The organism is Thalassospira sp. ABD4_177 (assembly GCF_056160125.1).
Window position 1 is genome coordinate 230,687 of record NZ_JBSWWO010000001.1, and the last position, 115,343, is coordinate 346,029.

Here is a 115,343-nt window from a genome sequence, read left to right on the forward strand (position 1 = left end):
CATCAGGGTGCGGGCAAATTCATCGTAAGACAGGGTGAACGAGAACATCGCAACCCCGATCAGGCTTGGGCCGACCATTGGCAAAACGACATATTGAATGGTCTGCCAGTTGCTGGCGCCCAAATCACGCGCGGCTTCCTCGTAGGACGGATCAAACCGGTTAAACACCGCAAACATGATCAGAAGCCCGAACGGGAAGGTCCATGTCAAATGCGCACCAAGGGCGGAGGTAAACCATTGCGGCTGCCATTCGACGATATTGAACAGCAATCCAATGCCCAGCGAAATGAGGATCGACGGCACGATCAAGCTGGCAATCGCCAGATAGAAAATCACACTGTCGCCGCGAAACCGTTTGCGGAAAGCCAGACCGGCCATGAAGGACACAACAACTGTGACCACCATGACAATCAGGCCGAGCTTAAGGGATCGGCTAAACGATCCGCCAAAGTCACCCACCGCCTGCTGTTCAAACAGATTGCCAAACCAGTGGAACGAAAAACCGTTCATCGGGAAGGTCAGACCGCCATTCACCCCCTGGAAAGACAGAATGAAAATCGTCAGCATCGGGCCGTACAGAAACAGCACGAACAACGCAAAGAAGGCCGCAAGGAAATAGAAGCTGGTCGGGCGGCGTTCACGGGTTTTGGTCAGCAATGCCATGATCACAGCTCCTTGCGGATATCAACAAGACGAAGAAGTGCGGTCACGATCAGCAACACCGTGATCAACAGCACCACCGCACTGGCCGCCGCAGCCGGATATTGCAAAAGGCCGATTTCGTTGGAAATCTGCAACCCGACCGAGGCACTCTGCCCGCCACTCATCAAACGCACCGTGATGAAATCACCCATCACCACCGTGATGACAAAGATCGATCCGATGGCAATGCCCGGCTTGGACAACGGCACGATGACGGATTTAAGAGTTTCAAACCCGCTGGCCCCGGCATCGCGCGCGGCCTCCACCAGGGAACGGTCGATGCGCATCATGGAATTGAAGATCGGCACCACCATGAACAACGCATAAAGATGCACATCTGCCAGAACGACTGCGAAATCGGAAAACAGCAAGAATTCAAGCGGCTGATCGACAATCCCCAGATTGATCAGGGCAGAGTTCAAAAGCCCGTTGCGCCCAAGGAACGGGATCCACGAAATCATGCGAATGATGTTCGAGGTCCAGAACGGAATGGTGCACAGCATAAAGAACACGATCTGCCAGGTCAGACTGCGCACATGGAACGCCAGGAAATAGGCCACCGTAAAGCCGATGATCAAGGTAAAGAACCAGGTCAGGGCGGCGTATTTCAAGGTGTTGAGATAAATGCTCCAGGTGACCGAGGAGCCCAGCAGATAATTGTAATTCTCGAAAATGAAGTCCGGCAGGATGCGGTATTCGTCATAGTCCCAGAAACTGACCACAACAATGGTCAGAAGCGGGATGACAAGAAACACCGCAAAGATCAGCGCCATCGGCGTGATCAGGAAATAGGACGATCTTTTTGACGTATCAGAAGCCATGCTCTGTCCTTGAAACCCTGCCAGAAAACCAAGAAGTAAAACCGAAAAACAAAAGGCAAAAACAAATAAACAAACCCGGCTCGGCACCGGAAAATTAAAAACATAAAATCAAGCCGGGGTGACGGGCGCGACCAAAACCGCGCCCATCCAAAATCTGTCGCAGATTATGCTGCGATGAATTCGTTCCACTTGCGGACCATGTGCTTGTTCTCGTCCATGACGGAGTTCCAGCACGCGACCGAGCCCATACGCTCTTCGTAGGAACCGCCATCGCGAACAGCGCCAGCTTTTTCCATGACCTTGCCTTCCGGGGAAAGGATGTCGCCTTCGGCGGCTTTGCCTTCCATCCAGAAGCCCCATTCGTCTTCGGACATGAACTTCTTCGCGGTTGCCGGTGCTGCGCTGTAGTAACCCTGACGGTTAAGATACGCACCAACCCAGCCCGACAGGTACCAGTCGATATATTCGTAAGCTGCTTCAAGTTCGAGACCCGACAGGTGCTTGGCAAGACCAATGCCGCCACCCCATGCACGATAGCCTTCCTTAAGCGGCTGGTACTTGCATGCGATGCCTTTGGAGCGAACCGCTGCAACGGCCGGCGACCACATGGACTGAATGACAACTTCGCCAGATGCCATCAGGTTGACCGACTCATCGAAGCTCTTCCAGAAGGCACGGAACTGACCGGCTTTCTTGGCATCGATCATGACCGCGATGGTCTTGTCGATTTCTTCCTGGGTCATGTTGCCTTTGTCACCATAGGTAACTTCGCCCATGGCTTCGCAGACCATCGCCGCATCCATGATGCCGATCGACGGAATGTTGAGGATCGATGCCTTGCCCTTGAATGCCGGGTCAAGCAGATCGGCCCAGCTGGTGATTTCACGATCAATCAGGTCCGGGCGAATGCCAAGGGTATCGGCATTATAGATGGTCGGGATCAGGGTCATCCACTGGGTCGGCGCGGATGCGAATTCGACGCTGTCGGCACCTTCAACGAAGCCAACGGTATGCGGCGCGGTACCCTGGGCAATCTCGGAATCCGGGGTCAGCTTGCCATCAATGAACAGCTTGGAGATGTACTCATAGTTTTTGAGCTTGGTGGTATCCATCGGCTGCATGGTGCCGGCCGGGAAGACCTTCTTACAGATCCAGTATTCGATATCGGCAATATCAAACGAGTTCGGCTGGGTGACGGCGCGCTGGGCGACCGCATCAGAATCAAGGGCGGTCATCTGCAGCGTAAAGCCAAGATCTTCTTTGACCTTGTCCGCAACGGCGTTGATGTTGGAAACACCGGTACCGAACTGGCGCAGGGTGACGTTTTTGATGTTCTGGGCCCAGATGGTCGGGAAACCGGTGATCGCGCCCGAACCGATAGCAGCACCGGTAACAGCAGCGGCACCCTTGACGAAGCCACGGCGCGAAACGCCGCTTTCCGTCTCGATAGATGTCTTTGAAATTTTCTTTTCGATCGTCATGTGAAGCACTCCTGATAGCTTGTTGGTTTATTTCATTCAGGCCAGAACATGTGCATGTTCCGGCTTCCAATAGGCGATGAATTTGTCCAGTCGCCTGACCGGTGCCTGCCGAAATTCGCTTTCGGTCTTCATTAGGGTTAATTCCTTGCCATCAGCCGTGGTGGCGACAATGCGCACCCACAGGCCGAGATATTCGACCGTTGTGATCTCGACAGGGATTTGCCCGTTCTTGCAGTCTTCGGGTGGCGTTTCGTCCAGACCGATCAGGTCGGTACGAATGGTGAATTCAAGTTCTTCGCCCGCCTTGCCATCGGCAAAATCGGGCAGAAGGAAGCTGTCCGGACCGCGTGCGAGCAACGTGCCCGCAGGACCCGATTCCGAAACCGTGCCCTTGAAAATGTTCTGACCGCCCATGAAATTGGCGATGAAGCGCGATTTGGGTTGGTTAAAGATTTCGTGCGGGGTGCCTTTCTGGCGAATGATCCCGTCTTCCATCACGACAACCATGTCCGAAAGCGCCAATGCCTCGTCCTGGGCGTGGGTGACATGGACAAACGTGATGCCCAGTTCCTGCTGCAGGCGACGCAATTCATCGCGCATCCGTGCGCGCAGGAACGGATCAAGGGCCGAAAGCGGCTCATCAAGCAACAGAACAGACGGCTCGGTAATCAGGGAACGCGCAAGCGCGATACGTTGCTGCTGCCCGCCAGAGAGCTGGTCGGGCTTGCGATCCGCAAATTGCTCCATATGGACCCGGGCCAGCATCTCTTTGGCCCGATCTTTACGATCCGATGGGGAGACACCTTGCATCTTGAGGCCAAAGGCGACGTTCTCCGCACAGGTCATGTGCGGGAAAAGCGCGTAATTCTGAAACATCATCGCCGTGCCGCGCTTGACCGGCGGCAGTTCGGTCACATTACGATCCCCGATCAAAAGATCGCCTTCGCTGATCACTTCGTGACCGGCGATCATGCGCAGCGTGGTTGACTTGCCGCACCCGGACGGGCCGATCAAGCAGCAATACGCCCCTGCCGGAATTTGCAGATCAATCGATTTCACTGCCTGTGTGCTGCCATAGAATTTACTGACAGCAATCAATTCAATGGCCCCGTTACCCGTCATCCGCTCACCCGTCGCTGCATGCAAAATTGTTAACAATCATGTCAGCGATCCAAGGCAAGATGCGTGCCACTTGTTTTTATTGGCAGTTTTTCAGCGAGTCTCACCAAATCGCCAAAACCAGAGCGTTTGTGCAGAGCACCCTTCTGCCCGTTTTATGCTCACTTTATGCCCTTTTATTAGTCAAAATTATTCATGTGCGAAAATTATAATCATCTTCGCGTGACTCGGGATAATGCAGGGCCAGTTTTCTGTTGTGCAAATCGTCAACAATTATGTAGAAATGTATGACGACCCAATAACCATGAACGATGGAAAGTATCGTCACGATGGCCAAGGCCGAGCCAACCGGCAGCTATAAAGGCAGCGAAAAGCTGCGCCCGGAGGAAATGATCTATCACGAAATGCTCGACGCGATCCTTGATCGCCGTCTGGAGCCGGGCATGAAGCTCGTCGAGGAAGATCTTGCCAAGACCTTTGGTGTCAGCCGGGCGCGCATTCGCGCCACTTTCCTTCAGCTCGCCCATGACAAACTGATCAATCTGGTGCCCAACCGCGGCGCCTTTGTCTCTGAGCCGACCATCGACGAAGCCATCGAAGTCTTTTCCGCGCGCCGCATGATCGAAGATGGCGTGGCCCGCAAGGTCGCCACCAGCATGACCGACGAACGCGCCGCCCAGATCAAGGCACATCTGGATCGCGAACATGACGCCCATCATCGCGGCGACCATCGTGCGGCCATCATCCTGTCCGGCGAATTCCATCTGTTGTTGGCCCGCCTGAGCGGCAATCTCGTGATCGAGGAATTCCTCGAACGCCTGATCCTGCGCACCTCCCTGATCATTGCCATGTATGAAAGCCCCCAGCCGGTTGATTGCTCGCACAGTGAACATGACCAGCTGCTCAATGCCCTGCTCAGCGGCGATCCCGATGTCGCGGCCGCCGAAATGTCACGCCACCTCGATGCCATCCGCGACCGCCTGCAACTGCAGCGCCCCAAACCGGCCAAAACCGACTTCGCCAGCATCTTTGGCCGCGTCCCGACCTCCGAAGCCAGCTGAGCCCGCGACGAAGACAACCACCCCAAAGCAACCCAACCATCCTTTTGCAGGCTTTGTGAGTATTCCTCACATTTACGTACACCGGCCAGTAAAGGCGCTCTGCCTCGCGGGATCTGGCATGTCTGCACGCCGAAACGACACCAGAAGTGATGCCGCCTCAGGCCATTCCTTCCCGCGAACCAACAGATACCTTGTCGGTCTTCACCGCCACCAGCACCGACTTTTCCTCTCGAAAACCCGCCGATTTCAATCTGATCGACCGGTTTGTATAAAATATTCGACTTGGCCGACGATCCTTTGTTATGGTCCGCGCCAACAGGTTTTCAGTCCCGGTCACGTTATTATCATATTGTATGATGTTTACATCGGCGGTGCGAAAATCTAAGCTGCGCTCAGTTTATCAGATTGCGCCATCCGGCCCGATCCCGCCCGCATTTCGGGTGTGTGGTGTTAGGCCGGATCGATGCGCGCAGTCCCGTCAGGTACAGGACTTAACCCCACAGGAGACTCCCACATGTTCAGTGGAAAGCACTATGTCGCAGGCGAATGGATGGATGGCCCGGATGTCTTTCAGGCCGACAATCCGGCAACAGGCGACAAGCTCCCGACCAAATTCCAGCATGGTACCGAGGAAATCGTTGATCAGGCGGTTGTCGCAGCCCAGGCCTGTGCCGAAGATTTCGCATCCATGCTGCCAGCCAAGCGTGCAGAATTCCTGCGCGCCATTGCCGACGAGATTGACGCGCGCGGCGACGAAATCACTGAAATCGGCACGCTTGAATCTGCCCTGCCTGCGGCACGCCTGACCGGCGAGCGCGGCCGGACCGTTGGCCAGTTGCGCTTCTTTGCCGACTGGATCGAAGAAGGCTCATGGTTTGAAGCCCGCATTGAAACCGCGCAGCCTGATCGCGCACCACTGCCGAAACCCGACCTGCGCGTAATGAACAAGGCGCTTGGTCCGGTCGGTGTGTTTGGTGCATCAAACTTCCCGCTGGCCTTTTCGACCGCCGGCGGTGATACCACATCCGCGCTTGCGGCCGGTTGCCCGGTTGTTTTCAAGGGCCATGCCGCCCATCCCGGCACCTCGGAAATTGTCGCCAAGGCGATTGAGGCCGCGGTTGAAAAAACCGGCATGCCCAAAGGCGTGTTCAGCCTGATCCATGGCGGTACGCGCAAGGTTGGTCAGGCCCTGGTGGCGCATCCGCTGATCAAGGCAGTTGGCTTTACCGGCTCGACCGGTGGCGGTCGTGCCCTGTTTGATATTGCCGTTTCCCGCCCGGAGCCGATCCCGTTCTATGGTGAGCTCGGTTCAAACAACCCGGTCTTCCTGTTGCCCAAGGCAATGGGTGAAAAGGCCGCTGACATTGCCAAGGGCTGGGTTGCGTCACTGACCATGGGTGTTGGCCAGTTCTGCACCAATCCGGGTCTTCTGATCGCGCTCAAGGGTGCCGATCTGGATACCTTTGTCGATACGGCCGCGAGCGAGCTTGGCCAGATTGGCGGCACCGCCATGCTGACCGATCGCGTCTCAAGCGCCTATCACGACGTCACGGATGCCATGACCAAACATGGCAAGGTCAATTGCGCGCTGAAACGTCGCGACTCTGATGGCAAATTCGAAGGCAGCCCGGCGATCTTCCGCACCACGGCGGCCGACTGGAAAGCCAACCCGGAACTGGCCGAGGAAATGTTTGGCCCGGCCGGCATCATTGTCGAATGCGACAGCGTTGAAGACATGATTGCCCTGTCGACTACCCTGATCGGTCAGCTGACCGCGACCATCCACATGGTCGATGGCGATGCCGATCTGGCCAATGCCCTGCGTCCCGCGCTTGAAAAATGTGCAGGTCGTATCCTGATCAATGGCTGGCCGACCGGTGTCGAGGTTTGCCATTCCATGGTTCATGGCGGTCCTTATCCGGCAAGCACGGACTCGCGCTCGACCTCGGTCGGGTCGCTTGCCATCAAACGCTTTGTCCGTCCGGTCTCCTATCAGGCCTTCCCGGATGCGTTGCTGCCAGCGCCGATCAAGGATGCCAATCCGCTTAACATCCCGCGTCTGGTCAATGGCAAATGGCAGATGCCGGGCTAACCACCGCATATTCGAAAAACAAAGGGACGCAGCCAACCGGTTGCGTCCCTTTTTCATTGACGATCTGGCTTAAAATTCAGGCATCGCGCGGCACGCCATTGGGATCATCACTGCCACGGTGATATTTGAACGTGCCTGTTGATGTGCCAATCACAGCACCCGCCGCGTCATAGGCGGTTGCCTCGGTAAAGACCACCTTGCGGCCCCCGCCTTGCTTGCGGGCAACAACGCGCACAACGCCCTCTTTTGCCATGCCGAGGAAATTGGTGGTCAGCGACAGGGTCAGGGATCTGCGCACATTGCCCGGCACGGGGCAGAAACACACCGCATAGCCCGACGCCGTATCCATCAGGGTGGTCAAAACCCCGCCATGCAGGATACCGGCCCGGTTGCAGTGATGGTTTTGAACATCGAGTTCAACCACCGCATGGTCTTCGGCCCATTCCACCAACCGGTAGCCCATATGATCCTGAAGGCCACTGCCATGGGCCTGTTCATAGGCAAGATTATCGTTCGAACCGGTCATTTTCGGGCACCCCTGTGATCACGTATTCATCAAGCTATAACAGAAAGGCGCCCCGCGCGAAAACCGCGTTGAGTCGCCAGAAGCACCCAGCCCAGACACCCGTCAAACCAGCGTCAAACCAGCGTCAAACCAGCGTCAAACCAGCGTCAAACGCCTCGATACCGCGCCTATGTTGCGCAGCGCAACATGGAATAACCATTCAAAATCAATGTATTGACTATACCGTTCTCCAAACAAGAACGGGATGGCGGTGAAACGAGAATAGTTGTCGTGGCAGGGTCTGGGTATATCTGAAATCACCTTAGACACAGACGATCTACAAGGATCAAAGCCATGACCACGATTGCTTATAAAGACGCCACCAGCATCGAACGCGAAGTCCGCATTGGCTGGTTCACGGCCTTTGTTCAGGCCCTGCAGGTTGCTGTCATCATGAAAGCGTCCCAGGCGAAAAACCACGCAGAACTGACGGCTGACTGGAACAAGGCGATGCGTCAGGTTCAGGGTTAATTTCCTTAACGCTTTGCCGGTTGCCGCGATCTATACGCGCTTGCAGTTGCAAAGCCCTTGACGCTTCGGGTTGAACCACCGACAACGGTTCCATGCAAAAGTTTGACATCGTCACCATCCGGCTGTTTGTCGCCATCGTACGCGCCGGAAGCATCAATGAAGCCGCCCGGCGCGAACATATCGCGACATCGGCCGTTTCGCGCCGCATCGGCGAACTTGAAGCCATGCTGGGTGTCAAACTCCTGCGCCGCCTGCCCCGCGGGGTCGAACCGACCGAAGAAGGCGCGATCTTTGCCCGCTACGGCGAAAAGCTTCTGGGCGATCTGAACCATCTTTCCAATGAATTGCGTGATTTCAACGCCGGTGAGAAGGGCAAGATCTATCTTGCGGCTGTTACCTCGGCGATCCTGACCGGCCTGCCCAGTTTTCTGGCCGATTTTGAACGCGATTTCCCCCATATATCGGTCGATGTCCGCGAACTGACATCGCGTGAAAGTGCGGAAGCCATTCGCGAAGGCCGTGCTGATCTTGCCATTCTGGCTGATAACAGTCCGCTCGGCAGTCTGGCCCATGATGTGTTTTGTGATGATGCGATCTGGGTCGTGACCCCCAAAGGCCACCCATTGATCCCCAATGCCGACAATCCCAAACCGGTGAAGTTTTCCGAGGCCGCGAAATACGACATCATCTCGCTGTTTGAAGGCGGGGTGATTGATGACCTGATTTCCGAAGCCGCGGCCAAAATGAAACTCGACATGCACCCACATATCCGCGTCGTGCGTTTCGGGTCCTTACGGCAAATGATTGCGGCTGGTCTTGGCATCGGCTTTTTGCGCAAAAGCTCGGTCGCGGGATATCTTGGCCACATGAATATTGCCGGCACCCCGATTGCTGATGACTGGGCCAAGCGCCAATTGCTGATCGCCCATGAAGGGGATGCCAATCTGACCAGTGCGGCACGCATATTTCGGGATTATCTGTTGCGCAAATCGGCCGAGACCCGCTTCAAACCGGTGCTGGGCTGACACCGGTTCTTTATGCTGATCGCTGAACCCGCTCGGCCCAAAGGTCCTGACCGGTTGGGCCAAGGGGCACGGCCATACCGCCAAAACGGGCAACATGTCGTACAGCTTCATCCAGAACCAGTCCCGGCAATTCCGACCATTGGCCGATCGGCGGCAGGACCTCGATCCTCTCACCTGATTTGGCATCAATCATTTCCGGCAGATCTTCGCGCGCATGTGTACCACCCCCGGCCAGCATCGGCACGATGATCGCCTGTTTGTGTGATCCGATATCCCGCCAGTCAGCAAGCGACGGCGATCCTTCGATATTGCCAATACAGATTTCTGCGCCAACGCAAATCCGGCTCAGGCGATCCGCCAGTCGCACGGTTTCCGACAAGGGTTGCGTCAATGTCTTCAAGCCGTGTGGCACAAGAAACACAGACGTCTGGGCAATATCCCAATCCCGCTTGCGCGCGGATGCATTAATGCGTGCGGCGATCATTTCACCGAACCCAGGCAGATTGATCGCAGGCGGCAGGATGACAGTGTCACTCAGTCCCGCCTGATGCAGTTTGGCGGGCAGTTCTTCAAACACCAGATAGCCTTCGCTAAAGAACAGCGGGAAGACAATCAGGCGATCGGCATCACCAGATGCTTTTAGCTTCTCAAGCTTATCACTGAGTGCAGGTTTGCTTCGCATGTAGCCATGGCTAAGCAAACCATTCCAGTCAGGCGCGATCGAGTGGGCAAGATCCCCTGCCGGATCGCCGCCATTACCGCTGTTGCCATGGGACACCATCATAAGTGTCGGCATTTCAAAATCAGTCATGCCAGTCACCATCGTTGCATACGTTAGAGCGTAGGTTATCATACGCGCCACGCGAGCATCTGGATCGCAGCAGGGCTCAAAATACCTTGAGTTTGCCGAGTGGACCGAGGGCACCGATCCGCATCTGGCCCAGCCCTATTGTTGCGATTTTCGCAACACAATGGCGATAATTGGGTGAATTGCATCCTCACAGGAAAAAGGTATTCTGTTTTCAACAACGGAACAGATACCCTCGTGGAGGTAGACAATGCTTATCAAAATAGATGCAGATACCCGCGGTCGCGCCCAGTTTGGCTGGCTTGATTCCAACCATACCTTTTCGTTCGGCCATTATTACGATCCGAACCGCATGGGCTGGGGCCCGCTGCGTGTGATTAACGAAGACCGGGTCATTCCCGGTGCCGGGTTCGATACCCATGGCCACAAGGACATGGAAATCATTTCCTATGTTCTGGATGGTGCCCTTGAACACAAGGACAGCATTGGCAACGGGTCGGTTATCCGTCCGGGCCGCCTGCAACGCATGACGGCGGGCACCGGCATTCGCCATTCGGAATACAACCATTCGAAAACCGAGCCGGTGCATTTCCTACAAATCTGGATCATTCCCGAGGCCGCCGGTCTTGAGCCGGGCTATGAGGAAAAGGAAATCGCACGCCGCGATACCGGTTCCGGCCTGACCCTGATTGGCAGCCGCGATGGTCGCGAAGACTCGGTCACCATTCATCAAAATGTCGATCTTTATGTCGCCCATCTTAATGACGGCGAAACAGCAACACACAAAATCGCAAAAGGCCGGGTTGCCTGGGTGCAGGTTGCACGCGGCACGTTAACGCTGAACGGCGAGCCCCTTAATGCCGGTGACGGTGTGGCAATCAAGGACGAAGACGAGATCGTCTTTGCCAATGCCAACGATGCCGAAGCCCTTTTATTTGATATGGCGGCATAAAACGCGAAACACGCGTGCCCCATGAACAGGAGAACTGTCATGACTACCCTTGACACCCCACAAACCCGCCCGATCATCCCCGCCCTTGGCAATCTTTGGTCGGCACTTAAACCGCTGTCGCCTGTCATCATCCGTGTGGCGACCGGCCTTCTTATGGTCCCGCATGGGGCACAGAAGCTTTTTGGCGCCTTTGGCGGCTATGGGCTTGAAGGCACCGCTGGCTGGCTTGAAAGCATTGGCTTTGCGCCGGGCCTGCTGTTTGCGCTGGCCATCGGCCTGCTTGAATTCTTTGGCGGTTTGCTGCTGACCGTGGGCCTTTTGACCCGTCCGGTGGCTGCGGCGGTTCTTGTTTTCATGACCGTCGCTATTTTGACCCACATCCCGGCGGGCTATTTCTGGATTGATGGCGGTTTTGAAACACCGCTGATGTGGGGCCTTCTTGCCCTGGCGACCCTTATTCAGGGCGGCGGGAAATTTTCGATTGATCACAAAATCGGCCGCGAATTCTGATCATCTCGCCATTTCACGCTTGGTTTTCAACGGGCTGCATGTTTTGCAGCCCGTTTTTTTTCATCTGTGTCCCCATATGGGGATATTGAAACGGGTCGAAAACAGCGAAAATGGAACGCGAACAAACGATACACACTCACAGAGAAATCCGGTACCCCTTCATGAATATCGCAGCGCCCAATAGCAGTCAGAATGATATCGAAATCGCCGACGGTCTGCGCCGGTGCAAAGGCGACAACGCCTATGGCAAGCAGAACAATGAAAAGCGTTTCCTGCTCGTCGATGATAGTATCGAGGTCCGATTCTCTGTGCGGCGTGTCTTGCGCAGTGCCGGTGCCACCCAGATCGACGTTGCGGAAAACGGCGAAACTGCCTTGCAAATGCTTGCTCAGGCCGGTCGCGAAGAGAACCCCTATGATGTGGTCATCATGGACTATATGATGCCAGGCATGTCAGGGATCGAAATGCTTTATGAAATCGAGAGCCGCGACATCAAGAATGCCGAAGGCACACGCAAGATCATGCTGACCGGCTTCTATGATGCCAAGGTCAACGCCGAAGCCAAATCCGCTGGCGCATCAATTGTGCTCAGCAAACCATGTGATGCCGCCAGCCTTTCTGCCGCAATCTCGTAGGTATCGCACAAAGAAATGCAGCAAAATGCTTCGATCATATTTGTCGATGATGACCCCAATGTCCTGCGCGGGTTGCGTCGCCGTATGGTTTCTAAGCGACCGAATTGGAAATTGCGGTTTTTCGAAAGTGCCGAACAGGCCCTGATCGGACTCGAAGAATACCCTGCCGACGTGGTCATTTCCGATATGCGCATGCCGTCGATGGACGGCGCAGAATTCCTGCGCATCGTGGCAAAGCGATCGCCGCAAACATCACGCATTCTGTTATCTGGCTATGCCGATGAAATCGCCATTCAGAATGGCGCTGCCGCCACACATCACTTCCTGACAAAGCCATGCAGCGACAATGACATCATTCATGCCGCCGAACGCGGTTTGATCCTGAACGGGTATTTGCGCGATCCGTTGCTGGTTGATCTGCTGTCTCGCGTCCCGACGGATCTGATGTGGCCTTCGACCTTCCGGCGCCTGCACACCATCTTGCAATTCAGCGGCCCCAGCAGCCATACCGAGCTTAATGACTTCGCCCATGGCCATCCCGCCCTGACCGCACTTGCGGCTGAGCTGGCCCAGCGTGAAGAACTTATCCCGGCGGATGCACAGCCCGACTTTGTCGGACTTTTGAAAGTTCTTGGGATCGAGACCATCAAGGCCTTGTGTATCTTGTGGTGCGAACTCGGCCAGCCAAGCGATTTTGACGGCAGCCGGATCAATATCGCGCTGCATCGCCCGCTTGTCCTGGGTCAGATGGCCGCCAATATCGCGCGCCTGCGCAATCTTGCCCCCGATACGGTTGATCAGATCCGGGCCGCCGCCCTTCTGTGTCACATCGGCGAACTCATCATCACCAATGTCCTGCCCGAACAACTTGCCGCCAGCCGCCACCGTGCGGATGCCGATAACTGCGATATCATTTCTGCTGAAATCAGCGAGATGGGCTTTGCCCACCCGGCGGTGTCGGCCTGTATCTGTGCCTGCTGGGGCTTTCCCCATCAGATCATTGAAAACATCGCATTTCACCATCGACCGGAATCGGCCCCGACGGCCAATTCCGAAAGCCTGTTGATTGTCTATGCCGCACAGCATTTTGCCCGCAAGGCCGGGGTTGATGGTGCAACCCGCGCACAGAAATACGACCTCGCCAGCGGCTATATCACCAAATGTGGGGCCGCGGCCGAGTGGCCTGTTTGGGAACGAACCTGTCTGGAAAAACACGTACCGCTGGAACGCGCCGCGCACAGGCCAATCAGCCAGACCGCCCACTAAGCCAAAAGCAGCAAGCAGCAAGCAGCTTGTTTAAAACTGCTTGCTGGAAGGGTGGCTTTAATTCAGCAGATTACCTCAGAAGACTGTTCAGATCGCTTGGCCCTTCAAGAAGGTCGGCATTGGTATCGGCCATCGCGGCGTGATCGGGTTTTGGCAAGCGGATCACGAATTCTGCCCCGTCTGTATAATCGGCTGACAAGGTCAGATCGCCGTTGAAATCATCCTGAATAAGCTTGCGACAAATCGGCAGGCCCTGGCCGGTTCCGACACCGCGTTCCTTGGTGGTAAAGAAGTAATCGAAGATCCGTTCGCGGATCTCTTCGGGCACCCCGCCGCCATCATCGCGCAGGCGGATATAGACATTGTCGTCATCTGAACTCACCAGCAGGTCGATATTGCCCCGTCGCTGACCACTTTCGCGAATGGCTTGGGACGCGTTGACGATCAGGTTGATCAGCGCCTGCGACAAATGGTTTCTGCGCCCGCTGACTTCGGTCACGTCTGCTTGCATCGAAACGTCCAGATCGGCGATATGCTTGACCTGGTTCCGGGTAAGCGTCACGGCGGTATCAATTTCCTCGTTAATCGAAATCAGTTCCACCGCATCGGTCGTCGGATGGGCAAACTTGCGAATGCCGCGCACGATTTCTGCAATCCGGTTCAGGCCCTGAATGCTTTCATCGATTGCCATCGGCACTTCTTCGCTGATGAAGTCGATCTTGTCGTTATCAAGATTAAGCTTCGCCGGTTCCTTGGGGTCCTTGCGCTCGATCGCACCGACAATATCGGCAAAGCTGTCAGACAGGAATTCCAGATTGTTCTGGATATATTGCGCCGGCGTGTTGATTTCATGGGCAACTCCGCCGGCCAAGGTGCCAAGCGCATGCATCTTGGCATAATCGGCGGCTTCTTCGATCACTTCCTGTTCCTGACGCGCCTTTTGGGTGGCGATATCGGCGGCAAAAATCTTCTGACGCTGGCGCAACATGAACCCGCCCAGAACCGCCATCACGATCACACCAACAAAGAACAGATAGGACATCACCTGAATATCGGTTTTCACGACCGAGATATTATTGGCGTTATAGACCGAAACAAAATTGGTGGTCCGCACCACAGCCTGCTGCAGGGCCTCGTTCATCGGCTCGAGCAGGCGATAAAGCTCAGTCAGTTTTTCTGCGGAATCGGTGATGCTTGCCATGGCGGCATCGATCTCATCGATCTGCACTTCGAGCTGATCGACCGTCTCGGCAACTTCGGGCACGGTGAACAGAACCCTGAACCCTTCGCCTTCGCGCAACAGGATGACACGACTGACCAGAATTTCGTATTCCAGCAGAATGTCATCGACCACTTCATCGCGAAGGCCAACCCGGCCAAATGCCGCTTCGATATCGCGCTGAAGAACCAGAAACTGGCGCTGTACCTGAAAGACCGCCCAGACGAAGTTTTCGCGATAGGTGAATCGCTCATCGTCAAGTTGGCGGACAATGGCCGTGGACAGGATGCCATACAACGCAACGAACAGGACCAATGCAATAAACATGGCCCTGCCCGTCGTCTTTAAAAAGAATGACTTAATTCGCTGCATCAACCGACTTTACCTGCCAGACGGAATAAGCCCAATAGGTATCAGTCTCAAACCGTTCGTCTGCGTCATAGGGGAAAATTACCCAGAACGGCCCCTTTTCACGCACCGACATCTCGGCATCGTTCAGATGGTAGGCCAGAATGGCACCGTCTTCGCGCAGGATATCAACCGGCACCATGACGTTATAATCATTAAGGGCAGACACGCGCACGGTCTCTGCTTCGAGACCATAGGTATCAAACAGAAGATCAAAGGCCACGCCACGGAACGTCTGGACACCATCGGTCCACTGGGTCGAGGTGTTGATTTCAGTCGCCTGCAGATCCATCAGTTCCTGCATGGACAAACGGACCGTTTCACCATCGGCCTTGGTCATGGAAAGTGTACCGCCCGCCAAAGCCGGGTTGACCAGGAAACCAAGCAGTGCGATCGCCATCGCGATCCGTTTAAGTGCACTATGCATCATCGTTTTCATGCTCCATCACATGCCTATAGATAGTGGTCACCGGCACGTGTTTTTCAATGCCTGAAACCGGAGATTTGCCAAGACAGTGTCTAGCCCGTCGCCACACGCGAGGTTGACGCACTTGCTTCCCAATTATCAAGGGAAACCGGTGTGCCTAGGTGGAAGCCCTGCAGTTCGGTAATCCCGTAGACTTGCAGCTTTTCGGCGACCTTGGCGCTTTCAATGCCCTTGGCAGAAATCGACAGACCCATTTTCGAACAGACCTGCGCGATCCACTCAACAAAGGCATCATCGAGGAAATCGATCATGGTCCCGCGCACCAGATCGCGATCAAGCTTGATCCCGGCAAAGACTTCCTGACGCAAAAGATCGAGTGAATTGTTCCCCGACCCGAAATCATCAATCAAAAGCCCGATACCGCGTTCACGCAGGCGGGTCGCATTGGCCAGCATCTCAAGATCGTTGGGCACCAGTTGGCGTTCGGGAATTTCAAAACTCACCTTGATCCCGCGCATGCGCATCTTTTCATAGAAGCGAATGATCAGCTCGAAGAATTGCGGCGTCTTGAGCGAGAAAGCCGAAAGATTGACCGCCAGATTGGCCTGATCACCCAGAAGCGCGCTATAGCGCGGTGCCTGATCGACCATGATCGCCATCATCTGGCTGCCCAGGCGGTTGATCACCGGGTTGTCCTGACAGGATTCGATGATTTCGTCGATGCCAAATTCCTTCTCCAGTGTCGGCATGCGACACAGCACCTCTGCCCCGCACAAACCCAGATCGCTTGCCCGGAAGCGCGGTTGCAGGACGGTATGGAAGTCCGCGCGATCAATCGCGTTGTTCACCATCAGGGACGAAGGACCGGTCGTGTCCTTTTTGACAGCAGCTTCGGTATTGAGGATGCGGTCAATTGCCTCTTTGAGCACCGCGACCGAAACCGGCTTCGCCAAGACGCGCGTTACCATGGCCTGATTGATCGCTTCGCGCAGCGACAGGCTTGAAACGTTACCAGATAGCAGCATCCGGTGGATATTTGGCGCCATGCGCGCCGACTGCTTCAGGAAGGAAATACCATCAAGTTCAGGCATGACCAGATCGGCAATGATCAGGTCGGTCCGCTCGCGGTTCTGCGCGAGCCAGTCCAGTGCGTCCTGCGCGTCTGTGTGGGTGACGAATTCAAAGCAACCCGACAGGGTCCGGCGCACAGCCGCCAGCAGCTTTTCATCATCATCGACCATCAAGATGACGGGGCGTTGTTTTTCAACCTGATCCATAAATGGAGATCTCCATTCGCGCGGTTTGCACGGTTTGGGCGATTATCTTTTCGAACAGAAGCCCTTAAATGCGTGCTATACGAACAGCAGGACTTTGAAGCTTCGGAGATTAGTGTCAGACTACCTTTCTCGGACATCCCCATTTGTGGAGGGCGCTTTTGATGACGGCCAAAAAGACGGTGCGAATTGCATTTGTTGATGATGACGAAAACCTTCTGTCGTCCCATCGCCGCAATTTTTCCCGCCTGCGTCCGGACTGGGAGGGCGTCTTTCTCAATGACCCGATTGCCGCGCGCGATGCGATCACGGCAGACGCGGATATTTCGGCCGTTATTCTTGATATCCACATGCCCGGCATGACTGGCCTCGAACTGGCTGCCGAATTGCGCACCGTGCGCAAGGACCTGTTGATTTTGATGCTGACCGGCTATGCCGATCTGCAATCGGCGTTGCTTGCGGTAAATGAACTCGGTGTGTTTCGCTTTTATCCCAAGCCGACCATGCTTGAGACGATGCTTGATGACATCGAGGCCGAAATCAAAAGCCGCCTTGGCCAAAGCGAAGACACCCTGCCGACCGAATTTCTTGATCTGTTTGAACTGGGCGTGATTGCGGTCGATGAAGACCTCAACATCCTGCATTTGAATGCACAGGGGGCCGACGTATTACGCCGCTCGTCACTGGTGCGCTCCGGATCCCAGGGACGCCTGATCATTGATCCCAGTCCGGACGGGCTGGCCGGGTTCCTCTCACCACCTGGCAAGAACGTGCCGCGCAGCCATCAAAGCTTCTCGCTTGAACGCGACGGTGAAAAACTTTCGCTTCTGATCCGGCGTGTCCCCAAAAAGGCCGATGGCACGCAAAGCTTCATGATCATTCTGGTTGATCCGGCCCAACAGCGCCCACCTGCGATTGACGATCTGATGGACCTGTTCGGGCTGACCCGATCCGAGGCAAAACTGACCCAGAAACTGGCCGAGGGACTGGCGCTTGATCAGGCAGCCGAACTTGTCGGGATTTCGCATTCTTCGGCACGGACATACCTTAAGACGATTTTTTCAAAGACCGGTGTGAACCGCCAACCACAGCTGATGAAGACCGTGCTTTCAAGCATCCCGTCCTTACGGTAACAGCCTGTAACTTTGGGCTTAAATCGCACAATCCGACCAAAGGCCCAGGTCATAAAAACTTGAAAACGCGCCCAATACATCTACCCTGAGTTATGAAATATCAGGGTCATGAATGTTGGGGTGGGCATCCGGCTTGATGGGGAATACCGACACATCAGAACCAATGCGGGCCAAGGATTGGCGGGCTTCCGGGCATAATGGATGTGTCAAACGCAGCTGTGATCTTGTCCTTGCTGGCATTGGCCTTGTCATCCTTTTCCCGGTCATGATCGGCACTGCCGCCTGGCTGTTTGGCTTGGGGTTTACCAAACCGTTTTTCGTTCAAAAGCGCGTCGGCCAAAACGGCCAGACCTTTGTCATTTTCAAGTTTCGAACCCTGCGCGATCGAACTTGCCGCCCCGTTTCCCGATCAAGGCTGCGCCGATCAAACCGTTTCACAGCGACCTTACGCCGCACCGGCCTTGATGAATTGCCGCAACTTTTCAATGTGCTGAAAGGCGAGATGTCGCTGGTTGGTCCACGCCCGCACAGCCTTGCCGACCATCGCAGCTTTTCTACCCGCATTTCCGGTTACAGCCCCCGCCTGGCTATCAAACCCGGCATCACCGGCTGGGCGCAAATTCACGGCTGGCGCGGCCCGGTATGCAATGACGATCATTTGCGTGCACGCACGGCCTGCGACCTTGAATATGTCCGGCGTCAAAGCCTTGTCTTTGATGGGATCATTCTGCTCCGCACACTTGCCTTGCCCTTCAAAACACTGGCGCCTTCCAACCCGTGGCACAGGCCCTGCCGGGGACTGAAACCCTGCCTTCATTGCAACCGGCGGCAGGTTTGATGCGCGGATACCTTCTGGCCATCGCACTTATTTGTGCCATCACGCCAAGCTCAGCCCTGGCGATGGATGAACCGGATGAAGTCAATGGCGTTCGGGTCGGGCGGTTATTGGCCAAACCGTCGCTTGATGTCGGCACGCGCTATGACAGCAACATTTTTCAAAGCGATGCCAACCCGACCGATGATGTCATCACAACCCTGACCCCGCGCCTGACCGTACAAGGCGACTGGCGGGTTTTTCACCTGCATCTTTCTGCCGGTGGCGAGCTCGGCTTTTTTGCCGATTCCTCGGCCGATGATTATCAGGACATTGAACTACGCGCGGCGGGCAGTCTGGAGCTTGGTGCAACCTCGCTTGATGGCGGGTTTGAGATCAAGCGCGCCCATGATCCAAGGGGCAGCAACGATGTCTCAATCAGTGCCAGCACGCCGGTAATTTACCGTGATGTAAGTGCGCAAATCGGCGGACGCCATGTCACCAATGGCCTTGATTATGAATCACTGTTTTCCCTGCGACGCCTCGCCTTTGATGACAGCACCGCACGCAATGGATCACGCATCCGCAATGATGACCGCGATCGCGTTGAATTGCGCGAAACCCTGCGTGTTCTGATGCCGCTTGATCTTGACCGCGAAGCCTATGGCGAGATCAGCTTTAACCAACGCCAATATGACCGCACCCCCGATGATGACGGGCGCATTCGAGATTCTTCGGGCTATCAGCTGCTTGGCGGTATCCGCCTGGACTTGACCGATCTGATCACGGCCGATCTGGCAGCCGGCTGGATGAGCCAGTCCTATGCCGACCCGTCCTTTGGCGATATTGCCGACTACACGCTGCGCGGTGATTTTGACTGGTCGGTTACGCGCCTGACCAACATCACGCTCAATGCCGCCCGCACCGTGCGCGAAACAACCCAGACCGGTGCCAGTGGCATTCTGGCCTTTGAGGCCGGAACCGGCATTTCGCATGAACTGCGTCGCGGGCTGACCCTGTCGCTTAACGCTGCCTACAGCTCTGAGACCTATCAACAAACCACACGGCGTGATCGCACCCATCACCTTGGCTTTGGCCTGCGCTATGGGCTTAATCGCTTGACTAAAATCGAAGGCGGCCTTGCTTATGACCAGCGCAACTCAAACAGCCCGGGCGAGGATTATGATCGCCTGCAAAGCCACATCCGCCTCAAGCTGGAGATGTAAATGATCCCGAAACACCTGATATCCGGCTTAACACCCTGGCACCTTTTTGCCCTGGTGGTCTTTATCCTGACCCTGTTAAGCGCGCCCGGCACACAGGCCCAGACCGTCTATGTCATGAATAGCGGCGATACGGTGCGGGTTACGGTATTTGGCGAACCGGACCTGTCGGGCGAGTTCAAGGTCGATGCCATGGGCAGGCTTAACCTTGCACTAATCGGGCCGGTTGATGTGCGCAATCTCACGACAGATCAGGCGCGCCAGAAGATACATGATGCCTATCTTGATGGCTATTTGCGTCATCCCGATATCGCGGTTGAAATCATCGCCTTTCGCCCGTTTTTCATCATGGGGGAGGTCAATCAACCCGGATCCTATGACTATGTACCGGGCATGAATGTGCTCAATGCCATCGCGGTCGGCGGGGGCCTGACCTATCGCGGGGATGAGGATGACATCGAAATCCTGCGCGGGCATGACGCATCGCGCGTCGTCATCCCGGCAACCCTTGCCACCATCGTCATGCCGGGCGACATCGTGCGTGTGGCCGAAAGGTACTTCTAAGTTGACGGGAATCCACTGGGGATGGGCCGCACTGCAGCATAATGCTCTGCCGTTTTTTGGCAAAAACGCAGGGGTTTTAGAACCGCTCCATATATCGTCGGATTTTCCGCTGTTTTGCCGATCAGACCTCTTTACCTTTGCACGTTTTCCATGATGAAATCGCGACCACGCCATCAACAGGGTCAGAACCCGGATGGCAAACAGATAAACCAAAAAGTCCATTTTGCCCCACGCAACGGAGTTCTTAAAACATGCCCGGGAAAACAGAAACGCGCCATGGCGGACGCATTCTGGTCGATCAACTGGCCCTGCACGGGGCGGAACGCGTCTTTCTTGTCCCGGGCGAAAGCTATCTCGCCGTGCTTGATGGCCTGGTCGATCATCCCGACATGGAACCGATCATTTGCCGTCAGGAAGGTGGCGCTGCCATCATGGCAGAGGCCTATGGCAAACTGACCAACAAGCCGGGCATCTGCATGGTGACGCGCGGCCCGGGTGCGACCAACGCATCGGCCGGCGTTCATGTCGCCCATCAGGACAGCACACCGATGATCCTGCTGGTTGGCCAGATCGGGCGGGACATGGTCGATCGCGAAGCGTTTCAGGAAGTCGATTACCGCAAGATGTTCGAACCGCTTGCCAAATGGGTCGGGCAGATCGATGACATCAACCGCATCCCCGAATATATCAGCCACGCCTATCACATCGCGACATCCGGTCGCCCCGGCCCGGTGGTTCTGGCGCTTCCCGAAGACATGCTGTCTTCAAGTGCGGACGTACCGGATGCCAAACCCTATGTCCCGGTTGAAGCCAAAACAGCGCCCGAAGACGTCGCCCGTTTCCGCGAAGCGCTTTCGAAATCCGAAAAACCGGTGATGATCGTCGGGGGTGGCGGTTGGACCCGCGAAGCAACCGAAAACCTTAAATCGTTTGCAGTTCGTAACAATGTTGCGATTGCCACAAGTTTCCGCTGTCAGGACTATATCCCCAATACCCATAGCCACTTCGTCGGCGATGTCGGCATCGGCATCAATCCCAAGCTGGCCGAGTTCATCAAGGACAGCGATCTGGTGATTTTGGTCGGATCGCGCATGGGGGAAATGACCAGCAGCGGCTATAGCCTGCTTGATATCCCCTGCCCGAAACAGAAACTGGTGCATGTTTACAGTGGGTCAGATGAATTGGGCCGGGTTTATCGCCCGGATGTCGCGATCAATGCATCCCAGCGATCCTTCCTGCGCGCCATTGCGATGATGGAGCCGGTGGATGGTTCGGCCCGCCACGAGATGATCGAAACCGCACACGCCAATTACATCACCTTTTCCACCCCGGTCGAAACCCCGGGCGATGTCAAAATGGCCCATGTGGTCGCGGAACTGCGCGAAAAACTCTCCGATAATGCGATTGTCACCAACGGGGCAGGCAACTATGCCGCCTTTTTGCATCGCTTCTTCCGCTACCGGGAATATCGCACCGAACTGGCCCCGACATCGGGATCGATGGGCTATGGCCTGCCGGCCTCCGTCTCGGCCAAGCTCGCCCACCCGGATCGGCCCGTGGTTTGCCTTGCAGGAGATGGATGCTTTTTGATGCATGGGCAGGAATTTGCCACCGCCGTACAATATGGTGCCAATATCATCACGCTGGTGGTCAATAACGGCATGTTTGGCACCATCCGGATGCATCAGGAACGTAACTATCCCGGTCGCGTTTCGGGCACCGAACTGCACAACCCGGATTTCGCGGCCTACGCCAAGGCCTTCGGCGGATACGGCGAAACCGTCACCAAGACAGAGGATTTCGGCCCCGCCTTTGAGCGCGCTGTCGCCTCAAACAAGCCCGCCATCCTCGAAATCCAGGTCGACCCACAGGCCCTCACCCCGATCAAAACCCTTGATCAGATCCGCGCAAGCACCTGAGAATTCCTGATTGTTTCGAAAATGTAATAAATGAGATCAGCGTCTCGGAATGCTGATCTCGCCACTTTCAAGTCCGGCCTTGAGCGCATCGACGGCAACGGCCAGTTTTTCATCAACCACATGCAAATAGGCCGTCCAGTCCGATAGCTTGGAAAGCTCTTCCTTGCCATCGGAAATGCCGCGCAAACCGATCAGCGGCACATCAAACTTGTGACAGGCCCGCAGGATGGCAAAGCTTTCCATATCGACCATATCGGCATCAATGACGTCATAGGCCGCCCCCGACACCACATTGGCCCCGGTCGATAAACGCGCTTCGGGGATACCTGGAATACGGTGCGGCATCTCGATCTCGGCTGGCAACTCGACAAACGGCGTGCAGCCCTTCTCAAAGCCCAGAACCGACGCATCCATATCGCGATAAGACACAGAAACTGCCTGATACACCTCGGCTTGCTCCAACGTGCGCGACCCGGCCGATCCCAATGTCACCACAAGATCAGGCAAGTCATCCGACAACTGCAACTCGGTCAGAGCCGCCGTCAAATTGATCGCAGCCTCCACCGGCCCAACCCCGATCATCAGGGGCGTAAAGCGTTCCTTGAGGTAATCCCCATACTCCGCCGGTGCTGCCATACAAAACAGCACATTATGGCCTGCAAGATTGTGAAGGTAGCCGCGCATCTGAAAAAATAACCTTGGGTTGATGATTTGCGAGGTGAGTTGATGATTTGAGTTCAGTGGGAAAAGTAATAGAGTTTTTCAGCATAACCTGAATGCACGCCAAAATAACCCAACTAAATATCAAGGGCAATCACATGCAATCTCCAAAATTCTCATTCTCGTCATCCAACCTGAATACACATGTGAACCCAAATAAGATACGCGATGCTTGGAAGAAAAAAACTAAACATCAACTTCGCAAACAAGCAATCTGGGATTTAATTGAATTTCGAGACCTTGATCAAAGTATAAAAGAAACAGCAGAAAGAATATCCAACGATATTTCTTCAGCTAACTATCAAGTCAACTGCCCCAAAAACTACTTAGTGGAGAAATCTCGAGGTCTCTGCAGACAAATGACACTGGCCCATCCAGAAGATTTGTTAGTTTTGCAGTGTCTGTCCTCAGCTCTGCAAAGCCAAATTGATAACAATTCACCTTCACAATCCGCCTTTTACCAACCCGGAGATATGAAATGGTCAAAGGGAAAAATGACCATAGATGATTCAGATTACGGCGCTCTTGCCTCTTGGAAAAGGTTTCAGAAAGCAATCTTAAATTTTCAAAATGAGAATGAATTCGTCGTAGTGACAGACATAGCAAATTTTTACGATTTTATAAATTTCAACCATTTAAGAAATATTGTTTCTTCATTGTGTAATGTTGATGAACCTTTACTTGACCTTTTGATTTTTGTCTTAAACGGATTGGCATGGGTTCCTGATTACATGCCAAGACAACAAATGGGCATGCCACAACTTGAGAGCGATGCACCTAGAGTACTTGCAAATGCAATGCTTTTCGAACTCGATAAAGTCATCGAGAACAAATCAAAAATGAACTACGCTAGATTCATGGATGATATTGACTTTGGGGCAAACAGTATTCCAGAGTCCAAATCCACACTTCGCGATATAGACTTGATACTTCAATCCCGACAACTAAGACTAAACTCTGCAAAAACAAAAATTTTACACAAAAAAGACGCTTTCATTCATTTTTGCGTCGATCAAAACAATCGTCTCGATAGTATTTTAAACAAAATTCAAAATCAGACAAAAAAAGGAAAAATAAGCAAAAAAACTTTGAAAGAAGTAAATTTCTTATATGAAGAATGGCAAGGAACCAAGAAGAATGGAGAACCTAAATCTGACTCACCTTTTCACAATGGAAATGGGTCAAAAATTCAAAAACGCATAATCTCCATTATGAAGATGTGTGGAATTAGACCTCCTCTTATGGACCTAATTTGGCTTATCGAAAATTCTCCCGTTTTGAGAAGAACTGCATTTCGTGAATTAATGTTTTCAGACGATCCGACGGAAGCACTGAAACTTATTCTCAAAATACTGAAGAAAGGAACTTTTGTTGACGACATTACATACTTTGATTTTGCGAATTTTTGCCTTCACGCACAAATTCCTAAAACCGGAAAGAATGTCTCTAACCTTCAAAAATCAGTAAAGATAATGGAAGATAAAGGAGACATTGGGAAGTACTCATCATTACTTATAATAGGAAAGATCGAAACCTCTGAAGCAATCGTAAATTATGCAGAAAAAACAGCTCCTTATTGGAAAAATGACTTCTGGCTTGGCAGAGCGGTTGCAGGGCTCTATCCCCGAATAAAGTCAGGAACACAATCAAATAAAATTTCTTCGGACTACGTTAAACTAGTTGAATCAAGCAATAACCCTTCTGCGATAAAAGTCATAAATTACCACAAATCACTAATGAATGATAAAACGGAGGTAGTTCGATCCAAAACATACCTCTCAGAGGCAAACACTACGCTTCCCAGCAAGCTTTTCTTCCCGAAAGCACTTCAAATATTGAGTGTAAGCCAAAACGTAAATTCATCTGGAATTTATAACTCAATTAAAAAGGGCCACACAGCCTTGAACACCGATCCGTTCCTGAAACGATGGGGATTCTGAGCAGCGTTGACCTTCGTATATCTGATCTGTACCGAAAAATCGGACACTGAACGAAGATTCTTCTATAGCGGAGAAATTGGCGCACCCGACAGGATTCGAACCTGTGGCCTTCGCCTTCGGAGGGCGACGCTCTATCCAGCTGAGCTACGGGTGCGCAATATATGGGGCCGTGACTGGAATATGTGGCCCGAGTGCGATGGGTGATACAGGTTTTGGCCTGAACGGGCAAGGGTTTTCGAACCCGTCCACGGCCTTCGTCATCACCAATCCCGGTTAAGTTAACCTTGGCGCGTTTTGCCTGCAATCAGCTTTCGACATCACGGCGTTCATAGGGATCGCGCACCACCCATGTGCCGTCCCATTCGCGGTCCTGTTCGCGCCTCTCAAGGCGTTCCATCCGGTTCATCATCAGCTGGGCGGAAAAATCGGCATCATCAAATTCGATGACTTCTTCATAAAGCGGCCGGGCGGCATCGAAATTGCCGTCGCGGTAATGCGCCATGGCGGTTTCGTATTTGCTGCGCCATTCGCGCCGTTCCTCGGAAAGCTGTCCACCGGGGGCCAGAACTTCGTAGAGGAACACGACCTTTTCCGTACCCAGCAGCACGACATGATCGAGATCGCGCATTTCAACTTCGCCCGACGCCATGCTGGCGGTTTCGTGCGAAGCAAGGATTTGCGTGCCATAGACCCGGTTGGCCTTTTCAAGGCGGTTGGCATAGTTCACGCAATCGCCAACCACGGTATAGGCGCGTGATTTGTCCGTGCCGATGGAGCCGACAACAACCTCGCCGGTCGCGATCCCCACGCGGATTTCAAGACCGTGATCACCAATCAGATCAGCATATTTCGTCTTGAGCGCATGGAAGCGTGCAACCTGTTCAAGGGCGGCCTGACAGGCATGTTTGGCGTGCGCCCCTTCACCGCAGAATGGCGGGCCCCAGAAGCCGATCACCCGGTCACCAACGAAATTATCGATAATCCCGCTTTGATTGGCGATCGGTTCGGTCATCGCGGTCAGATAGTCATTGAGGAAATCGACAAGCTTTTCGGGCGGGGTATGTTCGGCCAGCCAGTCAAACCCGGTCAGGTTCACGACACTGACCGTCATCACGCGCTTTTCGGAGTTCTCAAGCGCGGTTTCCTGATTGATAAGATTGTTGATGACTTTCGGATCGACATATTTGCCAAACCGTTCGCGCATCCGAAACCGTACGCGGAGTTCACGGGTCATGCGGTTAAAGGCATCACCCAAACGGCCAAAGTCACCCTTGGAGCTGAATTCAAGCTTGGTATCAAGCTTGCCCGACTGAATGGAATTCAGCGCACTGGTGGTTTTGCGCACGGCCACCACCACCGCATGCGCCATGTAATAGGCCAGCGAAATACCGATAATCACGGCCGCCAGCATCATGATGAATTCGGCCTGAATCAGGAAATCTTCCCGCTTGGAGACGTTTTCCACGGTCTCGGCGGCGTAATCTTCCAGAAGGCGGATTTCATTGCGCAGGTTAAGGACAATAATCCGGTGCAGGCCGCGCACGGTTTTTTCCTGCGCGCCGGCATCGGGCAGGTTGCCCGCCCGCACCTGATCAAGCAGCCGTTCAACACCAAGCGAAAACTGGGCGGACACATCGGCAAATTCCCGCATGCGCACATCAAGATCAAGCAGCACACCCTCATCAAAATGCGCGGATGCCTGCGCCCGACCAAGGGCAGCAAAGGTAAAGGATTTGCGGAAGGCCTGTTCGATCTGGGTTTGCTTGGCCTCGATCTCGATCTCGATACCATTCAAGAGCGAGGTTTGCGGCCCGTCGCTTTCGACCACGCGCATATAGCGATCAATCAGGGAAATCTGTTCAAGCTGACGCGCACGTACGTCGGAAAGCGAATCCTTGACCGGTGTGACATAGCGCGACACCGCCTCAAGATCACCATTGATGCCAAGGGACTGGATCACGGAGAACCCGGTGGCCACAACGAGCCACACGACGAAAAAGGCCGCGACACCCAGGAACTTTGCCCGAATGGTCCTTAGCATGCCGGTCCTGATCCTCCGGTTAAGTGATGTTACACCGTCAATCGCTGCTTGGCATATCGGAACGAAACAGCGGTTCGACAACCCGCATAATGCATTGCAACTCTTTAAAAAAGGCTACCTGATCGTGGATTGGCGGTCAAAATACAATCATTTGATTGTGCAGGAATAATTTTGATCGGTTTGGCCACCCATGACCCAACTGCGGATATCCTCGATCACCACCGGCCCGTTCAGATCGCGCAAAAGCATGTGATAGCCCGCCGGATAAAGACAGCGGTCATAGATCGGCAGATCGCCAGCCGATAACACATCATCAAGGGCTGCAACCGCTTTGGGCGGGATGACCTGATCCTGTTCACCCGACAGCAAAAAGGTCGGCACAGTAATGTCGTGGGCGCGAATGCGCGCCAGATCCATGATATCGGCAACCCCTGCGATCAGGTCCACCCGCACCGAGGACATCATATAAGGATCACGCGCAAGCCGGCGCAGCATCTCGATATTATCCGATGGCCAGATATCAAGCCCCCGCCCGGTCAGGGGCAGCCAAGGCAGGCTGTGCGACATCACCGAAAGCGGGGTGGTTTGATACCACGGCATCATATCGCGGTTCCAAACAGCGGGTGCCACCAGCACCAGACCATCCATCAGATGCCCACGCGTAGCCGCTGTCAGGATCGCGACGGCCCCGCCCATCGAATTGCCCAGAAGATAAACCGGTTTGTCGGGATAACGTGCGCGTAACAATGTCAGGACATCACTGGTATCATTGACCAGGCTGGCCGCCCCGGCCCAGAACGGGCGCGACGGGCATCGGCCAAAACCGCGCTGATCAAAGGCATAAATAGCAATGCCGGCCGGGCCGATCTGTTCGCCCAGTTCCATGAAGGCATTGGCGTAATCGCCCATCCCGTGCAGACCAAGAATGACCGCATCCGGGTTTTCCAGATCGCCCCAGCTTTGCAACGGCAGTTCAATACCATCGGCGGCAACAAAGACATCAGGCCCGATCATGGTCTGGGCAATCGGTGGCCCGGCCGGGCGCACAGTTGGCGCACAGGCTGCAACCAGCCCGATCAGCACAAGGCCAATCAGGGTTTGAACAAATCTGGTGAGACGGAAAAATGAGGACACAAGTCACCGGAAAACACGGGGGCAGGAAGAACAATTACTTAAGCCGATAAAGCAAAACCCCGCAAGGATTTGCGGGGTTTTGTAGTTCATCAGTAACGCAATTGATCAGGCGGCCTTGCCTGCGCGTTCCTTGTTGTTGTCGCGCGTCAGCTTCAGGAAGATGTCCTCAAGATCGCCTTCCTCGGTCGACAGGTCCTTGATCGCAAGGCCACAGCCATGGATCGCCTCAAGGATTTCCGCCATCTGCGTGTTGCTGGGGCGATACGAAAGCGCGATCTGGTTACCCGATTTAAGCTCTGCCCCCCAGGGCGACAGCGCATCGGGGACGGCGTTCAGTTCGTTATTTACGGTCAGAACCAGCGTCTTGTGATCAATCCGGCGCAGCAGGCTGCGCTTGTCTTCATGGGCAATAACATTGCCCTGATTGATGATCGCGATCTCGTCACACAGTTCTTCGGCTTCTTCCAGATAGTGCGTCGTCAGAACGATGGTGACACCGGCCGCATTCAGCTCCTTGACGTAGGCCCAAAGCTGCTGACGCAGTTCGATATCGACACCCGCGGTCGGTTCATCAAGAACCAGCACCGGCGGGGTATGCACCATTGCCTTGCCGACCAGAAGACGGCGACGCATGCCGCCTGAAAGCGAACGCGCATACGAGTCTGCCTTGTCAGACAGACCGATGGCAGCCAGAATCTCGTCCGTGCGGCGTTCGGATTTCGGCACGCCATAGAGGCCCGCCTGCAATTCCATCACCTGACGCGGGGTGAAAAATGCATCAAGATTGAGTTCCTGGGGCACGATCCCGATGGAGCAGCGCGCAGCCCTCATCTGGGCTTCGATATCATGGCCCCAGATTTTTGCCGTACCGCTGGTCTTGGTCACCAGTCCGGCCAGGATGTTGATAAACGTAGATTTTCCGGCACCATTCGGGCCCAGCAGGGCAAAAAACGAGCCGCGCGGGATCTTGAGCGAAACGTTATCAAGCGCACGTTTTTCGCCGTTCGAACCCTTATAGACCTTGGTCAGCCCCTCGACTTCGATGGCATAGTCGGGCATTGCAGTCATATGTCAGTGATCTCCACTCTTTTCCGCGTCGCTTGTTTGCGCTAAGACCATGGGGCGCCATGAGCACGCGGAAGTATTGATTGAATATGCCCAATCGGTATCATTCCCGAGAAACCGGGGTCAATGCTGTCCACAGTGCGTGGCCAATCCCGATGGTCATACAAGCCTGAAAATGGCAAACTTGGAACTGGATATATGAAGATCACCGAAGAAATCAAAGTCGGCACGCTAAATGTTGCCTGTGACGGCGGAAAAGGTCACCTTGGGCACCCGACCGTTTACCTCAATCTTGAGGACAAGGGTGAGGTGGTCTGCCCGTATTGCTCGAAAAAATACATCTTCGACAAATCCTTGGCCGAGCACGCAGCCCACTAATCCAAAACGCTCCTTCTCGGGTACAGTATGGGGTTAGACCCTGCCGGTCCTTGCGCGCAGGCTGTCTGACGGACCATATATTGTCACCTGACCTTGCTGTCGTGAGCGCCATCACGGCCAATCCACGGGGAACTTCCATGACGTCTTCTGCACCTAACAGCTTTCGCGCCCTGCCCGATCCGGACGGACATTTTGGCAATTTTGGTGGACGCTTTGTCGCCGAAACCCTGATGCCGCTGATCCTTGATCTTGAGCAGGCCTACAAGGACGCCAAGGCAGACCCCGCCTTCAAAAAGGAGATGGATTACTATCTCCGTCACTATGTTGGCCGTGAAAACCCGCTTTATTTTGCCGAACGCCTGTCTGATCACCTTGGCGGTGCAAAGATCTATTTCAAGCGCGAGGATCTCAACCACACCGGCGCGCACAAGATCAATAACTGCATCGGCCAGATCCTGCTGGCCAAGCGCATGGGCAAAACCCGTATCATCGCCGAAACCGGCGCCGGTCAGCATGGCGTTGCGACCGCGACTGTCTGTGCACGCTTTGGCCTGCCCTGCACGGTTTATATGGGCTCGAAGGATATCGAACGTCAGTCGCCCAACGTGTTCCGCATGAAGCTGCTGGGTGCCGAGGTGAAACCGGTGGTATCGGGCTCAAACTCGCTGAAAGATGCGATGAACGAAGCCCTGCGTGACTGGGTCACCAACGTTGAAGATACCTTCTACATCATTGGTACGGCTGCTGGCCCGCACCCCTATCCGGAAATGGTTCGTGATTTCCAGTCCGTGATTGGCAGTGAAGCCCGCGAACAGATCATGGAAGCCGAAGGCCGCCTGCCCGATCAGGTGATTGCATCGGTTGGCGGCGGATCGAACGCGATTGGCCTGTTCCATCCGTTCCTTGATGACAAGGGTGTCGATGTCGTGGGTGTCGAAGCCGCCGGTCACGGTGTGCATACCGGCAACCATGCCGCCAGCCTGTCGGCCGGTCGCCCGGGCGTTCTGCATGGCAACCGCACCTATTTGCTGATGGATGATGACGGCCAGATCAAAGAAGCCGATTCGATTTCGGCAGGTCTAGATTATCCGGGCATCGGGCCGGAGCATAGCTGGCTTAAGGATATCGGTCGCGCGCGCTACGAGCCGATCACCGACAAGGAGGCCCTGGATGCCTTCAAGCTGTGCTCGGAACTCGAAGGCATCATTCCCGCACTGGAATGCAGCCACGCAATCGCGCAGATCATGAAAGAGGCCCCGAAAATGGGCAAGGACCAGATCATCCTCATGTGTCTGAGTGGCCGGGGTGACAAGGACATCTTTACCGTGGCCGAAGCACTGGGAGTAGAATTGTGAGCGACGCTATCATCGGCGGCCAGGACCGCATCGCCAAACGCTTTGCCAAGCTCAAGGAAGAAGGCCGTGCTGGTCTGGTGACCTTTATCACCGCGGGCGACCCGGATCCGGAAACCTCGTTTGAAATCCTCAAACAACTGCCTGATGCCGGTGCCGATATCATCGAACTGGGCATGCCGTTTACCGATCCGATGGCCGATGGCCCCGCCATTCAGGAAGCATCGATCCGCGCCCTTGATGCCGGGATGCATATGCGCAAGACGCTGTCGATCGTACGCGGCTTCCGCGATCAGGACCATGAAACGCCGATCATTCTGATGGGCTATTACAACCCGATCTATATCTATGGCGTTGCCGAATTCCTTGAAGATGCCCGCAATGCCGGGGTGGACGGCCTGATTGTTGTTGATCTGCCGCCCGAAGAAGATGCAGAGCTGTGCATTCCGACCGTGGAAAAGGGCCTGTCCTTCATTCGCCTGACCACGCCGACCTCGGATGACAAGCGCCTGCCGAAACTTGTTCAGAATACTTCGGGCTTTGTCTACTATGTCTCGGTTGCTGGTGTGACCGGTGCCGGATCGGCCAGCAACGACCAGATTGTCGAGGCCATGGGGCGCTTGCGTCGCCATACCGATCTTCCGATTGCGGTCGGGTTTGGCATCAAGACGGCCGAGCAGGCAGCCGACGTGGCAAAGCAGGCAGACGCCGCAGTGGTCGGGTCGGCAATCGTATCAAAAATTGCCGAAAGTCTTGACGAAAACGGCAAGGCCACCGATAAGACCGCCTCTATGGTTACCGGCCTTGTAAGTGAACTTGCAAACGGGGTCCGAAACGCGCGCAAATAGCTGGCGCTGCGTTTGAAAGAACCGATATAGACAGAACCAAGGATCAGTATCCGATATGTCGTGGCTGACTGAATTCGTCCGTCCAAAGATTCAGAAACTTGTTCGCCGCACCGATGTGCCCGAAAATCTCTGGCACAAATGCAAATCCTGCGAACAGATGATCTTCCATCGCGATCTGGCAAAGAACAATCATGTTTGCCAGCATTGCGGTCATCACATGCGGATTTCCGCCAAGGACCGTCTCGAAACCCTGTTTGATGGTGGCAAGTACCAGACCATCGAACTGCCGAATGTTTCGGTCGATCCGCTGAAATTCCGTGATCAGAAAAAATATACCGACCGGCTCAAGGCCGCCCAGGCCAAAGCAACCTTCAAGGATGCGCTGGCAGTCGCCCATGGTGAAGTCGGCGGTCATGCCACTGTTGTCGCCGTGTTCGATTTCTCCTTCATGGGTGGATCGATGGGCATTGCAGTTGGCGAAGGCATCGTTGCTGCGGCTGAACTGGCCTGCGTGCAGGATGCGGCCCTGATCATCGTTCCGGCTTCAGGTGGCGCACGCATGCAGGAAGGCATTCTCAGCCTGATGCAGATGGCCCGCACCACGGCCGCAATTGAAAAGGTCAAGGAACAGGGTCTGCCCTATTTCGTACTGCTGACCGATCCGACCACCGGCGGTGTTTCGGCATCCTTTGCCATGCTGGGTGATATTCAAATCGCCGAGCCGGGCGCACAAATCGGCTTTGCCGGGCGTCGCGTGATCGAAAGCACCATCCGCGAAAAACTGCCAGATGACTTCCAGACGGCAGAATACCTTCTGGAACATGGCATGGTGGATATGGTCGTGCCGCGTTCTGAACTGAACGCGACCTTTGGCCGCCTGATCGACATGATCCGTCGCACCAAACCGGGTGCGGCTGTGGTGCCGATCAAGGACGCCAAGGCAAAGGCATCCAAATCCAAAGATCTGAGTGCGGATAAATAACTTGGCGGGCAGCGACGCAATCCTTGCTCGCCTCGGCAAGCTGCACCCGAAAGTCATCGACCTTTCGCTTGAGCGGATTACCCGGCTGCTGGAAAAGCTGGGCAATCCGCACCTTGCCCTTCCGCCTGTCATTCATATTGCCGGCACCAATGGCAAGGGATCGACCCTTTCCTATCTGCGTGCGATCTATGAGGCGGCTGGCCTTCGGGTGCATTGCTCCACATCCCCACATCTGGTGCGCTTCCACGAACGCATCACCCTTGCCGGGAACATGATCTCCGAAGACGCGCTGTGTGACCTTCTTGAAGAAGTCGAGGCGGTCAATGGCGGCGTATCCATTACCTTTTTCGAAATCACGCAAGCTGCCGCGTTCCTTGCCTTTTCGCGGGTTCCCGCCGATGTGCTGTTGCTTGAAACCGGCCTTGGCGGACGTGTCGATGCGTCCAACGTCATTGATGCCCCGGCGGCAACCGTGATCACGCCGATTTCGCTCGATCATCAGGGGTTCCTGGGCGACACAATCGCCAAGATCGCGTTCGAGAAAGCCGGGATCATGAAAACCGGCGTGCCGTGCATTATCGCCCCGCAATGCCTTGAGGCATTTAACAAACTGGCCTGCTACGCCAATCGCATTTCCGCACCGATCTTCAATGATTTCGAGGTCACCAAGGAACGCGAAGACGGCTTTGCCATCCGCATTGGCACCGATCACATCGATCTGCCCCATCCGGCCCTGCCCGGACGCCATCAATACACCAATGCCACCACCGCGATTGCCACGGTGCGCAAGGCCCGCATTCCCGGCTGTGACGGCATGGATACGGATATCCTTGCCTGCGGTCTTGAAACAGCAAGCTGGCCTGCACGCTTGCAAAAGCTCACCACCGGGCCGCTGTGCGAGGCCCTGCCGGATGGCTGTGAGCTCATTCTGGATGGCGGTCACAACATCGCCGCGTCCGAAGCCATTGCCGACTGGCTGTCACGCCAACCGGCTGGCGACACGGTCGTTATCATGGGCATGCTTGATAACCGCGATGCCGAAGCCTTCCTGAAACCACTCGCAACCCACATCACGGCCTTTGCCGGTGTGCCCATCCCTGGTGAACATCAGGCGCACCTGCCTGAGACGCTCCGTGATGCGGCAATTGCCTGCGGGATTACCCCCTCCTTTTCGTCTGCAGGCTTTGAAGCGGCCATAACCCCGCTTCTTGACGCCTGCGCGCGCCCCAAACGCGTGCTTATTCTCGGCTCGCTTTATCTGGCCGGTCTGGTTCTGGACAATCATTCCTGAATTATCCTACAGTTTTGATTGATACTATCTTTTAACCTTAAAAACTTCTCCATTCGGGGAGTGTAATCACTCAACTAAAACAATATATCAGTCGGTACAAATTCAAACCGATGCACAGGGAACGCCAAGAATGTCTACTCTTGCCAAATCAAGCGGGCGCACCGATGTGCCGTCCGGCTCGGTCGCAGTTATTTCTGCGTCTTTGCCTCTGACCTTCAAATCCAACGTTAAAAAGGCGCTTGCTTTAATTGTCAGCGACTTTTCCGGACGGTTTGGTATCAACGAAGACAGTCACGAACTGCTTCCCTATTGGATGTCCGTTCTTGGCTATGACAGCGAGTTTAATCAAAGCCTGACGGTCGATCGCCTTGCTGAAACTTTCTTCAAGTCCGAGATCGACGGCAGTGATATCGCCAATGTCTATGCCGCAGCACTTGAAAAAGTCACGGCGATCCTTCTTGCCGGATCCCGCTGGAAACCTGGCCAGGCAGCAGCCACGATCAACACATCACAAACGGCATTTCTGCAGTCACAGGAAATCCTCACACATGCCCTGTGTCAGCAGCGCTTTGCCGAAATTCAAAACAGCGCCGGTAACAAGTTCGCCGACGAGATGCTTGATCAGAACGTTGAACTATCCATGTCGATCAACGAAGTGGCTGTAATTAACTCGACCCTGATGAAGGAAATGGCTGACATTGATGGTCAGGCCCAGTCCATCGCAGCCGCTGTTGAAGAAATGGCGACCGGCATTACAACCATCAGCGAGAATTCCCGCGAAATCGCCGAAAAATCACAAAGCGCGCGCAACACAGCGCAAGATGGTGCAGAAACCATCTCCAACACGGCGGAAAACATGCGCCGGGTGGCACATGCGGTTAATGACGCGACCAAACGCGTCGAATCGCTTGCCGAAACTTCCGAAAAGATCGGTGCGATGGTTGAAACCATCGAAAACATTGCATCGCAAACCAACCTGCTTGCGCTTAATGCCACGATTGAGGCAGCGCGCGCCGGTGAAGCGGGCAAAGGCTTTGCCGTGGTTGCCGGTGAAGTGAAAAACCTTTCAAGCCAGACGGCCAAGGCCACGGTCGATATCCGCGACAATATCGTCATGCTGCGCGAAGAAATTGGCGGCATTGTCGAAGCAATGCGCACTGGAGCCGAGGCTGTCGAGGCTGGCGATGCCTCAATGAATGATGCCGTCGGCTCGATGAACGACATTGGCGACATGGTTTCTGACGTTACCGACCGCATGGGCGATATCGCCGCCATTCTCGAACAACAGGAACAGGTCGCAGCAGAAGTTTCAGACCGTGTGGCAAATATCGCTGCCGATACCGCCGATAACGTCAAACGTATCGAAACCAGCATTAGTGCGACGGACTCTGTCGTCACCAAGGTTGGTCAGCAAATTGGCGCATTGGCCGAATTTGACATTCCCAAGAAGGCCATTCGCATTGCCAAGTCTGACCACGTTATATGGAAGAAACGTCTGGCAGACATGCTTGCCGGTCGTCAGGCCCTTTTTGCCGATGAATTGGCAAGCCATATGAGCTGCCGGTTGGGCAAATGGTACTACAGCCCCGAGGGCAAGGCGCTTGCTGACTCTGCGGCCTATAAGGAAATCGAAGGTCCGCACAAGATCGTGCATGAATGCGGGATCGAGGCCGTCAAACGCTATAACGACGGGGATGTCGAAGGCGCACTGGAACTTTATGGCAAGGTCGAAGCCGCCTCGCGTGAAGTTGTTCGACTGCTCGATGCATTGGTGAAAAGCTGAATGAAGAAATTATCATAAGACACTGGTATATATTCGCTTTCAAAATCCGGATAATCACCTGCGATAAAGACTGGTCATAACTCCCGCCGCCTTCGCAAGTGATTATCCAATAATTCTAATATTTGACGTTACGGATTTTCTGCAAGCTGTTGAAATCATGTTTCAACAGTGTTCTCAGACGTCAGGCAATTCGATCTTGCGACGTGGCGTGCCATTTGACGGCCCATCACCGCCATCCGTGCTGCGCAGGCGCAGATTGCCTGCCTTGTGCACGCGGCGACGATTACCCTGAACCGGCGGCGGCAGGCCGTTACTGCCTTTGTTTGCCGCATCGTTTCTGGTCAGGCCAGGATCACCATTTTTGGCGGCCTCGCGTTTAACCTTGCGCCCGGTAAGCCAGGTATATCCCAGCACATAAAGCAGAAATCCACCCACGCCCACGGTCAGTGTCAGGAACTGCAAAACCGGTAGGAAACTGCCAAAAATCTGCCCACCGCCATAGATCATGAAAATGCAAAGGGCCGCCACGGGGGCCAATGCCAGAAAGAAGATGCCGCGCACCTTGTGGCGGATCGGGCCGTAATGCATCAGCATCGCATAGAAAAGATACATCAGCGCGACAAACACCACGAGTTTGATCAGCAAAATGAAGTGGTCAAAATTGGCAAGGCGTTGATTGCGCTCGTAAATCCCGAAGACAACAAACAAACCATGGACGATCAGGCCAAACAGGCCAAAGGTCAGAATAAAGCGCAGCCAGACGCTGACGCGAAAAAAGCTGCGCCATCCTGAACCGTTCGCCTTGCGACGGTCTTGCTGCTGTTTGCGTTTCCGGGAGGCGAGCTTCATGTCATCTGAAAGCTCACGCGCCGGACCTGCCGTTTCCACGCCGATGCCTTTTGGCAAAAATTCCGGCTTGCTTGTTTTCCGGGCCACGCACCCGATCTCCCACGTCCCTTGGGATGAATTTACCCGCTACCATAGCAATCCCGGGGCAAGCTGATAAGCACAAAGAAGAATGATGCTAAAAAACCCGGCAAATGAGGGCCTTACCCTTCATGTTTCGAAATCGAAACGATGAACGATCCCTGTTTTGATTTGCCCACCAAATACATGCGCATTTCTGTCAGGAGGCTTGGTGGTTTTTGCCCCAAATCGGCAGGCGGTACTCGACTTAAGGGCCCGGATCGGGCATTCTTCGGGCCAATCATTTCAACGCATAAAAGAGCACGAAACGCATGACAGATTCCGCCCCGTCCAATACCGGTTCGTCCGCCGACAAAGCCCCGCGTCGCGTCGTTCTGGTTGACGGTTCCGGCTTTATTTTCCGCGCTTTCCACGCCCTGCCGCCGATGACGAGCCCCGATGGCACACCGGTCAATGCGGTTTACGGCTTTTGCACCATGTTGATGAAGCTGCGCGAAGATACCAAACCCGACCATATGGCGGTGATTTTTGACACCAAGGGCAAATCGTTCCGAAATGATTTTTACCCGGAATACAAGGCACACCGTCCGCCGCCCCCCGAAGAACTGGTCCCGCAGTTTGGCCTGATCCGCGATGCGACACGGGCCTTTAACCTGCCCTCAATCGAACTTGAAGGCTATGAGGCCGACGATCTGATCGCGACCTATGCCCGGCAGGCCGAGGCCGAGGGTTCTGACGTAATTATCGTGTCTTCGGACAAGGACCTCATGCAGCTTGTTACCGATCGGGTGCAAATGTTTGATGCGATGAAGAATCGCACCATTGGCGCGGCCGAAGTGCTTGAAAAATTCGGCGTCAATCCGGACAAGGTCATTGATATTCAGGCGCTTGCCGGTGACTCCGTTGATAACGTGCCCGGTGTTCCGGGCATAGGCGTTAAAACCGCCGCCCAACTTATTGATGAATATGGTGATCTTGACTCTCTACTGGAGCGCGCCGGCGAAATCAAACAACCCAAGCGCCGCGAGAAACTGGTCGAAAACGCCGAACTTGCCCGCGTGTCGCGCGATCTGGTGACGCTCAAGACAGATGTCCCGGTGGTCGAACCGCTCGGTGACTTCGAATTGCGCGAACCTGATCCCGAAGTTCTTTTAAGCTTTGTGGCAAGTCACGGCTTTAAATCATTGCTTTCTAAAGTAAAGTCGAAATTCGGCGGTGATGTCGAATTTGAAAGCCCGACGGCCGCCGGTGTTGGCGTTAATGATATCAAGGTCGAAAAGGCCGAATATGAACTGGTGCAGGATGAAGAGCGTCTAAAGCACTGGATTTCCGAGGCTGAATACCTTGGCACCGTCGCGGTGGATACCGAAACCACATCGCTTGATGCCCACACCGCCAAGCTGGTCGGCGTTTCGCTTTCGACCGAGCCCGGCAATGGCTGCTACATCCCGCTCGGCCATGTCAGCGGCGAGGCCCAGGGTGGTTTTGATTTCGGCGACAACCCCGATGAAAACAAGGACGCCCCCAAGCAAATCAAGCTCGAACGCGCGATTGAGCTTCTCAAACCGCTGCTTGAAGATCCGGGCGTGCTCAAGGTCGGTCAGAACCTGAAATACGATATGATCGTTCTGGCCCGTCATGGCATCAAGGTCGCGCCCATGGATGACACGATGGTGCTGTCCTATGTGCTCGATGGCACCAGCCACGGGCACGGCATGGATGAACTGGCCGAGCTGCACCTTGATTACAAACCGATTTCCTTCAAGGAGGTCTGTGGCAGCGGCAAGACCCAGATCACCTTTGATCAGGTCCCGCTCGACAAGGCACTGGACTACGCGGCCGAGGATGCCGATATCACGCTGCGTCTGTATCGGTTGCTCAAACCCCGGATCGCCCAGGAACATATGGCCAGCGTCCATGAAACGCTGGATCGTCCGCTGGTCCCGGTTCTGGCCGAAATGGAAGGCCTTGGCGTCAAGGTCGATGCCGAAATCCTTAAAAACCTGTCGGATGATTTCGCCAAACGCATGGCCGCCCTTGAAGAAACCATTCACGAAATGGCGGGCGAACCGTTCAATCTCGGCAGTCCCAAGCAGCTGGGCGAAATCCTGTTTGATAAAATGAGCCTGCCGGGCGGTAAAAAGACCAAAACCGGCGCCTGGCAGACCGGGGCGGATGTCCTTGAAGCCCTCGCCGCTCAAGGTCATGACTTACCAGCCAAGCTTCTGAAATGGCGTCAGCTTTCCAAGCTTAAAAGCACCTACACCGATGCGCTGGCCCATCACATCAACCCCAATACCGGGCGAGTGCACACCAGCTACGGTCAGACCAACGTCAATACCGGGCGTTTGTCATCAAACGACCCGAACCTGCAAAACATTCCGATCCGAAGCGAGGAAGGCCGCAAAATCCGTACCGCCTTTGTCGCCGAACCGGGTCACAAGCTGATTTCTGCCGACTATTCGCAGATTGAGCTGCGTCTTCTCGCCCACGTGGCCGAGATCGAAGCGCTGCGCGACGCCTTTAAAAACGGCGAAGATATCCACGCCGCGACCGCCTCAAAGGTCTTTGGCGTCCCGATCGAGGGCATGGACCCGATGGTGCGTCGCAAGGCCAAGGCGATCAATTTCGGCATCATTTACGGCATTTCGGCCTTCGGTCTCGCCAATCAGCTTGGCATTGCCCAGAAGGAAGCCAAGGAATTCATCGAAGCCTATTTCGAAATTTATCCAGGCATCCGTGACTACATGGATGAGGCCAAGGAATTCGCCAAAAAGCATGGCTTTGTTCGCACCCTGTTTGGCCGTCATATCCATATCAGCGGCATCAATGACAAGAACGGCATGCGTCGAAGCTTTGGCGAGCGTGCCGCAATCAACGCGCCCATTCAGGGCGGTGCGGCCGATATCATCAAACGTGCGATGATCGCCGTACCCGATGCCTTGCTGGATGCCGGGCTCAAAACCCGCATGCTGCTTCAGGTCCACGATGAATTGATCTTTGAAGCCCCGGAAGACGAAACCGAAAAGGCGATCAAAACCATCCGCGACGTCATGGAAAACGCCGCCCACCTGTCCGTGCCGCTCATTGCCGACGCCGGCATTGGCGACAGCTGGGCGGATGCGCACTGATCTTAGGCTTCTGAACGCAAAAAAGACCCCACTGCAGATCCTTGCAGCGGGGTCTTCTTATATTAGGTGCGTATTGTTGTGCTAAGCGATTAGAGTCCCAGTACTTCACGCATGGAATAAAGCCCCGGCGCCTTGTCTTCGGCCCATTTCGCAGCACGGACCGCGCCCTTTGCAAAGACTTCGCGTGACGATGCCTTGTGGGTAATCTCGATCCGCTCGCCCTCGCAGGCAAAGACAACCGTATGATCGCCAACCACATCGCCACCGCGCAGGGTCGCAAAACCGATGGTGCCATCTTCACGCGCACCTGTATGGCCTTCGCGCGACCGCACCGATACTTCATCAAGATCAACACCACGGCCCTTGGCCGCCGCTTCACCCAGTCCCAGCGCCGTGCCCGACGGTGCATCAACCTTGTGTTTGTGGTGCATTTCAACGATTTCGATGTCGGCCACATCCTTATCAAGGATGCTTGCCACCTTCTCGACCAGCGCGAAGGCCAGGTTCACACCGACACTCATATTCGGGGCAAAAATGATCGGGGCCTTTTCGCCTGCGACCTCCAACTCGTCTTTCTGATCATTGGAAAGGCCGGTGGTGCCGATCACAAGGATGGTGCCCGTTTCTGCGGCCAGTTTCGCGTGTTTCATGGTCGCTGCCGGAGCGGTGAAATCAATCACCGCATCAACCGCTTCAAACAGTGCCTTGGGATCGTCGCCAACGACAACACCGCTTTCTTCCAGACCGGCGATCAGGGTGACGTCCTTGCCGATGAACGGGCTTCCGGGCAGGTCGGTACCGCCACCAACCTCACAACCCTTGGTCTTGGCGGTTTCATTCACCAGCATCCGCCCCATACGGCCAGCACATCCAACAATCCCGATCTTCATTTCCGGTATCCTTTGGGTAAGTAATTTCAAATTCGTATTTGCTTTAACACAAGGCCCGGGCGGCGCAAAACAAAACCCCCGGCAAAGCTGCCGGGGGTTTGTGATATCGATCTTTAAAGGGCAGGCCGATCAGTCGGTCAGGTCTTTCCAGATTTCTTTCATCTTGGAGAAGAACCCTTCACTTTCCGGGCTGGAGCCCTCTTCGCGCGAAATCTCGTCAAATTCCTCAAGCAGTTCCTTCTGACGGTCTGTCAGATTGACCGGGGTTTCGACGCTGACTTCGACAAACATGTCACCACGTGCCTGGCTGCGCAGGATGGTCATGCCCTTGCCACGCAGGCGAAGCTGCTGACCGGACTGGGTGCCTGCCGGGATGTTGATCCGCGTGCGCGTACCTTCGATCGTCGGGACCTCGATGGTGCCACCAAGGGCGGCCTTGCCCATCGGGATCGGGATCCGGCAATACAGGTTGGCGCCTTCACGCTGGAAGAAGCGGTGATGGGCAATATCCAGGAAGATATACAGATCCCCCGGAGGAGCCCCATTGGTGCCCGCCTCACCCTCGCTGGCAAGGCGAATACGTGTGCCGTCTTCGACACCGGCCGGAATGGTGACCTGAAGGGTCTTTTCCTTTTCGACGCGACCGACACCGTGGCAGGATTTGCACGGATTTTTGACGATCTTGCCTTTGCCGTGGCAGCTCGGGCAGGTGCGTTCAATGGTGAAGAAGCCCTGCTGTGCGCGGACCTTGCCGTGACCGTTACAGGTCGGGCAATTGACCGGTTGTGAGCCGGCTTCGGCACCGGTTCCGTCACAGGCGTCGCACGATACGGACCCGGGGATAGTAATCTCGGCCTTTTTGCCTTCAAATGCTTCTTCAAGCGAGATCGCCATATTATAGCGCAAGTCCGCCCCGCGGGACGATCCGCCACCACCGCGGCGTCCGCCGCCCATGGCGCCAAAGATTTCATCAAAGACATCGGCAAAGCCGCCGCCGCCGAAGCCGCCACCAAAGCCGCCTCCGCCACCGGGGCCGCCCTGTTCAAAGGCAGCGTGGCCAAAGCGGTCATAGGCCGCACGTTTTTCCTGATCCTTCAGGATTTCGTAGGCTTCGTTGACCTGTTTGAATTTGACTTCAGCTTCGGTATCGCCCGGGTTTTTATCCGGGTGACATTTCATCGCTTGCTTGCGATAGGCGCTTTTCAGCTCGGCTGCGCTGGCATCTTTGCTGACACCCAACAGCTCGTAATAATCTTCTTTCGCCATCTGTAACTCCGAAATACGGTCGGGCCGTTCCAGCAAATTCTTGCGTCCGGAACGGCCCGATTCTTCTTTACAGGGCGTCGTTCAAGACGACCTCTGCGGTCGCCTTACTTGTCTTTTTTGTTGTCATCGACTTCTTCGAAGTCGGCGTCAACAACACCATCATCGGCCTGAGCAGAGGCATCGGCTTCCGGTGCTTCGCCGTCACCAGCTTCTTCCTGCTGGGCCTGATACATGGCTTCGCCAAGTTTCATCGAGGCCTGCTGCAGTTCGTTCAGCTTGGTGGTGATGGCTTCGGCATCTTCACCGTCCTTGGCTTCTTTCAAAGCCGACAGGGCGTTTTCGATTTCCGACTTGGTCGCGTCGTCAACCTTGTCACCATGCTCCGAAAGGTTCTTTTCGGTGGCGTGGATGATGGCTTCTGCCTGGTTGCGGGCTTCCACAAGGGCCTTGCGCTGTTTATCAGCTTCGGCATTGCTTTCCGCGTCCTTGACCATGTTTTCGATCTCGTCATCGGAAAGACCACCAGATGCCTGAATGCGGATCTGCTGTTCCTTGTTGGTCGCCTTGTCCTTGGCAGACACGTTGACGATACCGTTGGCATCAATGTCAAAGGTCACTTCAATCTGCGGAACACCGCGCGGTGCCGGCGGGATACCCACCAGATCGAACTGGCCAAGCATCTTGTTGTCGGCTGCCATTTCACGTTCACCCTGGAAGACGCGGATGGTCACGGCCGTCTGATTGTCTTCAGCGGTCGAAAAGGTCTGCGACTTGCGGGTCGGGATCGTGGTGTTACGGTCGATCAGGCGGGTGAAGACACCACCGAGCGTTTCGATACCAAGCGACAGCGGGGTCACATCGAGCAGCAGAACGTCTTTGACGTCACCCTGCAGGACACCACCCTGAATCGCGGCACCAAGGGCAACAACCTCATCCGGGTTAACGCCTTTGTGCGGATCACGGCCAAAGAACTCTTTAACGCGTTCCTGAACCTTCGGCATACGGGTCATACCACCGACCAGAATGACATCGTCGATTTCACCTGCGGTGATACCGGCGTCTTTCAGGGCCGCTTTACACGGGGTCATGGTGCGTTCGATCAGATCGGACACCAGACCTTCAAGCTTCGCACGCGACAGCTTGATGTTGAGGTGTTTCGGACCCGACTGGTCTGCGGTGATGAACGGCAGGTTGACATCGGTCTGCATCGACGAGGACAGCTCGATCTTGGCTTTCTCGGCAGCTTCTTTCAGACGCTGCAGGGCCAGACGGTCCTTGCGCAGGTCGATCTGCTGTTCCTTTTTGAACTCGTCCGCAAGGTAATCAATGATCTGTTTGTCGAAGTCTTCACCACCAAGGAAGGTATCACCGTTGGTCGATTTAACTTCGAAAACGCCATCGCCGATTTCCAGAACCGACACGTCAAAGGTACCGCCACCAAGGTCATAAACGACCACGGTGCCGCCGTCTTTCTTGTCTAGGCCATAGGCAAGGGCAGCTGCGGTCGGCTCGTTGATGATACGCTTGACTTCAAGACCAGCAATCTTGCCGGCGTCTTTGGTCGCCTGGCGCTGGGAATCGTTGAAGTATGCGGGAACGGTAATAACGGCTTCGGTGACTTCTTCGCCAAGATGGCCTTCGGCGGTTTCCTTCATTTTCTGAAGGACCATGGCTGCGATCTGGCTCGGCGCCATTTTGTCGCCATTGACTTCAACCCATGCGTCGCCGTTCTCGCCCGAGATGATTTTGTACGGGACAAGGTCCTTGTCTTTTTCGACTTCCGGATCGCCGTAACGACGACCGATCAGACGCTTGATGGCAAACAGGGTGTTTTCCGGGTTGGTGACAGCCTGGCGTTTCGCCGGCTGACCGACAAGGCGCTCACCATCATCGGTGAAAGCGACCATTGACGGGGTGGTACGAGCACCTTCGCTGTTCTCAATCACGCGGCCTTCTTTGCCGTCCATGACTGCGACGCACGAGTTGGTGGTGCCAAGGTCGATACCAATAATCTTACCCATAGTAAGTTCCTCTTTTAGCGGCCGGTCCGTCCCGCAGCCTCCGAAATGAAGCGCCGCGCAGGACCTCCTGGGACCAATGGTTGTAATACACGTAATTTTTCTGGGGGCTCTTCGTTACCCCGCGAACCTATATATGAAAGTCGCCACAAAGTCGCAAGCGGTCAAAGTGGGGAAACTTGGCTGTTTTTTGCCTTCCAACCGCAAATTTTATCCGATTAGGCGCATATCAGGCCCGGCAAACCCGCGCAAAGGGCAAGGTAAGCCGGTTTTTTGGGTCTAAAACCCAGCTTTCGAATTGTCTCATAACCGGGTTGCAAAACAGTCAGATCAAGGGAGCTAGATCGGAATATCGGCGGGATTACAGCGAGTTTGACGTAAAACAGCCTCAAGCTTGATTGCCAGATCCTCTTTTTCATCTGCCCCCAGAAAACGCGCAATTTCGAGACTTTTGCCATGCGTGCGCAAGAAAAGGGTCGCTTGTTCATCCTCGTCCCGTTCCAGAACAACACGCAGCCAATAGGGCTGAAAATCAAATTCCTGGCGTTCGCCGCGCACCGAAATCCGCGTTACCCGAAGGTTGCCCGGCGCCAGTTCAATGCGTTCTTCCTGACGGGCTGAACGGAAGCTGAAATAAAATGCCAGCGACAGCAAAATTACATCCAGCCCCAAAAACCCGATCACCGGCCACGCACCCACCGACCAGAAGATAAAGCCGATGGTGGTGGTGAGGGCAGCCAGAAACAGCACAATATTCCGCGCAGCCCGACGCGACAGCGATCGCGGCGGAAACAGATCCACCCGAAAGATCGGTTTTGCTGAGCGCGGCACGTTTGGCATGTGAATTACCTGTTGCTGGATGCTCAATTGTGCGCCCGGGCACGGGGCAGCTGCAATCAAAATTCGATTTTTCAAACCTCACAGTTTATATAGTTTGCTTTAAAGAGATCGGATCAGCGGATCGCCACCAACAAAAACCCCCGCCCCAAATATCGATATATAAAAAGAGATTGCAGTCCATGGCCCGCCCGATGAACAAAGCCGCCATCGAAGAGTTTTTCCAGCGTCTGTCCGATGCCGATCCGGAACCGAAGGGGGAGCTGGATTACACCAATCCCTATACCCTTCTGGTCGCGGTTGCACTATCGGCACAGGCGACTGATGTCGGGGTGAACAAGGCGACCAAAAAGCTGTTTCAGATTGTCGAAACCCCGCAGGACATGCTTGATCTGGGTGAAGAAGCCCTGATCGAGCACATCAAGACCATCGGGCTTTATCGCGGCAAGGCCAAGAACGTCATGGCCGCGGCCAAAATCCTTGTCGAAAAGCATGGCGGGGTCGTGCCCAACGATCAGGAAGCGCTTGAAGAGCTGCCCGGTGTCGGGCGCAAGACCGCCAATGTGGTGCGCAACATCGCCTGGGGCGAACACACCATGGCGGTTGATACCCATATTTTCCGGCTGGGCAACCGGACCGGCATGGCCAATGGTAAAACGGTTCTGGCGGTTGAAAAGGCGCTTTTGAAAAAGGTCCCACCGCGCTTCATGACCCATGCCCATCACTGGCTGATCTTGCATGGGCGGTATATCTGCAAGGCGCGCAAGCCGCGCTGTGGCGACTGCATCGTCAATGATCTGTGCAATTACAAAGACAAAACGCCTGCCGAGGCATGACCTGGCAGGCGTTCCGAATTTTCTTAAGCCCTTACTGCGTTTGCTGATCAGAAAACCAGATCAAAGCTTGCCGGCGCCGGGGCGATCACCTCGGCACCATCTGGCTGGATTTGCATGATGGCATAGCCGCGTTCGGACTGGCCATCCGGGGTCAGGCGGAAAATACCATCCACACCGACAAACCCGCCCGGATTGGTCAGGGTCTGCTGGCTCATATTGTTTTCATCGCGCGCCATCAGGGCCGCCAGAGCCGTGCTGTCATAGGCAAGGCTTGAGATGCGCGGCGGCTGACTGCCAAAGGTGCGCTCAAAGCGCGCGGCAAACAGTTCCCAGTTTTCCGGATTGGGGGCGGCATAAATCCCGCCCTTAAGCGCCGGCTCGGCAAACAGGCCAGGATCGTTCCAGCCGAATGTACCGATAAACTGCACGACGGACGGATCAATATCGAAATAGGCCAGAAGCGAGGACACCTGACGCAGCTCTCCACCCGTCGCGGGCAGGATCAGGGCATCAAAATCAAGCTCGCCAAAGGTGTCGACGCCTTCCAAGCGCTGCAGCGCGCGTTTCGATCCGGCACTGCCATCGGCTTCAAGCTGTGCCTTGTGGGCGCGCAGGTTCGCGCGCCGTGCATCGTAATTGGCGAAGTCGCGAATGGTCTGCTGCAGTTCTTCCGAGCCCGGCTGATAAAACGCCACACGGCCCAGGTTCCCGCCAACGCGCGAGACAACTCTGTTCAGCCCACTTTCGATCTGGCGGCCATAATCGTTTTGCGGCAGAAGGGCTGCGAAACGATAGCGCCTCTGTGTTGTGGCATAACCGGCCGCACGAGCGATCTGATCTTCAGGGATCAGGCCATTGACCCAGACACCACTTTCCGCCACCCGGCGGTTATTGGAAAACGCCACCACCGGCACATTGGCGGCTTTGGCAACTTCACTGGCGCCACTGACCGACTCGGCAAACAGCGGCCCCAGGATCATCTTGGCACCCGCTTCGACCGCTTCGCGTGCGGCATTCTGCCCACCATGATAGGTCCCGGCGGTATCAACCGGCATCAGGACAAAATCATCACCGGCAATGTCAAACATCGCGAGTTCGGCTGCATGGCGCATCGCCCGACCCAGTTCGCCATGCTGACCCGAGAGCGGTAACAACAAGGCAACCCGCTTTTCAAAGACGGCGGCCTCATCGTTATAAAGCATCGGAAGTTCTGCCCCTTCGCCTTCTGGCAGGGCGGCTTCGCTGGGCCATGGGTTGGCATCGGGAATCAGGCCCTGATCCGGGGCACTGGTGGGATCCACGGTATTCGAAGCCGGCTGATTGGCGCTTTCAACCGGCGCCCCATCACGTTGCGATCCGAACAGGTCCGTGATACTCGTGGTCGCATTACATGCGCTTAGCCCGAGAGAGAGGACAACCACAGATGCCGTCCGGCGCGCGATCCGGCCCCAAGCCGGAAATAGATCCGAATACCGATCCTGATCTGACAACGCGTCACAAGGCAGCGCCTGTTTCTGCATCCGGTTCTTTGACGGATGACGTTTCGGACAACCCACTCTCACCTCCAGATAAGTCGTTTCGACCGCAGGGTAATGCGGGCGAGGATGCAAGTAAACATGATGAAAGCCATTTGCCGCTTTCAGCTGGTCTTTATCTTGTTGCTACTCCAATCGGAAATTTGGGCGATATTACGTTCAGAGCGCTCGAAATCCTCAAACGCGCCGATGTCATCCTGTGCGAAGACACAAGAACGTCGGGTAAATTGTTGTCGCGCTATGGCGTGAAGACCAAGCGAATCGCCTATCACGAACATAATGCCGCGCGCATGCGCCCGGAAATCATGGACCGCCTTGCAAAGGGTCAGGGACTGGCACTGATTTCCGATGCCGGAACACCCTTGATCAATGATCCGGGCTACAAGCTGGTGCGCGATTGCAAGGAAGAAGGCTTTAACGTCACCGCCGCCCCGGGCGCGGCATCGCCGATTGTGGCCCTGATCCTGTCGGGCCTGCCAAGTGATCACTTCTTTTATGCCGGTTTCCTGCCGCCCAAAACGATGGCACGCAAAAAGGAACTGGCGCGCTTTGCCCCGATCCCGGGCAGCCTGATCTTTCTTGAAAGCCCCAAACGCCTGGCCGCAAGCCTGGCCGATATGGCCGAAATGCTGGGCGGCACCCGCGAAGCCGCCGTGACGCGCGAACTGACCAAGATGTTTGAAGAAGTTCGCAATGGCACCCTTGCCGATCTTGCCGCCCATTATGATGAGGCCGGCGCGCCAAAGGGTGAGATCGTCGTGATTGTCGGCCCGGCTGACGCCAGCGAGGCCGAACCAAGTGCCGAGGATATTGACGCGCGCCTGAGCGCGTTGATCAAAACCCACCGCACCAAGGAAGCGGCCGATATCCTAGCCCGCGAAACCGGCCTTAAGAAGCGCGATCTTTATAACCGTGCGCTTGAACTCGCCAAATCGGACCCGGATTGACCATGGTCCGGCCCCGCCCCTTGCCTGATAACACATCAAGCCGCAAGCGGGCGGAACGGGCCGGACGCCGGGCGGAAACACTTTGTGCCCTTTGGTTGCGTCTAAAAGGCTATCGCATTCTGGCCACCCGCCATAAAAGCCCGGTCGGTGAAATCGACATCATCGCCAGCCGCGGAAATATCCTGATCGCGGTCGAGGTCAAAAACCGCACGGATCGTACAGATGCCCTTCACGCCATCACCCCAAGACAACAAAACCGTATCGCCCGTGCGCTTGAAGCCTATGCGGGCAATATCGGCCATTCGGGCGACCTGCGGCTTGATCTGATGATTGCCGGGCGTTGGGGACGGATCGAGCATCTCAAAAATGCGTGGCAGGTTTCATAATCTGCGAAACCTGCCCCAAGCTCAGGGATGAATCTTTGCACCCTTGGTGATTTTATCGACATTGCGTTTGTCGGTGTGAATGCCAATACCGACAAACTTCGTGTTTTCCGGATCAGCCTTGGCGAACACATCGCGATTGGCGGCGTCATGGCCGGTGGCAAACATGTCCTCGATATAGGCCGAGACCCGCACCCCGCGATTTAAGGCACGCTGGTGGATTTTCGCAATCGTGTCCTCGTCTGCTGCCAAAACGATGGCCGGTTGCCGGGAAAGCGGATTATAGATGTTCTGGTTGGCGTCAACATACGGCTCCCCGATAATGTCCGGCGTCTGGGCGACAATGCCGCTCATCAAAAACGCCGTAACATTCAGGGATTGCCAAGTTTCAAGATCATTGCGCAAAATCAGGGCAACTTTGGTATCAAACATTTCCTTCCTCCAATCGGTCAGATGATCCGGTAATGAAAGAAGCAATAGACCAGCCTGATGATCGCGGTATTGAACGTTTGTGCAAAAAGCGCGAATGGTTCGTCGCCGCCCCGACCGCACCGGGGATCGAGCGGATCGAAGCCCTGTTTTATGGCAACATGTTTACCCCGCACCGCCACGATACCTATGCGCTTGGCATCACCCTGCAAGGTGTTCAGACCTTTAATTACCGCGGGGAATTTCGCGCCAGCAATCCGGGCAATATCATCATCCTGCATCCCGACGAGCTCCATGACGGCGGGGCGGGGACCGATGACGGCTTGCAATATCGCATGCTCTATCTTGAACCGGCCTTGTTGCGATCAGGGCTCGATCACGATGCCGATCCCCTGCCCTTTGTCGGTGAACCGGTTATTCAGGACCCGGTATTATGGTCAATCATGGCCACTGCCCTGGGCGAGCTTGAGCGCGATATGGACCCGCTTTTGCATGATCAATTTGTCGCCGATATTGCCCAGCGCCTGTCATTGCATGCCAAGGCGCCATTAAAACGCCCGCGCTTTACCGCCAGCCACAGCATGGATCAGGTCCGTGCCTTTCTGGAAGATAACTATGACCGATCGGTGCAATCTGACGAGCTTGAAAAAGTTGCCGATATGGATCGTTTTCGCCTGATCCGCCATTTCCGCGCCCGGTTCGGTACAACACCCTATCGCTATTTGATGATGCGCCGCCTGCAAAAGGCACGCGCGTTGATGACGCTTGGTCAACCGCTTGCCGGGATCGCGGCGGAAACCGGCTTTGCCGATCAAAGCCATTTCAACCGCCATTTCCGCCAGACTTATGGCGTGTCGCCGGGGCGTTGGGCGGAATTGTTTGCCAGCAAACCCCATTGATCAGGGCCGCCTGACCGCCATCCCAGCCACGAATGCACAGAAAAATGCATTTTTGCTGATAAAGCGGTGCAGATTTTAAAACTCTTTAACTCCCGCGCGCGATTATTGGGTTCAGAGACTGGGGGAACTGGACGAGACATCCGTAAATGTCACCAAAAAGAATGGTCAATCGACCACACGGCTTTGCCAACGCACTTTTGCTGACCGCGACTTGCCTGATACCGCTTGCGGGATGCACGCCTGCATCCGTGGTGATTGGGGCTGGCGCGACTGCCGGTGTTGCGGCCTTTCAGGAACGCGGGTTTGATGGTGCAGCCAGTGATACCGCCATTACCGCCCAGATCTGGCAGAAGTTTCTGGCACAGGACGAAAAACTGTTTCTCGATATCGAGATCGAAGTGGTTGAAGGCGAAGTGCTTTTGGCCGGTCAGGTCCCGACCGTCAGCGATCAGCTTGAAGCCGTGCGCTTAAGCTGGCAGGTTGACGGGGTCAAAACTGTCCATAACGAGATCGAAATCGGCGACAGTATGACACTCGTCGACAGTGCGAGCGATCTGGTGATCACGACAAAGATCAAAACCGCACTGATGTTTGATGGCGATGTTTTCGCGATCAATTACAGCGTTGAGACCGTAAACGGTACTGTCCACCTGATGGGCATTGCCCAAGATGAGCTTGAACGCAATCGTGTCATTTCGCACGCCCGCGACACCAGCTATGTCAAACGGGTTGTCAGTCACATTCGACTGAAAAACGATGCCATCCGACAAGGAACCTGAGCCATCAGCAGCGTAAGTCACATAACAGCACCGACCGATGCCGATCGCCAATGGCTTGTCGATTACGGCAAGGGCAAGAAGCCAGATGCCAGTGTGGTCGAGGCTGCGCTGCATTTTGCCCGCCTGAACCAGTCAAATGGCCTCTATAAGCGCGACATCGCGCCGTTCCTTGCCATCCTTGATGATCTTGCCGATCAGGTCCGTGCTGAACTGGCCGGTCTGACCTTGCAGCCCGATCTTGCCACCGATGGCAAGGATCAGCAGGCCCTGCCGGTTGATGACAAGGAAGCCGAACCGACCATTGATCAGGTTGTCCGCGCCTTGCAAACCGTCATTGCCGAGCGCAACGGCTTTCAGGGCGATGCAGAAAACTACGACGATCTGGCCAATGCCGACCTGATGCAGGTGATCGAGCGCAAGCGTGGCCTGCCCGTCGCACTCGGGATGCTTTATATCCATGCCGCACGACGTTGTGGCATTGCGGTGACCGGAATTGATTTCCCCGGCCACTTCCTTTTGCGGGTTCAGGCCAACGGCAAACGCAAAATGATCGATCCGTTCCATGGCGCGATCAGTCTGGGCCCCGCCGAACTGCGTGAATTGCTGAAGTCTTTCAGTGGCCTGGATGCCGAGTTGGCGCCGCAACACTACAAGCCGTCATCTGACATCGATATTTTGTTGCGACTTCAAAACAATATAAAGGTTCGTGCCCTTCGCGCCGGAGAATTGGAGCTCGCAACCCGGGTTGTCGAGCACAGTTTGCTGATTGCGCCGGAGCATGAAGGTCTTTGGCATCAGCTTGGTGCGCTTTATGCCCGCCTTGATCAGGACCATATGGCGCTTGGCGCGTTCGAGCAGTTCGTCAAACGCTGCGAAGACCCGCTGCATCGCGCCCGGATCGAAGCCGTGATTGAGGAATTGCGCGACCGGCTCAGCCAGGATGCTGTCCCCAAGGACACCAACGGCAAAACCAGTGAAGGCACTGCAGCCCCCGCCGCTGGGGACAACCCGCGATCACCGGAAAACAACGATCCAATCCCGCTTTTCCCCGATAAGTAATCCCCGGATTTCCCGGCTTCTCCCCCCATCTGGCCCCAAACAGCCCCGTTTTGGCGGTATGCGTGTCATGCCGGACCAATGGGAGTCCGGCACGTCGAAATGGCTATTTTTAGCAATTAGCATTTATCGTTATGCTCTATTCAGGAACAAATAGCATGATTATGAATTTCCTATTTCAAGACAAACCGGTTTGTCTTGAATGTCAAGTCTAAGCAGAACCAGCTAATTGGCCTGTCAAAATCATGTAAATTTGCTTGTTTCGGCATTTTTGCCGCATTTTCGGGCCCGGAACACTGTGCTATGTGCGAAAAGGCTGAATAAAGCCCGAACCGTTGATTTCCGGGGGTTTCCGGATGGCCCCGATGAAGCGGGCGAGTTCAAAAACGATTTTATCCACCCGTGGTTTTGATTTTGAACCGACATCAGATCGAATTTTGCCGATCACCCTCCGAAAAAACATCTTTTGTAGTTTTTCTGAAGGTTAAGACTGGGTTAAACGACCGGGGACGAAACAGTTGCAAGGCTTGCACCGCACAATGCATCCCCTATACTCCGCAACAGTCCAAACCAAAGGTATCTGAACATGGCTTTGCGCCATGTCGCACGCCTTGCGGCAACCCGGGTCCGTCACGGTGCCGTTCAAACCAAAAGCAGGAAGAGACTACATATGAACGACACCAAATTTGACGTCGTCGGGATCGGCAATGCGATTGTTGATGTTCTTGCCCACTGCAAGGAAGAAGACCTTGAGCGCCTCGACCTTGTTAAAAACGCCATGACCCTGATTGATGCCGATCGCGCAGACGCACTTTACGCGCAGATGGGCCCGGGTCTTGAAATGTCGGGCGGCTCGGCGGGTAACACCATGGCTGGCATCGCAGCCCTTGGCGGCAAGGGCGCTTATATCGGCAAGGTCCGTGATGATCAGCTGGGTCAGGTTTTCCGTCACGATATCCGCGCGATTGGTGTCGCCTTTGATTCTGCGGCTGCGACCGAAGGCTCGCCGACCGCGCGTTGCCTGATCTTTGTCACCCCGGATGGTCATCGAACCATGAACACCTTCCTTGGTGCCTGTGCCGAACTTGGCCCGGAAGACATTGACGAAGACCTGATCAAATCCGCCAAAATCACCTACATGGAAGGCTATCTGTGGGATCGCCCGGAAGCCAAGGACGCGTTTGTTAAGGCCGCCAAGGTCGCCCATGACGCCGGTCGTCAGGTTTCGATCAGCCTGTCCGATTCCTTCTGCGTTGATCGTCACCGTGAATCCTTCCGCGAACTGGTCGACGATCATATCGACGTACTGTTTGCCAACGAAGACGAGATCAAGTCGCTTTATGAGGTCGAGACCTTTGAAGAAGCACTGGCCGAAGTCCGCAAGCATTGCCGTGTCGCGGCCCTGACCCGCAGCGAAAAGGGGGCGGTCATCGTCAGCCAGGACGAACTTTATGAAATCAGTGCCGAGCCTGTTTCGAAAGTCGTCGATACCACCGGTGCCGGCGATCTGTTCGCGTCAGGCTTCCTGTATGGTTACACCCAGGGTCACACCCTTGAGGTTTGTGGTCAGCTCGGTGCGATCTGTGCGGCCGAAGTGATTTCGCATATGGGTGCACGCCCGGATGCGGATCTTAAGGACCTGATCGCAAAGGCGATCTGATCATGCCTTTATATAAAGCATGACCAATCCAAAAGATTTCACGGGACGGCAACAATTCGGGGCCGTCCCGTTTTTTCGTCCGCAAAGGCCGGGTTTGCAAAGCGCTGCAGCGCAACACAAGCATTGACTTTGTCCAGAGTTTGGCGCAAACAGCCCGCATTGCAGAATAATCAACCCGACATGGCGCTTACAACGCTGGCCTTTCGCCTTCACATTGGCTATGACAGGGCGGCCTTCGGGCGTATCTGCACGATTACGATCCGGGCCAGTAAACATTCAGCACATGCGTTGATGTGGGGTTCCCGCCGGTGGCACCGGCGTGTGGCAGCCTTAAACCCTGTTGCTGAATATCTACTGGCCTTGAAACACTTACTTACTGACCGATGCGCATGGGCGTTTCCCGGCGCGCGGCATTTTTATTTCTGGAGTCCGCGCCCATGAGCTTGCGCAATATCGCCATCATCGCCCACGTTGACCATGGCAAAACCACGCTGGTCGATTCCATGTTCCGTCAGTCCGGTGTCTATCGTGACAACCAGCGCGTTGACGAACGCGCCATGGACAGCAACGACCTGGAACGTGAACGTGGCATTACCATCGTCGCAAAACCGACGGCTGTTCAGTGGGGCGAAACCCGTGTGAACATCGTTGATACCCCGGGCCACGCCGATTTCGGCGGTGAGGTCGAGCGTATCCTGTCCATGGTTGAAGGCGTTGTCCTGCTGGTGGATTCGGCCGAAGGCCCGATGCCACAGACCAAATTCGTTCTGGGCAAGGCGCTGAAACTCGGTCTGAAGCCGATTGTTGTCATCAACAAGATTGACCGCCCTGACCAGCGCGCCGAAGAAGTTCTCGACGAGATTTTCGATCTATTCGTATCGCTCGAAGCATCTGACGAACAGCTCGACTTCCCGGTTCTCTATGCATCCGGTCGTGATGGCTGGGCGGCTGAAAGCCCGGAAGGCCCGAAAGACAACCTGACCCCACTGATGGAACTGGTTCTGAACCATGTTCCGGCACCGGACGTTGATGAAAACGCCCCATTCGCCATGCTTGCCACCATGCTGCATGCCGATAACTTCCTCGGCCGTATTCTGACCGGTCGTGTGTATCAGGGCCGTGCAAAACTCAACATGCCGGTGAAAGTTCTGCGCGGCGATGGCACGGTTGAAACCGGCCGTCTGTCCAAACTGATGGGCTTCCGCGGTCTGGAACGTGTTCCGCAGGACGAAGCTGTTGCCGGTGACATCATCGCGATTGCCGGCCTAACCGAGGCAACCGTGGCAGACACCATCTGCGCAACCGACGTTTCCACCGCAATCGAAAGCCAGCCGATCGATCCGCCGACCCTGGCGATGACCTTCTCGGTTAACAACTCGCCGCTGGCCGGGCAGGAAGGTGACAAGGTTACCTCGCGTATGATCCGTGCCCGTCTCGAACGCGAAGCCGAAGGCAACATCGCGATCAAGATCGGTGAAACCGCCGACAAGGATGCGTTTGAAGTTGCCGGTCGTGGTGAACTTCAGCTGGGCGTTCTGGTTGAAACCATGCGCCGTGAAGGCTTCGAGCTGTCGATCTCGCGTCCGCGCGTTCTCTTCCAGGAAATCGACGGTGTCCTGTCCGAGCCGTTCGAAGAAGTCCAGGTCGATGTCGACGAAGAATATTCCGGCGTCGTGGTCGAGAAAATGAGCCTGCGTAAGGCTGAAATGACCGACATGCGTTCTTCTGGTGGCGGCAAGACCCGTATCATCTTCCTCGCACCGTCGCGTGGCCTGATCGGGTATCACGGTGAATTCCTGACCGATACCCGCGGTACCGGCGTGATGAACCGCGTGTTCCATTCCTATGGTCCGGTCAAGGGCTCCATCGCGGGTCGTCGTAACGGTGCGCTGATTTCCAACGATCAGGGCGATGCGGTTGCTTATGCGCTGTTTAACCTTGAAGATCGCGGCATCATGTTCATCGAGCCGGGCGAGCGTGTCTATCAGGGCATGATCGTTGGCGAACATAACCGTGACAACGATCTTGAGATCAACGTCCTTAAGGGCAAAAAGCTGACCAACGTCCGTGCATCGGGCAAGGATGATGCCATCCTGCTGACCCCGCCGCGCCGTATGTCGCTCGAAGAAGCCCTGTCCTACATTCAGGATGACGAACTGGTCGAAGTGACCCCGGAAAGCGTGCGTATCCGTAAACTGCACCTTGATCCGAACGTGCGTAAGCGCGAAAGCCGCAAGAAAGAAGGCTAAGCCTTCCTTGCGATGCCAAATTCAAAAAGGCCGGTCCGATGGATCGGCCTTTTTTCTTGCCTGTAGATCCATCTGCCCCCGGCGCAGTTTCGGCTTTCATTAACCTGTTTGGCCTAGCTTCTTGGCATCGTATTTAACGCTGGGGGAAATCAATGAGCAGCATGGAAAAGCGAAGCTGGGGGGCGGCCTTTAGCGCCTTTATCCATCCGCGCGTCATTACGATGCTGTTTCTCGGCCTTTCGGCCGGCATTCCGATCCTTCTGATTTTCTCGACCCTATCGATCTGGCTGCGCGAAGCCGGTGTGGATCGCTCCACCGTGACCTATTTCAGCTGGGCGGCCCTTGGTTATTCCTTCAAGTTCGTCTGGGCGCCACTGATTGACCGTTTGCCCTTCCCGGTCCTGCACAGCCTGATGGGCCGCAGACGCTCCTGGCTGATCATCGCTCAGATCGCAATCATTGGTGCCATTCTATGGATGGGCCTGACCGATCCGGCCGAAAATCTGACTATGATGGCCTTTGCCGCCGTGGCGCTTGGTTTTGCCTCTGCCACACAGGACATCGTTATTGATGCCTATCGCATCGAGGCGGCCGATACCGACCTGCAGGCGATGATGAGCTCGGCCTATATTGGCGGCTATCGTATCGGCATGATCATTGCCGGGGCTGGCGCATTGACCATTGCCGGCCTGTTTGAGGCCGAAGGCGTTTACCAGCATTACGCCTGGACCGTGGCCTATGGCTGCATGGCGCTTGCCATGTGTATCGGGGTGATGACCACGCTTCTGGTCAGTGAACCCAAAGCTGTGAAGCTCGACAGCAAGTATTTCCAAGAGACATCGGATTATGTCCGCTTTCTCGCGATGTTTGCGATCACTGTGATCACTTTCATCTCTGCCAATGTCTATGCTGGAAACATCACGGACCCGCTCAAGGCAGCATTGATTGGCTCTGGCATTATCTCCGAACTTTCAAGCTTGATTGCCGGAAGCATCAAGCTGGCACTTTCGGTTGCTGTTGCTGTTGGTGTCGCCTGGCTGACCACACGCGTCGGCCTGACGCCAACCGGCATGGTTCAGGAAACCTATATCTCACCCGTCAAAGACTTCATTGATCGCTATGGCAAAGCTGCCATCGTCATTCTGGCACTGATCGGCATATATCGCATCGCCGACATCGTCATGGGTGTCATGGCCAATGTGTTCTATACCGACCTTGGCTTTTCCAAGGAAGAAATCGCCGCCGTCTCCAAGACATTCGGTCTGTTCATGACCATTAGCGGAAGCTTCCTTGGCGGGGTGCTTTCGGTGCGTTATGGCGTGGTGAAGATTCTGTTCCTCGGCGCCCTGCTCTCGGCAATCACAAATATTCTGTTTGCCTTCATGGCGCAGCTTGGCCCCGATACGACGATGTTTGTTGTTGTCATCATGGCCGACAACCTGTCGGGCGGTCTGGCAACGGCCTCCTTCATCGCCTATCTGTCCGGGCTGACGAATATATCGTTTACCGCCATGCAGTACGCGATCTTCAGTTCGATCATGACCCTGTTTCCCAAAATCCTTGCCGGGTTTTCGGGAACAGTGGTCGATGGCGTCGGCTATAGCTGGTTCTTTATCGGCACGGCTGTGATCGGCATTCCGGTTCTGTATCTTGTTGTCCTTGCCGGTCGCCTGACCAACGTCAAGGAGGCCGATGATGCCAGGAACGCTGAGGCCTGATCAGGCAAGCCGCACACCTGGCCACCGATCAAAACCAGATCCCCAAAACAAAACCGGACGCCTCATATGGCGTCCGGTTTTTTAAATCTTGTGTCTGTTACGGGGGCTACCCGCCACTCACTGCCCGTTTCACGCGGCCTGTTCGGCCTCGTCCTGCGTCAGCAGTGCATAGATCGCGTCGGCTGAGCCAGCCCCGCGGAGCTTGTCACACATACCCTGATTGCGCAGCAGACGGGAAATCCGTGCCAGTGCTTTCAGATGATCGGCACCGGCTTCTTCGGGTGCAATCAGCATGCAGAACAGATCGACGGGGTGTTCATCCACGGCATCGAACTCGATCGGGTTGCCTGCACGGGCAAAGACCATATACAGGCGGTCCAGATCATTGAGTTTGCCATGCGGAATCGCGACACCGCCACCAACACCGGTGCTGCCAAGCTTTTCACGGTCAAGCAGGACAGAGAAAATCTCGCTCGCAGGGCGACCGGTAACTTCGGCGGACTTTTCGGCAAGTTCCTCAAGCACTGCTTTCTTTGCGCCGGAACGCAGTGCCGGGATAACTCCGGACGGAGTAAGAATCGATGAAATGTCCATTTTTCGCGTTGCGTTGTTTGGCTCGGAATCTGTTTCTGTCACGCGCCACTCGCTTCGCTATCGTTTGGGTCCAACCATCCGATATTGCCGTCCGAGCGACGGTAGACAACGTTCAGTCCGCCATGTTTGCCATTCCGGAACATCAGTGCCGGAATGTCCCCCAAGTCGAGCCGCATGACAGCTTCCCCGACGGAAAGCGTATCGATGCGATCGGGCGTTTCGGCAACAATCACCGGTTCGTAGCCGTTTGTGTGATTATCATCCGAATGATCTTCATCTTCCTGTTCGATCACATAATGGATCGCTTCCAGGCGAGCCTCCTCATAATGGTCTCGGGTTGCGTGATGATCACGCAGGCGCCGTTTATAGCGCCGCAACTGTTTGGCCACTCTGTCGCAGGCCGCATCAAACGCAGGGTAAACCTCGTTCGCTGATGCTTTTGCCTGAACCAGCATGCCTTTGCCGACATGAACCGATATCTGCGCGTTATAGAGATGTGCCTGTTTGGTGACGGTCACCGTGGCTTCGATCGCGTGATCGAAATATTTCTCTACTGCAGGGTCCAAGGTCTCGACGACGTGCTGGCGAAATGCTTCGCCGACGTCAAGTTGCTTACCGATAACCGTAATTTGCATGGATCGCCTATCCCCGGTTGAGTGACTTACCAGTACATGTCGATGTCTGGTGCCCCTCGCTCAGGTGGGCGCACCATATTCCCTCGTCATTACCAAGTCAAGATATGGGTATGTTCCCTTGAATTACAGCACCTTAAGGTACATTTTTTCGATAAAATCGTGCTAGAAAGCACGTGATTTTTTCTCGCGCCGACGCTGAACTGACGAAGGAATGCGCATCGCTTCGCGGTATTTTGCCACTGTTCGGCGCGCAATGTCGATTCCTTCCTTGCCCAGAAGCTCAACCAGTTTGTCATCCGACAAAATCTTCTTGGGTTCTTCGTTGTCGATCAAGGACTTGATCCGGTGGCGCACCGCTTCGGATGAATAGGCATCACCGCCATCCGAAGACGAAATCGCCGTGGTGAAGAAGTATTTCAGCTCGAACATGCCGCGCGGGGTCGACATGAATTTACCATTGGTCACGCGCGACACCGTACTTTCATGCATGCCGATCGCCTCGGCGATGTCGCGCAGGATCAGCGGACGCAGATGCCCGACCCCATGGGTAAAGAACCCGTCCTGCTGGCGAACAATCTCGCTTGCGACCTTCATGATGGTGGTGGCGCGCTGATGCAGCGCCTTGACCAGCCAGTTCGCACTTTGCAGCTTTTCACTCATGAAGCCGCGTTCTTCGCGGTCCTTCAATCCCGACCCGATTTGCGCGACATAATCTTCATTGACCAGAACACGTGGTAGGGCTTCGGAATTCAGTTCCAGATGCCAGTTGCCATTGCCAGCTGCGCGCATCAGAACGTCGGGGATGACGGGCGTTGCGACCTCGCCATCGGCGGTCTTGCCCGGGCGCGGATCAAGGGTTTTGATCTCGGCGATCATGTCATGGAGATCATCCGAATCGACCCCGCAAACACGGCGCAGACGATCAAAGTCGCGCTTGGCGAGCACTTCCAGATTGGCAAGCAACGCCGCCATCGCCGGGTCAAACCGGTTCAGTTCGCGCAGCTGCAATTCCAGACATTCCGCAAGGTCACGGGCAAAGATGCCGATCGGGTCAAAGCCCTGCATGACCTTCAGGACGCGTTCAACATCACTGATGCTGCATTCAAGCGCGTCGGAAACTTCTTCAAGCCCGCCACTGATATAGCCGTTCTCATCGAGCATATCGATCAGGTAGCTGCCGATCATGCGCGACATGGCATCGGCAAAGGCGATATTGAGCTGATCATCAAGGCTTTGGCGCAGGGTCGCTTCATCCGCCAGCGTCTGCTCAAGCCCCGGCAGGTCATCCCCACCGGCCGCCGAACCACCACCAACACCGCCAGCACCACCGCCACTGTAAGGAGCGGAATAATCATGGCTGCCTGAAACCGGCTCGCCATTGCGGGTGATTTCACCCTCGCCGCCATAAAGCGCGTCACTCGATACATCAAGCGGGCCGTCATCGCTGCCCATGGTTTCACTCGATGTCAGGCGGTCGGTGCCATACTGGTCATCGCGGTCGGAAAAATTGTCGTTTGATCGGCTATCAAGCCCTTCATCACCATTGCCAACGGCGCCATCGCCGGCCTCGGCATAGGTCTGACCGGGATCGGCCCGCTCAAGCAGCGGGTTTTCCATCAGTTCACTGTCGATGAAATTGGAAAGCTCAATATTATTGAATTGCAGCAGCTTGATTGCCTGCTGCAGCTGGGGAGTCATGACAAGTGACTGGGACTGGCGTAGATCCAGACGCGCCTTCAGGGCCATTTATGCACTACCCCGTGTCAATCCGAACTCCCCCCAAGACTTCATTGACGGTCCGGCGGCCTTATCAGAGGCTGAAACGATCGCCCAGATAAACCCTGCGAACATCGTCGTTACGAACGATTTCCTCAGGACCACCTTCCATCAAAACCCGACCGTCATGCAAGATATATGCCCGGTCAATAATGTCGAGAGTCTCGCGCACATTGTGGTCAGTAATCAAGACCCCAATGCCACGATCTTTCAGATGACGTACAAGATCGCGAATATCACCCACTGCAATCGGGTCAATCCCGGCAAGTGGTTCATCAAGCAGAACAAAGTTCGGATGGGCCGCAAGGGCACGCGCAATCTCGCAACGCCGGCGCTCCCCGCCCGAAAGGGCAAGGGCCGGTGTGCGGCGCAAATGTTCGATTGCAAATTCTGCCAGAAGGTCTTCAAGAGTCTGTTCACGCTTGAGGCGGTCATCCTCGACCACTTCAAGAACAGCCATGATATTCTGTTCAACCGTCATGCCACGGAAAATCGAGGCTTCCTGCGGCAAATAGCCGATTCCCATGCGCGCACGCTGATACATCGGCATCATGGTGATGTCGCGCCCATCAAGGGAAATCGTGCCGCGATCTGCGGCAATCAGGCCGGTAATGATATAGAAACTGGTGGTCTTGCCTGCACCGTTCGGGCCCAAAAGGCCGACCGCCTCACCACGCTGCACCGAAACAGACACGTCTTTGAGCACCGGGCGCTTCTTGAAGCTTTTGCCCAGGTTATGCGCCACAAGACCCTTGTTGGTGCTGATCAGGCGTGGTCCGGTTGACCCGCCCTCTGATGGCTGTGCGCTGGCGGATGCAGCTGTCGCCTTTGCGTTGTCGGATTTTACGCTTTTGCGCGACCAGAACAAATGACCGACCTTTCTCAGTTACCGGTCCCGGCATCGGCCGGGCTGTTGTTTTCGTCTTTTTGCGGAACCAGAAGGCCCCGAACGCGGGTTTTGCCATCGCCATTACCGTCTGCCATCAGGCGACTGACCCCGGTATTGAGGTCGACCACGGCACGATCCCCGTTCAACTGGTTCTCTCCACGGGTGATCTTAACCGATCCGATAAGGGTGGCGATACCTGTTTTCGCATCATAAACACCCTGATCCCCAACGACAAACTCTGTTGCTGTGCGAATATTCACATTGCCCTGACCATCGATACGGCGCAATTCGTTTGCCCCGCCCTGACCGGCCTCAAAACGCGCCGTCAAAACATCCCCGCGCAGCGTACGGTCCTCGGCCACGGCAACCGCGTTACCGCGGGCCACGGCAACCCGTTCGGTTTCCCAATATTCAAGGCTGTCGCGCGCGGTAAGCGTTTCGCTTGGCGTGGTGTATTTAAGGTTATCACCGGTCAGAACGACCACAGCCTCGTCAATGTCATAGACGGCGCGATCGCCGACCGCGACATCGGTATCAGACGACAGTTTGACATTCCCGGTCGCAATGATGCGGTAAATCTCGCTATTACCGTCACGGTCACGATACAGCGCCTGGAGCTCATCTGCATCGACGCGTGATGTGCCGCGCTTGGCGACCGTGTTGCCGCGTGCAATCAGAACCTGTTCATTGCGGCGCCATTCGATGCCGTTATCAGACTCGACCTCAAGCCCGCCTGTACCATTTTGCGCCAGTCCCAGCGGATTGGCCGCAGCCGGCGGCACGATGGTGATGGTGGACAGGCCGATCACAGCCGCGCCCAGCATAAAGCCCCCCAGCATAAGGGGTGTCAGCAGCGTTCCAGTCTTGCGGGCGAGATGCGGCATCGCAATCATGACTTCCCTCTCATTGCTCCGTCGAATTCATTGCACTGTCGAAAATCACCAGACGGGATTTCCCCAAAAAGCGGATTACCGCCCCCTTGTCTTCAAGCTCAAACCCGGAATCGGATGCAATTGTGCCAAACGGCCCCTGCCCATCCACCGGCACATCGCCGCTGGCACTGCCGGCATTCATGGCAATTTCGGCTTCCTCGGTATGAATTTCAAAACCCTGATCGTGGTACATGTTCACCGTGCCGACCAGATCCAGCATCCCGTCGGTTTCGGTATAGAACCCTTCATTGGCCGTCATCGCAATCCATGACCCGTCATTGAGCGTAATGTCGGCCTGCGGCCCCGACAAATAGATATGATCGGGCCGCGTTTCAGTTTCTGCGGTTTCCACCGCTTCACTGGCCGTTACGGTAAAGGGCTGGCGATTGCCATCGACGCCAAAGAAGCGCGGATTGCTCATCGCGACATTTTCCATCAGATCCTCGGGCGAGGTCGAAAAGCCAAGCCGAAAGCCGCTATCCTGCACCTGTTCGATCTGCGGCCACAAAACCACCAGCGCCATGATCGTCATCGCGATCAGCGGCAGCACGAATTTCAGCATGTTGACGATGACACGGCGGAACGGATTGATCCGCACATTGCGCCGGGCCGAGGGCATGCGATCACGCGAAAAGCCACGGTCGTGACGTTTTGCACGTTCCTCGACCTTACTTTCTTCGCTGTTTTCGACCTGTGGCGTGCCCTCGGTGCTCATGCGTTACGCCACTCCGACACGCAACAGATCGTGGATATGGACCAGACCCACCGGCACACCGGCGTCATCAAGAACAAACAGCGATGTGATCGACCGGTCATTCATGATGGCCAACGCCTCGACCGCCAGCGCACCGGCACTGGTGACTTTCGGTCCGGCGGTCATGACATCACCGACCTTCATCGCGACCAGATTATCAGCCATGTGACGGCGCAAATCGCCATCAGTCACGATCCCGGCGAGAACACCGGCATCATCGACCACACCCACACAGCCAAAGGAATGGCTGGTCATGGTCACAAGGGCTTCGGACATCAGGGCATCTGGTTTGATCAATGGCAGTGTATCGGCCTCATGCATGACATCGCGGACATGCAGCAACCGCTGACCCAGCTTGCCACCGGGGTGGAAGGTGCGGAAATCTTCCGAGGAAAAGCCGCGGCGTTCCATAAGCGTTACGGCCAGCGCATCGGCAAAGGCCAGCATCGCGGTCGTCGATGTCGTCGGCGCCTGCTTGTTCGGGCAGGCTTCCGGGCTTGCCGGCAAAACAAGCGGGCAATCGGATTGTTTCGCAAGCGAGCTTTCCGGTTTGCGGGTCATGCCGATCAGCGGCACGTTAAAGCGCCGGGTAAAGGCAATAATGTCGGACAGTTCCGGAGTTTCGCCGGAATTGGACAGAGCCAGAACCGCATCATCCTTGCCAATCATGCCAAGATCCCCGTGGCTGGCTTCGGCCGGATGCACGAAAAAGGATGGGGTGCCGGTCGAGGCAAAGGTCGCGGCAATTTTCTTGGCGATATGGCCGCTTTTGCCCATGCCGGTGACAACCAACCGGCCCTTGAGGCCCTCGATCAGGTTGATGGCATCGCAAAACTCGCCATTGAGCGAGTCTGCAAGGTCACGCAGCGCAGTGGCTTCGATATCAAGAACACGGCGCGCAATGGCAAGATCGGCATCCGTTGCCGGTGCTGGCCGATTAGAGGACTCTTTGGCCAATTCTGGGGACACTTCTGGGGTCACTGTCATCTGTTTCTTGTTAGCGTTTCCGCCCGGAGATAGCTTATACCGCCCATCTTGCAAGATCATTGGGCCAAAACTATGAACCCGGTTGGCGTGGGGGTCAATTCTATTGCTTCCCCCATACACCTCTATTCTTCACAGGCGGTTAACCGGCCTTACGCCGAGATCAGGAATGGGCGAAAATATCGGTTTCTTCCCAGCCCGCCAGATCGAGCGTCGCGCGCATCGGCAGGAAGTCAAAACAGGCCTGCGCCATCTCCATGCGTCCCTCGCGGACCAGACGACGATCAAGCTCTTCGCGTGCCTTGTGCAGATACAGCACGTCGGACGCAGCATAATCGATCTGTTCCTTGGAAAGCTCGGCCGCCCCCCAGTCGGAGCTCTGCTGCTGCTTGGAAATTTCGACCCCGACGGTCTCGCGCAGCACATCCTTCAGACCATGACGGTCGGTATAGGTGCGGACCAGTTTGGAGGCGATCTTGGTGCAATAGACCGGCGCACAACGCACGCCGAGATATTTGTCCATCACCGCGATGTCAAAACGCCCGAAATGAAACAGCTTGAGAACGCTGTCGTCGGCCAGAAGCTTTTTGAGGTTCGGCGCGCTGTAATCTTCCCCATCAAACTTGACCAGATGGGCGTTGCCATCCCCGCTTGAGAGCTGCACGACACACAACCGGTCGCGGTGCGGGTTAAGGCCCATGGTCTCACTGTCGATCGCCACGACCTTTCCAAGGTCAAGGTCATCAGGCAGATCTCCGAGATGGAGGAAATTGGTCATCACGGTTCTCCAAATGTCAGAATTTGCCTGTTCTTAACACAGCAAACCGCGCATCGCATCGCAAAAGTCGTACCAATTGCCCCGAAAACAAGCGTCTAAATGATCAACTGGTTTTTTGGTCCGCAAACTTCAACGCGGCCACAGCCACCGAGATCGACAGCCACGCCAGCATCGCCGGCCAGTTTGAAAACAGACTTTGGGTTACCGAGAGCGGGCAGAGAGACATCACAAGGACACCCAAGTAAACCCCGCCAAGCAAGCGGCCCTCTCGAGGGCCGAAAAGAACTTTGATACCCATCCAATACAAAATCACCATGAAAATCGTAAATGGGATCGTTCCAATCAAACCAGTATCAGACAGCCATTCGATGTAGAAGTTGTGAGGGTGCGGATGACACAGCGCACTATCAATACCTTCCCGTACATAGTCCTTGCAGACCAAAGGAAAGTTACCCATGCCGGTTCCCGTTAGTGGGCGCTCACCAAAAAAATGCAAACCCAGCATGGCAAGTTGACCGTAAATGGAGTCAGTATATGCAGAAATCACGTTGGTAAGCTGCTCCAATCGCCCCGCAATACGGTCACTCGTTGAAAGCAACAATGCAAGTGCCGTCGCACCGCACACCGACAATCCGATAGCTATTTTTCGCTCGAGCTTGCCCGAAAGAAGCAAACTGAACATTACGAGAACCAGCGCCAACAATGTCAACACACTTGCGGCCCGTTCACCACTCAGAAAAACAACAGAAAGAAGAATCGGCGACAATACGCACGTGGCCATAAAGAGCCTTTTGGATCTCTCACGGACGTAAAGAACAAAAACCAACGTGCTGGTTGCGAGCCCTAGCTTGGATAGATACATGCCAATATTAGGCCTATCCAAAGGCCCTGTTAGACGTCCACCGGTGTAATCCATAGCCTGCCCAGACAGCAGGGAAGCACCAACAAAAAACTGATAAATCGCGTCAAGTGCCGCCACTGTCATTGTTAATAGCAAGGCAACAACAAATCTGCGAATTGTGCGTTTATCAGACAGGACCCATCGGGTTAGTGCCGCATAAAAGATCACAAACCTCAGCCAACTTAGCGAGCGCCCGTAACTTTTGCCGACATATTCCGCAAAGGGAGAAACAAACACGTTCATTAAGACAAAGATGACGAGAAGAATCAGAATTTCCTTTTCGCGAGCCCACGACCAATCTTTGGCGCTCCAAGACCGCACAAGAAAAAGCAGTCCGATCAGAACAACCGAAATATCAGCGACCGCACGGGAAAATAACAAAAATGCCGGGAGGCAAAGCAGTAAAGCACTGGCAGCGATGTGCAATCTTCGATCAAGCAAGGTCATCTTCAGCTATTCACTTCTTTAACGCGGCGGATGTTTGAGACACGTTGAAAAATATTTCGATATGGTTCCAGCGTTTCTGGATCAGTATCAACCAGTCCAATTTTCCCTGTCAGGTACCGAGCAAACAGAGGAATCACAGGAAAAGGCGCACCAACCCGGCAGGCGTTTTTTAAAGCCGAGACACATTTTTGATACAGTTTCACCCGTATATCACGTGGCAATTCGGGATGTGCGTTGAGAAAATGCAAATAGACCATAAACCGGTCATGATTTTGCTGAAGTTTATTTGAAGAAAGATGGCTACCTATGTTTGGTGCCATTGTAAGGATCATATCCGTATCAAGAAGACGCTTTGCATGTAATGATAGTCGCAAGGGCAGCGATTCATCCTGGACAAAAACCGCCTCGTCACATCCATCTGCGGCGATGAACACATCCCGTTTGACAAGCCAGGTCATGCGCACCATTCCGCGACCCAATATCCGCTCCAGCGGATCGTCGTATATAGTGAGCTTGAAATCTTGACCGATGGGCTCGGCGACAACACTTTCGATTGGCTCTGGTGTCTTGCGGCAATGGCCATGCACCATGTCCGCATCATGCTGCTTTGCAAGCGACAGCAGCATCTCAAGCGCATTGGGTGCCAGAATTTCGTCGCAGTCAAAAAGTGCCAGATATTTTCCGGTTGCGGCTTTTGCACCCTGATTAAGACGAATGGATGGCCCGGCATTAACCGTATTGCTGATCACACGAACGAAGTCATGCTTCGCTGATAATTCATTGAGTGTTTCCAATGAATTATCTGTCGACACATCATCAACAAAAACAACCTCAAATGGGATTTCGCCTGTCTGAGCGAGCAAGGATGCAAAAAAATGAGGGAGAGCATTTCCCTTATTAAAGACCGGCAGAACAAAACTGACTTCGGGTTGCATAACTCTTGCAGCTCTTTTTTATGGCGATTTTTGCTTGTAACCAGTCAGACCGGTCTCGAAAAGACTAAAACTCAAATTCCGCCCAAAACGACAATACCCCAGCACATCAAAAATGTGCTGGGGTATGGTGCCCAGGAGAAGACTCGAACTTCCACGACCTTAAGGCCACTGGCACCTGAAGCCAGCGCGTCTACCAATTCCGCCACCTGGGCATAGGGGCTTGGGTATTGTCCGGGGTTTCCCGCCGGAACGGGGCGGAATATACGCGGTCAGGCTTAAGTGTCAACCAACTTTTTGATGGTTTGGTGAAACTTCCTTCGCGCAATTACAAGCCCCTGCCAATCGTGCGGTTTTTCTTGGTGTATTGCGGGTTTTGGGATCACACCGCATGGTCGAACAAGTAGGCCAGAACACCGTTCAAACGGTTTCTGCCCTGATCGGTGGCGCGCAAGCCCGCCGAATCACAGATCAGATCACCAGACTCGATCAGGGTTTCAAGCCGATCCTGCGCGAGTGCGTCACGCGGTCCTGTGCCGATGATGCGCTCAAACCGGGCCGTCGGGATGGTTTCATTAAGCCGAAGGCCCATCATCACCATTTCAAGCAGGCGCTCATCCGCCTCAAGCCATGTTTCTTCCTGCGTGCCATGGCCGTGCTTTTCCACACGGTCCAGCCAAATATCAGGCGCACGGTGACGGCGGACGGCCATTGGGGTGGTTTTGCCACCTTCACCCACCACCGCGTCGCGGCCATGCGCGCCCGGGCCGATGCCTAGATAATCACCATAGCGCCAGTAAACCAGGTTATGGCGGCTTTCCTGCCCCGGTTTGGCGTGGTTGGACACCTCGTAACAGCGATAGCCGGCGCGCTCGGTTTCTTCCTGGGTGATCTCATAAAGCTCGGTCGCGAGGTCTTCGCCCGGCACAACAAGATCACCACGCTGATGCAGCGTATAGAACTGTGTACCCGGCTCAATCGTCAGCTGATAAAGCGAGATATGGCCATTGGCGATGCCAAGCCCTTCGCGCAGTTCCGCCCGCCAGGCCTTGGGATCATGTTCCGGCCGGGCGTAAATCAGATCAAAGGAAAAGCGATCAAACACCGAGGTCGCAACATCAAGGGCGCGCATGGCTTCCTCGGCACTGTGCAAGCGCCCGAGGAATTTAAGGTCGCGATCATTGAGCGCCTGAATGCCAATCGACACCCGGTTAATGCCGTTGGCGGCAAAGGCACTGAATCGGTCGATCTCGACCGTACCCGGATTGGCTTCCAACGTGATTTCAAGATCGTCCGTTACATCCCAGAAGGACTTGATATCGTCAATCAGGGCCCCCGCCGTTTCCGGGTCCATCAAGGATGGCGTGCCCCCGCCAAAGAACACCGACCCCACCGTCCGCCCCGGATGGCGGGCCGCGCCATGGGCGAGCTCGGCCCTAAGCGCCTTGCGCCAGCGCGCGTGATCAACACTGTTCGCCACATGGCTGTTGAAATCGCAATAGGGGCATTTCGACAGACAGAACGGCCAGTGGATATAAATGCCAAACGGCACAGTTTCACTTGAGGCTGCGGACACGCGGGACTCTTTTCAAATGCGGGAATATCGGCCTGTAACGTAACACGCACCGCCGATCATGACATCAGCGATGCGCGCATGGGTTGGATGCGGGAAATACCCCGGATCAGTCTTCGAAGCAGGCCTTGACCAGCTGGGCAAAGGCATCGGCCCGGTGGCTCATTTCATGTTTTTTCGCCGGGTCCATTTCGCCAAAGGTCTCGTCATAGCCCTTCGGCTTGAAAATCGGGTCATAGCCAAATCCATGCGGGCCGCGCTTGGGCCAGACGATTTCGCCATCAACGCGACCTTCGAAATTCTCGACATGCCCGTCCGGCCACGCCAGCGACAGGGCGCAGATAAACGATGCGCGGCGGTCCGGATGGCTGCCAATGCCGTTCTGGACCTTTTCCATCGCCATGTCGAAATCCTTGTCCGGTCCGGCCCAGCGCGCGGAATAAATCCCCGGTGCGCCATCAAGGGCAGAAACCGCCAAGCCACTGTCATCGGCAAGGGCTGGCAGATTGGCGCCATTGGCAGCTGCCGTTGATTTCAGCTGCGCATTACCAATAAAGGTCTTTTCGGTTTCTTCGGGTTCCGGAAGATCAAGTTCACCGGCCGAAAACACCTCGATCCCGAACGGGGCGAGCAGTTCGGCGATTTCCTTGATCTTGCCTTTGTTATGGCTGGCGATGACGAGTTTTTTTTCCGTAAAACGACGGGCCATGGTCTTGCCTGAAATGCGGTTTCTAGAAGGGGTGAGATCAAAGCAAGGTTGTTGAGGTTCGTTTCATGCTGAGTCGAAAATGGCTGGTCGCGAGAACCGAAGCGCAGCGTAGTTGAAGCTACGTGAGCATCGGAAGCGCAGTGCCCCGCCATTTGCAGGCCAGCATGGGACGAAGATCAGCGACCTTAGAGACCGAGTGCCTGACGCTGTTTTTCAAACAGCTCTTTGCAGCCTTTTTCGGCCAGCGCGAACATCTGATCATAGGACGCGCGATCAAACGGCACATCTTCGGCGGTTGCCTGGACTTCAACAATGCCGCCATTGCCCGCCAGCACGAAGTTGGCGTCAGCCCCGGCATTGCTGTCTTCGGCGTAATCAAGATCAAGCACCGCTTCGCCGTTATAAATGCCGCAAGAAATGGCTGCGACCGGCTGGGTCAGCGGGATTTCCTTGATCAGGCCAAGGCGACGCACGCCCTGAAACGCCAGATGGGCGGCAACATAAGCGCCCGTGATCGATGCCGTCCGCGTGCCGCCATCGGCCTGAATGACATCACAATCAAGGCGCATCTGCATTTCGCCCATCGCCTTCATATCGGCAACCGCACGGATAGAACGCCCGATCAGGCGCTGAATTTCCTGGGTGCGACCCGACTGACCGCCGCGGGCGGCTTCACGGTTCATGCGCGAGTCCGTTGCGCGCGGCAGCATGCCGTATTCAGCCGTGATCCAGCCCTTGCCGGAATTGCGCATCCAGCCCGGCACCTTGTCTTCGACCGTCGCGGTACAGATCACGTGCGTGTCGCCGAATTTGATCAGGCAGGAGCCTTCGGCATATTTGGAAATGCCGGTTTCAATCGTCACATCACGAAGCTGATCGGGGGTACGGCCGGAAGGGCGCATGAGAAGGAACCTCTTGGTTGTCTTGGCGGTGTTCGCTAGATCGGAACAGCGCAAAATTGTCCGGTAAAATTTGGCCCAAAGTAAGATGTGACCCACCAAACGTCCAGCAGTTTCCCCGCATGTTTTTATCGCTTCGTGGGCAATGCAGACAAACCAACAACTTGAAGCAATTGGCCCTGCAATTGACGCAATGCAATTGCCTGACTAAATTCTGATCAGTTTCACGACAACAGGTCCCGACCCGAACCCAATGGCGCATTTTGACGATACATTGCTGGGCGACATGAATGCGCGGTCACGTGAAGTGTTCCGCCAGATTGTCGATGCCTATGTCGAAACCGGCGAGCCGATCGGCTCGCGCTCGATCGCGCGGCGCATGTCGGAGGACCTGTCGGCGGCGACGATCCGCAATGTGATGTCCGATCTTGAAGAAATGGGTCTTCTGGTCGCACCGCACATTTCGGCCGGGCGCCTGCCCAGTGAAAAGGGCCTGCGGCTTTTTGTGAATGCCCTGATGGAGGTCGGCGACCTTCCCAATGCTGAACGCGACCAGCTGACCAAGAACTGCGAACAGGCAGGCTACTCGCTCGATCAGATGCTGGGCGAGGCAACCACAATGTTGTCCGGCCTGTCGCGCTGCGCCGGACTGGTGGTGGCGCCAAAGACCGATGGTATTCGCCTCAAACAGATCGAATTCGTTGCCCTGTCGCCGGGCAAGGTGCTTGCGGTACTCGTCTCGCAGAACGGCAATGTGGAAAACCGAATCCTTGATGTTCCGGCGGATTTACCCGCCTCGGCATTGACAGAGGCGGCAAATTATCTAAATACCCGGTTGGCTGGAAAGACGCTTGATGATGCGCGCCTTCTGATGACCCAGGAGCGTGATCGCCTCAAACAGGAGCTTGATGATCTTTCTGCCAATCTGATTGATGCGGGCCTGGCAACATGGGCCGGCGGGGTCAAGGGTTCGTCCCTGATTGTGAAGGGCCAATCCCAGCTGCTCGAAAATATCGATACGATAGAACAGCTTGAGACCGTGCGCCGCCTGTTTAACGTGCTGGAAGCCCGCGATCAGATGATTGAATTGCTCGATGTGACAACGGACGCCCAGGGCGTTCAGATTTTCATCGGGTCGGAGAATAAACTGTTCGGCGGATCGGGTCTTTCGATGGTGATTTCGCCCTATCAGAATGCTGAAGGCAGCATTGTGGGTGCAATCGGGGTTGTCGGACCGACCCGGATCAATTATGCCCGGATCATTCCGCTGGTCGATTACACCGCCAAGCTGGTCGGTCGACTGATTGGATAAATCGCGGCGCTGCGTGTCAGGCCGCATAACGTGAAAGTAGCAAGGTTAGCCATGTCGGAAACCGCAAAGAACACTCCGGAAGATCTGCAGGACGTCAATGCAGAGGACACCGCATCGGAAGAGGTCGCAGCAGAGGCGACCGAAGAAGCCGTTGAAGATGCCGCATCCCAGGACCCGGTAGAGGCCCTTGAAGCCGAAGTCGCGGAACTGAAAGACCGTCTGCTGCGCCAGGCCGCCGAGGTGGAAAACACCCGCCGCCGCGCGAAAAAGGACGTCGAGGATGCTGGAAACTACGCCATCACCAAATTTGCCCGCGACCTTCTCGATGTCAGCGACAACCTGCGTCGCGCCCTTGATGCCGCCGGTGACACATCGGATGCCGACCCGGCGATGAAAACGCTGGTCGACGGTGTCGAGATGACCGAACAGGCCCTGCAAAAGGCGCTTGAAAAGAACGGCATCGAAAAAGTTGAGCCGCTGGGCGAAAAGCTTGACCCGAACAAGCATCAGGCTGTGTTTGAACTGCCGCATCCGGAATATCCGGATGGTCACGTCGCACAGGTCATGCAAGCGGGCTATGTCCTTAAGGGACGTTTGCTGCGCCCGGCCATGGTCGGTGTCACCAAAAACCCGGCCGGTGAAAAACCAAGCCAGGACGATACCCCGGGCGGCAATGTTGATACCTCTGCCTGAGGTCCTCAAAGAAGATAAACCGGTTTTAGCGGATCGGGTTTAAAAACAGCCTCGCCAGACATACTTGGCGAGGCTGTTTTATTTGGATTAGGCTAGCCACACAGACCACAAGCACAGGACTGCCTCCCATGCCGCTTAGCCCCAACCTGATCGACATCCTGCGCGATGAAGCCGCCCCGATTGTCATTCTGACCGGGGCGGGTATTTCCAAGGAAAGCGGGTTGCATACCTTTCGGGACGCGGACGGCATCTGGGCAAAATACGATATTTCCGAGGTCGCAACGCCCGAGGCCTTTGTCGCCAATCCCGATCTGGTACATCATTTCTATAATGACCGCCGGGCTGGCCTGCATGACCCGGATGTGCAACCCAATGCCGCCCATCTGGCCCTGGCAAGGCTTGAGGCCAAATGGCCCGGTGACGTGTTGCTGGTCACACAAAACATCGATGATCTGCATGGTCGCGCGGGATCAAAAAACCTGATCCACATGCATGGCGAACTTTTGAAGATCCGCTGCAATCATTGTGACCTGCTCACTGAGTGGCCGGGCGACCTTGCCAAGGAAACCCCGTGTCCCAATTGCGGCAAGGCCGGTGGCTTGCGCCCGCATGTCGTGTGGTTTGGTGAAATGCCCCTGGAGATGGAACGCATTTACGCAGCGCTCGGCGATTGCGGGCTTTTTATCTCCATCGGGACATCGGGCAATGTCTATCCCGCCGCCGGGTTTGTTCAACTCGCCCATGAAGAAGCCGGGGCAGAAACGGTTGAGCTCAATCTCGAACCCAGTTCCGGTGCCACCCAGTTTGATCACAGCACCTATGGCCCTGCCACCGAACTGGTACCGGCCTTTGTTAGCGCCTTGCTTGGGGATTGATATCCGTCTTACGGATTGATCAGATCACGAAATGATTTCTCGCCCGCATCACTGAATCGCACAATCCGCGACTCCGGCACGCGCCGGGCCCAGCCAAGATCGTAAAACCGGTCCAGCAAGGCCGCCCCGAAGGAGCCCGCTAGATGTGATTGCCGGGCACTCCAGTCCAGACATTCGCGACAAAGCGGTCGGCGCTTGGCCCGCAAGCCATCCAGATCAATGCCAAACCCATTGGCAAAATCAATCCCGGCCGGGGTCAGGGCAACGCCATTCACGTTGCTTTCAATCAGCTTGCGTTTTGCAAGGCCATCAAACAGCGCCACCCCCATGTCACCTGCCAGATGGTCATAACAAACGCGTGCCTTGCGCAATTCCGGGTCCTTGGGACCGGTACGCACCCGGTTATGCCCGACCCGGTTGGCAATCCCCATCAGGACTTCCAGGGCTTCGACAATATCGGGTCCGCTTAACGTGAAATAACGATGCCGCCCCTGTTTGCGCGGCACAACGATCTGCCCGCTCTCAAGCTTTGCCAGATGCGAGCTTGCGGTTTGCGGCGTCACCCCGGCTTCTTGTGCCAGTTCAGCTGCGGTAAGCGCCCGACCACTCATCAGTGCGGTCAGCATATTTGCGCGCGCCGGATCGCCAAGCAATGCGGCCACGCGGGCAATATCGGGTCCTTCTTTCATAGTTCGATGCTAATCGAAGCATTAACGCACAGCAATCGGGATAATGGATCTGTCACCCAAGAAACCATCTCTCCTGAAAGGACGCTGTCATGATCACCTGCTTCATTCGGTATGAAATCGATCCCTACAAAAAAGACGCCTTCATCGAATATGCCCGCAACTGGGGGCAGGCCATTCCGCGCTGTGGTGCTGACCTTGTCGGCTATTTCGCCCCGCATGAAGGATCGGTCTCGACCGCCTATGGCATCTATCATTTGCCCGACCTGGCATCATATGAAGCCTATCGCGCCCGGCTAAAGGACGATCCGCTGGGACGGGAAAATTATGAATTTTCCCAACGCGAAAAGTTTATCCTGCGCGAAGAACGCCAGTTTCTGAAACTTGCATCCGCACCACATTCGGAGCTGATCAAACCATGATTGCCGTCATTTTCGAGGTCACACCACGCGAAGGGCGTTATGACGATTACCTGGCAATCGCCGGTGATCTCAAACCTGTGCTGGAAACCATGGATGGCTTTATCTCGATCGAGCGATTTCAAAGCCTGACCCATCCGGGCAAGGTTTTATCGCTGTCCTTTTGGCGCGATGAAGACGCCATTGCCGCCTGGCGCAATCTTGGCGATCACCGCGCTGCCCAGATCAAGGGACGCCACAAGATCTTTGAGGATTACCGTTTGCGGGTCGCTGGTGTGATCCGTGATTACGGCCTGCATGACCGTAATCAGGCCCCGGATGATTCGCGCGCCTCACATGATCACTGATCGGTAATTGCGATAAACGGGACTCAGGCTTTTGTCGGTTTCGGGGATGCTTCTTCATCCCCGATCTCGCTGCTCTCGGCAAATTCGGCAAACTCTTCTTCCACTGCGTCCTCAACGGCTTTGGCGCCGCCCTTGTAATCAAGCAGCATCACGGCAAGCACGACGATGCCAGCACCAATAAAGATGACCGGGACCGGCAGCATGTCAAAGAAGATCAGATCCATCGCCACCGAAAACGGTAACGCGGTATAGGCCGCAGGCGACACAACACTGGCGTCGGCCACCCGAACCGCGCGCAGCACCATGTAATTGGTCAGCATGGCGAAGAAACCGGCCCCGGATGAATAGAGCCAATCGGCAATTGACGCCGGATACCAGGTGATCATCGCAATCGGCACCCAGATTGCCACCGCGATGATCTGTGGCCAGAAAAGCATGGAAAAATTGGTTTCGGTCCGGGTCAGCACCTTGGCAAACAGGGTCTGGGCAGAAAAACAGAACGCCCCGATCAGGGCGGCGGCGACGCCAAGCGGCACACCAAATCCATCCATGCGCGGGAAACACATTACCCACACACCGACAAGGCCCAAAAGGGTTGCGATGATTTTGCGTGGGGTCAGCTTCTCGCCCAAAATCACCACCGCCAACATCACGGTCAGCAAGGCTTCGATAAACAGATAGGCATTGACCTCGGCGATGCCAGGGCAAAGAACACAAAGAACAGCGACCCATACCACAATACGCCGCGCGCGATATGGGCCATGGGCCGGCGTGTACGGATCTGGCGTGTGCCGATAAACATGACAATGATCAGGAACACCGCGACCGTGGTCAGCGCGCGCATCGCCAAAATCTGCGATGTCGGTACATCGTGGGACACAAGCTTTGCACAGACATCAACAAAAACGCCCGATGCCATGGCAGCCGTCATCCACAGAACGCCGCGGAAATTTCCGCTCAGTCGCGTTGCGGTCATGGTCAATCCCGGTTTTGAAAAAGAAGTACTGGGGTTTCCGGCCGTCAGGGAGTGACGAGCTTACGAGGTGGCGCAAGGGGACATCAAAGAAACATGGCCGGAAACCCTGTATGGCGATGATATTGCCTGCTTGTTTGGAAAAATACGAATGAAGCTTTTTCAGCCATTGTTGAGATTTTTTTGGCCCAATTTTCGATCAGTCCTGATAGAGAATATAAAACAGTAAAATACCGTCCGGATGGAAACCCCGATGCGCAGAAAGCTCCCCCCGTTGCGCGCCCTCGTCGCTTTTGAAGCCACCGCACGCCATCAAAGCGTGAAGGGTGCCGCCGAAGAATTGCATGTCACGCAAAGCGCGATCAGCCATCAGCTCCGCCAGCTTGAAGAAAACCTTGGCGTGGTGCTGTTTACCCGCAAGGGTCGGGGATTGACGCTGACCAAATCGGCAAAGCTTCTGTTGCCGCGCCTGACCGAGGCGCTCGACGGTATTGCCGATATCACCGGCGAAGTCGGTCCGGACAAGGGCAAGGCGATCCGCATTGGGGCGCTGGCGACCCCGGCACTGACGGTATTGCTCTATGAGCTCGATAACCTGCGCGACCGTCTGCCGGCCGATATCCCTGTTCAGTTTCGCAAGATCGAATTTGATGACGGGCTGGATCCGCTCGAGATCGACCTCGCTCTTCAGATCGCGCCAAAGGACCTGCCCGGCCCCGAAGACTGGATTACCGAACTACTGACACCGGAAGTCTATACCGCCTTTGCCGCCCCGGAATGGCTTGAAAAGCGCGGCTATGATGCCAGCAATGTCAATGTCTGTGCACTTGGCCCGCGCGATATCCTGTTGATTGATAGCGACAGCGAACAGTTTTCCCAAATCGAACAATGGTTCAGCGATGCCAGCTTCTCACTCGCCGATTGCTGGACCTTCAGCCACCATATCTGGGCGCTTGAGGCCGCACGCGCCGGTCAGGGCATTGTGGCGAGTACCGATGTCGTCGCACGCAACTATGTCGAACGCGGCGAGTTGGTGGCCCTTAATTTCCCGGATTTCATTTCGCACTGGTGGTACCGCCTGCTCATCCGCCCGGCGCGCGAAAAAGACCCGATCGTCATCGAAGCCGCCAACTGGATCCGTGAACTGATCAACCCCAAAACCGCATCCCTTGCACGTAAAAAGGTGTTGTGAGCATATCTTTGGCATCGGCTCGAATAAGAAAAGTAATTCCATTTCATGCAGAACATTTTGATCACTGGTGGTGCGGGATATATCGGCTCGCACATTTGCATAAAGCTTCAGGAAAACGGTTATCAGCCGATCGTTTTTGACAATCTGTCAAACGGCCACCGGGACGCCATTTCAAAAGACATTCCATTTGTACAAGGCGACATTCGTGACGCTGCGGCTTTAAACAAGGTCTTTGAGGATTTCAGACCCGCTGCGGTCATCCACATGGCCGCATTGATCGAAGCCGGTGCCTCGATGGTCGAACCCGCAAGGTTTTACGAGGTCAACACGGCCGGGGCCTTGAACCTGCTCGAAGCAATGCGCCGCAATGCCTGCAAACACATCGTGTTCTCATCGACTGCAGCGGTTTACGGCAACCGGGATGAAGGTTTGCTCTCAGAAGCGCTGGAAGTGTGCGCCGAGAATCCGTATGGCCGCTCCAAAGCCATGGTCGAAACCATGCTTGGCGATTACGCATCGATTTACGGTTTTTATGCCATTGCACTGCGTTATTTCAATGCTGCCGGTGCTGACCCGATGGGCCGTACGGGTGAAAGACATGATCCGGAAACGCATCTCATTCCACTGGTGCTACAAACTGCCGCCGGGCAGCGCGATCACATAAAGATATTTGGCACGGATTATGACACCCCGGATGGCACTTGCATCCGCGACTATATCCATGTCGATGATCTTGCAGATGCCCATGTAAAGGCGCTTGATCACATCAGATCGTCTGACCAAGCGGCATTTGACATCGCCAATATCGGAACCGGTGAAGGATGCTCGGTAAAAGAAATCATTAAGTTCTGCAAGGAAGTGACTGGCCAGGACTTCAACGTTGTCGAAGACTCTCGCCGCCCGGGTGATCCAGCCAAACTGGTCGCAAACCCGGCAAAAGCCAAAGAGATGCTTGATTGGCAACCAAAATATCCTTCACCTCGGAAAATCATTGAACATGCTTGGAACTTTTACCAATCGGACATGAAAAACCACTGATGAATCTAGAAATTACATGTGGTCACAGGCAACAGAACCTGCCCGGCCCCAAAGACTGGATTGCCGAACTTCTTTCACCCGAAGTTTATACCCTCGTTGCCGTGGTGGAATGGCTGGCCAAGCGCAGCTAACGTGCGAGCTTCTCACTCGCCGATTGCTGGACCTTCAGCCACCATATCTGGGTCCTTGAGGCTGCGCGCGCCGGTCAGGGCATTGTTGCCAGTACCGATGTGGTTGCGCGGAACTATGTCGAACGCGGCGAGCTGGTGGCCCTTAATTTCCCGGATTTCATCTCACACTGGTGGTATCGCCTGCTGATCCGCCCGGCGCGTGAAAAAGACCCGATCGTCATCGAAGCCGCCAACTGGATCCGCGAACTGATCAACCCCAAAACAGCATCCCTTGCGCGTAAAAAGGTGATGTAACGCCATTGTCGTTGTCCTTGGGCGCTCGAAAGGTTAGGGTTCCGGCACAAAAATCAGCCTTAAGCCAATGAACGGGGTTATGTGGGGAAGATGACATCCTTGGTGTCGGTCGTGGTCACGACATATAACTGGCCGGAAGCACTTTCCATGGTGCTCAATTCTCTTGCCGATCAGAAGGATCGCAATTTCGAGATCGTCATCGCTGATGACGGATCCGGCGATGAAACCGCACAGGTCATCAAGGATTTTGCGGCCAAAAGCCCGGTTCCGGTCAAACATTACTGGCACGAAGACAGTGGCTTTCGCGTTGCCAAGGCGCGCAATGGCGCAATCGGATTATGTGAAGGCGATCTGGTTATTTTTATTGATGGCGACTGCTGTGTGATGCCTGATTTCATCACCCGCCACCGCAAGGCAGCCACCAAAGGCTGTCTGGTATCGGGCAAACGGGTCTTCCTGAAAGAACATTTGACCAATACCCTTCTGGCGCGCAGATGGGCCTTTCACAAATGGCCGCGCCCGCTGCTGTTTGTCACCGCCCTGTTTGGTTTCGCCAACAGACCATTTCAGTTTATTCGCCTGCCCCATAATGGCCCTTGGCTTTGGGAACATGAAAAGTGCTGGGAAAAGGCGCAGACCTGCAATCTTGCCGTCTTTAAATCCGACATCGACCGCGTCCAGGGCTTTGATGAAAGCTACGAAGGCCACGGCTTGGAAGACTCTGATTTTGTCCTGCGGTTGTTGCGCTCCGGGCTCAAACGCAAGAATGTCGAGTATTGCTCACCTGTTCTGCATCTCTTCCACAAGCGTTCCGACCCGAGCCGCCATGTACAGGATTCCAAGAACCCGAGCTATTTCAAAAATCTTCTGGATGATACGGAACGTTTCCTGCCCCTGACCGCGGTCAAGGCAAGCGCGCCGACACAGCAAGAGGATCGGGAAGTAGCTAAATAACCTTTCGACCAAGGATGCATCTAGACCCCCTTGGAAGCAGCAGCATTTCGCGATAAAAGGTCGGCATCATTTTCCTTCGGATGCATCTTTGCATCTTCGAAGCTCATATCAGCCGCCCTGGTGATCGGGGCATGCGTTCAAAAAGCGAAAGGGATTTTCCCAGATGGATCTCAGCAAGATTGCCGTTGGCAAAGATGTTCCGTGGGACGTAAACGTCGTCATCGAAATTCCGCAGGGCGGACCGGTCAAGTACGAAGTGGACAAGGACTCCGGCGCGGTCTTTGTGGATCGCTTCCTGCACACCTCGATGTACTATCCGGTCAATTATGGCTTCATCCCGAACACGCTCGGCGAAGATGGCGACCCGGTTGATGCCATGGTCATGTTCCGTGAGCCGGTCGTTGCCGGTTCCGTCATTCGTGCGCGTCCGATCGGTGTTCTGATCATGGAAGACGAAGCCGGTCAGGACGAAAAACTGATCTGCGTGCCGCATGACAAGATCGACCCGTACTACACCGACATCAAATCCCACGAAGATCTGCCGCAGATCCTGCGCGACCAGATCCAGCACTTCTTCGAGCGTTACAAAGACCTCGAGAAAGGCAAATGGGTAAAAGTCACCGGTTGGGAAGGCGCAGAAAAGGCTGCCAAACTGATCGAAGAAGGTGTGACCCGCCTCGGCAAATAAGCCCGGCATACATCCCGTCTTCGGACAGGTCACCGATGTCATACGCAACGCCCCGCCACATCAGCGGGGCGTTGTTTTTTTGACTTATTGGTCGCGTCACAATACTTTGGTGCAGGGGGTCTACCCTTACAGGGTGGAAATGACGGAGAAATGCACGTCTCAGGATATTGTTCGTGACCGCCAAGACAGAACCCGACAAAACCCACACCATCAATATCCTTCTTGATGACATCACCACGCTTGAGGTTGACGCCATCGTCAATGCCGCGAACGAGGCCCTGTTGCCAGGCGGCGGCGTTTGCGGCGCCATACACCGTGCCGCGGGTCCGGAACTCGAAGCAGCCTGCCGTCCCCTTGCCCCCTGCCCGACCGGCGAGGCAAAGATCACATCGGGATTCCGGCTAAAGGCGAAATACGTCATTCACACGGTCGGTCCAGTCTGGAATGGCGGCAGCAAGGGTGAAGCAGATCTCTTGGCAAGCTGTTATCGCCAATCGATCTTGCTGGCCGTGGAGAACAAACTGGCATCTGTGGCGTTTCCAGCCATATCGACAGGCATATTTGGCTACCCGGAAGATCAGGCAGCCCGGATCGCCGTATCAACCATTTGTGAGTTCACTGGCGAAATGCCGAATATGCCACAAATTTACCTTTGTTGTTTCTCATCCTCGACGCGTCAGCATATCGAGACCGCCTGCCACCAGCTTACATAAGGTCCCCGAACAGAATGCAAAGCGACGCTGTTGCAGCCTCCTCGTCCCAACCACTTGAACTGTCTGCATCGGCTGACGGAGTTTTGCGCGTGGGCGAACACGAATTTCGCTGTGCGCTTGGAAAGAACGGCATCACCGAAGCTGACACAAAGACCGAAGGGGACGGCAAATCACCCGCCGGGCGCTGGCAGCTGCGCTATGTCATGTACTGTGCTGATCGCAGACCCTGCCCGCGCACCAGGCTTCCGGTCACCACCATCTCGTTTTCCGATGGCTGGTGTGATGATCCCAAGCACCCCGACTATAACTGCCCGGTCCGCCTGCCGTTTGAGGCCAGCCATGAAAAGCTCTATCGCGACGATGACGTCTACAACATCATCGTTGTACTGGGCCATAATGATGACCCGCCCGTACCGGGCAAGGGATCGGCGATCTTCATGCATATCGCCAAACCCGATTATAGCGGCACCGAGGGCTGTGTTGCGCTTGAGGAAAAAGACCTTGAAACGCTTCTTGGCGTGGCGGACTACGAAACCTTCATCACCATCACGGCGTAAAATCATGGACTTGCCGTTTTAACGGCAACAGCCTAGTTTCAAATGCCCGATCAATTCACAGGACAGGCCATGATCGAAGACGATTATCTCTATAAAAAAGGCGGCGTTGCAGGATTTGGCGCCCGACTGAAATCCATTTTCGGGTCGGGAAAATTCTGGGTGCGCAGCCTTGGTGTGATCGTTCTGATTGCCGTAATCTATTACCCGGCAGGCATGGCGATTGTGCATCATATCGATGACAATCCCGACTTTGCTGGCGATTACAAAGGCGGCAGCCACGCGGTGAGCACCGCCGCCGGCCTGATTGATCGCGAGGTCAACCAGAACCGCTGGACGGCCAATGACCCGTTCTTTCTGCCAAGTGCAGCGCTTGATAACATGCCGAACTTCCAGACCGGCATTGTCTATGCCCTGTCGCGCTTTGCCATTGAGCTTTCCGATCAGATCGGTCGGACACGTGGCTCAAGCCAGGTTGACCCGGATCTTGATGATGCCGCCGGTCTGTTGAAATTCCGCGGTGACAAATGGGTGTTCGATCCCAGTGTATCGCTCCTGCCCGGTGTCACATCCGAACAGCAATACCGTCAGGCAATCCGCTCCCTTCAGAGCTATAACGCGCGTCTGACCAATGGTGAGGCGATCTTTGAACGCCGCGCAGACAACCTGCAGGAAACGCTGAACCGCTTTGCCAATGATCTTGGCTCGGCCTCGGCCCTGATTGATGACAAGGTCGAAAATCCGTCGATCTTTGATCGCACCGCCGATGATGTCTTCTATGCCACCAAGGGACGGCTTTATGCATATAGCCTGATCCTGCGCGATCTTGGCACCGATTTCGAACAGATCATCAATGAACGCCAGATCGCCTCGGTCTGGGCGGAAATGATCGGCTCGCTTCAGGCGGCTGCTGCCCTTGATCCGATGGTGGTGGTCAACGGGTCGGCTGATGGCATTGTTTTCCCGAACCATCTGGCGGGCCTTGGTTTTTATCTTCTGCGTGCCCGCACCCAGATGCGCGAAATCAGCAGTATCCTTCAGCGCTAACGTTAGGGTCCAAACTCATTCACATGACCGACCCGGCAACCGATATGAGAGAAAAATCTAGAAAAAGCCCGCAGATCGGGGTGATCCCCGGTCAAGGGATTTGACGCAGAGGCTTTCTTTCATATCGGTTGTCCTGCGGATCACCCGGATTTGAACGGGCTACTTTGTCGCAAAATCTTGAAAGATGTATATCTGCCTGCGGTTTTGCTCCGCATATCCGCACAAATCCGGGAGACCGGGACGATTATGTGAATGAGTTTGGACCCTGGTGATCACAGTTTGCGCCACATGGAATACCTGAGTTGCGCGCTGCGACTTGATCTTTTGTGTTTTTTGCCCCATTTAGGGCCTAACCAAATGAAATGCCGACTGTTGAGCGGGCAGCATAATAAGCCCCGACAGTCAGAGTGAGAGGACAAGCCGACTATGTTCATTCAGACCGAACCGACCCCGAATCCGGCGACACTCAAATTCCTCCCGGGTGAGGAAGTCATGGGCCGCCTTGGTACGGCAAACTTTGTTAAAGGCGACGAAGCCATCAAATCGCCGCTTGCCCGCAAGCTGTTTGAAGTTGATGGCATCGCCGGTGTTTTCCTTGGCGGTGATTTCATCACGATTACCAAGGATGACTCCAAGGACTGGCAGACCCTGAAACCGCAGATTCTTGGCGGTATCATGGAACATTACACCTCGGGCCAGCCGGTGCTTGATCAGGATTCCAACGCCGCAACCGGTGCCAGCACCGCTGCCGAAGGCGATAACGAACTGGTCAGCCAGATCAAGGAACTGCTTGATACCCGTGTCCGCCCGGCGGTCGCACAGGATGGCGGCGATATCGTCTTCCACCGTTTTGAAGACGGCGTGGTCTTCCTTGAAATGCACGGCGCCTGTGCCGGTTGCCCCAGCAGCACCGCGACGCTCAAAATGGGCATCGAAAACATGCTGCGTTATTACGTCCCCGAAGTTCAGGCCGTCGAACCGGTCATGGCCGAATAGGATCGGTTTCACCAATCTGGCCTGACGGGTATCTCGTCGGGTCAAAAGGCAAAACCCGTCCGGTGAACTGACCGCCGAACTTTTTACGAGTCGTTAACAAATTCTGACGCCCGGCGCGAACATATGCCCGCGCCGGGCGTTAAAAATTTGCGCCCAACGAAAAGGTTTCCTTGGCGTTTTCAACTCTCGGAGAGATTGCCCGTTGCGATCACCGGCTGCGGCAGGCATAGATAACCTCCGCTTGGGATGGACAGCTTGACTGATCCTGGAGATTCAACAATGACTAGCGCAAAAACAAATAATTACCGGAATACTGCGCTTGCCTCGATTTTTGGGGCGGTGTTTTTCCTGTATATTGGTATTTTCGCCGGAATTGATCTATCGCCAACTCCGGAAGGCCTCGGCACCGAGACCGCTGAAGTCACACCTGAAGGCACCAAGACCAAAAAGAAAAAACAGGTCTTTCGCCGCGGCCCGGAAGTGGTCGCGCTGAACCAGTATTTCAAAAGCATCGACTATCATCTGAACGAAGTTGGCGAAGTGCCGCGCGTTTATATCAAGCGCGTCCCGAAGGGCCTTGGCGAACTGGCATCGGTTGATGAGCGCAAGCAGCTTTTCCTGCGCATCATGCTGCCGCTGGCCATGCGGGTGAACGAAGAAATCACCGCGCGCCGTGAACGCCTGATGGCCATTCAGGCCAAGGGCATTTCCGGCACACCGGTCAGCGCGAAAGACCAGCAATGGGTCAAGCAGCTGATGAAACGCTATCGCGTGACCGATGGCGGTATCACCGCCCTGCTTGAGCGCATTGACGTCATCCCGACCTCGCTCATCCTCGCCCAGTCGGCCGAGGAAAGCGGTTGGGGTACCTCGCGCTTTGTGCGTCAGGGCAATGCGCTGTTTGGCCAGTGGGCCTGGGGCGATGACGAAGGCATCGTGCCAAAGGGCCGTGAAGAGGGCAAAAACCACGTCATCAAGGCGTTTGGCAGCCTGATGGACAGTGTCCGGGCCTATGCACGCAACATCAATTCCCATCCGGCCTATCAGAGCCTGCGCGAACGCCGCGCGACCTTACGCGCCGAAGGTCAGATGATCACCGGCTGGGACCTGGCCGAAACCCTGACCAAATATTCCGAGCGCGGGGCCGAATATGTCGACAGCCTGCACGCCATCATGAGCGTCAATGACCTCAATGATCTCGATGGCCTGACCTTTGCCGTGGGTGATGTGCCACCCCCGCCAAAGGTGCTCGCCGCCCTTGAGGAATAATCTTCAAGGAGGGCATAGAATTCCAGGACACGAAAAAGGGACCCGTTCGGGTCCCTTTTTTGGTTCGGCTGTTGGCTGTTGGCTATTGGGTCGAACTTACGACCCGCCGCGATAAATCCAGCCCTTTTCGGATTTCAGCAGGCGAATTTCATCTTCGATGACCCGGCGATCCCCGACCTTGTAGTCACCTTCCTTCAAGGTCAGCATCTTGGTTTTCACCAGATCAAGCGCATCGCGCACCGTATTGCCAACATCATCCATTGATCCGGCCGCCTTGCCCTTTTCCGAGACATCATCGGCGAAATCCTCAAGCGTGCGGTCAAAGACAAGCTCGTAGCGCACCATAACAATCACTTCATTGTCTTCTTCGGAAATGCTGTTGGTCTTGGTCACGTTCTCAACATGGCCAACCTTGGCATAGGGATCATCGCGAAACCGCTCGATCACCGCCGTTGTAACTTCATCGGCACTTGGCCCGCTGACCTGTTCATCTTCACAGGCCGCAAGCAGCGGGAAAAACATGATAACGGCGAAAAATCGGGTCAACGGGCCCATAAGCGTTTCCTGTTTTCTGGGTTTCGAATTTGATTTTCAAAATTTGCCCGGATGATATGGCAAAAATCGGGTCAGATGTCACATTCTGCCAACCACAACGTCGGTAAAGGGGCGTCTCTGCCCGACAGGGTAGCATTTATCCCGATAACGCAGCAGACGGAATTTATTTGCACCCTTCCCCCATGAACCTGATACACAGGCGAACTGACCCCAACCTGTTTTCAGTCATTGAAATTCAGGGCGCTGCTTTCCGAAAGTCCGAGCAAGACACGTGATATTCGATTTGATCATTGCCATCGCAACCATCAGCGTTGCGATCGTGCTGTCCATGCGCCGCGTTTCGCGCTCGACCACCTGGCGCGCGGTTGTCACCCCGCTGGCCTCAATCATCGGCAGCGGCTTTTTGCTTTTGGGTCCTGTTCTGAACCTTGGTTACGGCGGCTATGCACCGCTGGTCATGCTGGCCCTGTGTCTGGTTGCCTACATGTATGGATCTGTCATCCGCGCCAATATTGCGGCGGGCGAAGATGCCATCATCAAGGGCACCCATGGCAAGCTGGCCCAACGGGTTGAAACCTTGTCCTCCTGGGCGCTGGCCTTTGCCTATATCGTATCAGTCACCTATTACCTCAATCTGCTGGGCGCCTTTTCGCTCAGCCTGACACCGTTTGATTCCGCCCTTGATGCCAAACTGATGACCTCGGCGGTCTTCATCATCATTGTCTTGGTCGGCTGGTCGCGCGGGTTTAGAAGCCTTGAACGGCTTGAATATGTCTCGGTCGGCTTGAAACTGGCGATCATTGCAGGCCTTCTTGTCGGCCTGATGGCCCATTTCGGCGAACAGGCCGCCAAGGATCAGCTGATCTTCAATGCCCAGAACATCACCGGCTGGCCAGCCATCACCATGGCTTTTGGTCTTCTGATCACGGTCCAGGGGTTTGAAACGTCGCGCTATCTCGGATCAAGCTATGACGCCCAGACACGCATCCGCTCCATGCGGTTGGCCCAGTGGCTATCGACCCTGATCTATCTGGTTTACATCCTTCTGATTTCCTATGTCTTCGCACCCGATCAGATGTCGTCATCAGAAACCGGCATCATCGACATGATGGAAGTCGTCGCCCCGATCCTGCCCTTCATGCTGGTCGCGGCCGCCATGGCATCGCAATTCAGTGCCGCAATTGCCGATACCAGCGGATCGGGCGGGCTGTTTGCCGAACTGTCCCGCAACCGCATTTCCGAACCGCAGGCCTATCTCGCACTTGGCATCATTGGTATTGCCCTGACCTGGTCGGCCGATATTTTTGCGATTGTGAATTATGCCTCGCGCGGCTTTGCCATCTATTACGGGCTGCAGGCGGGGCTTGCCGCCGTCATCGCCAAACGGCGCGGCGATGGCTGGCATCGTATCGGCTTCTTTGCCTTGCTCGCCACCCTTGGCGCTGCCATCGCGATATTTGGTCAGGCCGTCGAGTAACCAGCAAGCTCACCCCGGGGGCCAAACAGAAAAAAGGCGGAGACTGACTGATCAGCTCCGCCTTTTTTGATGTCTGTTTCAGGCCGGTTTAGCCGTGCTCTGCCTCATGGGCGGCAAGGGCAGCCAGGTTGACCAGATCGTTCACCGTCGCACCCATCTGGGCGATCTGGGCCGGTTTTTCCATACCGATCATCACCGGACCAACCACCGTGCCTCCGCCAAGCTTGTCAAGAAGCTTCGATGCCGTGGTTGCCGCATGCAGTGCCGGCATGACCAGAACGTTGGCCGGGCCCGACAGGCGGCAGAACGGATAAAGCTTCAGAAGCTCGGTATCAAGCGCGACATCAACAGCCATATCGCCATCGAACTCAAAATCGACATTGCTGTTTTCCAGAATGCCAACCGCTTCGCGGATACGGTCGGTATCCTCGCTATACGGGTTGCCGAAGGTCGAGTGCGAAACCATCGCCACACGCGGCTCATGACCCATCTGGCGGGCTTTCTCAGCCGCCTGAATGGCGATCTCAGCCAGTTCTTCGGCATTCGGCACATTGTGAACGCGGGTATCGGCGATGAACACCGTGCGGCCCTTGGCGATCGCAATCGAAAGACCCATCGGAATTTCGCCCTCTTTGGCGTCAATCACGCTGGCGATATCGGCGAAGCTTCGGTTGAAGTTCCGGGTAAGCCCCGTGATCAGGCCATCGGCATGGCCCTTGGCAACCATGACGGATGCGAACACGTTACGCTTCTGGTTCACCATGCGCTGGCAATCGCGCCACAAATAGCCTTTGCGCTGCAGGCGCTCATACATGAACTCGGCATATTCGCTATTGTGCTTGGAAAGCGCTGCGTTGTTGATCTCGACACCATCCAGGCTGTCGATGCCAAGCTTCTTCGCACTTTCTTGGATGCGGTCTTCGCGCCCGATCAGGATCGGCGTGCCATAGCCCGAGTTGCGATAGGCCACCGCCGCGCGGATCACGGTTTCTTCTTCGCCCTCGGCAAAGGCGATGCGTTTCGGATGTGCGCGGACATAATCGGAAATCAGCTGCAGATGTGCTGCGGTCGGATCAAGGCGACCGCGCAGCTGGTTTTCATATTCTTCCATGTCGATGATCGGACGGCGGGCCACACCGCTATCCATCGCGGCCTGGGCAACTGCCTTGGGGATCGCGATGATCAGACGCGGGTCAAACGGGGCCGGGATGATATATTCCGGGCCATATTGCAAACGACGCCCGGAATAGGCCGCAGCCACTTCATCAGGCACATCTTCACGTGCAAGCGACGCCACAGCCTGTGCGGCGGCAATTTTCATTTCCTCGTTGATCGTTGATGCCTGAACATCAAGCGCACCGCGGAAGATATAAGGGAAACCAAGCACGTTGTTGATCTGGTTCGGATAGTCCGAACGCCCGGTCGCGCAGATCGCGTCATCACGGATCGATGCAACCTCTTCCGGGGAAATTTCCGGATCCGGGTTGGCCATGGCAAAGATGATCGGCTGTTTGGCCATGGATTTGACCATCTTGGTCGTCACCGCTCCCTTGACCGACAGGCCAAAGAACGCATCCGCACCGTCCATCGCATCTTCAAGCGACCGCGCATCGGTATCCGCCGCATGGGCCGATTTCCACTGGTTCATGCCGTCTTCACGGCCCTTGTAGATCACCCCGCGTGAGTCGCACATGATCACGTTGTCATGGGCAACACCCATGCTTTTGACCAGCTCACAGCAGGCAATCGCAGCCGCGCCGGCGCCATTGATGACAAGCTTGATGTCTTCAAGTTTGCGCCCCGTCAGGTCACAGGCATTGATCAGGCCCGATGCCGCAATGATCGCCGTGCCATGCTGGTCATCATGGAACACCGGAATGTCCATGACTTCGCGCAGGCGCTGCTCGATGATGAAGCATTCCGGCGCCTTGATGTCTTCAAGGTTGATCCCGCCAAACGACGCCCCCAGGAAGCGTACGCAATTGACAAACTCGTCTACATCCTCGGTCGACACTTCAAGATCAAAGCCGTCAACATCGGCAAAGCGTTTAAACAGAACCGCCTTGCCTTCCATCACCGGCTTGGATGCCAGCGCCCCGAGATTGCCAAGGCCAAGCACGGCTGTCCCGTTGGAAATAACCGCGACGATATTGCCCTTGGACGTATAGTCATAGGCCGTCGCCGGGTTCTTGGAGATTTCAAGACAAGGCACCGCAACGCCCGGCGAATAGGCCAGCGAGAGGTCGCGCTGAGTGGTCAGCGGCTTGGATGCGGTGATTTCGATTTTGCCGGGGCGGCCGCTGGAATGAAACAGCAGCGCTTCACGGTCACGAACCTTGATTTCTGTATCTGACATTGTGTTTTTCACTGACGCTTGCGTGGTGATGTGGAAGGCAACCTGTTCGGTCTGTTTTGTTCTTGAGTGTAGATTTTCCTGATCGACAAATTTCCGGTGTGGGACCGTCATGTCGGACCGCCCAATAAATCAGGCTTCTCGCCCCGGGTCAAAGGCGACGTTAACGGCAACCGCAAAATTACGTAGCGTTTTCCGTATGTTGCGTCGCAACATGCCCATCGGATCCGGCCTGTTTCACGGGCCAAAATTCAAACTTGGGCAGACTGGTCCCATCGACCAAGCGATCGGGGTCCGCAAGAAGCCGTGATTTTTCAGGGATATAATCGCACGCGTGCAAATGGCCTGGCAGATCGATGTTTCTATTGCGCCGCGAAAAAAGGGATCAATACATCTAGGTCATAAGATAGATTTGGGACAGTTATGCGATCGTCTGAAATTGCACACTCGTAAGTGCAGGCAATATTTTCAGAGACTCCTCATATCCGGCCATTTCAGAAACGCTGTCGCAAAAATAATTATGATAAGCAGCAAGCCAGGAAAATTTAGAAAACACCCTTGGAATAGCAGCGTAATCGTTCAAGCCTAACTCTATCTGCTCTTTATGACGATTGAGTGCAACAGCATCAATTTCACCCTCATCTTCAAGAATACTCTCAGTCAGGTAGTTCAAGAAATAGCGACCATCCGGGCCTTTCAACACGTCCCTTATCTGTGGAGCCAATCCACTCGCATAGTACGAAACATGAGTATCTATCAATTCTGCGGTGCTATCACAGACAACAACGATCGGATTTACCGCAATACTACTTTCTAAATGATGCGCTATTAGCAGAGCCTCGCCGTATACACTATCTTCATCAATGAACAACGCTTCGACTGCCAATCCTCCACGAATAAAGAAGCCTTCTTGGGCCATCTCAAATTGGTACTCATTGATCGCAGATAGAATAAATCCAAACTCAGACTCCATATCTGGACTGATCTGTGGATGCGCCACGACTACGTTGTCAGTGAATGACTTAAAATAGAGCATCGACTCGTCTACGTTACTTTTTAGCTTCGTAATGCTCTGAGACAGTATTTGATGAAAACTTTCAAGTAGTTCGTCTTCGTTTCCTGCGCCGTAGCTAGCATGAACCCTATCTGAAAAACCCAGAACGTCGAGAAATGCACAGTAGGACAGCCTATGCACCGGCTTGCCGTTGGAAAAATATTCTGAGTCGTTCATTGGTGCTTCCGTCAATTTACTTCGGCAGATGCATGTGGATGTTGGTCGCACCGTGCTTTTCAAGGATGGCGCGTGCCTTACCCTCGGCACCGTCATGGTCTGGATCAATCCGCACCCACAGGATCACCGACCCGGCATCCACCGCTCGGGCGAAATCATCGGTATGCGGGGTAGATGTCACTTCTTCGATAAATTCACGCAGGGCCACGGCACCAACACCGGCTCCGACCGCAATGGCGGCTGCCGCAGTTGCCGCCCCGCCAAACAGGGCAATCGCACCCGATGCCACCAGTGGCACTTCATATTTGGTTTCACCCACCAGTGCGGTCAGCACGTCCGACCAGGACCGGCCATCCTTGCCCGCCACATCAATGGATTCATGGGAGCTTAAAACCGACAGATCGGTGCGTTCAAACCCGGCATCGCGAAGCGCACGCAGGGCCGCATCGAAACCGTCCTTGGTATCAAACAGTCCGACCAGTTCCGGGGCCTGCGGGATGGTTTGTTCTTCTGCCATTTTGTACGCTCCTTGCTCACTGTTATTCTGTCACCGAACCCGGTGTTAGGTTGTTGCTCGATACCCTTATATATTTCGCAGAAATTCAGGCGTTGCAATGGCATAGATCAAGTTTTATCACCACCCGAATTTCGCACTCTCGTCTTTGCCTTCAGGGTTTGCTATCAAGTCATCATGAACCAGATCGCTGATAATTCCGATACCACACCGACCGCCCCTTCCTTTTCCAGGGACGGCGCGACGCCGATGATGATGCAGTTCCTTGAAATCAAGGAACAGTATCAGGACTGCCTGCTGTTTTATCGGATGGGCGATTTCTACGAGCTGTTCTTTGACGATGCGGTCAAAGCTGCCGAAGCCCTTGATATTGCCCTGACAAAACGCGGCAAGCATCAGGGTAACGAAATTCCCATGGCCGGTGTTCCCGTCCATAGCCACGAAACCTATCTGCAGCGTCTGATCCGCAAAGGCTTCCGGGTGGCCGTCTGCGAACAGATGGAAGACCCGGCCGAAGCCAAAAAACGCGGTGCCAAATCCGTGGTCAAACGCGGCGTGGTTCGGCTGATTACGCCCGGCACACTGACCGAAGACAGCCTGCTTGATGCACGGCGCCATAACTATCTGGCCGCTGTGTCCGAGGTGCGTGGCAAGATCGGGCTGGCCTGGCTTGATATGTCGACCGGGGATTTCTTTGTGCAGCCATCTGACATGGCCGGACTTGGCGCGGCCCTGGCCCGACTGGATCCGGGTGAAATCCTGTTTTCGGAAAAGATGCTGAACCGCTCCGAAGTGTTCGACATCTACGGCGAATATAAAAACATCATCACCCCGCAGCCGACCGCGCGCTTTGATGCCGAAAATGCCCAGCTTAGGCTTAAAAAGCTTTATGAGGTCGAGGCGCTTGATGCCTTTGGCGGCTTTGACGTCGCCGAACTGTCTGCTGCCGGGGCGCTGATTGATTATGTCGAACTGACCCAAAAGGGCCAGATGCCCCGCCTCGCCCCGCCGACCCGGGTTGCCGAGGGGGCCGCGATGGAAATCGACGCCGCAACCCGTCGGTCGCTCGAACTCATCCAAACCCAGTCGGGCGAGCGCAAGGGATCGCTGCTTTCGGTCATTGACCGCACCCGGACCGGGGCCGGTGCGCGATTGTTGGCTGCCCGCCTGTCCGCGCCGCTGACCAGTGCCGATGACGTCAATAAACGCCTTGATCTGGTGGAATATTTCCATGATCGCGATGGCTTGCGCTCTGATTTGCGTGCTGCCCTTGGCGAATGCCCCGATATCGAACGCGCGCTTTCGCGCCTGTCGGTCGGGCGTGGTGGTCCACGGGATCTGGCGGCAATGCGCGATGGTCTGTCCTGCGCCTTTGCGATTGGCAATCTGCTGAACAAACCCGATGGCGGCAATGACGGCCTGACCAGCCAGCCAGAAGCCCTTTCGGATCATTTGACCATGATGGGCCATCACAGCGATCTGATTGATCTGTTGCGCCGCGCAATTGCCGAAAGCCTGCCGCTTCTGGCCCGTGATGGTGGCTTCATTGCCGGGGGCTATCACCCGCCGCTTGATGAATTGCGCATGCTTTCAAGCGAAAGCAAAAAGCTAATCGCCAATCTGCAGGCCCGCTATACCGAGCAGACCGGGATTTCCAATCTCAAGGTCAAGCATAACAACGTTCTGGGCTATTTTATCGAAGTATCGGCCAAGACCGCCGACAAGATGATGGAGGTCGATGAGTTCATCCACCGCCAGACCATGGCCAATGCGGTGCGCTTTACCACCGTCGAACTCTCCGAACTTGAAAGCAAGGTCTCCAAGGCCGGTGATCAGGCACTCGCCCTTGAGCTTAAACTGTTTGAAGAACTGGTTTCGGCCGTCCTGGCCAAGGCCGATGACATCGCCAAGTGCGCCCAGGCCCTTGCCGGGCTTGATGTATCGGCTGCCCTTTCCGAACTGGCCCGTGATCAGGGCTGCATTCGCCCGACCATTGATAATAGCTTGGCCTTTGACATCACTGCTGGCCGCCATCCGGTGGTCGAGGCCGCCCTTCGCGAAAATGGTGATTCACCGTTTGTCGCCAATGACTGTCGCCTTGAAGATGAACAAAGCCTGTGGCTGATCACCGGCCCGAACATGGCCGGTAAATCGACCTTCCTGCGCCAGAACGCCCTGATTGCGGTGCTAGCCCAGATCGGCGCCTTTGTTCCGGCGGCCAAGGCCCATATCGGGGTGATTGACCGACTGTTTTCGCGCGTCGGTGCGGCTGATGATCTGGCCCGTGGACGATCGACCTTCATGGTCGAAATGGTTGAAACCGCCTCTATCCTTAATCAGGCGACTGACCGTTCGCTGGTTATCCTGGATGAAATCGGGCGCGGCACCGCGACCTTTGATGGCCTGTCGATTGCCTGGGCGGTGGTTGAAAACCTTCATGAAATCAACAAGTGCCGTGGCCTGTTTGCCACCCACTATCACGAGCTGACCGCCCTTGCCGCCAAGCTCGAACACCTGTCGTGTCACACCATGCTGATCAAGGAATGGCAGGGCGAGGTGGTCTTCCTCCATGAAGTGGGCGCTGGCAGTGCGGATCAATCCTACGGCATCCATGTCGCCCAGCTGGCCGGTCTGCCAAAACCGGTGATCAAGCGCGCCGAACAGGTTCTCAAGACCCTTGAAAAGGGCGAACAGGGCGGTGCGGTTTCCAAACTCGCCGATGACCTCCCGCTGTTTGCGGTCGCGATTGAGCAAGCCGCCAAGGAAGAACGCGATAGCGCCCCTTCCCTGTCGGACGATCAAAAGGCCGTGCTTGATGCGGTTGCCGATCTTGATCCCGACAACATGACCCCGCGCGAAGCCCTTGATGCGCTTTATCGGCTGCAAACCCTTAAGGGCTGATCACCTGCAAAACAGCGTTCCTGTCCCCATATTACTCCGGTGCCGGATTGGCACCGGACCGGGACCGACACGGCTTGATGTGATCTCGACGGGTGCAGAACGGCGAAATTGTCGCTATGGTGCGGCAACTGTTAAGAAAATTGCCGTATAACCAGCTTGGCAAATCCGTCGCCGACAGACCAAACGCCAGCGCCGAGGAAACCGATCAACGTGACCTACAAGATCAAAAAGCAGCGCGAAATCATTGACCGCAAAAAAGTCTTTGCCGAGCTTGAGGCCATCGCAAATGATCCGGCCATCAAAAGCTTCAAACAGCGTACCGCCGTTCTCAACAAGCTGAAATCGGTGCTCGAAGCCGGCCGCGCTGTCATCCGTGCGCGCTTTGAAGAAAGCAATTCCGGGCAGGATACGGTCTTTTCCAACAGTTTCCTGATGGATCAGATCGTGCGTCTGATCCACGATTTCGCCACCACGTTCGAATATCCACTGCACAATCCGACCAATGAACAGCGCATGTCAGTCGTGGCTGTTGGCGGTTATGGCCGTGGTGACATGGCGCCGCATTCAGATGTCGATATCCTGTTTCTGTTTCCCTACAAACAGACCGCCAATGGCGAGCAGGTTGTTGAATTCATTCTTTATATGCTGTGGGATCTGGGGCTTAAGGTCGGTCATGCGACGCGCTCCGTCGATGATTGCCTGCGCATGGGCAAACAGGACATCACCATCCGCACCAACCTGCTTGAAAGCCGCTTTGTCTGGGGGGACGAGGAAACCTATAAGCTGTTTCGCGCCCGCTTCATGGAAGAACTGGTCAAGGGCAGCGGCATCGAGTTCATCGAAAAGAAACTCGGCGAGCGCGATGAACGCCATACCCGCATGGGGGATTCCCGTTATGTGGTCGAACCCAACGTCAAGGATGGCAAGGGGGGATTACGCGATCTCCATACCCTGTTCTGGATTGGCAAATACCTTTATCGCGTCAATTCACCGATGGAGCTGGTCGATCTCAAGGTCCTGACGCGCAAGGAAGCGCGCGGCTTCCTTAAGGCCCAGAACTTCCTGTGGGCGGTGCGCTGCTGGTTGCATTATCTCTCGGATCGCGAAGAAGACCGCCTGACCTTTGACATGCAGCGCGAAATTGCCGAACGGCTTGGCTATACCGATCATGCCGGGGCGTCGGGCGTCGAGCGCTTCATGAAGCACTATTATCTGATGGTGAAGCATGTCGGGAACCTGACACGCATCTTCTGTGCCGCGCTTGAAGAACGCCATCAGCGCCGCCCGCTGATCCGTTTTCCGGGCAAACTGTTTGGCACCAAGGAAATTGACGGGTTCGAGTTGCGCAATGACCGCCTGACGGTCGAAAGCCTTGATGTTTTCAAGAACGACCCGATCAAGATTTTGCGCCTGTTTCTGGTTGCCCATCAAAACGGGGTTGGCATTCATCCCGAAACGCTGCGCTGGGTGACGCAAAGCTTGAAATATGTCGATCACAAGCTGCAAAACGACCCGGATGCCAACGAGGTCTTCCTTGAAATCCTCACCCAGCGTGACAGTCCGGATGTGACGCTGCGCAAGATGAACGAGGCCGGGGTTCTTGGCCGCTTCATCCCGGATTTCGGGCGGGTTGTCGCCCAGATGCAATATGACATGTACCACACCTACACCGTGGACGAGCATACCATCCGCGCCATTGGCATCCTCAATCAGATCGAATGTGGCGAACTGGCCGAAGACGCCCCGGTTGCCACCCGCATCATGGGTCAGGTGATTTCACGCCGTGTGCTCTATGTCGCGATTCTGCTCCATGACATTGCCAAGGGGCGCGGTGGCGATCATTCCGAACTGGGGGCTGAAGTTGCCGAAAAGCTTTGTCCGCGTCTGGGTCTGTCGCCGGCTGATACCGAAACGGTTGCCTGGCTGGTCAAGGCCCATTTGTGGATGAGCCTGACGGCGTTCAAACGTGATCTCAATGACCCCAGCACTATTCGTGCCTTTGGCGATCTGGTGCAGTCGCAGGAACGTTTGCGTCTGTTGCTGTGTTTGACGGTCGCCGATATCCGGGCGGTCGGCCCGAACATCTGGAACGGCTGGAAGGCGACCCTTCTACGCGAACTTTACTATGCCACTGATGACCTGCTTTCGGGGGGTCTCAATGCCGATAGCCGCGATTCGCGCGTTGCCAATGCGCAAAGCTCGCTGCGCGATGCGCTTAAAGATTGGCCGGAAAAGGATATCGAAGACTTTATCGAACGCGGCTATCCATCCTATTGGCTGAGTTTCGATACCGATATTCACGTCCATCACGCCCATCTGACGCACGAGGCGCGGAAATCCGGGGCGGATATCATCATTGATGTGCGCATCGATACCGAAATTGATGCCACCGAAATCACGGTTCACACCACCGACCATCCCGGCCTGTTTTCCCAGATTGCCGGTGCCATGGCGCTTTGTGGGGCGAACGTTGTCGATGCAAAGATCCTGACGCTCGCGGACGGCATGGCGCTTGATACCTTCTTTGTCCAGGACACCAATGGCGAGGCGTTTAACGACACCGCCAAGCTCGAACGCCTGCGTGAAACCCTTGAAAAGGTCATTTCCGGGCAAATCCGCCCCAGTCAGGAAATCGAACGGCGCCAGACCAAGGACAACAAGCACCGCACTGCGGTCTTCAAGGTCGAACCCAATGTCATTATCGACAACAAGGCCAGCCGCACCCATACGGTGATTGAAATCACCGCCCGTGACCGGCTTGGATTGCTTTATGACATCACGCGCGCACTGCGCGATCTTTCGATGCAGATCGCCTCGGCGCGTATTTCCACCTTTGGCGAGCGCGCGGTGGACGTTTTCTATGTGAAAGATGTCTTCGGGCTTAAAATCGACAGCCGGACCAAGTTCGTGCAGGTCAAGGAAACCCTGACCCAGGCGATTCGCAACGACTAGGGCGAAATCCGGAAAGCAGATAAACCGGATCGATCCAATACCCATGCGCTACCATAGATAACACCACGGTATGGATCTGATCCGGCTGTTCCTGGCCGTTTTGGCCGGTACAGTGCTCAGAGCCTGCTGCGTTTAGCGTGCAACGTTTTGCCGAGGTCATTCCTCTGTTCGGCAAGAAAAGGATCGCAGAGCGTAGTGGGGCTACGGTCGAGATCCTTGACGCTGCAGGGCAGAGGAATGACCCGGCCCACAGGGGTTGTGTTTTGCGATGTTTCGCATCGTTACACCACTTGAACGATGCACCGCATCGTCCTGCGCGCTGTGCCTTGCCAAACAATTCGCAAAACACAAACAAAAGCGATGCAGGCTAAACGCAGCAGGCTCTTTATTCTTTTTTGGAAATTGTGACGGACGAGGAAGGGTAAAACCAAACCCGGCAGCGCGACCTGTTATTCACGGTGCCGAAATCCTCGGAGTGCAGCAGGTTGAGGTGGATCCCTTAATTCCCCGCCCGTCCAATATGAGGCTCGCGTCCCAACGAACCCTCAGCGAGTCAGAATATGGGGCCTTCGCAACTGTTTTTCTGTGACGGTTGTCACAGGGCCCCCAAAAAAATCACCTGATTCAACCACTTTCACAAAAATGCGATATAAGCCGCGCGTTTTAGGGCTCAAAAATTACGACTATTTTCACCTTCGGCTGTCAGATTTCTGTCCATCAAGCTTGAAAATACCGCAATCGCACGTCATCACCGCCAGATTGATCCTCCGGTTTGACGTCGAATCGCGACTTAGGTCCTGACCCTGAATACGGAACGCTTAACGAATGTCGCTTGTCCGCTCTATTGCCACGGTGAGTGGTTTTACCCTGCTGTCCCGTTTGCTGGGATTCTGCCGCGATATTCTGATTGCCGGTATGCTCGGGGCCGGCGGCATGGCCGATGCGTTCTTTGTCGCGTTCAAGTTCCCCAACCTGTTTCGCCGCCTGTTTGGCGAAGGCGCGTTTTCCGCGGCCTTCATCCCGCTTCTGGCCGGCGACATTGAAAAACGCGGTCTGGACATCGCCCGTGAATTTGCCGCACGCGCCATGTCGATGCTGGTGCTGATCACCGGTTTTTTGGTGGCGATCATTGAAATTCTGATGCCCTGGGCGATGTATGTCTTTGCGCCGGGTTTTGCCGAAAATCCCGAAAAGTTTGCGCTGGCCGTTGAACTGTCGCGCATCACGTTCCCCTACCTCGCCTTTATTTCCGCCGTTGCCCTGATGTCGGGCGTTATGAATACGCTCCATCGCTATGCGGCTGCCGCTGCCGCGCCGATCATTCTTAATATCTGTCTGATTGGTGCCTTGCTTGGCCTGACACCAGTCACGGAAACACCCGCCCACGCCCTTGCATGGGGGGTGGCGATTGCCGGTGTTGCCCAATTCATTGCCCTGGTGATTGCCTGCAAACGGGCTGGCTTTGCCATCAAGTGGCAGCTGCCGCGTGTTGATGACCGCATCAAGCTTCTGGGCAAACGCATGATCCCGGGCATGATTGGTGCGGGGGTTTATCAGATCAATCTTCTGATCGACACGATGCTGGCATCGCTTGTGTCCGACGGTGCTGTTTCCTGGCTTTATTATGCCGACCGCGTGCAGCAACTCCCGCTTGGCGTGATTGGCATTGCCATTGGCACGGCCCTTTTGCCGACACTCTCGCGGCAATTGCAGGGCGATGATGCCAAAACCGCGATGTATAGCCAGAATCGCGGCATTGAAATCGCCCTTCTCCTTACCCTCCCGGCAGCGGTCGCCCTTGGCGTGATGGGCCTTCCGGTGATCAATGTGCTGTTTGAACGCGGCGCCTTCGGGGCGGAAGAAACCCTTATGACCGGCATGGCGCTCACGGTGTTTGCGTTTGGCCTGCCGGCCTCGGTCCTGGTCAAGGTATTGGCACCGGGCTTCTTTGCGCGCGAAGACACCAAAACACCGATCCGCATTGCCATTTCCTGCATGGTGCTCAACATCATTTTGATCGTGGTCCTGATGCCATGGTTCGGGCATCTCGGCATTGCCGCCGCCACGTCTGTTTCGGTCTGGGTCAATGCGATGTCGCTTGGCTTTATCTTGCGTCGGCGCGGCGATCTGGCGTTTGATGCCCGTCTGTTAAAACGTGTGCCGCGCATTCTTCTGGCGTCCGCCCTGATGGGATCGGCCCTTTGGTTTGCCATTGATGCCTTCTGGCAAAATGATGCGCTTTCGATCACGCGGATCATCACCATGGCGATCTGTGTTGGCGGCGGCATGGCGGTTTATGCGATCAGCGCCCAACTGCTTGGCGCGACCAGCTTTTCCGAGCTGAAATCGACCCTTAAGCGGGGAAAACCCGCCTGATCGCAATTATTCGGCACGTTTCCCGATAAGCAGCTTGACCTTCCCCGGCCACGGGGCTTAACTCGCGCGCGTTGCTTGCATGCTCGTCCGCCGGCGGGTGTCCAAAACCTGGCGGAGTATGCAGGTCCCGTTACTCAAGATATGAAATGGACGACGACGTTATGGAACGTGTGTTTTCGGGCGCTCAGCCCACCGGTAACCTTCACCTTGGCAACTATCTTGGCGCGATCCGCAACTGGGTCGACCTGCAGAAGAAATATGAATGCATCTTCTGCGTGGTCGATATGCATGCCATCACGGTCTGGCAAGACCCCAAGGAACTGCGTTCCAACATTCGCGAACTGGCCGCCAGCATGATCGCTTCGGGCATCGACCCGGAAAATCAGGTACTGTTTAACCAAAGCCAGGTTTCCGCCCATGCCGAACTGGCCTGGATCTTTAACTGTGTCGCGCGCATCGGCTGGTTGAACCGCATGACCCAGTTCAAGGAGAAGGCTGGCAAACATCGCGAAAACGCATCTCTCGGTCTTTACGCCTATCCGAGCCTGATGGCAGCCGACATTCTGGCCTATAAGGCGACCCATGTGCCGGTCGGCGAAGACCAGAAGCAGCATCTTGAACTCGCACGTGATATCGCGTTGAAATTCAACACCGATTACGGGGTCGAGGGCTTCTTCCCGCAGCCAGAACCGCTGATTTTGGGTCCGGCAACGCGGGTGATGTCGCTGCGTGACGGTTCGAAAAAGATGTCAAAGTCCGATGCGTCCGATATGGCGCGCATCAACATGACCGATGATGCCGAAACGCTCGCCAAAAAGATCCGCAAGGCCAAAACCGATCCAGAACCGCTGCCAAGCGAGGCCGCTGGTCTTGAAGGCCGCCCGGAAGCCAAGAACCTGATCACCATCTATGCTGCGCTGACCGACAGCACCGTCGATGCAGTTCTGGCAGAACATGGCGGCACGCAGTTCTCTGGCTTCAAACAGGCGCTGACCGACGTCGTTGTCGAAAATCTGGCACCGATCACCGAGGAAATGGCACGGCTCAATGCCGATCCGGCCTATATTGATCAGGTTCTGGCAAAGGGGGCGGAACGGGCCAACACCATCGCCCAGCCGATCCTTAAAGAGGTCAAGGAAGTCGTCGGCTTCCTGAACGGCTGATCACGCCAGAACATCTGAACAACAAAAAGCAGCGGTGTTAAGTGTCAAGGACCGCTGCATGATATATGCGCATCCTTGCGTTTGCCCTTACAATGATTTTGCGCATGACGGCGACCAGCGCGACCTTTCCGGGTTTTCCCTTTTGTTTGAGGCGTTGGTAGAAGGCTTTCATTTCTGGATCAAAGCGAATAGCAGGTAGTGCGGCGACATATAGAACGTCGCGCACCTGTTGCCTGCCGCCGGCAATCGTTCTTTTGCCCCGCATGAGGCCGCTATCACGATTAAGCGGTGCGACCCCAACCAGTTTGGCAATCTGGCCCTTGTCCAGCCGTCCGAGTTCGGGCAATCCAGCCAGCAGGAAGCAAGCGGTTCTCATCCCGATACCTTTCAGCGACATCAGAACATTTGCCTGAGCCTGCAAGTCCTCATATTCGGCCAGGCAGGTTTCCATCGCTTTGATCACCTTGCAGCGCTGCTCAACAAGAAAGTCGAGCGTTTCCTCAATCCATCCCAGCGTTTTATCGACCTGCTTTTCCCTGCGATTTTTCTCCTGAACAATCATGTGAGAAAGCTGGCGGTAGCGCTGTACGAGGTCGGACAGTTCTGATTGCCGTGCTGAAGGGGGCTCGAGTAAGCGGGTTTCCATGCGCCTGCCGTAATCTGCGATAACGAAGGCGTCAATCCGGTCGGTTTTGGACAGTTGGCCGCTCGCGCGGGCGAACTGGCGGATATATTTCGCATTCACCTTTGCAACGGGTCGGCGTGCCGCCAGCAAGGCTTCAACAATTGATCGTTCATAGCCTCCTGTCGGTTCAACAAGGATACGCTCAACATCCTCATACCCGGCAAGCCAACCAAGAAAGCTGGCAATGCCCGAAGGCGTATTGGCAAAAGTTTTTGTCCGGTTTTCAGGTAACAGGCAAATATCAAAGGTGGATTTCGATATATCGATCCCCACAAAACGCGTAGTATAAGTCATTGGCTTTGTCCCTCTTATACACGAGCGTAAAAGCTCTCTCAGCGGTTCGACGAAGCCTCAGGGTGCTCAGAGGGTTCTGCTTTTTTACGACCGTCAAGGGTCCTGCCCGCAAGGGCTCAACCGCTCTGTGCACCGTGAACGGGTGGTGGCCACCACCCGTTCAAACAAAAGAGGCAGAAGGATCATAACAAATCCTTCTGCCTCTCAATGTATAAGCCCGCCGGTTGAACCAGGAGGGCTTTTTGTTTCGATTTCGAAACGTGGACCGTCAGACCGCGTTATCGAACCTGGTTCAAGATTTCCGCACGTACCTTTTCCCGCCAAGGACGTGCCTTTGACAGAGCAATTTCAAACTCCGGCGCGCTCTTGTCCAATTGGGTCAGGGCGAAACCCTCTTTGCCGTCAGCAGGACCGCGGGCCAACCACTGGCCGTCAGGTCCGACAATCCCTGCCGCTATTGCCTGTGATTGATCGGTGCACACTGCTGACATCACCCATTGGCAATAAAACCCGGCTTGCGCCTGAAGTGCGATCTCAAAGAACGGCGAAAGTTTCGACGATGCATGGATTATCAAATCTGTGCCCAAACGCGCATATTGTGAAAAAAACTCGGGAAACTGGATTTCCAAACAAATTACGCATCCAACACGCACGCCATTGATATCAAAAACAATAGGCTCCTGCCCCGCTTGATACCAACCCTGACTTTCTCCATACGACAAGACACGCTTGTCGTAGTGGCAGATATGGTTACCGTCCGGACTAAACACGATCAGGCTGTTGCGAGGCGGCGAAGCGGGCTGTTGGGCGCAGGCATAGCCAAGCGCGGCATATACCTGCAAGTCTTGGCATGTTTGGGCAATATTTCGAAGCTCCGCTTCTTGTTGCGCCCAGTCAAAATCGGCCCAAATGTCTGGATTGTCGAAATACCTTTTAGGATAACCGCTGAGCGCACCTTCCCCGAAACAGATCAAACTTGCGCTCTGCCGCGCAGCTTCCATCAACACCCGACGAATGGTTCTACCATTGTCAGCGATATCAGACGACGCACGGGTTTGAGCAGCGGCAAGCAACATATGATCGATCTCGCAATGGATGGGTTCATCCGATCTTTTATATAGCCGCCCCTTTCAAAAGGCGAAGACGTTGATCAGATCGCGTTACCGGACTTTCCCGATTGCTGCTGCATTGCCTGATATTTCTTCAAACCATCCATCATCGTCTGGCTGAACCACGCCCCCACCGGCGCATCCCCATTCATGTTATGGGATGCCTGCTGCAACAGCGGGTGGTTGGCCGGATCGTCCGCAGATGACGCCTTTGCCACGGTAGCAGACCCGGTTTCTGAGCCGCGCGCTGTTTCACGTGCCGTCATCTGGCCATCATCGGCCACCGGATTGCTGCTGGCCACCGCATCAGCCGCCATGGTCTGAGCCTTGTCCCGACCAAGGGCCGCGTTAAAGCGTGCCGCCATCTCAGCCGCCGAAAGCGGGGTACCGTCTGTCGAAAGGGCTAGCGGGTTCAATGTTTCCCGCTCTTCAGTTTCGGCTTTCAGTGCCTCCGGCTTTCCATACTTTGCTTGATGCTCTGCTACCTCGGCCGCAATGGCCAAACTATTGGTCTGACGGCTGATCCGCCCGCTGCTTGCGGCCCGTGCCCAGACGGTATCAGCATCTTTCGGTGCCGGGCGCCGCACTGGCTCATTCGCGGTCGAGCTTGATGATATGGTCTGGCCCAGGGTCGAAACCGGGTTGGTGGTCCCGGCCGAGGCCATGGCAACGCTCAGTTCTGCGGGATCGGATGCCAGGGCTGTTGCCGTCGCAATTTCCCCATCAGCAGCCGCCACGTTGGCAGGTGCCGGATTTTGGGCGGCTTGCGCGACCTGTGGGGCCTGAACACCTTGTGTTCCTTGGGCCACTTGCGCCGCTTGCGCCCACGGCACATTCAGATCAGATGCCTTCACCCCGGCACCACCTGTTGCATCGGCTGCGGCCAAAACTGTCTGATCAACGGGTGCAGTCGGGGCTGATTGTACGATGGTGGCCTGTTCGGCCGGACTTGCGGACTGGGCCGAAGCCTCGCTCATCCAGGGCAGAACCAGATCCCCCTGATAGGTCCCGTTTTGCGCCACGGTGGCTTGCTGGTTTTTCGTCGCATCGCTGGCATCAGCCACCGCCGTGCCATCATCAACACCACTGCCGCCAAAACCGTCTTCAACGAACGCCATGACGTGGCTGCCGGTATCATCACCGGTAACGGCATCGACCACGGCATCAATCGCAGCGCCTGCAAGGCCAAACACCCCGCCAAACAGGCCGCCGCCCGCAACGCGCGCGCCATTGCCGATCTCATCGCCGGTGAGCGATCGATAGATCATGCCGACACCGGGAATATGCTGCAGGGGATTGATTACATCGAGGACATCGGTGAACTCAAAACCGTCCTCGCCAAACATGTATTGCGAAAATGTCCGGCCTTCGCCGTCTCCCGAAAGCGCATCAGCCGCGTTCGACTGGGCAAACTTGCTGTCTGCTGCCCCGCCTGTGCCAGTTGCACTACCCGTTATGCTACCGGGCGAAATTTGCCGCCAATTTTCATCAATCGACATGTCTGTCCTCCTCTTGCCACATGATGAGCAAAAGTAGTGCCAGTTTTAGCGCTCGCTAAAACATTGAAATACAGTGATTTTCTTGGAAAGGCCTTTCGCCAGATCTGCCCGTCGGAATCTTCTGCCGGGTCGCATCGGCACAGTTAAATCAGGCAGAGCTTAAACTGTGTGGGATGTGGCGAAAATGATGGGTTCGGCGAGCACTGGCGCGCAGCGTACTTAAGGCGCGTGAACCATACGCAGAAGAAACCGTTATTTGCAGGCCATCCAACGCGGTTTAAAATAGGTGGCCAGCCCGTTCCTTCTTGGTCTGCAGATAGAACTCATTATGCCCATTGGACGGGAATTTGTGCGGCACTCGCTCGGAAACCGTCACGCCCCAGCTTTCAAGCCCGGTGAGTTTTTCCGGATTGTTGGTCAGCAAGCGCACGCTTTCAAAGCCAAGCTGACGCAGCATTTCGGCCGCCGGACGATAAACACGTTCATCGGCGTCAAAACCAAGTTCCTCGTTGGCATCAAGGGTGTCAAACCCGCGATCCTGAAGGGCATAGGCACGCAGCTTGTTCACAAGCCCGATGCCACGCCCTTCCTGACGCAGATAAAGGACAATACCGCCCTGGCCGCTTTTGGCGATTTCGGAAATGGCACCGCGCAGCTGCGGTCCGCAATCACAGCGCAGCGACCCGATCAGATCCCCGGTAAAGCATTCCGAATGCAGGCGAATAAGCACCGGTTTGTCCTTGGCCGGTTCGTCAATCACGATGGCAAGGTGTTCCTGCCCGCCATCTTCCGGACGAAAGGCAATGACGGTGACATTTTCGGCATCTTCAAGCGGCACACGCGCTTCGCTGACCTGGCGCAAACTTGCGGCCGAGGCATTTTCATAGCCATTGATGCTTTCAGACTGCAGAACCAGTAAATTCTGCGCCCGGGCAAGATTTTCAAGCTGATCACCACTGACCGGCACGGTCACAACAGCAGGCAACAGGCGTGCAAGCTTTGCCAGACGGATGGCGGCATGTTCAGCCATGCTGATCGGGCGCCAGTCCCCGTCGGGAAGCGCATCAAGATCAAGCAACGGATTGGCGATCTCACCCAAACGATCGGCATTAACAGCCGACTGGCTTGCAGAGACAAAGGCAATGAACGGATCGTTTTTGCATGCCTGACCAAGCGATTTGGCCCGCACGCGCGGAAGGACGATTGCTGGCACCGTTTCGTTTCCGGCAATGTCACAAAGACGTTCCAGACCATGCTGGGACAGCGGCTCGGCCGCGATCACCGCAACACTGTGGGCTTCGCCATTATCATGCCCCTGGACCAAAACGATCTCGCCACGGCGCAAATCTGCCACAGCGCGGGACACCGTTACCAGGTCGGTCGCCGGGATCAGATTGCTGTCATTTTGGGCCGTCACGGCGGAGCTTTGGGTCATCGGCATCTTGTCTTTGTGATCACAACATCGCGATCCGGTGGCTATGGGGCTGGATAAAGACCCGGTTTAATTCATATAAGCGCATCAGGCGGCGCAATCGTGCTTATAAGGTGATGCGCAAAATCGCAGGAAGACGCGCATCTTTCAAGATTTTACGACATCACATTATAGACAAATCGCCCCTACCACCTAATCCGGGTTGGTCAGGAGTTAAAGGACCAAAGCGAAAACAGTTTGTTCTTGAAAATAGACAGTAAGATACTGATCCTAGATCCCGTACTACATATATGGCGGGTCGGATCAGAAGTTCCACAAAAACAATGGTGTGATTATCCATCGAAATCAGCTTCTATTCGCAAACAAGAACTGGTCAGCAGCAAGGGACGGTGAATGTCGACAGGTAAACAGGTTCTGGTGGTTGAGGATGATGCAGCCCTCAGCCAGTCTCTGACAGAGCAGCTCAGACTTCATGAAGATTTCGAATGTGTGGTTGCCAATAGCGGCAAGGAAGCGCTCGATCTGGCCAAGGATTCCTATTTTGACGTGATCCTGCTCGATGTCGGCCTGCCCGATATGGATGGCCGCGATGTTTGCAAACTGATGCGGCGCGCCAATGTCAAATCGCCGATCATCATGCTGACCGGGGCCAATAGTGACTCTGACACCATTCTGGGTCTAGAATCGGGCGCCAATGATTATGTCACCAAGCCATTCCGCCTAAACGTGTTGCTGGCGCGCATTCGCGCCCATATCCGTCAGCATGAACAAAGCGAAGACGCGGTCTTTGTCATCGGCCCGTACAGCTTCCAGCCCAGTGCCAAGATCCTGATTGAAACCGCGAGCGAAAAGAAAGTCCGCCTCACGGAAAAGGAAACCTCGATCCTGAAGTTCCTGTTTAGGGCCGGCGACAAACCGGTCAGCCGCGAAACCCTGCTTGATGAAGTCTGGGGCTATAATGCCGGTGTCACCACCCATACGCTGGAAACCCATGTCTATCGTCTGCGCCAAAAGATCGAAAAGGATCCGTCAAACGCGGCGATCCTGATTACCGAGCCGGGCGGCTACAAGCTGAACCCCTGATCAGGCTGCAGTTTTGCGCCCACAAAAGAAAATCCCGCTGATGCGGGATTTTTTTGTCACAAACGCCCGGGTGGCGCGTCTATGTTCTTGGTCTGATTATCCACAGGAAGGTGAGGTTCACGCGAATCGCCACAAAACGCACGGATAAAGCATGAATTACATGATTTTTGCAGGTTTTCACCCCGAAAGCAGATTTAGAAGCCCAAATTTCGGTGCTTTTGGCTATCTCAATAGCCCCGGGAGCCGAAAATAGCCGTCCCAACCCGCACATGCGTGGCACCAAAGCGGATTGCGGCCTCGTAATCACCGCTCATGCCCATGCTTTTGATTTTAAGGCCATGACGATCGGCAATCTTGCCCAGCAGGGTGAAATGCGGGGCCGGTTCCTCGTCAACCGGGGGAATGCACATCAATCCGATGATCGGAAGATCCAGCTCCTCGCGGCACATTTTGATGAAGTCATCGGCATCCTTAGGCGCGATGCCGGCCTTCTGTTCTTCCTCGCCGGTATTTATCTGAATGAACAGATCCGGGCAGGTGCCGGTATTGTCGCGATGTTTGGCAAGCGCCTTGGCCAGTTTCGGGCGATCCACGGTTTCGATCACGTCAAACAGCGCCACCGCGTCCTTGAGTTTGTTGGTTTGAAGCGGCCCAATCAGATGCAGCTCGAGATCGGGAAATTCGGCGCGCAGTCCCGGCCATTTGCCTGCTGCTTCCTGCACCCGGTTTTCGCCAAACACGCGCCTGCCATCGACCAGCGCCTTGCGCACATGATCAGCCTCATGGTTCTTGGACACACATACCAGCGTCACATCATCCGGATTACGATTGGCCGCGTCACATGCCGCGTTGATATTGCCCTGAATTTCGGCAAGGTTGGCCGCAACATCGGATTTGTCAGATGACAGATCATGACTGCTCATGGAAGATAGTCCTTCATCGGTAAAGCGATTGGGCTCAGATATAGCTGCCACATCGGGATAGTATCAATGGATAAAGCCCTGTTAAAGCAGGCACGCAGGCTCAATTTACGCAATGGCGGCCCGAATGGCATCCCGCCAGTTGTGCTGATGACCGATGATCAAAGGATGCCGGATCCGGAAGCCGCCATCCGCGCCCTGCCCCGCGACAGCATGGTGATTTTTCGCCATTACGATCATCCGATGCGGGCGCAAATCGGCGCGCAACTCCGAACAGTCTGCCGCACCAAAGGTATCGTCTTTCTGGTGGCCAATGACGTCGCGCTGGCACTCCGGCTCGATGCCGACGGCATGCATTTTCCCGAATACCGGGCCCTGACCGATCCGGGCATCTATCATCGGATTCCGCAAGGTTTCTTGCGCACATCGGCCTGCCATTCGCTGCAAACGATCCGAAAACTCGCCCTGCTTCCAGCGCGTTACCAACCCGATGGCGTTTTGATTTCTCCGATCTTTCCAACCCTTAGCCACCCCGGCGCCAAACCGCTTTCGCGCAGCAAAACCAACCAGATGATCCAGGCGTGCCAGCAGGCCGGCATGGCCCCGATCGGCCTTGGCGGGATCACCGCGCAAACAATCGAAAATCTGGGGACTTCAGCCCTTGCCTCCGTCGCCGGGATCGGGTTTTCTGGGTTTCGTCACCCACCATCCCGTTGACCGGAGTTCTCCCGCAAAATGCCCCGGGCCCTGCACCCTTCGCGCAAGACATTTACCCGTTTTGCCTCCAAACAGCCGTTTCAGTTTGGCCTGCCCAACGTCAGTGCAGCCCTGACCCAGGCGTCTGACAACAGCGCGATCTATTTTACCCGCGCGTCATCCCTTCTGCGCCGTCAGGTGCTTGCAGGCGCACCCGGGGTCAAGATCAAGTCGGACAGTTACCGATTTCAGGTTTTGCAGCGCGACGGTTGGGGTGATGAGGATTTATCAAACAAGGCCGTGCTGTTTCTGATCCCTGATGATGCGCTCGGCGATTGTGTCGGCATGGCGCTGTTCTTCCGCGCGCTCAAACAGCGTTTTGCCGATATCCGGATCGGGGTGCTGAACAGCGGCAGCGCATCGGACATCTTTGCGCTGATGCCAGATACCGAGATTTTCCAGCTATTTATCTCGAGCACACAGCTCAAAGGCTTTGATCACGTGATTGATCTCAGTGAGATGGAAGGCTGGCGTGATATTGCGACCATGCCGGTCAACCCGGAAGAAGCCCTCTGCGAGGCGTTCGGCATTCCGCCCATACCGCTCGAAAAACGCCAATTGCCAAGTACAACCCGGCATAAAATCGGCGTCGTCCCGATGGCGTCCTCGCCACTGCGCACGCTACCTCCGAAGCTGGTCACCGAGATTACCACGATGTTGGCCAAACAGGATTGCGACATCACCCTTGTGCTCAATGCCTATCAGGGAATGATGAAGGCTTACAAGGCCGCGCTGAATGATCTTGGTATTCGAAACGGCGACAACATCCGGATTGTGGATGGCTTCAAAACCATCGGCGATCTGGTCAAGTTCGTCGGGCAGCAGGATTACCTGGTTGTCGCCGACAGCGGACCGGCCCATATCTCCAAACTTTTCCAGACACCGGGACTCGGCATCTATAGCTCGGCGGATGCCAAAACCTTGCAAGGCCGCCACAAAAACCTGCGCACGTGGCAAAGCGATTTTGTCGGCCCCCATTGCGCCGCCCCATGTGGCCTCGCAAAACTCCGTGCCACAGTTGATGGTAAAATAGGCTGCATGGGAAGTCTCGCGCTGCCGATCACTGACCTTCCCGATATCCCCGACAAAGGCGATACCTCACTCGTGCAGGCGTTGGTGACGAACGCGCCCGTCCCCTGCGTTGCCCGTTTGACCGAGAACATCCTGGCAATTAGCGATGCGATCACTGAGGATCTGTTCGCTTCCTGATCAGGGGCGGCGGCAACCGGCACTCCCACGATACAGACAAAAAGAAAGGGCGGCCGAAGCCACCCTTTCAAAATCGATCCTAATTCCGAGGAATTAGAAGGTCAGAGCAAGACCGGTAACGGCGCCGAAGCCGTCGTTATCGGCGATGTTTGCGCTGTCAGCTTCGTCGTCGAACCAGAAGATCGACGATTTCCAAGCAACGCCTGCACCAAGCGCATAGGACATGCCGAGATCAACGGTGCTGATTTCGCCAGTTGTCGTGCTGGAACCGTCGGTGCGGTTTCCGTAGTCAGCATAACCGTAGGACAGCGAAACAGTCGCCGCATCCATTGCGTAGGAGACGCCGATGTCAAACGCGTCGGTATCACCAGCGGTGCGGGAGTTTTCACCCTGCGCGTAATCGTCTTCGATGTGACCCCAGGAAGAACCAACGACGAAGTTACCGAAGCCAAGAGTTGCACCAAGGCCATACCAGTTGCCTTCAGCCTGGTTTTCACCGGTTGCAGAAACACCAACCGCGACACCATCGAAGTCGTGCTGATAACTGATACCCGCGGACAGAATGTTGTCGCCGTCAGTCGCGGTGTCGTTGTTGTTCGAACCACTGTCATCCGCATAAGAGACACCAGCCTGGAAGCCGCTGATGTTCGGGGTGAAGTAGGTGAAGCGCTTCTGGTCACCGCTCGACGGAACCGTGTCAACAAGGTAAGCATCAACCCAGTTGGTCAGATCGCCATCGTTAACGCCAACCGGGCCAACCGACGGTGCGGTGATGGCAAGTGAGTCAGCAGCGCTATCGTCTTTACCAAGCTTGACCTGACCGAAGCCACCATTAACAAACAGATACTGTTCATCGATCTGGTCCGAAGAGGTTTCACCTTCAAGTTCAATTTTCGCACCAACTTCGATGCCGTTATCAAGCGTGGTCTTACCAGAGAAGTGAACTTCGGTGTCAGACTGGAAAGCGTTTTTGGATTCGCCAACGTCCTGGTCAGCAACACCAGCCCACTGTTCCATGTAACCGCCAACCGAAAGCTGGATCGGCTCGGAAGCCTGTGCGGTGCCTGCAGCGGCAACAGCGACAAGTGCGCTGGAAGCAAAAAGAATCTTTTTCATCATAACCCTCAATAGAATGACGTTTCGGGACGAAGGGGTTTGAACCGGACGGCCCTTCGTTTTGGCAAGACCGATATGGCCATTTTACTGACTGGTGGTCAATTATAATAAATGACCAAAAGTTATTTCAATAACACAGTGTTGTTTTTTTGCCACATTAATCGCCGTTATACAGGGCATATATGCTGCACAAATGGCGTAATTTCGTCATTTATTGAAGGGGTACTATTTCTGGACGCCCATAATGATAATATAAATATATTTCGGTCATTTATAGGGGGTTTCAAACTCTCAGCCAATGATAACGCGGTCCTTCATGAGTGTATCAATACTCTAGGAGATAGTTCTGTCGGTTATCGATTGAGGAATTCTTCACCCAACCAAACCAATGCTATTTCGGCTTCACTGCGTAAGGCGCTCACTGCGAAAAACAAAAAAGAAGGGGGTGGAAAATCCACCCCCTTCAATTTTTCGACTAATCCGAAAAGGATTAGAAGGAAAGTACGAGACCGGTAACTGCACCGAAGCCTTCGTTGTCGTCAGCCGAACCAGCGTCTTTGCCCTGATCGTCGAACCAGAAGACAGAAGACTTCCAGGTTACGCCAGCGCCGAGCGTGTAAGCAAGGCCGAGATCAACGGTGCTGATTTCGTCAACGCCGTCAGCAGCAGCGGTGGAGTCGGCTTCACCATAACCGTAACCGAGGGAAACGGTTGCTGCGTCCATAGCATAGGAAACGCCAAGATCGAAGTCGGTCGTGTCATCCGGATAAGCGGTTGCTTCGCCCTGACCGAACTCGCCGTCCTGCATCAGGACAGAACCGCCAACGGTGAATGCGCCGAAGCCAACATTCGCGCCAACGCCGTACCATTCGCCTTCGCCTTCGTGCTCACCAACGAGGGAAACAGCAACAGAGACGCCATCGAAGTCACCACGGTACTCAATACCACCCGAAACGATGTTGTCACCGCTGTTAGCCGAGTCAGAGTTTTCAGAGCCGTCGTCATCGGTGTAGGAAACACCAGCGCGGAAACCACCAAGAACCGGGGTGTAGTAGGTCAGACGCTTGGAGTCGCCACCAGCCGGGATAACGGTATCCGGAAGGGTGTTGGTGTTAACCCAGTTACCAAGGTCGCCATCGTTGACGCCAACCGGACCAACAGACGGTGCGGTGATGCCCATGTCAGCTGCTGCGCCGTCTTCGGCACCGAGCTTGACCTGACCGAAGCCACCGTTAACGTACAGGTACTGTTCGTCAACCATGGAACCGGAGTTGCCACCTTCACCTTCGAGTTCGATTTTGGCACCAACTTCAATGCCGTTATCGAGCGTGGTCGAACCAGAGAAGTGAACTTCGGTGTCGGACTGGAAAGCAGTCGGAGCACCACCAGCAGCCGGGGTGTCCTGATCGGCAACACCGATCCACTGTTCCATGTAACCGCCAACCGACAGGCTGATTTTCTCAGAAGCCTGTGCCTGGCCTGCGAATGCGACAGCGACGAGTGCGCTGGAAGCAACAAGAATCTTTTTCATCTTTTCCCTCAACGTCTTTGCATGCGCCTTATCAGCGCTATGACAAATATTTGGACAGCTTTTGCCGCCCGGTTCGAGAAAGATGGAGCCACCAAATTGTGTGCACGTCAACCAAAGCTGTGACGAAAATGGCACATTGGCCACACAGTGTGGCAAAAAAAACACACTGGTTTTCTTTGCTCATCTCGGAATTCCGCCCTATATTCGCTGAAAATTCGGGTTGCTTGTTGAATTCATTTGTCTAAGGGCAGGAAATGCTAACCTTTTATTCGTTCAAGTCGCTGGTCACCGGAGCAAGCGCTGCGCTCATTCTCGCAGGCTGCTCATTCGGCTCGGTTGACTATGATCAGTTCCCAGGCTCGGCAAACACCGATGAACGTATCAACGGTCAGGCGATGACCCGCGCCCAGGAAAAAGAGCGCGGCGGTCTGTTCGGGTCCGAAGGGCTCAACATCTTTGGTGGCGAAAACGCTCAGCAAGGCGGCGGTTCCGGCATTGGCGTCAACAGTTTCCTGTGGCGCGCATCGCTTGATACGCTCTCCTTCATGCCCTTGAACTCTGCAGATCCGTTTGGCGGTGTGATTATTACGGACTGGTACACCCCACCTGAATCTCCGGATGAACGCTTCAAGCTGACGACCTATATCCTTGGAACATCCTTGCGCTCTGATGCCATCAAGGTTTCTGTCTTCCGTCAGGTCAGCGTCGGCCCGAACCAGTGGCAGGATGCTGTGGTCGAACCGGGTACTGTAACATCCATGGAAGATGCGATCCTGACCCGTGCGCGTCAGCTGCGCATTGACAGTGCGAATTCCGAATAAGGCAGATGTCGAAAGACACCGACTATATATCGCCGGAATACAACCCCCACTCGCTGAAACGCGACTGGGGGTTTCTTGTATTTCCTGACTTTAGGGATGTTTTCGAACGATCATGCAATGATCTGACCGGGCTTCGTGCAAACCTTTATCAGTTGCTTGTGCAAAGAACTCTTCCAAGCGAAGCAACAGCGCCCCCGGTTCCAGATCAGCCGGCAAAAGTCAGTACAGACGGACTGTCAACCAATGGGAATGATCTCCTCGAAGAAGTCGGTCTTGATATCCTCACACTTGCCTTGCTGGCAGACGTTCCAATACATCGCCCGTTGGATCTCACCCAAAACAATCTGATTGGGCACTGGCGATGGCTGCACGAGGTTTGGCGTAATTGCGCATCGCGTCACATGCATCACAGCGCGACTCAAGAAAACCTGGTACAGAGCCCCGTCACCAGAGCACTGCAGAACGGTAAAAACAATCTGGCCATTGCCGAGTTACGCAGCCAATTCAAAAAGGTTCAGCACGCACCCGTTGATGCTCGGCTGTACCATTCTTTCATGGATGCACTAACTCTGTTTTGCCCTTTTATCGGAACCGAACTATTGTGGCGCCAGGGACGGATTGATCAGGCCCCGAACAGGCCCGGCATCAAAGCCAAAGATAAAGAAGGTATGATCGAATGACGTTGCGCGCGGTTCTTCCGATTCTCGCACTTGTAGCCATGACAACCCTCAGTGCCTGCGGATTTCGCCCGCTTTATGCCACGGCTGGCGATGACTACAACACAGCTGCCAGCATGGCGCGTGTGAATGTCGCACTGATTAATGATCGCGTCGGGCAACTGACCCGAAATGCCCTGATCAAAACGTTGACCCCGCGTGGACAAAGCACAAGCCCACTTTATGACCTGAGCGTGACTTTGAGCGAATCGACCAGTGAACAAGGTTTCACCAAAGACAACGAAGCGACAATCGCCGATTACCGCATCAACGCCAACTATCAACTCACTAGAAGATCTGACACGAAGGTCCTGCGCAAGGGCACAGTCCGCGCCCGCACCAGCTACAATATCGTCGATTCGGATTTTGCCAGCATCGAGGCCGAGGATGCCGCTCGCGGTGACGCGGCCCGCAACCTGGCGCAGCAGCTGGCCAATCAGGTCGCCATTGGTCTGCGCTCGCAATAACTGCCCCTGCCCACTCGCTCGTCTCTATTCACTCACGACTCCCCTAAGGAACCACAAGGCGCACCATGAAGCTCAAGGCAGCACAGGTTGAAAACTTCTTGCGCGCCCCGGATGCGAAGGCTCAGCTCGTCCTGATTTATGGCGAGGATGAGGGCCTTGTGCGCGAACGCGCAATTCGCCTGGCCAAAACCGTGGTTGAGGACCTCAAGGATCCCTTCCGCGTCATTGAGCTTGGTGCAGCACAGCTCAAGGAAGATACCGGCCGCCTGCGTGACGAATCGGCTGCCATGAGTTTCGGTGGCGGGCGGCGCGTGATCCGACTCCGTGATATCGGGGATGCACAGGCGCCTGTGATTGCTGACTTCCTTGCCGATCCCGCCGGCGACGCCCTGATTGTCATTGAGGCCGGAAGCCTTCCAACCCGCTCCAAACTGCGCCAGGCCGTGGAAAAGGCTGGCAATGGCATGGCGCTGCCCTGCTATGCCGACGGCGCGCGAGATATCGAAACCCTGATCCATTCGATCATGGAAGAGCATAGACTTCGCATTGACCGCGATGCCACGAGCTACCTCGTCGCCAATCTCGGCTCCGATCGCATGATTTCCCGAAGCGAACTTGAAAAACTCGCCCTCTATGCCCTGAAGGACGGCCAGGTCACGCTGGCCGATGCCATGGCCTGCGTGGGTGATAGCTCGGCCCGCCACTATGACGATGTCATTCAGGCTGTTTCACAGGGCAATGTCGTCAATCTCGATGCTGCCCTGACAAGATTGGTTGAAGAAGGCCTCAATCCGGTCGGGGCACTGCGCATGATGATCAGCTATTTTCAGAAGCTGCATCTGGTCAAAGGCCAGGTATCGCAGGGAATGGACGCCAATCAGGCGATGAAATCGCTGCGCCCGCCCCTGTTCTTCAAGGCCGCCGACCAGTTCCGCGCCAACCTGAATAACTGGGCGGTCCACAACCTGCAACGTGCCCTGCAAATCCTGCTTGAGGCCGAAAAGGACTGCAAAAGTGGCCTGGCAATCCCCGAGACCATCGCGCACCGCGCCATGATCAAGGTCGCGGTTGCCCGCCAGAAACAGGTTCGGCGCTAACCGCTATTGCCACCCGTGCAAGAAAAAAGCATGCCACGCAATGTGACATGCCTTTAAAGATCTGAGTGACCCACAGGACTGGGGAACCGAATCACAAGAGCACCTTAAAGCACCCGCTTTACCTCAACCGATCCCCGACGCGCTTTCGAATCTTCTTCCTTAAGCTTCTTGAGCTGATCGATTTTTTCGCGATCAAGCGCCTTCATGCTGGTTTTGGTTACGGCTTTTTTCCCGTGCCATCTGTAACCTCCTCAGCAATCAGATCATCAAGCGCGTCCTCGCTGACCTCTTCGCTTTCGATCGGATCATCGCCTTCCGGCCCTTCGATGACGAAATCATCGTCTGCGCTTTCTGGCAAAGTCGCATCGGCAATCGTTTCCAGCTCGGCCGTCAGATCATCTTCGTCAGAGTCGTCACCAACATCGGAGTCGTCATCTTCGATAAACATCGAATCGAATTCGTTGTCATCCGACTCTGGTGAACTTACCTCGACTTCATCCTCGCCAAGCTCGCTGGCCT

106 protein-coding genes and 2 tRNA genes (2 of these 108 running past the window's edge) are annotated in these 115,343 nt (G+C 55.2%); 59 read left to right on the plus strand and 49 right to left on the minus strand.

The window, feature by feature from the left end:
* The 4 genes from ACXAF0_RS01065 to ACXAF0_RS01080 form a co-directional block, all read right to left on the minus strand.
* On the minus strand, window positions 1-663 hold the 5' portion of the coding sequence (locus tag ACXAF0_RS01065; RefSeq protein WP_475342931.1) for an ABC transporter permease. 174 nt of this gene lie to the left of the window's left edge; only the first 663 of its 837 coding nucleotides appear in the window; the start codon lies at window positions 661-663; its stop codon lies off the left edge, out of view.
* Between the two features lie 2 nt (window positions 664-665).
* On the minus strand, window positions 666-1,523 hold the full coding sequence (locus tag ACXAF0_RS01070; protein ID WP_475342932.1) for an ABC transporter permease: 858 nt from the start codon (window positions 1,521-1,523) through the stop codon (window positions 666-668).
* A 164-nt stretch (window positions 1,524-1,687) separates the two neighbouring features.
* The gene (locus tag ACXAF0_RS01075; protein ID WP_475342933.1) at window positions 1,688-3,004 is read right to left on the minus strand and encodes an ABC transporter substrate-binding protein; all 1,317 of its coding nucleotides are present in this window, start codon (window positions 3,002-3,004) and stop codon (window positions 1,688-1,690) included.
* A gap of 36 nt (window positions 3,005-3,040) precedes the next feature.
* Window positions 3,041-4,126: an ABC transporter ATP-binding protein gene (locus tag ACXAF0_RS01080; RefSeq protein WP_475342934.1), complete on the minus strand. Its 1,086-nt coding sequence runs from the start codon at window positions 4,124-4,126 to the stop codon at window positions 3,041-3,043.
* A gap of 308 nt (window positions 4,127-4,434) precedes the next feature.
* Here ACXAF0_RS01080 and ACXAF0_RS01085 point away from each other — a divergent pair, with 308 nt between their 5' ends.
* Together ACXAF0_RS01085 and ACXAF0_RS01090 are read left to right on the plus strand one after the other, a co-directional pair.
* Window positions 4,435-5,184 carry a GntR family transcriptional regulator gene (locus ACXAF0_RS01085; protein ID WP_475342935.1) on the plus strand — a complete coding sequence of 250 codons (750 nt, stop codon included), beginning with the start codon at window positions 4,435-4,437 and terminating at the stop codon, window positions 5,182-5,184.
* A gap of 514 nt (window positions 5,185-5,698) precedes the next feature.
* Window positions 5,699-7,276 carry an aldehyde dehydrogenase (NADP(+)) gene (locus tag ACXAF0_RS01090; protein ID WP_475342936.1) on the plus strand — a complete coding sequence of 526 codons (1,578 nt, stop codon included), beginning with the start codon at window positions 5,699-5,701 and terminating at the stop codon, window positions 7,274-7,276.
* A 76-nt stretch (window positions 7,277-7,352) separates the two neighbouring features.
* On the opposite strand, the gene ACXAF0_RS01095 is transcribed toward ACXAF0_RS01090, so the two are convergent.
* Window positions 7,353-7,802: a PaaI family thioesterase gene (locus ACXAF0_RS01095; protein ID WP_475342937.1), complete on the minus strand. Its 450-nt coding sequence runs from the start codon at window positions 7,800-7,802 to the stop codon at window positions 7,353-7,355.
* A 333-nt stretch (window positions 7,803-8,135) separates the two neighbouring features.
* Between ACXAF0_RS01095 and ACXAF0_RS01100 the strand changes: the two genes are divergently transcribed.
* Together ACXAF0_RS01100 and ACXAF0_RS01105 are read left to right on the plus strand one after the other, a co-directional pair.
* Complete coding sequence (locus ACXAF0_RS01100; RefSeq protein ID WP_297024902.1) at window positions 8,136-8,312, plus strand: hypothetical protein; 177 nt, start codon at window positions 8,136-8,138, stop codon at window positions 8,310-8,312.
* 92 nt (window positions 8,313-8,404) lie between these two features.
* Entirely contained in the window at window positions 8,405-9,337 is a 933-nt protein-coding gene (locus ACXAF0_RS01105; RefSeq protein ID WP_475342938.1) for a LysR family transcriptional regulator, read from the plus strand.
* Between the two features lie 10 nt (window positions 9,338-9,347).
* Here the strand turns inward: ACXAF0_RS01105 and ACXAF0_RS01110 are convergent, their stop codons facing one another.
* Window positions 9,348-10,148, minus strand: a complete 801-nt coding sequence (locus ACXAF0_RS01110; protein ID WP_475342939.1) for a cobalamin biosynthesis protein CbiX — start codon at window positions 10,146-10,148, stop codon at window positions 9,348-9,350.
* Between the two features lie 247 nt (window positions 10,149-10,395).
* Between ACXAF0_RS01110 and ACXAF0_RS01115 the strand changes: the two genes are divergently transcribed.
* From ACXAF0_RS01115 to ACXAF0_RS01130, 4 genes are all read left to right on the plus strand, one after another.
* The gene (locus ACXAF0_RS01115; RefSeq protein ID WP_475342940.1) at window positions 10,396-11,097 is read left to right on the plus strand and encodes a pirin family protein; all 702 of its coding nucleotides are present in this window, start codon (window positions 10,396-10,398) and stop codon (window positions 11,095-11,097) included.
* 39 nt (window positions 11,098-11,136) lie between these two features.
* A complete protein-coding gene (locus ACXAF0_RS01120; protein ID WP_475342941.1) occupies window positions 11,137-11,607 on the plus strand; it encodes a DoxX family protein in 471 nt (156 codons plus the stop codon).
* Window positions 11,608-11,768: 161 nt separating this feature from the next.
* Complete coding sequence (locus ACXAF0_RS01125; RefSeq protein WP_475342942.1) at window positions 11,769-12,242, plus strand: response regulator; 474 nt, start codon at window positions 11,769-11,771, stop codon at window positions 12,240-12,242.
* 15 nt (window positions 12,243-12,257) lie between these two features.
* Window positions 12,258-13,508: a response regulator gene (locus ACXAF0_RS01130; RefSeq protein WP_475342943.1), complete on the plus strand. Its 1,251-nt coding sequence runs from the start codon at window positions 12,258-12,260 to the stop codon at window positions 13,506-13,508.
* A gap of 70 nt (window positions 13,509-13,578) precedes the next feature.
* On the opposite strand, the gene ACXAF0_RS01135 is transcribed toward ACXAF0_RS01130, so the two are convergent.
* The 3 genes from ACXAF0_RS01135 to ACXAF0_RS01145 all read right to left on the minus strand — a co-directional run bounded on the left by ACXAF0_RS01135 (window position 13,579) and on the right by ACXAF0_RS01145 (window position 16,839).
* Window positions 13,579-15,054 carry a sensor histidine kinase gene (locus ACXAF0_RS01135; RefSeq protein ID WP_475342944.1) on the minus strand — a complete coding sequence of 492 codons (1,476 nt, stop codon included), beginning with the start codon at window positions 15,052-15,054 and terminating at the stop codon, window positions 13,579-13,581.
* 31 nt (window positions 15,055-15,085) lie between these two features.
* A complete protein-coding gene (locus ACXAF0_RS01140) occupies window positions 15,086-15,565 on the minus strand; it encodes a putative pterin-binding protein (RefSeq protein WP_475342945.1) in 480 nt (159 codons plus the stop codon).
* Between the two features lie 89 nt (window positions 15,566-15,654).
* The gene (locus ACXAF0_RS01145; protein ID WP_475342946.1) at window positions 15,655-16,839 is read right to left on the minus strand and encodes an EAL domain-containing response regulator; all 1,185 of its coding nucleotides are present in this window, start codon (window positions 16,837-16,839) and stop codon (window positions 15,655-15,657) included.
* Between the two features lie 161 nt (window positions 16,840-17,000).
* Here ACXAF0_RS01145 and ACXAF0_RS01150 point away from each other — a divergent pair, with 161 nt between their 5' ends.
* The 5 genes from ACXAF0_RS01150 to ACXAF0_RS01170 all read left to right on the plus strand — a co-directional run bounded on the left by ACXAF0_RS01150 (window position 17,001) and on the right by ACXAF0_RS01170 (window position 22,489).
* Window positions 17,001-17,969, plus strand: coding sequence for a DNA-binding response regulator (locus ACXAF0_RS01150; RefSeq protein WP_475342947.1), 969 nt, complete (start codon window positions 17,001-17,003; stop codon window positions 17,967-17,969).
* A 136-nt stretch (window positions 17,970-18,105) separates the two neighbouring features.
* Complete coding sequence (locus ACXAF0_RS01155; protein WP_475342948.1) at window positions 18,106-18,807, plus strand: sugar transferase; 702 nt, start codon at window positions 18,106-18,108, stop codon at window positions 18,805-18,807.
* Window positions 18,807-20,009, plus strand: coding sequence for an outer membrane beta-barrel protein (locus ACXAF0_RS01160; RefSeq protein ID WP_475342949.1), 1,203 nt, complete (start codon window positions 18,807-18,809; stop codon window positions 20,007-20,009). The genes ACXAF0_RS01155 and ACXAF0_RS01160 overlap by 1 nt, the downstream gene beginning before the upstream one ends.
* On the plus strand, window positions 20,010-20,570 hold the full coding sequence (locus ACXAF0_RS01165) for a polysaccharide biosynthesis/export family protein (RefSeq protein WP_475342950.1): 561 nt from the start codon (window positions 20,010-20,012) through the stop codon (window positions 20,568-20,570).
* 251 nt (window positions 20,571-20,821) lie between these two features.
* Window positions 20,822-22,489 (plus strand): thiamine pyrophosphate-binding protein, encoded by a 1,668-nt coding sequence (locus tag ACXAF0_RS01170; RefSeq protein ID WP_475342951.1) that lies wholly within the window; start codon window positions 20,822-20,824, stop codon window positions 22,487-22,489.
* 36 nt (window positions 22,490-22,525) lie between these two features.
* Here the strand turns inward: ACXAF0_RS01170 and ACXAF0_RS01175 are convergent, their stop codons facing one another.
* The gene (locus ACXAF0_RS01175) at window positions 22,526-23,173 is read right to left on the minus strand and encodes a 5'-methylthioadenosine/S-adenosylhomocysteine nucleosidase (RefSeq protein ID WP_475342952.1); all 648 of its coding nucleotides are present in this window, start codon (window positions 23,171-23,173) and stop codon (window positions 22,526-22,528) included.
* 134 nt (window positions 23,174-23,307) lie between these two features.
* Here ACXAF0_RS01175 and ACXAF0_RS01180 point away from each other — a divergent pair, with 134 nt between their 5' ends.
* The gene (locus ACXAF0_RS01180; RefSeq protein ID WP_475342953.1) at window positions 23,308-25,149 is read left to right on the plus strand and encodes an RNA-directed DNA polymerase; all 1,842 of its coding nucleotides are present in this window, start codon (window positions 23,308-23,310) and stop codon (window positions 25,147-25,149) included.
* Window positions 25,150-25,226: 77 nt separating this feature from the next.
* Here ACXAF0_RS01180 and ACXAF0_RS01185 read toward each other — a convergent pair.
* From ACXAF0_RS01185 to ACXAF0_RS01200, 4 genes are all read right to left on the minus strand, one after another.
* A tRNA-Arg gene (locus tag ACXAF0_RS01185) sits at window positions 25,227-25,303 on the minus strand.
* A 150-nt stretch (window positions 25,304-25,453) separates the two neighbouring features.
* Entirely contained in the window at window positions 25,454-27,190 is a 1,737-nt protein-coding gene (locus ACXAF0_RS01190; RefSeq protein ID WP_475342954.1) for an adenylate/guanylate cyclase domain-containing protein, read from the minus strand.
* A gap of 147 nt (window positions 27,191-27,337) precedes the next feature.
* On the minus strand, window positions 27,338-28,324 hold the full coding sequence (locus tag ACXAF0_RS01195; protein WP_475342955.1) for a lysophospholipase: 987 nt from the start codon (window positions 28,322-28,324) through the stop codon (window positions 27,338-27,340).
* A 105-nt stretch (window positions 28,325-28,429) separates the two neighbouring features.
* Window positions 28,430-29,392 carry an ABC transporter ATP-binding protein gene (locus ACXAF0_RS01200; protein WP_475342956.1) on the minus strand — a complete coding sequence of 321 codons (963 nt, stop codon included), beginning with the start codon at window positions 29,390-29,392 and terminating at the stop codon, window positions 28,430-28,432.
* A 195-nt stretch (window positions 29,393-29,587) separates the two neighbouring features.
* Between ACXAF0_RS01200 and ACXAF0_RS01205 the strand changes: the two genes are divergently transcribed.
* The 6 genes from ACXAF0_RS01205 to ACXAF0_RS01230 all read left to right on the plus strand — a co-directional run bounded on the left by ACXAF0_RS01205 (window position 29,588) and on the right by ACXAF0_RS01230 (window position 36,023).
* Entirely contained in the window at window positions 29,588-29,767 is a 180-nt protein-coding gene (locus ACXAF0_RS01205) for a zinc-finger domain-containing protein (protein WP_062957346.1), read from the plus strand.
* 137 nt (window positions 29,768-29,904) lie between these two features.
* Window positions 29,905-31,122 carry a tryptophan synthase subunit beta gene (gene trpB, locus ACXAF0_RS01210; protein WP_475342957.1) on the plus strand — a complete coding sequence of 406 codons (1,218 nt, stop codon included), beginning with the start codon at window positions 29,905-29,907 and terminating at the stop codon, window positions 31,120-31,122.
* Window positions 31,119-31,967, plus strand: coding sequence for a tryptophan synthase subunit alpha (gene trpA / locus ACXAF0_RS01215; RefSeq protein WP_475342958.1), 849 nt, complete (start codon window positions 31,119-31,121; stop codon window positions 31,965-31,967). Before trpB ends, trpA begins: the two co-directional genes overlap by 4 nt.
* 55 nt (window positions 31,968-32,022) lie before the next feature.
* Window positions 32,023-32,949, plus strand: coding sequence for an acetyl-CoA carboxylase, carboxyltransferase subunit beta (accD, locus tag ACXAF0_RS01220; protein ID WP_475342959.1), 927 nt, complete (start codon window positions 32,023-32,025; stop codon window positions 32,947-32,949).
* A gap of 1 nt (window position 32,950) precedes the next feature.
* Window positions 32,951-34,240 carry a bifunctional folylpolyglutamate synthase/dihydrofolate synthase gene (locus tag ACXAF0_RS01225; RefSeq protein ID WP_475342960.1) on the plus strand — a complete coding sequence of 430 codons (1,290 nt, stop codon included), beginning with the start codon at window positions 32,951-32,953 and terminating at the stop codon, window positions 34,238-34,240.
* 130 nt (window positions 34,241-34,370) lie between these two features.
* A complete protein-coding gene (locus ACXAF0_RS01230) occupies window positions 34,371-36,023 on the plus strand; it encodes a methyl-accepting chemotaxis protein (RefSeq protein ID WP_475342961.1) in 1,653 nt (550 codons plus the stop codon).
* Window positions 36,024-36,197: 174 nt separating this feature from the next.
* On the opposite strand, the gene ACXAF0_RS01235 is transcribed toward ACXAF0_RS01230, so the two are convergent.
* A complete protein-coding gene (locus ACXAF0_RS01235; RefSeq protein ID WP_475342962.1) occupies window positions 36,198-36,959 on the minus strand; it encodes a hypothetical protein in 762 nt (253 codons plus the stop codon).
* Window positions 36,960-37,261: 302 nt separating this feature from the next.
* On the opposite strand from ACXAF0_RS01235, the gene polA reads away from it, so the two are divergent.
* Window positions 37,262-40,081: a DNA polymerase I gene (gene polA / locus ACXAF0_RS01240; RefSeq protein ID WP_475342963.1), complete on the plus strand. Its 2,820-nt coding sequence runs from the start codon at window positions 37,262-37,264 to the stop codon at window positions 40,079-40,081.
* Window positions 40,082-40,170: 89 nt separating this feature from the next.
* On the opposite strand, the gene dapB is transcribed toward polA, so the two are convergent.
* The 4 genes from dapB to ACXAF0_RS01260 form a co-directional block, all read right to left on the minus strand.
* A complete protein-coding gene (gene dapB, locus ACXAF0_RS01245; protein ID WP_475342964.1) occupies window positions 40,171-40,971 on the minus strand; it encodes a 4-hydroxy-tetrahydrodipicolinate reductase in 801 nt (266 codons plus the stop codon).
* Window positions 40,972-41,100: 129 nt separating this feature from the next.
* Window positions 41,101-42,237, minus strand: coding sequence for a molecular chaperone DnaJ (gene dnaJ, locus ACXAF0_RS01250; protein ID WP_475342965.1), 1,137 nt, complete (start codon window positions 42,235-42,237; stop codon window positions 41,101-41,103).
* A 104-nt stretch (window positions 42,238-42,341) separates the two neighbouring features.
* Complete coding sequence (gene dnaK, locus ACXAF0_RS01255; RefSeq protein WP_475342966.1) at window positions 42,342-44,258, minus strand: molecular chaperone DnaK; 1,917 nt, start codon at window positions 44,256-44,258, stop codon at window positions 42,342-42,344.
* A 336-nt stretch (window positions 44,259-44,594) separates the two neighbouring features.
* Window positions 44,595-45,095 carry a DUF2244 domain-containing protein gene (locus tag ACXAF0_RS01260; RefSeq protein ID WP_475342967.1) on the minus strand — a complete coding sequence of 167 codons (501 nt, stop codon included), beginning with the start codon at window positions 45,093-45,095 and terminating at the stop codon, window positions 44,595-44,597.
* A gap of 191 nt (window positions 45,096-45,286) precedes the next feature.
* Between ACXAF0_RS01260 and nth the strand changes: the two genes are divergently transcribed.
* The gene (gene nth, locus ACXAF0_RS01265; RefSeq protein ID WP_475346209.1) at window positions 45,287-45,928 is read left to right on the plus strand and encodes an endonuclease III; all 642 of its coding nucleotides are present in this window, start codon (window positions 45,287-45,289) and stop codon (window positions 45,926-45,928) included.
* A 47-nt stretch (window positions 45,929-45,975) separates the two neighbouring features.
* Here the strand turns inward: nth and ACXAF0_RS01270 are convergent, their stop codons facing one another.
* Window positions 45,976-47,349 (minus strand): penicillin-binding protein activator, encoded by a 1,374-nt coding sequence (locus tag ACXAF0_RS01270; protein WP_475342968.1) that lies wholly within the window; start codon window positions 47,347-47,349, stop codon window positions 45,976-45,978.
* 2 nt (window positions 47,350-47,351) lie between these two features.
* Here ACXAF0_RS01270 and rsmI point away from each other — a divergent pair, with 2 nt between their 5' ends.
* Both rsmI and ACXAF0_RS01280 read left to right on the plus strand, forming a co-directional pair.
* Window positions 47,352-48,410 (plus strand): 16S rRNA (cytidine(1402)-2'-O)-methyltransferase, encoded by a 1,059-nt coding sequence (gene rsmI, locus ACXAF0_RS01275; RefSeq protein ID WP_475342969.1) that lies wholly within the window; start codon window positions 47,352-47,354, stop codon window positions 48,408-48,410.
* A gap of 2 nt (window positions 48,411-48,412) precedes the next feature.
* Complete coding sequence (locus ACXAF0_RS01280) at window positions 48,413-48,796, plus strand: YraN family protein (protein ID WP_475342970.1); 384 nt, start codon at window positions 48,413-48,415, stop codon at window positions 48,794-48,796.
* 21 nt (window positions 48,797-48,817) lie between these two features.
* Here ACXAF0_RS01280 and ACXAF0_RS01285 read toward each other — a convergent pair whose 3' ends face one another.
* Entirely contained in the window at window positions 48,818-49,225 is a 408-nt protein-coding gene (locus ACXAF0_RS01285; RefSeq protein ID WP_475342971.1) for a DUF2000 family protein, read from the minus strand.
* A gap of 32 nt (window positions 49,226-49,257) precedes the next feature.
* Between ACXAF0_RS01285 and ACXAF0_RS01290 the strand changes: the two genes are divergently transcribed.
* The 6 genes from ACXAF0_RS01290 (at window position 49,258) to ACXAF0_RS01315 (ending at window position 57,583) form a co-directional block, all read left to right on the plus strand.
* Window positions 49,258-50,121 carry an AraC family transcriptional regulator gene (locus ACXAF0_RS01290; protein ID WP_475342972.1) on the plus strand — a complete coding sequence of 288 codons (864 nt, stop codon included), beginning with the start codon at window positions 49,258-49,260 and terminating at the stop codon, window positions 50,119-50,121.
* Window positions 50,122-50,267: 146 nt separating this feature from the next.
* Window positions 50,268-50,900: a BON domain-containing protein gene (locus ACXAF0_RS01295; protein WP_475342973.1), complete on the plus strand. Its 633-nt coding sequence runs from the start codon at window positions 50,268-50,270 to the stop codon at window positions 50,898-50,900.
* Between the two features lie 93 nt (window positions 50,901-50,993).
* Window positions 50,994-51,959, plus strand: a complete 966-nt coding sequence (locus ACXAF0_RS01300; protein WP_475342974.1) for a SirB1 family protein — start codon at window positions 50,994-50,996, stop codon at window positions 51,957-51,959.
* A 667-nt stretch (window positions 51,960-52,626) separates the two neighbouring features.
* Window positions 52,627-53,616: an adenosine kinase gene (locus ACXAF0_RS01305; RefSeq protein ID WP_475342975.1), complete on the plus strand. Its 990-nt coding sequence runs from the start codon at window positions 52,627-52,629 to the stop codon at window positions 53,614-53,616.
* Window positions 53,617-54,053: 437 nt separating this feature from the next.
* Complete coding sequence (gene typA / locus ACXAF0_RS01310) at window positions 54,054-55,865, plus strand: translational GTPase TypA (RefSeq protein WP_475342976.1); 1,812 nt, start codon at window positions 54,054-54,056, stop codon at window positions 55,863-55,865.
* A 152-nt stretch (window positions 55,866-56,017) separates the two neighbouring features.
* On the plus strand, window positions 56,018-57,583 hold the full coding sequence (locus tag ACXAF0_RS01315; protein WP_475342977.1) for an AmpG family muropeptide MFS transporter: 1,566 nt from the start codon (window positions 56,018-56,020) through the stop codon (window positions 57,581-57,583).
* A 129-nt stretch (window positions 57,584-57,712) separates the two neighbouring features.
* On the opposite strand, the gene ptsN is transcribed toward ACXAF0_RS01315, so the two are convergent.
* From ptsN to rph, 14 genes are all read right to left on the minus strand, one after another.
* Window positions 57,713-58,177, minus strand: a complete 465-nt coding sequence (gene ptsN, locus ACXAF0_RS01320; protein ID WP_475342978.1) for a PTS IIA-like nitrogen regulatory protein PtsN — start codon at window positions 58,175-58,177, stop codon at window positions 57,713-57,715.
* 38 nt (window positions 58,178-58,215) lie between these two features.
* Window positions 58,216-58,812 carry a ribosome hibernation-promoting factor, HPF/YfiA family gene (hpf, locus tag ACXAF0_RS01325; protein WP_475342979.1) on the minus strand — a complete coding sequence of 199 codons (597 nt, stop codon included), beginning with the start codon at window positions 58,810-58,812 and terminating at the stop codon, window positions 58,216-58,218.
* Between the two features lie 162 nt (window positions 58,813-58,974).
* Window positions 58,975-60,558 carry an RNA polymerase factor sigma-54 gene (gene rpoN / locus ACXAF0_RS01330; protein WP_475342980.1) on the minus strand — a complete coding sequence of 528 codons (1,584 nt, stop codon included), beginning with the start codon at window positions 60,556-60,558 and terminating at the stop codon, window positions 58,975-58,977.
* 64 nt (window positions 60,559-60,622) lie between these two features.
* Complete coding sequence (gene lptB / locus ACXAF0_RS01335) at window positions 60,623-61,456, minus strand: LPS export ABC transporter ATP-binding protein (protein ID WP_475342981.1); 834 nt, start codon at window positions 61,454-61,456, stop codon at window positions 60,623-60,625.
* Window positions 61,457-61,470: 14 nt separating this feature from the next.
* Window positions 61,471-62,370, minus strand: a complete 900-nt coding sequence (locus ACXAF0_RS01340) for an LptA/OstA family protein (RefSeq protein WP_475342982.1) — start codon at window positions 62,368-62,370, stop codon at window positions 61,471-61,473.
* A 10-nt stretch (window positions 62,371-62,380) separates the two neighbouring features.
* Window positions 62,381-63,124, minus strand: coding sequence for an LPS export ABC transporter periplasmic protein LptC (gene lptC, locus ACXAF0_RS01345; protein ID WP_475342983.1), 744 nt, complete (start codon window positions 63,122-63,124; stop codon window positions 62,381-62,383).
* A gap of 3 nt (window positions 63,125-63,127) precedes the next feature.
* A complete protein-coding gene (locus ACXAF0_RS01350) occupies window positions 63,128-64,150 on the minus strand; it encodes a KpsF/GutQ family sugar-phosphate isomerase (RefSeq protein ID WP_475342984.1) in 1,023 nt (340 codons plus the stop codon).
* 160 nt (window positions 64,151-64,310) lie between these two features.
* Window positions 64,311-64,925 (minus strand): ribonuclease D, encoded by a 615-nt coding sequence (locus ACXAF0_RS01355; protein ID WP_475342985.1) that lies wholly within the window; start codon window positions 64,923-64,925, stop codon window positions 64,311-64,313.
* 103 nt (window positions 64,926-65,028) lie between these two features.
* The gene (locus ACXAF0_RS01360; RefSeq protein WP_475342986.1) at window positions 65,029-66,273 is read right to left on the minus strand and encodes an O-antigen ligase family protein; all 1,245 of its coding nucleotides are present in this window, start codon (window positions 66,271-66,273) and stop codon (window positions 65,029-65,031) included.
* 2 nt (window positions 66,274-66,275) lie between these two features.
* The gene (locus ACXAF0_RS01365) at window positions 66,276-67,208 is read right to left on the minus strand and encodes a glycosyltransferase family 2 protein (protein ID WP_475342987.1); all 933 of its coding nucleotides are present in this window, start codon (window positions 67,206-67,208) and stop codon (window positions 66,276-66,278) included.
* A gap of 125 nt (window positions 67,209-67,333) precedes the next feature.
* Window positions 67,334-67,420 (minus strand) — tRNA-Leu (locus ACXAF0_RS01370).
* A 167-nt stretch (window positions 67,421-67,587) separates the two neighbouring features.
* Complete coding sequence (gene hemW, locus ACXAF0_RS01375; protein ID WP_475342988.1) at window positions 67,588-68,781, minus strand: radical SAM family heme chaperone HemW; 1,194 nt, start codon at window positions 68,779-68,781, stop codon at window positions 67,588-67,590.
* 106 nt (window positions 68,782-68,887) lie between these two features.
* Window positions 68,888-69,487, minus strand: coding sequence for an RdgB/HAM1 family non-canonical purine NTP pyrophosphatase (gene rdgB, locus ACXAF0_RS01380; RefSeq protein ID WP_475342989.1), 600 nt, complete (start codon window positions 69,485-69,487; stop codon window positions 68,888-68,890).
* A 185-nt stretch (window positions 69,488-69,672) separates the two neighbouring features.
* On the minus strand, window positions 69,673-70,389 hold the full coding sequence (gene rph, locus ACXAF0_RS01385; protein ID WP_475342990.1) for a ribonuclease PH: 717 nt from the start codon (window positions 70,387-70,389) through the stop codon (window positions 69,673-69,675).
* A 250-nt stretch (window positions 70,390-70,639) separates the two neighbouring features.
* Between rph and hrcA the strand changes: the two genes are divergently transcribed.
* The 3 genes from hrcA to cobB all read left to right on the plus strand — a co-directional run bounded on the left by hrcA (window position 70,640) and on the right by cobB (window position 73,266).
* Window positions 70,640-71,698, plus strand: a complete 1,059-nt coding sequence (gene hrcA / locus ACXAF0_RS01390; protein ID WP_475342991.1) for a heat-inducible transcriptional repressor HrcA — start codon at window positions 70,640-70,642, stop codon at window positions 71,696-71,698.
* A 51-nt stretch (window positions 71,699-71,749) separates the two neighbouring features.
* Entirely contained in the window at window positions 71,750-72,391 is a 642-nt protein-coding gene (gene grpE, locus ACXAF0_RS01395) for a nucleotide exchange factor GrpE (protein ID WP_475342992.1), read from the plus strand.
* A 128-nt stretch (window positions 72,392-72,519) separates the two neighbouring features.
* Complete coding sequence (gene cobB / locus ACXAF0_RS01400; RefSeq protein WP_475342993.1) at window positions 72,520-73,266, plus strand: Sir2 family NAD+-dependent deacetylase; 747 nt, start codon at window positions 72,520-72,522, stop codon at window positions 73,264-73,266.
* Window positions 73,267-73,274: 8 nt separating this feature from the next.
* On the opposite strand, the gene ACXAF0_RS01405 is transcribed toward cobB, so the two are convergent.
* A complete protein-coding gene (locus ACXAF0_RS01405) occupies window positions 73,275-73,955 on the minus strand; it encodes an ArsR/SmtB family transcription factor (protein ID WP_475342994.1) in 681 nt (226 codons plus the stop codon).
* Between the two features lie 89 nt (window positions 73,956-74,044).
* On the opposite strand from ACXAF0_RS01405, the gene ACXAF0_RS01410 reads away from it, so the two are divergent.
* Together ACXAF0_RS01410 and ACXAF0_RS01415 are read left to right on the plus strand one after the other, a co-directional pair.
* Window positions 74,045-74,374 carry an NIPSNAP family protein gene (locus ACXAF0_RS01410; protein ID WP_044829862.1) on the plus strand — a complete coding sequence of 110 codons (330 nt, stop codon included), beginning with the start codon at window positions 74,045-74,047 and terminating at the stop codon, window positions 74,372-74,374.
* Entirely contained in the window at window positions 74,371-74,718 is a 348-nt protein-coding gene (locus ACXAF0_RS01415; protein WP_475342995.1) for an antibiotic biosynthesis monooxygenase family protein, read from the plus strand. Before ACXAF0_RS01410 ends, ACXAF0_RS01415 begins: the two co-directional genes overlap by 4 nt.
* A gap of 23 nt (window positions 74,719-74,741) precedes the next feature.
* Here ACXAF0_RS01415 and ACXAF0_RS01420 read toward each other — a convergent pair whose 3' ends face one another.
* Window positions 74,742-75,455: a DMT family transporter gene (locus ACXAF0_RS01420; protein ID WP_475342996.1), complete on the minus strand. Its 714-nt coding sequence runs from the start codon at window positions 75,453-75,455 to the stop codon at window positions 74,742-74,744.
* 24 nt (window positions 75,456-75,479) lie between these two features.
* Here ACXAF0_RS01420 and ACXAF0_RS01425 point away from each other — a divergent pair, with 24 nt between their 5' ends.
* From ACXAF0_RS01425 to ACXAF0_RS01480, 12 genes are all read left to right on the plus strand, one after another.
* Window positions 75,480-75,749 (plus strand): hypothetical protein, encoded by a 270-nt coding sequence (locus ACXAF0_RS01425; protein WP_475342997.1) that lies wholly within the window; start codon window positions 75,480-75,482, stop codon window positions 75,747-75,749.
* 195 nt (window positions 75,750-75,944) lie between these two features.
* Entirely contained in the window at window positions 75,945-76,883 is a 939-nt protein-coding gene (locus tag ACXAF0_RS01430; protein ID WP_475342998.1) for a LysR family transcriptional regulator, read from the plus strand.
* Between the two features lie 45 nt (window positions 76,884-76,928).
* Window positions 76,929-77,921 carry a UDP-glucose 4-epimerase GalE gene (galE, locus tag ACXAF0_RS01435; RefSeq protein WP_475342999.1) on the plus strand — a complete coding sequence of 331 codons (993 nt, stop codon included), beginning with the start codon at window positions 76,929-76,931 and terminating at the stop codon, window positions 77,919-77,921.
* Window positions 77,921-78,052: a hypothetical protein gene (locus tag ACXAF0_RS01440; RefSeq protein WP_475343000.1), complete on the plus strand. Its 132-nt coding sequence runs from the start codon at window positions 77,921-77,923 to the stop codon at window positions 78,050-78,052. The genes galE and ACXAF0_RS01440 overlap by 1 nt, the downstream gene beginning before the upstream one ends.
* Before the next feature lie 99 nt (window positions 78,053-78,151).
* Window positions 78,152-78,346 carry a hypothetical protein gene (locus ACXAF0_RS01445; RefSeq protein WP_475343001.1) on the plus strand — a complete coding sequence of 65 codons (195 nt, stop codon included), beginning with the start codon at window positions 78,152-78,154 and terminating at the stop codon, window positions 78,344-78,346.
* Window positions 78,347-78,436: 90 nt separating this feature from the next.
* Window positions 78,437-79,300: a glycosyltransferase family 2 protein gene (locus ACXAF0_RS01450; protein ID WP_475343002.1), complete on the plus strand. Its 864-nt coding sequence runs from the start codon at window positions 78,437-78,439 to the stop codon at window positions 79,298-79,300.
* A gap of 163 nt (window positions 79,301-79,463) precedes the next feature.
* Window positions 79,464-79,988: an inorganic diphosphatase gene (gene ppa / locus ACXAF0_RS01455; RefSeq protein ID WP_008888719.1), complete on the plus strand. Its 525-nt coding sequence runs from the start codon at window positions 79,464-79,466 to the stop codon at window positions 79,986-79,988.
* 173 nt (window positions 79,989-80,161) lie between these two features.
* Window positions 80,162-80,701, plus strand: a complete 540-nt coding sequence (locus ACXAF0_RS01460; RefSeq protein WP_475343003.1) for an O-acetyl-ADP-ribose deacetylase — start codon at window positions 80,162-80,164, stop codon at window positions 80,699-80,701.
* Window positions 80,702-80,715: 14 nt separating this feature from the next.
* A complete protein-coding gene (locus ACXAF0_RS01465) occupies window positions 80,716-81,258 on the plus strand; it encodes a L,D-transpeptidase family protein (protein ID WP_475343004.1) in 543 nt (180 codons plus the stop codon).
* Between the two features lie 69 nt (window positions 81,259-81,327).
* Entirely contained in the window at window positions 81,328-82,302 is a 975-nt protein-coding gene (locus ACXAF0_RS01470) for a DUF2333 family protein (RefSeq protein ID WP_475343005.1), read from the plus strand.
* 426 nt (window positions 82,303-82,728) lie between these two features.
* Window positions 82,729-83,298: a NifU family protein gene (locus ACXAF0_RS01475; RefSeq protein ID WP_475343006.1), complete on the plus strand. Its 570-nt coding sequence runs from the start codon at window positions 82,729-82,731 to the stop codon at window positions 83,296-83,298.
* 279 nt (window positions 83,299-83,577) lie between these two features.
* On the plus strand, window positions 83,578-84,567 hold the full coding sequence (locus tag ACXAF0_RS01480) for a glucosaminidase domain-containing protein (protein ID WP_475343007.1): 990 nt from the start codon (window positions 83,578-83,580) through the stop codon (window positions 84,565-84,567).
* Window positions 84,568-84,663: 96 nt separating this feature from the next.
* Here ACXAF0_RS01480 and ACXAF0_RS01485 read toward each other — a convergent pair whose 3' ends face one another.
* Window positions 84,664-85,122 carry a hypothetical protein gene (locus ACXAF0_RS01485; RefSeq protein WP_475343008.1) on the minus strand — a complete coding sequence of 153 codons (459 nt, stop codon included), beginning with the start codon at window positions 85,120-85,122 and terminating at the stop codon, window positions 84,664-84,666.
* A 271-nt stretch (window positions 85,123-85,393) separates the two neighbouring features.
* On the opposite strand from ACXAF0_RS01485, the gene ACXAF0_RS01490 reads away from it, so the two are divergent.
* Entirely contained in the window at window positions 85,394-86,599 is a 1,206-nt protein-coding gene (locus ACXAF0_RS01490; protein WP_475343009.1) for an APC family permease, read from the plus strand.
* Between the two features lie 88 nt (window positions 86,600-86,687).
* Here ACXAF0_RS01490 and ACXAF0_RS01495 read toward each other — a convergent pair whose 3' ends face one another.
* The 3 genes from ACXAF0_RS01495 to ACXAF0_RS01505 form a co-directional block, all read right to left on the minus strand.
* Window positions 86,688-88,955, minus strand: a complete 2,268-nt coding sequence (locus ACXAF0_RS01495; RefSeq protein ID WP_475343010.1) for an NADP-dependent malic enzyme — start codon at window positions 88,953-88,955, stop codon at window positions 86,688-86,690.
* 418 nt (window positions 88,956-89,373) lie between these two features.
* The gene (locus ACXAF0_RS01500; RefSeq protein ID WP_475343011.1) at window positions 89,374-90,183 is read right to left on the minus strand and encodes a hypothetical protein; all 810 of its coding nucleotides are present in this window, start codon (window positions 90,181-90,183) and stop codon (window positions 89,374-89,376) included.
* 16 nt (window positions 90,184-90,199) lie between these two features.
* Window positions 90,200-90,700 (minus strand): hypothetical protein, encoded by a 501-nt coding sequence (locus ACXAF0_RS01505; protein ID WP_475343012.1) that lies wholly within the window; start codon window positions 90,698-90,700, stop codon window positions 90,200-90,202.
* Between the two features lie 174 nt (window positions 90,701-90,874).
* Between ACXAF0_RS01505 and mutS the strand changes: the two genes are divergently transcribed.
* The 4 genes from mutS to trpS all read left to right on the plus strand — a co-directional run bounded on the left by mutS (window position 90,875) and on the right by trpS (window position 100,089).
* Window positions 90,875-93,598 carry a DNA mismatch repair protein MutS gene (mutS, locus tag ACXAF0_RS01510; RefSeq protein WP_475343013.1) on the plus strand — a complete coding sequence of 908 codons (2,724 nt, stop codon included), beginning with the start codon at window positions 90,875-90,877 and terminating at the stop codon, window positions 93,596-93,598.
* A 210-nt stretch (window positions 93,599-93,808) separates the two neighbouring features.
* Window positions 93,809-96,550, plus strand: coding sequence for a [protein-PII] uridylyltransferase (locus ACXAF0_RS01515; RefSeq protein WP_475343014.1), 2,742 nt, complete (start codon window positions 93,809-93,811; stop codon window positions 96,548-96,550).
* A gap of 825 nt (window positions 96,551-97,375) precedes the next feature.
* Window positions 97,376-98,926, plus strand: a complete 1,551-nt coding sequence (gene murJ / locus ACXAF0_RS01520) for a murein biosynthesis integral membrane protein MurJ (protein WP_475343015.1) — start codon at window positions 97,376-97,378, stop codon at window positions 98,924-98,926.
* A gap of 161 nt (window positions 98,927-99,087) precedes the next feature.
* Window positions 99,088-100,089 carry a tryptophan--tRNA ligase gene (trpS, locus tag ACXAF0_RS01525; protein ID WP_475346210.1) on the plus strand — a complete coding sequence of 334 codons (1,002 nt, stop codon included), beginning with the start codon at window positions 99,088-99,090 and terminating at the stop codon, window positions 100,087-100,089.
* A 37-nt stretch (window positions 100,090-100,126) separates the two neighbouring features.
* On the opposite strand, the gene ACXAF0_RS01530 is transcribed toward trpS, so the two are convergent.
* The 4 genes from ACXAF0_RS01530 to ribA all read right to left on the minus strand — a co-directional run bounded on the left by ACXAF0_RS01530 (window position 100,127) and on the right by ribA (window position 105,111).
* The gene (locus tag ACXAF0_RS01530; RefSeq protein ID WP_475343016.1) at window positions 100,127-101,068 is read right to left on the minus strand and encodes an IS110 family RNA-guided transposase; all 942 of its coding nucleotides are present in this window, start codon (window positions 101,066-101,068) and stop codon (window positions 100,127-100,129) included.
* 278 nt (window positions 101,069-101,346) lie between these two features.
* Entirely contained in the window at window positions 101,347-102,144 is a 798-nt protein-coding gene (locus ACXAF0_RS01535; protein WP_475343017.1) for a carbon-nitrogen hydrolase family protein, read from the minus strand.
* A 74-nt stretch (window positions 102,145-102,218) separates the two neighbouring features.
* The gene (locus ACXAF0_RS01540; RefSeq protein ID WP_475343018.1) at window positions 102,219-103,676 is read right to left on the minus strand and encodes a hypothetical protein; all 1,458 of its coding nucleotides are present in this window, start codon (window positions 103,674-103,676) and stop codon (window positions 102,219-102,221) included.
* A gap of 277 nt (window positions 103,677-103,953) precedes the next feature.
* The gene (gene ribA, locus ACXAF0_RS01545) at window positions 103,954-105,111 is read right to left on the minus strand and encodes a GTP cyclohydrolase II (RefSeq protein WP_475343019.1); all 1,158 of its coding nucleotides are present in this window, start codon (window positions 105,109-105,111) and stop codon (window positions 103,954-103,956) included.
* A 390-nt stretch (window positions 105,112-105,501) separates the two neighbouring features.
* Between ribA and ACXAF0_RS01550 the strand changes: the two genes are divergently transcribed.
* Window positions 105,502-106,191 carry a response regulator transcription factor gene (locus ACXAF0_RS01550; RefSeq protein WP_475343020.1) on the plus strand — a complete coding sequence of 230 codons (690 nt, stop codon included), beginning with the start codon at window positions 105,502-105,504 and terminating at the stop codon, window positions 106,189-106,191.
* Between the two features lie 227 nt (window positions 106,192-106,418).
* Here ACXAF0_RS01550 and ACXAF0_RS01555 read toward each other — a convergent pair whose 3' ends face one another.
* Window positions 106,419-107,114 (minus strand): YggS family pyridoxal phosphate-dependent enzyme, encoded by a 696-nt coding sequence (locus ACXAF0_RS01555; protein ID WP_475343021.1) that lies wholly within the window; start codon window positions 107,112-107,114, stop codon window positions 106,419-106,421.
* Window positions 107,115-107,180: 66 nt separating this feature from the next.
* On the opposite strand from ACXAF0_RS01555, the gene ACXAF0_RS01560 reads away from it, so the two are divergent.
* Together ACXAF0_RS01560 and ACXAF0_RS01565 are read left to right on the plus strand one after the other, a co-directional pair.
* Window positions 107,181-107,828, plus strand: coding sequence for a thiamine phosphate synthase (locus ACXAF0_RS01560; protein WP_475343022.1), 648 nt, complete (start codon window positions 107,181-107,183; stop codon window positions 107,826-107,828).
* A gap of 18 nt (window positions 107,829-107,846) precedes the next feature.
* On the plus strand, window positions 107,847-109,076 hold the full coding sequence (locus ACXAF0_RS01565) for a glycosyltransferase family 9 protein (protein ID WP_475343023.1): 1,230 nt from the start codon (window positions 107,847-107,849) through the stop codon (window positions 109,074-109,076).
* 93 nt (window positions 109,077-109,169) lie between these two features.
* On the opposite strand, the gene ACXAF0_RS01570 is transcribed toward ACXAF0_RS01565, so the two are convergent.
* Window positions 109,170-110,192 carry a porin gene (locus ACXAF0_RS01570; RefSeq protein ID WP_475343024.1) on the minus strand — a complete coding sequence of 341 codons (1,023 nt, stop codon included), beginning with the start codon at window positions 110,190-110,192 and terminating at the stop codon, window positions 109,170-109,172.
* Between the two features lie 490 nt (window positions 110,193-110,682).
* The gene (locus tag ACXAF0_RS01575; protein WP_475343025.1) at window positions 110,683-111,723 is read right to left on the minus strand and encodes a porin; all 1,041 of its coding nucleotides are present in this window, start codon (window positions 111,721-111,723) and stop codon (window positions 110,683-110,685) included.
* A gap of 254 nt (window positions 111,724-111,977) precedes the next feature.
* Between ACXAF0_RS01575 and ACXAF0_RS01580 the strand changes: the two genes are divergently transcribed.
* The 4 genes from ACXAF0_RS01580 (at window position 111,978) to holA (ending at window position 114,824) form a co-directional block, all read left to right on the plus strand.
* Window positions 111,978-112,544: a DUF3576 domain-containing protein gene (locus ACXAF0_RS01580; protein WP_475343026.1), complete on the plus strand. Its 567-nt coding sequence runs from the start codon at window positions 111,978-111,980 to the stop codon at window positions 112,542-112,544.
* Window positions 112,545-112,549: 5 nt separating this feature from the next.
* Window positions 112,550-113,224: a hypothetical protein gene (locus ACXAF0_RS01585; RefSeq protein WP_475343027.1), complete on the plus strand. Its 675-nt coding sequence runs from the start codon at window positions 112,550-112,552 to the stop codon at window positions 113,222-113,224.
* Window positions 113,221-113,727, plus strand: a complete 507-nt coding sequence (lptE, locus tag ACXAF0_RS01590) for an LPS assembly lipoprotein LptE (RefSeq protein WP_475343028.1) — start codon at window positions 113,221-113,223, stop codon at window positions 113,725-113,727. The genes ACXAF0_RS01585 and lptE overlap by 4 nt, the downstream gene beginning before the upstream one ends.
* 65 nt (window positions 113,728-113,792) lie before the next feature.
* Window positions 113,793-114,824 carry a DNA polymerase III subunit delta gene (gene holA, locus ACXAF0_RS01595; RefSeq protein ID WP_475343029.1) on the plus strand — a complete coding sequence of 344 codons (1,032 nt, stop codon included), beginning with the start codon at window positions 113,793-113,795 and terminating at the stop codon, window positions 114,822-114,824.
* A 217-nt stretch (window positions 114,825-115,041) separates the two neighbouring features.
* On the opposite strand, the gene ACXAF0_RS01600 is transcribed toward holA, so the two are convergent.
* Window positions 115,042-115,343, minus strand: partial view of a ParB/RepB/Spo0J family partition protein gene (locus tag ACXAF0_RS01600; RefSeq protein ID WP_475343030.1) — the 3' end only. 916 nt of this gene lie beyond the right edge of the window; the window shows 302 of its 1,218 coding nt (coding positions 917-1,218); its start codon lies off the right edge, out of view; its stop codon occupies window positions 115,042-115,044.

Excerpts from the sequence above, each read along its gene's own strand:
- ACXAF0_RS01135 (WP_475342944.1), bottom strand. The coding sequence starts at position 15,054 with ATGTTTATTGCATTGGTCCTGTTCGTTGCGTTGTATGGCATCCTGTCC.
- ACXAF0_RS01095 (WP_475342937.1), bottom strand. The coding sequence starts at position 7,802 with ATGACCGGTTCGAACGATAATCTTGCCTATGAACAGGCCCATGGCAGT.
- ACXAF0_RS01165 (WP_475342950.1), top strand. The coding sequence starts at position 20,010 with ATGATCCCGAAACACCTGATATCCGGCTTAACACCCTGGCACCTTTTT.
- ACXAF0_RS01100 (WP_297024902.1), top strand. The coding sequence starts at position 8,136 with ATGACCACGATTGCTTATAAAGACGCCACCAGCATCGAACGCGAAGTC.
- ACXAF0_RS01315 (WP_475342977.1), top strand. The coding sequence starts at position 56,018 with ATGAGCAGCATGGAAAAGCGAAGCTGGGGGGCGGCCTTTAGCGCCTTT.
- polA (WP_475342963.1), top strand. The coding sequence starts at position 37,262 with ATGACAGATTCCGCCCCGTCCAATACCGGTTCGTCCGCCGACAAAGCC.
- ACXAF0_RS01150 (WP_475342947.1), top strand. The coding sequence starts at position 17,001 with ATGACGGCCAAAAAGACGGTGCGAATTGCATTTGTTGATGATGACGAA.
- rsmI (WP_475342969.1), top strand. The coding sequence starts at position 47,352 with ATGCCGTCCGGCGCGCGATCCGGCCCCAAGCCGGAAATAGATCCGAAT.
- ACXAF0_RS01360 (WP_475342986.1), bottom strand. The coding sequence starts at position 66,273 with ATGACCTTGCTTGATCGAAGATTGCACATCGCTGCCAGTGCTTTACTG.
- grpE (WP_475342992.1), top strand. The coding sequence starts at position 71,750 with ATGTCGGAAACCGCAAAGAACACTCCGGAAGATCTGCAGGACGTCAAT.
- ACXAF0_RS01475 (WP_475343006.1), top strand. The coding sequence starts at position 82,729 with ATGTTCATTCAGACCGAACCGACCCCGAATCCGGCGACACTCAAATTC.
- accD (WP_475342959.1), top strand. The coding sequence starts at position 32,023 with ATGTCGTGGCTGACTGAATTCGTCCGTCCAAAGATTCAGAAACTTGTT.
- ACXAF0_RS01485 (WP_475343008.1), bottom strand. The coding sequence starts at position 85,122 with ATGGGCCCGTTGACCCGATTTTTCGCCGTTATCATGTTTTTCCCGCTG.
- ACXAF0_RS01285 (WP_475342971.1), bottom strand. The coding sequence starts at position 49,225 with ATGTTTGATACCAAAGTTGCCCTGATTTTGCGCAATGATCTTGAAACT.
- ACXAF0_RS01415 (WP_475342995.1), top strand. The coding sequence starts at position 74,371 with ATGATTGCCGTCATTTTCGAGGTCACACCACGCGAAGGGCGTTATGAC.
- hrcA (WP_475342991.1), top strand. The coding sequence starts at position 70,640 with ATGGCGCATTTTGACGATACATTGCTGGGCGACATGAATGCGCGGTCA.
- ACXAF0_RS01505 (WP_475343012.1), bottom strand. The coding sequence starts at position 90,700 with ATGGCAGAAGAACAAACCATCCCGCAGGCCCCGGAACTGGTCGGACTG.
- ACXAF0_RS01500 (WP_475343011.1), bottom strand. The coding sequence starts at position 90,183 with ATGAACGACTCAGAATATTTTTCCAACGGCAAGCCGGTGCATAGGCTG.
- ACXAF0_RS01430 (WP_475342998.1), top strand. The coding sequence starts at position 75,945 with ATGCGCAGAAAGCTCCCCCCGTTGCGCGCCCTCGTCGCTTTTGAAGCC.
- ACXAF0_RS01110 (WP_475342939.1), bottom strand. The coding sequence starts at position 10,148 with ATGACTGATTTTGAAATGCCGACACTTATGATGGTGTCCCATGGCAAC.
- mutS (WP_475343013.1), top strand. The coding sequence starts at position 90,875 with ATGAACCAGATCGCTGATAATTCCGATACCACACCGACCGCCCCTTCC.
- ACXAF0_RS01575 (WP_475343025.1), bottom strand. The coding sequence starts at position 111,723 with ATGAAAAAGATTCTTGTTGCTTCCAGCGCACTCGTCGCTGTCGCATTC.
- trpS (WP_475346210.1), top strand. The coding sequence starts at position 99,088 with ATGGAACGTGTGTTTTCGGGCGCTCAGCCCACCGGTAACCTTCACCTT.
- ACXAF0_RS01145 (WP_475342946.1), bottom strand. The coding sequence starts at position 16,839 with ATGGATCAGGTTGAAAAACAACGCCCCGTCATCTTGATGGTCGATGAT.
- ACXAF0_RS01175 (WP_475342952.1), bottom strand. The coding sequence starts at position 23,173 with ATGCGCGGCTACCTTCACAATCTTGCAGGCCATAATGTGCTGTTTTGT.
- ACXAF0_RS01280 (WP_475342970.1), top strand. The coding sequence starts at position 48,413 with ATGGTCCGGCCCCGCCCCTTGCCTGATAACACATCAAGCCGCAAGCGG.
- ACXAF0_RS01585 (WP_475343027.1), top strand. The coding sequence starts at position 112,550 with ATGTCGAAAGACACCGACTATATATCGCCGGAATACAACCCCCACTCG.
- ACXAF0_RS01305 (WP_475342975.1), top strand. The coding sequence starts at position 52,627 with ATGAACGACACCAAATTTGACGTCGTCGGGATCGGCAATGCGATTGTT.
- typA (WP_475342976.1), top strand. The coding sequence starts at position 54,054 with ATGAGCTTGCGCAATATCGCCATCATCGCCCACGTTGACCATGGCAAA.
- ACXAF0_RS01080 (WP_475342934.1), bottom strand. The coding sequence starts at position 4,126 with ATGACGGGTAACGGGGCCATTGAATTGATTGCTGTCAGTAAATTCTAT.
- ACXAF0_RS01085 (WP_475342935.1), top strand. The coding sequence starts at position 4,435 with ATGGAAAGTATCGTCACGATGGCCAAGGCCGAGCCAACCGGCAGCTAT.
- ACXAF0_RS01105 (WP_475342938.1), top strand. The coding sequence starts at position 8,405 with ATGCAAAAGTTTGACATCGTCACCATCCGGCTGTTTGTCGCCATCGTA.
- ACXAF0_RS01090 (WP_475342936.1), top strand. The coding sequence starts at position 5,699 with ATGTTCAGTGGAAAGCACTATGTCGCAGGCGAATGGATGGATGGCCCG.
- ACXAF0_RS01230 (WP_475342961.1), top strand. The coding sequence starts at position 34,371 with ATGTCTACTCTTGCCAAATCAAGCGGGCGCACCGATGTGCCGTCCGGC.
- ACXAF0_RS01470 (WP_475343005.1), top strand. The coding sequence starts at position 81,328 with ATGATCGAAGACGATTATCTCTATAAAAAAGGCGGCGTTGCAGGATTT.
- ACXAF0_RS01260 (WP_475342967.1), bottom strand. The coding sequence starts at position 45,095 with ATGCCAAACGTGCCGCGCTCAGCAAAACCGATCTTTCGGGTGGATCTG.
- ACXAF0_RS01125 (WP_475342942.1), top strand. The coding sequence starts at position 11,769 with ATGAATATCGCAGCGCCCAATAGCAGTCAGAATGATATCGAAATCGCC.
- rpoN (WP_475342980.1), bottom strand. The coding sequence starts at position 60,558 with ATGGCCCTGAAGGCGCGTCTGGATCTACGCCAGTCCCAGTCACTTGTC.
- ACXAF0_RS01410 (WP_044829862.1), top strand. The coding sequence starts at position 74,045 with ATGATCACCTGCTTCATTCGGTATGAAATCGATCCCTACAAAAAAGAC.
- ACXAF0_RS01290 (WP_475342972.1), top strand. The coding sequence starts at position 49,258 with ATGAAAGAAGCAATAGACCAGCCTGATGATCGCGGTATTGAACGTTTG.
- ACXAF0_RS01355 (WP_475342985.1), bottom strand. The coding sequence starts at position 64,925 with ATGACCAATTTCCTCCATCTCGGAGATCTGCCTGATGACCTTGACCTT.
- nth (WP_475346209.1), top strand. The coding sequence starts at position 45,287 with ATGAACAAAGCCGCCATCGAAGAGTTTTTCCAGCGTCTGTCCGATGCC.
- dapB (WP_475342964.1), bottom strand. The coding sequence starts at position 40,971 with ATGAAGATCGGGATTGTTGGATGTGCTGGCCGTATGGGGCGGATGCTG.
- ribA (WP_475343019.1), bottom strand. The coding sequence starts at position 105,111 with ATGACCCAAAGCTCCGCCGTGACGGCCCAAAATGACAGCAATCTGATC.
- dnaK (WP_475342966.1), bottom strand. The coding sequence starts at position 44,258 with ATGGGTAAGATTATTGGTATCGACCTTGGCACCACCAACTCGTGCGTC.
- ACXAF0_RS01565 (WP_475343023.1), top strand. The coding sequence starts at position 107,847 with ATGCCCCGGGCCCTGCACCCTTCGCGCAAGACATTTACCCGTTTTGCC.
- murJ (WP_475343015.1), top strand. The coding sequence starts at position 97,376 with ATGTCGCTTGTCCGCTCTATTGCCACGGTGAGTGGTTTTACCCTGCTG.
- ACXAF0_RS01170 (WP_475342951.1), top strand. The coding sequence starts at position 20,822 with ATGCCCGGGAAAACAGAAACGCGCCATGGCGGACGCATTCTGGTCGAT.
- rdgB (WP_475342989.1), bottom strand. The coding sequence starts at position 69,487 with ATGGCCCGTCGTTTTACGGAAAAAAAACTCGTCATCGCCAGCCATAAC.
- holA (WP_475343029.1), top strand. The coding sequence starts at position 113,793 with ATGAAGCTCAAGGCAGCACAGGTTGAAAACTTCTTGCGCGCCCCGGAT.
- ACXAF0_RS01570 (WP_475343024.1), bottom strand. The coding sequence starts at position 110,192 with ATGAAAAAGATTCTTTTTGCTTCCAGCGCACTTGTCGCTGTTGCCGCT.
- ACXAF0_RS01530 (WP_475343016.1), bottom strand. The coding sequence starts at position 101,068 with ATGACTTATACTACGCGTTTTGTGGGGATCGATATATCGAAATCCACC.
- ACXAF0_RS01535 (WP_475343017.1), bottom strand. The coding sequence starts at position 102,144 with ATGTTGCTTGCCGCTGCTCAAACCCGTGCGTCGTCTGATATCGCTGAC.
- ACXAF0_RS01350 (WP_475342984.1), bottom strand. The coding sequence starts at position 64,150 with ATGACAGTGACCCCAGAAGTGTCCCCAGAATTGGCCAAAGAGTCCTCT.
- ACXAF0_RS01495 (WP_475343010.1), bottom strand. The coding sequence starts at position 88,955 with ATGTCAGATACAGAAATCAAGGTTCGTGACCGTGAAGCGCTGCTGTTT.
- ACXAF0_RS01180 (WP_475342953.1), top strand. The coding sequence starts at position 23,308 with ATGCAATCTCCAAAATTCTCATTCTCGTCATCCAACCTGAATACACAT.
- ACXAF0_RS01130 (WP_475342943.1), top strand. The coding sequence starts at position 12,258 with ATGCAGCAAAATGCTTCGATCATATTTGTCGATGATGACCCCAATGTC.
- ACXAF0_RS01155 (WP_475342948.1), top strand. The coding sequence starts at position 18,106 with ATGGGGAATACCGACACATCAGAACCAATGCGGGCCAAGGATTGGCGG.
- ACXAF0_RS01480 (WP_475343007.1), top strand. The coding sequence starts at position 83,578 with ATGACTAGCGCAAAAACAAATAATTACCGGAATACTGCGCTTGCCTCG.
- ptsN (WP_475342978.1), bottom strand. The coding sequence starts at position 58,177 with ATGGACATTTCATCGATTCTTACTCCGTCCGGAGTTATCCCGGCACTG.
- ACXAF0_RS01190 (WP_475342954.1), bottom strand. The coding sequence starts at position 27,190 with ATGCTAAGGACCATTCGGGCAAAGTTCCTGGGTGTCGCGGCCTTTTTC.
- rph (WP_475342990.1), bottom strand. The coding sequence starts at position 70,389 with ATGCGCCCTTCCGGCCGTACCCCCGATCAGCTTCGTGATGTGACGATT.
- ACXAF0_RS01405 (WP_475342994.1), bottom strand. The coding sequence starts at position 73,955 with ATGAAAGAAGGACCCGATATTGCCCGCGTGGCCGCATTGCTTGGCGAT.
- ACXAF0_RS01205 (WP_062957346.1), top strand. The coding sequence starts at position 29,588 with ATGAAGATCACCGAAGAAATCAAAGTCGGCACGCTAAATGTTGCCTGT.
- ACXAF0_RS01560 (WP_475343022.1), top strand. The coding sequence starts at position 107,181 with ATGGATAAAGCCCTGTTAAAGCAGGCACGCAGGCTCAATTTACGCAAT.
- ppa (WP_008888719.1), top strand. The coding sequence starts at position 79,464 with ATGGATCTCAGCAAGATTGCCGTTGGCAAAGATGTTCCGTGGGACGTA.
- ACXAF0_RS01070 (WP_475342932.1), bottom strand. The coding sequence starts at position 1,523 with ATGGCTTCTGATACGTCAAAAAGATCGTCCTATTTCCTGATCACGCCG.
- ACXAF0_RS01200 (WP_475342956.1), bottom strand. The coding sequence starts at position 29,392 with ATGACTGCAATGCCCGACTATGCCATCGAAGTCGAGGGGCTGACCAAG.
- cobB (WP_475342993.1), top strand. The coding sequence starts at position 72,520 with ATGCCGCTTAGCCCCAACCTGATCGACATCCTGCGCGATGAAGCCGCC.
- ACXAF0_RS01580 (WP_475343026.1), top strand. The coding sequence starts at position 111,978 with ATGCTAACCTTTTATTCGTTCAAGTCGCTGGTCACCGGAGCAAGCGCT.
- ACXAF0_RS01295 (WP_475342973.1), top strand. The coding sequence starts at position 50,268 with ATGTCACCAAAAAGAATGGTCAATCGACCACACGGCTTTGCCAACGCA.
- trpB (WP_475342957.1), top strand. The coding sequence starts at position 29,905 with ATGACGTCTTCTGCACCTAACAGCTTTCGCGCCCTGCCCGATCCGGAC.
- ACXAF0_RS01140 (WP_475342945.1), bottom strand. The coding sequence starts at position 15,565 with ATGATGCATAGTGCACTTAAACGGATCGCGATGGCGATCGCACTGCTT.
- dnaJ (WP_475342965.1), bottom strand. The coding sequence starts at position 42,237 with ATGGCGAAAGAAGATTATTACGAGCTGTTGGGTGTCAGCAAAGATGCC.
- ACXAF0_RS01465 (WP_475343004.1), top strand. The coding sequence starts at position 80,716 with ATGCAAAGCGACGCTGTTGCAGCCTCCTCGTCCCAACCACTTGAACTG.
- lptE (WP_475343028.1), top strand. The coding sequence starts at position 113,221 with ATGACGTTGCGCGCGGTTCTTCCGATTCTCGCACTTGTAGCCATGACA.
- ACXAF0_RS01440 (WP_475343000.1), top strand. The coding sequence starts at position 77,921 with ATGAATCTAGAAATTACATGTGGTCACAGGCAACAGAACCTGCCCGGC.
- ACXAF0_RS01555 (WP_475343021.1), bottom strand. The coding sequence starts at position 107,114 with ATGAGCAGTCATGATCTGTCATCTGACAAATCCGATGTTGCGGCCAAC.
- ACXAF0_RS01115 (WP_475342940.1), top strand. The coding sequence starts at position 10,396 with ATGCTTATCAAAATAGATGCAGATACCCGCGGTCGCGCCCAGTTTGGC.
- lptC (WP_475342983.1), bottom strand. The coding sequence starts at position 63,124 with ATGAGCACCGAGGGCACGCCACAGGTCGAAAACAGCGAAGAAAGTAAG.
- hpf (WP_475342979.1), bottom strand. The coding sequence starts at position 58,812 with ATGCAAATTACGGTTATCGGTAAGCAACTTGACGTCGGCGAAGCATTT.
- ACXAF0_RS01160 (WP_475342949.1), top strand. The coding sequence starts at position 18,807 with ATGCGCGGATACCTTCTGGCCATCGCACTTATTTGTGCCATCACGCCA.
- ACXAF0_RS01120 (WP_475342941.1), top strand. The coding sequence starts at position 11,137 with ATGACTACCCTTGACACCCCACAAACCCGCCCGATCATCCCCGCCCTT.
- ACXAF0_RS01540 (WP_475343018.1), bottom strand. The coding sequence starts at position 103,676 with ATGTCGATTGATGAAAATTGGCGGCAAATTTCGCCCGGTAGCATAACG.
- ACXAF0_RS01450 (WP_475343002.1), top strand. The coding sequence starts at position 78,437 with ATGACATCCTTGGTGTCGGTCGTGGTCACGACATATAACTGGCCGGAA.
- ACXAF0_RS01425 (WP_475342997.1), top strand. The coding sequence starts at position 75,480 with ATGGGCCGGCGTGTACGGATCTGGCGTGTGCCGATAAACATGACAATG.
- ACXAF0_RS01550 (WP_475343020.1), top strand. The coding sequence starts at position 105,502 with ATGTCGACAGGTAAACAGGTTCTGGTGGTTGAGGATGATGCAGCCCTC.
- ACXAF0_RS01365 (WP_475342987.1), bottom strand. The coding sequence starts at position 67,208 with ATGCAACCCGAAGTCAGTTTTGTTCTGCCGGTCTTTAATAAGGGAAAT.
- ACXAF0_RS01340 (WP_475342982.1), bottom strand. The coding sequence starts at position 62,370 with ATGATTGCGATGCCGCATCTCGCCCGCAAGACTGGAACGCTGCTGACA.
- ACXAF0_RS01075 (WP_475342933.1), bottom strand. The coding sequence starts at position 3,004 with ATGACGATCGAAAAGAAAATTTCAAAGACATCTATCGAGACGGAAAGC.
- galE (WP_475342999.1), top strand. The coding sequence starts at position 76,929 with ATGCAGAACATTTTGATCACTGGTGGTGCGGGATATATCGGCTCGCAC.